Raw genomic sequence first — 115343 nt, forward strand, 5'->3', positions numbered from 1 at the left:
CAATATACACTTTGTTCTTCCAATTGTTTAAATATAAACATAATGGAAAATGGTACAAGTATAACAAATATTCCAATCCACCCTAGTACATATACTTCCCCGATGATCAGCAACAGAAAAATAATCGCAGCTAATATATAACTTTGTATGATAGATAATTGTAAAACAGGTGTTCCATACCATTTATTTAAAAACATCAATAATACGAGTAATAGAATAGGAGTAAGTATAATGATATAGATCATGCTAAATTCTTTTATTTTACTTTGAAAAGATGACATCCGAAATGCAATTATAGTTCCAATAATTGTAATTAATAAAACAATTGGATAACCAATTACCTGTACATCCGTTAATGTAAACTGATGATTGGGATGATGAAATAAAATATTAGTCAACAGCCAATATCCACCAATCCCAATTATCATAGAAAATATAGTTTTCATATTTCCTACTTTATCTACTTCCATTTCTTTCGCTAATTCATCCGCATACTCTTTTGGCGAATCCCCAAAAATATCCTTAACCGTCTTCCCTTTCTTTTCTCCCTCTACCAAATGAAGTTCAGCATCTTCTAAAAATATGTCGATATCTTCCTCTTTAATTCCTTTTGTCAATAAATATACCTTTGTATCTGTTAAAAACTTTTCTCCTTCTTTGGAAATCTGCATCATCATTTTCTCCCCTTTCCTTGTAATAAACGCTCCACGCTACTACGCATCGCTTCCCAGCGCTCCATAAATTCATCGAGTGCATCTTCTCCTTTTTCTGTTAATGTATAATATTTTCGCTTTGGACCAGATGGCGATTCTTTCATTGTACTTGTAATGAGTCCTTCTTTTTGCATTCGGATTAATAGCGGATAAATACTGCCTTCACTCGCCATGGTGAAACCATACTTCGCTAACTTTTCACTCATTTCATATCCGTATATCTCTCCTTCAGAGATAATAGCAAGGAGACACCCTTCTAAAATTCCCTTTAGCATTTGACTTGTCGACATCATTCAAACCCTCCCTCTATCTTGTTATACAAGATAGATGTGTATGAGTATCTTGCTTTACAAAATAGTATAACAAAGACTATTTTGTAAAGCAAGATAACTAATTATCTTTTTCCAAATGTTTGCAGGATTTTCATTCTATACTCTCTAAATAATGCCAGTAAGACAAATCTCATCTTATATAAAGGAGTGTATTTCGTCATGGTTACAAACCAGGTTATTTTTCTAACAGGTGCGGCGAGTGGTATTGGATATGAAATGGCTACTACCTTTGCAAAAGAAGGAGCAAAAGTTGTCGTGAGCGATCGCCTTAAAGAGCGCGCCAAAAGTGCGGCTGAACAGTTACAAAAGATGGGTCATACAGCAATTGGATTAAAATGTGACGTGACGTCCGAGCAAGAAATCGAGGAAGCCATTGCTAAAACAGTAGCAGAATTTGGTTCGTTACATGTCCTAATCAATAACGCCGGTATGCAACATGTTTCCCCCATTGATGAATTTCCAACTGATACGTTCGAGCTTCTTATTAAAATTATGCAGATTGCACCGTTTATCGCAATAAAACATGCCTTTCCTATTATGAAAAAACAACAATATGGGCGCATTATTAATATTGCCTCGATTAATGGACTCGTTGGCTTCGCTGGAAAAGCTGCTTATAATAGCGCCAAACACGGTGTAATTGGATTAACAAAAGTAGCTGCGTTAGAAGGGGCAACGCATGGAATTACAGTAAATGCCCTTTGTCCAGGATACGTTGATACTCCTCTTGTCCGCAATCAACTCCAAGACCTAGCTCATACGAGAAATGTACCACTTAAGCGCGTATTAGAAGATGTTATTTACCCTCTTGTGCCGCAAAAAAGATTACTGGAAGTACAAGAGATTGCTAGCTACGCCTTATTTTTAGCCAGTGAACAAGCAAAAGGAATAACTGGACAAGCCGTTGTAATTGATGGAGGCTATACAGCCCAATAATTTTTCTAAAAAGAGCCCGCCCTAAAAGATTTTTTAGGACGAGCTCTTTCTTATTTCGGTTCGTAAGGTGCTTCATATCCTTTCATTTGCTGCGGGAGCTTCTCGATTGCGACAATGACGCCATCCAACTTATTTTCAATGCGGTGTAGTAAATATAATGTCACAACAATCGGAAACCCTACGTTGCCAATCATCGATATCCATTCTTCCACCTTTTTGTCCCCCTTTCTCTTATATACATAAGTATGTACAAGAAATAGGGGCATAGAAATAACAAATTCCCTTGCATAAGGTTACTTTTCAAATAAAGAAGCAATTTCTTTTGTATAATCTCCCTGTAAAATTCCTTTCTCGGTAATGATTCCCGAAATGAATTCATGAGGCGTTATATCAAATGCTGGATTATATATATGGATTCCAGCCGGGGCAATTTGCTGCCCGTTTATTTTTGTTACTTCTGTTTCATCCCGCTCTTCGATTATGATTTCATTCCCTGTTTTTTTCTTCGTATCAAATGTAGACAACGGAGCAGCGACATAAAAAGGAATTTGATAATGCTTTGCTAATATAGCTAAATTTAAAGTTCCTACTTTATTTGCAGTATCTCCATTTGCCACAATTCGATCCGCCCCCACAATAATAGCAGAGATATTCTTTGTTCGAATTGTATGGGCAGCCATATTATCTGTAATCAGTGTTACATCAACACCAGCTTCCCTCAACTCCCACGTGGTCAAGCGTGCCCCCTGTAAAACAGGTCTTGTTTCACACGCATAAGCATGTAAATGAATTCCTTTTTCTTTTCCGATATAAAATGGTGCTAATGCTGTGCCATAGCGAGCAGTCGCAATACTACCGGCATTACAAATTGTTAAAATACGGTCGCCATCTTGGAAACATGTTAACGCATGTTCTCCAAGACTCCGGCACACTTGTTCATCTTCTTGTTGAATTTGTAGCGCTTCCTCTTCTAATATTTCTCGTGCTATCTTTATCGTTGATACCTCTTCAATTGCAGCTCTCATACGGTCGATAGCCCAAAATAAATTAACTGCTGTCGGGCGCGAAGTCCCTAAATAATTACAGTCTCGATTGAATTTTGTTTTGAATTCCACTATATTTATAGCTTCATATTTTTGAGCAGCTAAAGCTAATCCAAAAGCAGCCGCAATGCCAATCGCTGGTGCTCCTCTTACCTCTAGCATAACAATACTTTTCCAAACATCTTCAATACTTGTTAATGTTTTGTATTCCGCAACATGTGGTAACTTCGTTTGATTCAAAATGGTAATAGAATCACCTTTCCAAATTATCGCTCTTGGAACTGCAACTGTTGTATTCACACCTTTATCCCTCCTTCAGAAACAATATGTTGAAATAATGTTTTGAATACTTGAATGTCTGCCCCCTTTGTTTGATGTAACAATAGACTTCTCCCCAAATATAGAGCCTGTTTTTTTACTTGTATTCTTCTATCTTTCTCAACAATTCCATCTAAATCTACTACATGTGCCAAACCTATCGTTCTACGTATAACTTCACAACCAGCAAATCCAACCGCATCACGAAAAATATGTTGCAGAACAATCGGAAGCCATTGCTTTTCCTTCGTATACGTTTCCACACCCTCCAATATCCAAAGTTTTGTAAATGTATCTACAAAATAGCTCCATGTTTTTTCAATATGAAAAAATACAACTTCTCGTTTCTCTTCTCTTGATAAGGCATTTAATAATAAATTTGCTATAAACTGTCCTAAATCGAATCCAAGCGGGCCGAAAGTTGCAAACTCAGGATCAATGATTTTCGTTTCTTTTGAAGAAGCAAAAATGCTTCCTGTATGTAAATCTCCGTGAATTAATGCTTCCTTTCTCGTTAAAAATTTATATTTATATTGCGCAACTTGCAGTTTTAAATTTTTATCACACCAAAGCTCTTCTATAACAGACTGAAGTTCTCTCTCATAGTCGTTTGTTTCGTAATTTCCAAACGGATCTGTAAACACGAGATCTTCTGTAATTTTACAAAGATCAGGGTTTATAAATTTTCCATCTAGTACTCTTTTTTCTTCGGTATTCAGTCCGAAATCCGAAGTATAAAATAACACTTTCCCTAAAAAACGACCTACATGCTCAGACAATAATGGATACTCTTCTCCTTCAATGAACCCTTTACGTACAATTGTCAAAGATGATAAATCTTCCATCACTATTACAGCCAATTCTTTGTCATGTCCATATACTTTCGGAACAAATTCCGGCACATACTTAGCAAAAATTTGTAATGCCGAACTTTCAATAGTTGCTCTATTAAGCGAAAGCGGCCAACTTTCACCAACTACTTTTGCATATGGAAGTGCTTGCTTTACAATGATTCCTCGCTTCCCGTCATGGAGATGGAATACATAATTTAAATTCCCATCCCCTATTTCTCGGCAAACGATCGTGGCTTCTTTTTCAAAATATCCCTGTTCTTTAACATATTGCACTGCTGTTTCTTCCGTTAATGCATAATATCCCACTATTTCATCCCCCTTTTTAATTCAGAGGTTTCTCAACATAAGAAAAACCTCTTTCCATGAAGAAAGAGGTTTGAAGTGTATCTTCTCCCCTCTTATCTGCCAGAAAATTCATTTTCTGCTGGAATTAGCACCGTGCCTTTTTGGCGCATAAGCGCCCCATTTCACAATGGTATTACGGTCGGTTGCTGGGTTTCATAGGGCCAAATCCCTCCACCTGCTCTTGATAAGAGTTTTGCAACTTATTCGAATGTTTAACTTTCTGATGATGACTATAACAAGAATAAAAATCATTTGTCAATCTTTTTATTTATACAATTCTAAACGGCGATCCATAAAAACAGGAATTCCTCTGCGGACCTCTTCTATCTTTTCTAGCTCTATCTGTCCATAAAGAATGCTCTCTTCTTCTTGTGCCTCTGCGACAATTTTTCCCCATGGGTCAATAATAAGCGAGTGACCACCAAATACGTTATTTGGATCTTTTCCTACTCGATTACAAGCTACGACATAACATTGATTTTCGATTGCTCTCGCTTGCAGTAATAAACGCCAATGCTCAAGGCGAACAAGAGGCCATTCTGCTACTACAAATACTATTTTTGCGCCTTTAGCAGTATGTACGCGTATCCATTCTGGAAAACGAATATCATAGCAAATAACCCCTCCGCACTGAATCTCGTCTAAAGTAAATTCTCCTGTTTCATGTCCTGCTATTAAATACTTATGTTCATTCATTAACTGAAACAAGTGCACTTTGCTATATTCATGTTGTACGTTTCCTTGGCGATCCATAATATACATCGTATTTGTAACACCTTTCTCTGTCTGCTTTGCAACAGAACCACCGACAATGTTCACGCTAAACTCTTTTGCCCATTTTGAAAGCACTTCTTTTGTTTGTTTTCCATCCTTATCTGAAATTTCAGGAAGTCGCTTCAAATCATATCCTGTTGTCCAAAGTTCAGGCAATACGATTACATCTGGGTTCACTTTCATTGCCTCTTCTATTTTTTTCTCTGCGTGCTCTGTATTTAAAGTTACCTCACCAAAAACAATATCCATTTGAATACATGCGACCTTCATTTTTTCAGCCCCGTTCTTTATTTTTTTCTTTACAAAATCTTGGAAAGGATATATTATTTGTCACTAGAATTGTAACAACTTTCAAAAGAGGTGGAAAGTATGAAAGATTTTAAACCTTCCGAGCTTATGACATCACTCCCAACACAATTTTTCGCTTCACTTGTCACAAAAGTTAATAAAGTAATTGAAGCTGGACATGATGTCATCAACTTAGGGCAAGGAAATCCCGATCAACCAACACCGCCGCATATCGTAAAATCTTTACAAAATGCAGCAGAAAAGGTGCTTCATCATAAATATCCACCATTTCGTGGACATAACAGCTTAAAAGAGGCAGTTGCAATCTTTTATGAACGTGAATATGGGGTAAAAATAAATCCAAAAACAGAAGTTGCGATTTTATTTGGTGGAAAAGCGGGATTAGTAGAATTGCCACTTTGTTTTACAAATCCTGGTGAAACGATTCTTGTTCCTGATCCTGGATATCCTGACTATTTATCTGGCATTGCTTTAGCGAAGGCAAAGCTTGAAACAATGCCACTATTAGCAGAGAATCATTTTTTACCGGATTACATGAAAATAAGCGAAGATACTGCCAAGCAGGCAAAATTAATGTTTTTAAATTACCCAAACAATCCAACTGGTGCGATCGCTTCAAAGGAATTCTTTGAAGAAACAGTCCGTTTTGCAAATGAACATAACATTTTAGTTGTTCATGATTTTGCTTATGGAGCTATCGGTTTTGATACAAAAAAACCGGTCAGTTTTCTACAAGCTAGAGGTGCTAAAGATACAGGCATTGAAATTTATACATTATCAAAAACATTTAATATGGCTGGTTGGCGCATCGCATTTGCAGTTGGCAATGAAAGTGTCATTGAAACGATTCATCTACTGCAAGATCATATGTATGTTAGTCTTTTCGGCGCTATTCAGGAAGCTGCTTGCGAAGCATTATTAAGTTCGCAAACTTGTGTAACTGAATTAGTGAACCGCTATGAATCTAGGAGGAACGCTCTTATTTCGGCATGTCATTCCATCGGCTGGAATGTTAAAGCTCCAAAAGGGTCCTTCTTTGCTTGGTTACCAGTTCCAAATGGTTATCATTCTGAACAATTTGCTGATCTATTATTAAATCAAGCGCACGTTGCAGTTGCTCCGGGCATTGGTTTTGGAAAACATGGAGAAGGCTATGTGAGAATTGGCCTCTTACATACTGAAGAACGATTGCAAGAAGCTATTCATCGAATTGGCAAATTAAAAATTTTCAAAAAACCATTGACAACTTAAGTTATCTCTGTCAAAATTCAGATATCAAAAAAATTAAAATATTTCCAAATACTTCTTATCAAGAGCTGGTGGAGGGACGAGCCCGACGAAGCCCGGCAACCGATCTACAAATGTAGACACGGTGCTAATTCTCGCAGCGTTACGCTGACAGATAAGGAGCTGGTTGTAAAAAACCTCTCCTTAGCTGAGAGGTTTTTTTATTTAACTAGGAGGTTATGAAAATGAGCGGAATAATTGCAACATATGTAATCCATGATGATTCTCACAACTTAACAAAAAAAGCAGAGCAGATTGCTCTTGGCTTAACAATTGGTTCATGGACACATTTACCCCACTTATTACAAAAACAATTAAAACAGCATAAAGGCAATGTTGTTCATGTAGAAGAACTCCCGCAACAAGAAGAGGTAAACAACTATCTTGGCAAAAAAGTAACAAAAGGTATAATCAAAATTCAGTATCCATCGTTAAATTTCAGTCCTGATTTACCAGCCATTTTAACGACAGCATTTGGAAAATTATCATTAGATGGAGAAATTAAACTTATCGATCTCACATTCTCAGATGATTTAAAAAGACAGTTCTCTGGACCAAAGTTTGGGATTGAGGAAGTGAGAAAGAGGTTACATGTTCATAATCGTCCACTTTTAATGAGCATTTTTAAAGGAATGATTGGGCGAAATATCGGATATTTAAAGACGCAGCTCCGTGACCAAGCAATTGGCGGAGTGGATATCGTAAAAGATGATGAAATTTTATTCGAAAATGCATTAACACCACTTGAAAAACGGGTTCGTTCAGGAAAAGAAGTGTTGCAATCTGTTTATGAAACGTATGGTCATAGAACTTTATATGCAGTCAATATAACCGGGCGTACTTATGATGTAAAAGAAAACGCGAAACGGGCAGTAAATGCTGGTGCTGATCTTCTGTTGTTTAATGCGTTTGCATATGGATTAGATGTATTACAACTACTAGCGGAAGATCAAGATATCAATGTTCCTATTATGGCTCACCCTGCTATTAGCGGTGCTTATACATCATCAAAATTATACGGCTTTTCCCATTCACTATTACTTGGAAAATTGCTTCGTTATGCTGGTGCAGACTTTTCTTTATTTCCATCTCCATATGGAAATGTTGCGTTAGAAAAAAAAGATGCCCTTCAAATTGCAGAAACATTAACAATCGCAGATTCTCATTTAAAAAGAAGTTTCCCTGTTCCATCAGCTGGCATTCACCCTGGATTTGTTCCATTTATCCTTCGTGACTTTGGAAATGATGTTGTCATTAACGCTGGTGGTGGTATCCATGGTCATCCTAACGGTGCACAAGGCGGAGGCAAAGCATTTCGTGCAGCAATTGATGCCACTTTACAAGGAACGCCATTACATGAAGTGGATGATGCTGACTTACATACCGCACTACAATTATGGGGAAATCCATCGCGTGAGGTGAAAATATGAGCATTCAAATTTTCTGCGACTTTGATGGCACAATTACAAATAGCGACAATATCACTTCTATTATGGAACATTTCGCGCCACCAAAGGCTGAGGAAATAAAGAAACAGATATTAGCTCAAGAGCTTTCGATTCAAGAAGGGGTTGAGCAACTTTTTCATTTATTACCGACCAATCTCCATGACGATATGATTGCATTTTTAAAAAACAACGCAAGTATACGTAGTGGTTTTCAGGAATTTGTACAGTTTATAAATAAAAATGACCTTTCTTTCTATGTCATTTCAGGAGGAATGGATTTCTTTGTGCACCCCCTTTTAGATGGGCTTGTTCCAAAAGAAAAGATTTATTGTAATGAAACTGACTTTTCAAAAGAATACATTGAAGTAAAATGGCCATATCCTTGCGATAAACATTGTAATCATCATTGTGGCCTCTGTAAATCCACGCTGATTCGAAGGCTTAGCTCTCAACAAGATTTTCGCATTGTCATTGGTGATTCTATTACAGATTTGCAAGCAGCTAAGCAAGCTGATAAAGTATTCGCACGTGATTTTCTCATTACAAAGTGCAAAGAATATCATATTCCTTATACACCATTTCATACATTTTATGATATTCAAAACGAGTTGCAGCACTTGGTGGAGGTAAAACTATGAAACAACTTTTTCGTAAGTGGCATACGTTAAGTGAATTAAAAAAAGAATTAACAAATCGAAATTGGTTCCCAGCAACAAGTGGCAATATCTCTATAAAGGTAAGTCATGAACCGCTTACCTTTCTTATTTCAGCTAGTGGAAAAGATAAAACAAAAACAACGCCAGATGACTTTTTATTAGTGGATCATCAAGGAAATCCCGTATTGGAGACGGAATTACGCCCTTCTGCTGAAACCATTTTACATACACATATTTATAACCATACAAATGCTGGCTGTGTTCTACATGTTCATACAACCGATAATAATGTGATTACAAACCTATACGAGAAAGAAGTAATGATTCGAAATCAAGAAATTATAAAAGCACTTAATATTTGGGAAGAAGGAGCAACCATTCATATTCCAATTATTGAAAACTATGCGCACATCCCGCTTCTAGGCGAAGCATTCAAAAAACACATTCAATCAGATTGCGGTGCTGTCTTAATTCGAAATCATGGTATTACAGTATGGGGAAAAGATAGCTTCGATGCAAAGAAAAGGCTGGAAGCATATGAATTTTTATTCCAGTTTCATATAAAATTATTATCCATTCAAGGAGGCGTTTCTAGTGGCGCAAATTCGTATTCATGAAATAAATACTCGCATTGAAAATGAAAAAGAAGTACAGCTGTTTTTGCAAAAAGAAGATGTACTATATGAGAAATGGGACATTTCTAAATTACCTGCGCATTTACAAAATAACTATGCTTTAACTGATGAAAATAAGGAAGAAATTTTAACTTTATTTTCCAACGAAATAGCAGATGTTTCACAGCGCCGTGGTTATAAAGCACATGATATCATTTCTCTTTCAAGTGCAACACCTAATCTGGATGAGTTACTCATTAACTTTAAACAAGAACACCACCATACTGACGATGAAGTTCGCTTCATTGTCAGCGGCCATGGCATTTTTGCTATCCAAGGCAAAGACGGTCGTTTTTTTGATGTTGAACTTGAGCCAGGCGATCTCATTTCTGTACCTGAAAATGTAAGACATTATTTTACTTTACAAGATGATCGCCAAGTTGTAGCCATTCGTATTTTTGTTACAACAGCAGGCTGGGTTCCTATTTACTAAGGGTAGTTAGCTGAATAAAAGGAAGTGGATCCCCTTTTCCCACCTTTTATTCACTCTACATATATACATCCTCCTATGGATCAGGTTTATTACAAATCAAGTAATAAACCTATTTTTTATTTTATCAAGTATCTTTATCAATATTTTTTGAACATTTTTTGAACTTTTTCTGAAAATTCTGTTTAAATTGTGATATAATACCAATAATAGAACTGGAAAGAAAAATATAGATAGAGGGGGAAAATCATGAACTTAATTATGGCACTTATAATTGGGGTTACATGCGGGGCTATTCCTGCCATTCTCGGAGCTATTATGGAGGAATTAGAAATCGGCATGTTAGGTTTTGTCGCATCTTCTGTAAGCGCTTTATTATTTGGTTTATACGGAGCTATTCCTGTATCTATTCTGTTTGCCTTCTACATCGTACGTCATGCTCGTGTAAAACAATTTGCTCCTAATCATGTTGCACAAATTATTCCTTTTCCAATTGAGCGCTCGCGTCGTGCTTCTAATTTATAATCCATTCCTCATCCCATTATCTATTCTAATTTATCCTCCATATTATAAAAACCCCCACCTACCTCTACACGAGACTCTGGTGGGGGTTTTTTATAGAAGTATTTCCTCTCGGACACCGATTCACATATATCCTTTCTAAACACTCTTTTTAACTTTGTTCCGCTTCCTTATAACATTGATAACACATTCATTATGATAAAAAAGATTGTAAGGACAGTTCCCCTTACGATCTTTTTTACAATGTGAAGACTTTTATCTATTATCTTCTAAAAACTGAAATAACTCCTGTAAATGTAATGCATCTTCTCTATAGCTAACAGACACATAACTTACTCCATCAATTTCCGCACTCATATATAAATCAATTCCGTCACGATCATATTTTAACGCTAAATAGAACTCCATCTCTTCTAACATTTTCTTCGAAGTTCGAATAACATAATGCTGATTTTCATCACGACCATATTCAAATTCAGGCTCAAAATCATATTTTTGTTTAAAAGCTTCTTTTTGCTTATCATGAATCGGTATGCAAGTTGCTCTCTGCACTGCATCAATCATTCCATCAAATTTCACTAAATCCATTGATGTTACCCCCTTATATATTTTTTATATAATACCTGTGTTCCACTATTGCTTTCCCCAGCCTCAATTAACTGCTCATATAAATCTTTTGCTAACGATAAACCAGGTACAGATAATTGTAACTTTTCTGCTTCATCTAATGCAATTTTCATATCTTTCATAAAATGTTTTACATAAAAACCTGGTTCAAAATCTCCTTTTAACATACGCGGAGCCAAATTGCTTAAAGACCAACTTCCAGCTGCTCCAGTTGCAATGCTTTGCAATACTTTCTCTGGGTCTAAACCGGCTTTTTGTGCATATGCTACCGCTTCACAAACACCTATCATATTCGATGCAATTGCAATTTGATTACACATCTTTGTATGTTGACCACTCCCAGCTGGCCCTTGCAATTGAATATTTTCACCTAACATGTTAAAAAGCGGGAAACAAACTTCATATACTTCTTGGTCTCCACCAATCATAATAGCAAGTTTCCCTTCCTTTGCACCAATATCTCCTCCTGAGACTGGAGCGTCTAAAGCATATATATTTTTTTCTTTCCCAACTTCATATATCCTTTTGGCTAATGTTGGTGTAGAAGTAGTGAAATCAATCGCAATCATCCCTTCCTTTGCATTTGCTAAAATTCCATCTACTCCAAAATATATTTCTTCTACATCATGTGGATATCCTACCATTGTCATAACAACATCAACATTTTTCACCAAATCTTTCGGCGTACCACACCATTTCGCCCCCTCTCTTACTAAAGAAGTTGCTTTTTCTTTCGTACGATTATACACATATACTGTATAACCACCTTTTAATAAATGATGTACCATGCTTTTTCCCATTACACCTGTTCCAATAAAACCAATTGATGAAATGTTATGCTCCATATTCTCATCCCCTTTGTTCTAATAAATCGCTAACCATTTTTCGGAACTCTTTATTAAAATCATCATCCATACTATTTTTTACATTCGAGAATAAAATAACAAAAATCCCTTTATCTTTATTAAAGTTATTAAATGTATTCCAACCAGCAAGTACGCCGTGATTATGAAAATAATCATTATATATATAGAAACTATATGCGTACTTGCGCTCAGGCGAAGGAGTGAACATCGCTTGTCTACTTTTCTTTGATAGAAGTTTCCCATTTATAATTGCCTCATCTAGCTTTTTCATATCTCCAACAGTCGTATACATCTCACCACATCCATATAACCAATCCATTCCTAATTTTGGTGCAAGTACGAGTAGATTATCTTGCTTTTTATATCCTTTGGCTAAATGCTGCTCTCCGGGCATCGCATTCCCCATCCCAGATTCATGCATTTCAGCTGGTCCAAATATATTCTCTTTTATGTATTCACCTAAAGGCTTTTGGGATATCGTTTCAACAATATAGGCAAGCACCATATAATTATAATCTGTATATCTCCATCCTGTTCCTGCTGGAAATTCTAGCTGTTGACTTCCAATCCAATTCACTAAGTTCAAACGAGATGCAGGATTTACTCGTCCCTTCCCTTTCTCCGGTAAACCGGAAGTATGTGTCAACAAGTGATATAATGTAATATTTTTATCCGCTGGAAATGAAGGGATATATGTATGTACATTATCTTGAATGTTTAATTTCCCTTGCTCTTGAAGCTGTAAAATTGAAGTTGCAACAACAGTTTTTGTGATCGAACCAATGCGGTATTTCGTTTGTGGTGTATTTTCAATTTTCTTTTGAACATCTGCATACCCATAACCCTTGTTTAATATAATATGTTCCTTATCTGTAACAAGAACGGTTCCATTAAAAGCTCTATCTTTTAAATATTGGTCTAATTTTTGCGCGATACTAGCATAATCAATCGGTGACTCCTTCTTTTCTTCTATAGAATCATGCAATTCAGATTGTACAGAAGGAGTCACCTTTGAAGTTAGTAATTTTTGTTCTTTTGGTTCTCTACAAAAATAGTATACACTCCCAAATACGAGAAAACACAGCAAAAACATAATAACTACCTTTTTTATCATTTCAAAACCTCCACGGTTATTCCATTATAAACGATTCCTCTCCTATCTATTATCAAGCAACAAAAAAAATCGCAACACTTTGTTGCGAAAAAATTACATTTTTCCTTTTCTATATATACGAACTTGATTTTTCCCATTTTGTTTCGCCTCATATAACGCAATATCCGCGCGCTGTATGAGTTCTTCTTTCGTTATCCCTTGTTCGTATAATGCAACCCCAAAACTCGCCGTGAGCTTTGAAATACTGGAGAATTGTTTTGTCTCAATAAAAAAACGTAATGATTCAGCAACTTGAAACGCTTCTTTTTCCGTTGTATCGGTTACGAGTATAACAAATTCTTCTCCCCCCCATCGCGCAAACGTATATTTGGAATCAATTTTTGTTTTCACCAGCTCAGCTAACTGAATTAAGGCCAAGTCACCAAAATCATGCCCGTACGTATCATTTACCTTCTTAAAATCATCTATATCAAAGAAAATAAGTGCTATTTTTTGACGATTACGCTGAGCACTTTTCCACACTTCTTCTAATATTTGTTGAAACTTTAAACGATTATATATTTCTGTCAAAGTATCAATTGTAGCAAGACGCTCTTGTTCCTGATATAACTCATCTAATTCTGTAATATCTGTACACTTTACAATAAATCTAGATACATCTTCTGGTAAAGCAGCTGCACGTAATAAAAAAACAAACGCCTCTCCCTTATCATTATACATTTTGATTTTTCTAGCTTGTAATAAAGAATCATCGAGCCAAGTTATGTCATGGTTTGTAGCATAATAACCATGTTCTTGAATAAAATGTTCTGCAAACACGATATGATTTTCACGATAAGCCATCAAATTTTCATATCCAAAAAAGTGCAAAAAATTCGTATTACAATCAATAATTTCATCATCTTCAACAATAAATAACAAATCATTTTGAAAATCAAACATCATTTGCAACAGCTCTTGTTGTAAGCCTAGTTGCTGTAGTAAAGATAATTGATAGAGCCCTCTATTCACTTCTTCTAATACAGCTTGTGGCGTTACTGGGGGGAGAACCATGTTCCGTATCCCTATTTTCAACATATCTACAAATTTTGCTGTCACAGGCTGATCCCAAATTACAATGAAAGCAATCTGCGAATCATATATCCGTTTTATATGTTCGACTTGTATACTATCTGATACATATATGATGACAACTTGTGGCTGAACCCTCTCAAATAATCTCTCCCCTTCTGCAAAACTGCTAGCTATAAACATACATTTAGGATGTACACTTTCTATTGCATGTTGATGTTTACAGCCTTCTTCTATATAAAGTACATTCAACCGCAGATCTTGCAACACATTTTGAAAAACCGTATTCTCTAATAAAAAATGTAGTATGTTTATCACTGTTCTTCACTCACTTCATATATCTTGTTCTACTGAATTCCTCACGATTCTTTTATCTCGCTATTTTAGGACAGTAACAACTTGATGAATGAATTAAGCCCCCTATACAACTTCATTAATGAAATTTCTTACTTTATAGGAAACTGTCATCAAAAGAACCTGATTGGTGAGGTTTAATCGTCAGCAGGACGAAGAATTCTCCTACTGATAGGAGCTATATTTTCCCTATTCTCCAATGTGAATTATCTTTCTATTGTATGATTACACAAAGGATATCGTTTGTACGAACGCCCTCTTTCTTCCTATTCGAGAAACTTGACAATTAAAATAGAGATATTATATTCTTTACAGTGACAACTTACTAAATATAAGTAATTTATAGACATTATTTTATACAATTGATATGTAATTTGGAGGAAATATCATGACAAAGCAAGATTTCTTTAGTGTTTTATACGAGCGTACATCGAATCGCGCATTCAATCCAGAAAAGGAGATTTCCGCTGAAGAACTTCATCAAATTTTAAAAGCAGCTGCACAAGCTCCATCTGCTTGGAACTTACAACATTGGAAATTCCTTGTTTTTCAAGGAAAGGATGTTCAAAGTCGCCTACATCCAATCGCATACAATCAACAACAAATTCTTGATGCCTCTGCTGTAGTAGCCATTTTAGGTGATTTAGAAGCATATAAGAACGTGGAAACGGTCTACAACCCACTTGTGGAACAAGGATTGATGAAAGTAGAAGCGAAAGAGCGATTAGCTCAAAATATTGAATCTGCATACAATCGTGAGCAATATCCACGAGATGCAGCTTTCTCAAATGCATCTTTAGCGGCAATGCAACTTATGCTTGCAGCAAAAGCAACTGGATGGGATACTTGTGCAATTGGTGGTTTTAATTCACAAGCATTAATAGAAGAGTTTCATATTTCTTCTCGTTATGTCCCAATTATGCTTATTACAATTGGTGAATCTAGCCTAAAAGGTCATCCTGCACCACGTATGAGTGTTGAAGAAGTAACAGAATGGGCAAAATAAAAAAACGAAGGTGAATCCCTTCGTTTTTTTATTTCATCTATTTGTAATATATGTCATTTGAATTCGACATCATTATTAGAAATCATGCGATAAACTTATCTATGCTTAGTAAAAAACAAGGGATTATGTCGAATTTCGTCGTCTATTTGGAATATAAGGGTGATTTTTTGTTACAATTATGATACAATAGTAACAAATAGATAACAAGAGAGGGATTTTAATTGAATTCATGTGGAAGCTTTATTGCATTTTTAAGCTATGCCGTTACTGTGTTACTTCTATACTTTATTGGCGATGCTACAAACATTGCAATATTGCAATTCTCAAAAGAAAAAGCATTCCAGCTAGAAGAGGGAGTACATACCTCGCGATCTATCGTACCATTACTTTTAGCCCTTCCCGTATATGTCATCGTTTTATATAAAAGTAAAAAAGCGTAAAGACTACCTGTTTCTTTTATTATGGTGGTCTTTATTTTATGTAGAAAATAACCTTTTATATTTCTCTTCAAACTATCTCTACTTCAAGTGAATGAAAATAAGAAAATATCCTAGTAAAAACTGCACGCTTTGTCCAATCATCCCCTATACAAAACACATACATTATAAATATGAAAGGGGTGATGAAGAGTATGTTTGGATCTTTTGGGTGTTGTGACAACTTTAAAGAAAGAGATCGCCATCATCATGAAAAAGAAGATTTTAAGGGACGTTTTAATAGAAACTTTGATAGAAGATTCTCTGTATGCAACGTCCTTGAAAATGTTGCAATAGGAACTAACATTTCCCTTCTTACGTTAAAAGACAACGGAACATTCAATAACGTAATATTTCAAGGTTTTTGCAATGGAGTTGCATTATTCTCTGCCGGCGAAGATGGATTTGAAGATGACTTCACAGGACTTTTACGCGTTTGTCTAGATGATATTGTTGCTATCGCTATCTAATAATCTCTTGTCTACTTTATGTACAAAAAAAGCCCTGAGACCGATTTCATTGGCCTCAGGTTTTTTGTACTTAAATACTTTTTACTAATTCAACAACTTCTTCAGCCGTTGACATCATTAATGCTTTTTGTGCTAACTCTTCCATTTCTGCTTTTGACAATTTGCTTAATTGTGTTCTTGCAGGAAGGATAGATGTTGCACTCATACTAAATTCATCTAATCCTAAACCTAATAATAGCGGGATTGCAAGTGAATCTCCTGCCATCTCACCACACATACCAGCCCATTTTCCTTCTTTATGAGCAGCATCGATTACCATTTTTACAAGACGTAAAATAGCTGGATTATATGGTTGATACAAGTAAGATACACGTTCATTCATGCGATCCGCAGCCATTGTGTATTGAATTAAATCATTAGTTCCGATTGAGAAGAAATCAACTTCTTTAGCAAATTGATCTGCTAATACTGCCGAAGCTGGTATTTCTACCATCATACCTACTTCAATAGAATCAGAAACTGTTGTACCAGCTTTAACAAGCTTTTCTTTCTCTTCTAATAAGATTGCTTTCGCTTGACGGAATTCAGCAAGAGTTGCAATCATTGGGAACATAATTTTTAAGTTACCGTATACGCTAGCACGAAGTAATGCACGAAGCTGTGTGCGGAACACATCTTGCTCTTCAAGGCATAAACGAATTGCACGGTATCCTAAAAATGGGTTCATTTCTTTTGGTAAATGTAAGTATGGAAGCTCTTTATCTCCACCAATGTCAAGTGTACGAACAACGACTGGTTGACCTTCTTTTACTCCTTCCAGAACAGCTTTATATGCTTCGAACTGTTCTTCCTCTGTCGGAAGGTTATCACGGCCCATATATAAGAATTCTGTGCGGTATAAACCAACGCCTTCTCCACCGTTGTCAATGATACCTTGTACATCATTTGGCGTACCGATGTTTGCAACAAGTTCAACATGATGTCCATCGCTTGTCACAGTAGCTTGATTTTTTAATTTCGCCCATTCAGCTTTTTGCTCTTCAAATTTTATTTTCTTTTCTTCAAAAGTACGAAGAGTTTCTTCAGATGGGTTTACAATGACTTCTCCATCTAATCCATCGATGATTACGATATCGCCATTTTGAATTTTCTCCATAGCTACTTTCGTACCAACAACAGCTGGAATTTCCATAGAGCGAGCCATAATTGCAGAGTGAGATGTACGTCCACCGATATCAGTTGTAAAGCCTTTTGCATATGCGCGATTTAATTGTGCCGTATCAGATGGTGTTAAATCTTCAGCAATAATAATCACTTCTTCGGAAATTGTGCTTGGATTTGAGAAGTTAACTCCTAGTAAGTGTGCAAGAACACGTTTCGTTACATCACGAATGTCAGCTGCACGTTCTTTCATATATTCATTATCCATGTTTTCAAACATCGTAATAAACATCGTTGCAACTTCATCCATTGCGAATTCAGCATTTACTTTTTCATTTTTCACTTTATCCTTTACTGGGTTTACCAACTCCGGATCATTCAATACTAGTAAATGCGCTTCAAAGATAGCCGCTTTATCTGCACCTAACTCAGCGAAAGCGTGGTCTTTGATTGCTTCTAATTCAGATTTCGCCTTCTCTAACGCAGCTTCTAAGCGTGTAATTTCTGCAGCTTCATCCGTAATCGTTTTCTTTTCAATGTTAAATTCAGGATTCTCAAGTCTGAAAGCCTTCGCAATAGCAATCCCACTTGATGCAGCAATCCCTTGAATATGAAGAGTCATTATTCTCCTAATCCTTCGTTTTTCATTGTTTCTTCGATAGCTGCTAGTGCTTGAGCTGCATCATCACCATTTGCAGTGATTTTAATTTCCGCGCCTTGTTGAATGCCTAAAGACATAACGCCCATGATTGATTTTAAGTTAACATTTTTTCCGTTGTATTCTAAGTTAATGTCAGCACCGAATTTACTTGCTGTATTTACAAGTAGAGTTGCTGGACGAGCATGAATTCCTGAGTCACTAGTTACTTTAAAAATTTTTTCCATAGTTATTTATCTCCTTTAAATACATTATTTTTAGTTGTATAGACGTGAGTACTACATTATCTATTTTATATAATAGGTGATGTTCGGTCAACCACATCACCTATTATAATTATAAACATTTTGCGTCAATTTCTTACTGAATGTCAATAATAGCGGCTTCGCCTTTCTTGACAGTTCCTTCTTTTTTCAATATCACTTGTTGTCCTTGCTGTAAATTTGTAAAAACAACTGGTGTAATCGTAGACGGTGCATTTTCTTTTACAAATGCTAAATCTACTTTTAATAAAGGTTGTCCTTGCTTCACTTTATCACCTTGTGCAACAAGAGCTTCAAAGCCTTCACCATTTAATTTTACAGTATCAATACCAAAGTGAATTAAAATTTCTTTTCCGCCTTCAGATTGAATACCAATTGCATGTTTTGTTGGGAATACATTGACGATTTCACCATCTACTGGGGATACGACTACTCCTTCTGTTGGTTCAATCGCAAAGCCATCTCCCATCATTTTACCTGAGAACACTTGATCAGGTACTTCTGTAATCGGTAAAATTTTACCTTCCATTGGAGATACAAGCGTTTCATTTGTATCAGACTTTTGTACAACTTCTTCTACCTTTGCAGGCTCTTCTTTCTCTACGTGAGGTGTACGGCCGGACATAATATCATGAATTTGTGATTTTAACGTATCAGACTTCGGTCCAAAGATTGCTTGAATATTATTTCCTACTTCAAGTACTCCAGCTGCTCCAAGCTCTTTTAGACGATCTTTATTTACATTTTTTTGATCGTTAACTTGAACACGTAAACGTGTAATACAAGCATCTAAAGAAGCAATATTTTCCTTACCGCCAAGCGCTGTTAATACTTCACGTGGAAGTTCTCCTGCTTCTGTTTTTCCTGCACCGTTCGTATCTGTTGTTACTTCGCGGCCAGGTGTTTTTAAATTCCATTTACGGATTGCAAAACGGAAGCCGAAGTAGTAAATTACTGCAAGTGCAAGACCGACAATAATTACCCACCACCATGGTGTACGTCCTGGTAGCACGCCAAATAGTAAGAAGTCAATTAAACCACCAGAGAATGTCATACCAATTTTAACACCTAAAATGTGCATTGTCATGAATGATAGACCTGCAAAAACTGCATGGATTCCAAACAGTACTGGTGCTACGAATAGGAATGAGAATTCAAGCGGTTCTGTAATACCTGTTAAGAATGATGTTAACGCAGCAGAACCTAAAATACCAGCTGCTAATTTTTTATTTTCTGGACGAGCTTCATGATACATTGCTAATGCTGCTGCTGGAAGACCAAACATCATGAATGGATACTTACCAGTTGTAAATGTACCTGCTGTTAATTCTACACCATCTTTTAACTGTGCCATAAAGATTTTTTGATCACCGCGTACAAGCTCTCCTGCCGCATTTGTGTATTGACCAAATTCAAACCAAAACGGTGAATAGAAAATATGATGTAATCCAAATGGAATTAATGATCGCTCAATTAATCCGAAAATAAATGCTGCTAACGTTTTATTCGCATCAATCATTTGATGTGAGAATGTATTTAAAACAGTTTGAATATATGGCCATACAAAGCACATTAAAATTCCTAAAATTAATGAAAATGTTGCAGTTGCAATTGGTACAAAACGCTTACCTGCAAAGAAACCTAAGTATGGTGGCAATTCAATATTGAAATATTTATTGTAGCAATAAGCTGCTAATATACCAACGATAATACCGCCAAACACCCCTGTTTGCAGTGTTGGAATCCCTAATACATTTGCATACGCAGGATCTGCGAAACCAATTTTAACTGGATCCGTCCCTGTACTTGTTACTTTCACGAACTTGTCTACTTCTAAGAACACACTCATCGTTTTGTTCATAATTAAGTAGCCGACGAATGCTGCTAATCCAGCTACCCCGTCTCCACCTGCAAGACCAATTGCTACCCCAACTGCAAATAATAGCGCAAGGTTAGCAAATATAATGTCGCCAGATTGTTCCATGATTTTTGCAACCATGACAAACCAATCTGCCTTTAAAGCAGGAATTAGATTTGTTAACTGTTCATTTTGAAATGCGTTACCAAATCCAAGTAAAATCCCTGCCGCCGGTAAAATCGCTACTGGAAGCATAAGCGCTTTTCCGACTTTTTGAAGAACACCAAAGATCTTCTTAAACATGGAAAACCTTCCTCTCTTATCTATATTGTACTTTTCGACAAACGCCAAAAAGGCATGAGGAAAAAAGACAGAACGATAACTATACAAAAGGTAGTATATCCCTTTCTTTAGCTTACATTCCTTACTTTTTTCTACTCATGCCTGATCGAATCAGTAACACGTGTCAAAAATAAGTTTACGTATAATTTCATTATTATTAAAGCAAAGATTTTTACTACTCGCTTTAATTTGTTTGTCGAATTTTGTATAACTTTGCAGAACCTATTATACAAAACAATTGTAAGCGATTCAATCATTTTTTTCAACGTTTTCATTTTAGACAAAATTATATACTTGTTAGACGCGTTCTGCCTTTACTAATCGTTGCAAGTGCATCGTTAAATATATACTTTCTGCTTCATATACAGGGAGTTGCAATTCCTTTTGCATGACTTTAACAAGTTTCCATGCTAGATTATAGTAAACTGGATATTCAGCCTTTAATAAATCGGCAAACCCTTGTGCTTCTTCTACTTTTTCCCCTTTTTTTACCCGTTCAATTGCATATTGTAAATGACGAATTAGACGTAAATAATGAATGCTTTCTGGATCTAATGTAAGGTGTAAATTTGTCTCAATTAAAGTTACCAATTGGACAATAAGACGGGAATTTTGATTTACAGAAGCTAACTCAGAGTTTGTAAGCGAGCTATAAATATGAAGTGCAATAAACCCTATTTCTCCTTCTGGCAATGTAATTTGCAAACGAGAATTCAGCATTTGCACGACACCTGCGGCAATTTCATATTCTTTTGGATACAGCATTTTCGTTTCTACTAAAAAAGGATTATCGATTGTCAAACCTTGTTTTAGCCTTTTCAGCGCAAAAGAGATATGATCCGTTAGAGCAATATGAATATGTTCATTTAATGGTGCTTGTGCTTTTTCTTGAATAAAAAGCATAATATCATTCATTAGTGCAATGAACTGTTCACTTACATGCGGTACTAAAAGTTTATATTGTTCACGATCATGTTCATTTTTTAAAACAAACATTTTTTCAATTTGTTGCTGCTCGAGCACATCTTTTGCTTTTTTTCCAAATCCAATCCCTTTACCAATCACTACTACTTCCTTATGTTCAGGATGGTTAGCGATGATAACATTATTATTTAAAACTTTTTTTATCTCTAGACAATTATTCATATAACACCACCCTCGTCCTTAAATAGCCTGCCTTTATGTTACAGAACATCCTTCTTTTTCGTCAATGAAAACATCTACTGTACGCGAAAAAGTCGTTTTTTAGACATGTTTGCACAAGATGCGTATAATGGTAAGAGCAACCGTACGTAGAAAGGAGTACGACTACAATGATTAAAATGTTTGTAAGTGATATTGACGGTACGATGATGCAGCATGGAGGCTTGATTGATAAAGAAGATATTGCGGCACTTCGCAGCCTCGCAGAGCACAATATAATTCTTTGTTTTGCTTCTGGTCGACTAGATAATGAAATTGCTGATTTAATGAAAGAAGTTGGCACTCATTTCCACCGTATCAGTGTAAATGGTGTCTTTGTATATACACACGAAAATAAGCAATTATTATCTGCCACATTTGATTCTGAAATTTTACCTAATCTGTTATCTATGACAAATGAAGAACCTTATTTTCGTTATGTAAGTGATGAGCATAATTATTACATTGAAGAAAAAACACCTTTTATCCATGAACTTGAAAAACAAGTTACAATGACTTCCATTGAAGAACCTAATTTATTAAAAAAAATTGATGACACGATTTTTCCAAATAAAATTTCTGTGGGTGGTACAAAAGAAGATTTACAAATTCTTCAAAAGAAAATTAACGAAACATTTAAAAACAAAGTTAGCACGTTTATCTCTGCTGAACAATGCTTAGATGTTATGCCTCCAAATATCAGTAAAGGTTCAGCAATTTCCGTTTTATCAGAAGAATTCCAAATCACCCCTGAAGAAATCGCTTGTATTGGTGACTCTTACAATGATATCCCTATGTTTCACCTTACACCTCACAGTTTTGCCATGTCACAAGCTGATGAAGAAGTGAAAAAGCATGCTAAACATGTTGTTCCTTCTGTAAAAGATGCTGTAAAACATGTTTTACACTATAATGCTACACAACATAAAAATACGACTCGTTCCAAGTAGGGACGAGTCGTATTTTTATATTGCACAAAGTAAAATTACTTATTTCGTGAAATATTCGTAATAAACTTATAACGATCACCACGATAAATGCATTTTACGTACTCTAATGGTAATTCTCCTTCTGCATATGACCATTGTCTCATTACAAGCACAGGTGCTTTTTTAGGTATGTGCAGATGTTCAGCTTCATCATCTGTTGCAATTGAAGCTTCAATTGTTTGCGTAGCACGAACAAGTTTAAAGCCTAATTTTTTCTCTAAATGTTCGTATAAAGATTGTTGCAAAATTTCTTCGTTAATATCTTTTACAAGAGTTGGCGACAAATATGTTGTCTCAAAAGCAATCGGTTCATCATCAGCTAAGCGAATACGCCTCACTTCATAAATCGACTCTCCCTCTTGTATTCTAAGTCGCTCTGCTATTTTAGCAGTAGCAGGAACTAGCTGAAAACTTAATAATTGACTGCTCGGTTTCATTCCACGGGATAACATATCTTCAGTAAATCCCGTCATCCCTTGCAGTTTTTGCTCCACTTTTGGAAGTTGAACAAACGTTCCAATTCCACGTTTTCGATATAAATATCCTTGTTCCACTAAGTTATTAATTGCCTGTCTAATTGTCATACGACTTACTTCAAACTTATCACAAAGTTCATTTTCAGATGGAATTTTATCTCCCGGCTTCCATTCACCGTCCTCAATTAGCTGTTTCACCCACTCTTGAATCTGATAATAGATCGGAAATGGTGAATACTTGTCGATGTTCATCAGCAATCGCCTCACTGCATAAAGATAGAGCTTCTTGATCAGCGATTACGGTTACATTCGGATGACGTTGCAGAACTGTAGCAGGACACGCTTCGCTATACTCTCCTTGCAATAATTCTTTAACTGCTTCCGCCTTTTTCGGTCCCATAGCAACAAGTAGAATTTGCTTTGCTTTCATGATGCTTCCAATTCCCATCGTAATTGCATGCGTTGGTACATCTTCTTCTTTTTCAAAAAAGCGGCGGTTCGCTTGGCGTGTAGACTCTGTTAATTCTACAATATGAGTTCGAGAATGAAATGGCGTTCCTGGCTCATTAAATCCGATATGACCGTTTTCACCGATTCCAAGAATCTGTAAGTCAACTGGGTTAGCTGCTAGAATGCCTTCATAACGATTGCACTCTTCCACTAAATCGTTTGCCATCCCGTTCGGTACATAAGTTGCTTTAAATGGAAGATGATCAAACAGCTGTTCTTTCATAAAATAATGATAGCTGTTTTTATCTTCATGTGGTAAGTTTACGTACTCATCTAAGTTTACAGTGGTTACATGGCTTGTATCAAGTTTATTTTTTCTTATTTCTGCATAAATTCCAAGTGGAGAGCTTCCTGTAGCCATTCCTAAAGTTGGATTTCCCTTTGATTTTACAACATTTTCGATTAATTTATAACCTGCTTCGGCTAATTTTTCTTGAGATTCTACAACAAGAATATTCATCTTATTCCTTCCCTTTCTTCATATGAATTCCTAAACGAACTGTATCATATACATGTAAATCTTCATTCATTACAACGAAGTCTGCATCTTTTCCTACTGCTAATGCACCTTTATTTATTAATCCAAACTCTTCTGCTTGGTTCACTGATGTCATCAGTACCGCGTCTTCAATTGAACATCCTGTAAATTGAATTACATTGCGAAACGCTTGGTCCATTTTCAAAATACTACCTGCTAACGTGCCATCTTCTAATCGAGCACTTCCGTCTTTTACATGCACTGGTTGCCCACCAAGCTCGTACAATCCATCTTCTAGACCTTTTGCACGCATTGCATCCGTAATAACGCTAATTTTTTTAGGGCCTTTTAATTTATATGCTAATTTCACCATATCAGGGTGAATATGAATACCATCTGTAATTATTTCAACCATTATCTCTGGATTTAATAACACATGACCAACTACTCCTGGCTCACGGTGATGTAAACCGCGCATTTGATTATATAAATGAGTTGCATGTGTAATTTTTCTATTTTTTAATTGCTCATCGATTGCATCAGTATGCCCTATCGTACCAACAACACCTGTTTCAGCTAAATACTCTTCAAATTCAATTGCACCTTCTTCTTCTGGTGCATATGTTACCAATTTAATTAAATTCCCACTCGCCTCTTGCCACTTTTTAAATTGCTCAATATTCGCTGGGACAATATGTTCAAGCGGTTGTGCTCCTGCACGTTTTTTAGAAACGTACGGTCCTTCTAAATGAATATATTCAAAATGCGCTCCTTTTTCTTTCGCTTCTTTTGCAGCGCGTAACGCACGTTCAATCGCTTCTGGAGCTTGTGTCATTGTTGTTGGGAAGTAAGTTGTAACACCTTCTTTTAACATTTCTTGACCAAGGGTTACTAAACCATCGCTATTTGCATCCATCGCATCAATATCGTATCCACCATGAATATGAACATCGATCATACCTGGAATGATAATCTTTCCTTCTGCATCAAAAACAACTTCATCTTCTTGTGGTACATATTGAGCCATCAAACCAATTTCTGTAATTGTTTTTACATAACGAATAAATCCACTTTCTATTACTTCTTGACCGGTATAAATTTTGGCGTTGATGACAACTTGCGTTTTCATTTCCATCGACCCTTTCCCATAAAATACCTACTTGTTATAATTATCTATTTGCCTAACTCCATCTTAATATACACACGAGTAGTTGTCTATACATTTAAGTGAAATTTCCTTTTCTATTGTTAAAAAAGGAAATTACTCTTTATTTTCATTATAATATATCTTATTCTTTTTTCCAAAAAGGAAATTGCTCTTTGTTACTTTAATAATGGGAGTGGAGCATTGGACCACATTTTAATATGCTCTCCATCCGTTTCAATCTCCACTGTTCTTTTATTTGTCCCATACATCATCACACCATGCCGTTTTAATCTTTTGACTACACTTTGATGCGGATGACCATATGGATTCTTACTCCCATAAGAAAGAATAGCAAATTGAGGATTTACCCTTTTTAAAAAGGCTTCGCCTGTTGATGTATAGGAGCCATGATGTCCTACTTTTAACACATCTGCATGGACATCATATCGCTTTACTATTTTATTTTCCGTCCGTATATCTGCATCCCCCATTAATAAAAAATCCGCTTTCCCATAACGAACCTTTAATACAATTGAAGATTCATTATTCTCATCTTTTGATTTTCCATTATTCAACACTTGAATGGACACATGAGGATCTAACGGGAGATATTGCCCTTGTTTAACACGAACAAATGGAATTACTCTCTTTTTAATATGATTTCTATACGTATGATATGTAAGAGAACTATACGTTTTTCCACTATCTAATACAAGTGCTACAGGCATTTGTTCTATAATTGGAATTAGCCCACCTATATGATCCATATCCGGATGAGTTCCTACTATAACATCTAAATGATTAATTCCTTTTTCAAGTAACTTTTGAATAAGGACTTCTCCTGCTTCATAAGGTCCTCCATCAATTAATACCGTTTGACCATTTGGCAATGTAATCAATGTTGCATCCCCTTGCCCAACTTTAAAAAAACTTACTTTCATTTTCCCAAGATGCGGACGTTGCATAGAAAAAAAGGATGCCGCATGAATAGACATCATATATCGTTTCGCCGATGTGCTGTTTAATGAAAAACATAATAAAACAGAAACTAGCAAAAGAATACTCCGTACCCCTTTCATAACTTGCCTCCTTTTTTCATTTAGTATGACACGCTATGTATTTCATATACAAAAAAAGCTTAGCGAAGTGCTAAGCTTTCATTTTGATAATTCTTGCAACGAATCGAAGAATAAATCAGCTTCATTCATTTGTTCATTTTCTTCTGAAAGAGCAGGTAAGTCATCTAACGTTTGTAATCCAAATGTATCTAAAAACTCTTTGGTTGTCCCATATAAAATCGGGCGTCCTGGTCCTTCCGCGCGCCCAACCTCTTTGATAAGAAGATGTGAAACTAATGTTTGTAATGCTCTCTCTGTTTTCACACCACGAATTTCTTCCATTTCCATTCTCGTAATCGGCTGACGATAAGCAACAATGGCTAGCGTCTCAAGCGCTGCTTGTGATAACGAAGCAGCTGTTGGCGTGTCCATTAACTTTTGATAGTAAGGTGCATGTTCTTTCTTAGTAGCAAGGCGATATGCTTTCGCAAATTGTACAATTTGCAATCCACGCCCTTCACCTTCCCATTTCTCTTGCATTTCTTCAACGATTTTAATAACATCTTCCTCTTCAATCTCAAGTACTTTTGCTATTTGTTCTGGGTATATTCCTTCATCACCCGCGACAAAAAGAAGCCCTTCAGTAATTGCCATCTGTTCTTTTCTTTCCAACGTACAATCTCCTTCCTCAAATTATTTCATCCGAAATCCCCATAAAAAAACCGAATCACAGTTAAGTGCTTCCGGTTTGGTCTTTCTTTTTATTGTTTCACACTTTACTTAACAACGATTTTAGTATAGCGAAACTTGAATCAATGTTTGTTCTTTATCCCTACTAATTAAAAGTCTACCCCTCCCCAACCTTTTTACTTCCGCGAAATCGTGGGGCAGGAGTTTTCTTTCCCTAAAATAGCGAGATAAAGTGACACTTAAATCAGCGGTCTCCCACTGATTATGAGCTCTTACCTATCTTCCTTGCTTCCCTCTGAATCTTAAGATGGAAGTCTTACTGCTATCACTTGTCTTATCTTCTTCATTTGTTCTCACGCTCAAATTTTATTTTGAATTATGATTTGCACACGACAAAAAGATTTCATCAAAGTTTTGTTCTTGCTCAATAACAATTTGTTGATGTTTCATAAGCTCTAATATGGCTAAAAATGTTACAACCATCACTTCACGCTCTTCATCAGCAAATAAATCGTAAAAACTTTGACGACCACCTAGCGTTTCTAACTTTTGTAAAATATCGGTCATACGCTGTTCAATCGGTATTTCTTGACGAGTAATCCGCGCTGTTACAGGACGCTTGGATTTTTTGCGACGCATCATTTTTTGAAACGCAGCTAACATATCATATAGCGTAACATCAAGAGGCAGATTCGCCGCCTCTTCTTGCTGAAACGATGTAAAATCAATCGGTGGACGTGTATATAGCTGCGCTCTTTCTTGCTCTCTTTCTTTTAACTCTGCAGCCACCTGCTTATATTTTTTATATTCAATTAATCGCTCCATCAATTCTTGACGAGGATCATCTATAAAGTCCTCTCCACTATCATGTACATCTTCTTCTTGTTTCGGTAACAACATTTTACTTTTAATTTGTAATAGCGTTGCCGCCATCACTAAATACTCACTCGCTACATCTAATTGTAATTCTTTCATCGTATGAATATAAGATAAATACTGTTCTGTAATTTCTGCCACAGGAATATTATATATATCGATTTCATAACGATGAATTAAATGTAATAATAAATCTAAAGGCCCTTCAAATGACTCTACTTTAAAATTATATTGCACAAAGCATCCCACCACATTTTTTCTATAACAACATAAGTATAGAGCATACTTATGTTCTATCCAACCTTTTTAAGAAATTTAATAAAAAATAGATATTTGCCCATGCAAAGACGCCCACCCCTTCATATGATAACAATGTAGTTAGAACAATGTAGGAGGTACAAAAACTATGGGCAATGTTGATTGCGGTTTTAACAGTGGGTTCGCTTTACTTGTTGTCTTATTCATTCTACTGATTATTGTGGGAGCAGCTTGCTTCTGCTAATGTAGAGTGCAAGAAACGGCTAGGGAATAATGACCCTAGCCGTTTCTTATTTATTCCGCTATTAATAATAGGACGATCTGTAACTGTCTAATCGGCGACAATGAGGATGAAAAATCACTGATGGAAATTTCAGCGATATGATAAACTATATTACATAAAAACACGGACAGGAGCGAACGAAATGTATCCGAAAGCATACATACAATTTCTCATCCATTTTCATGGAGACTACGATTATTTTGAATGTCATGAAGTTTTAGAAGAGTATTGGAAATTAAAACCACGAGGTAAGCGTGATCATCATTGGGTTGGTCTTATTCAAATTGCAGTTTCTTTATACCATCAACGACGCTTAAATTGGAACGGGGCAGCCAAAATGATAAAACGTGCCATTGCCATCTTAGAAAAAGAACGTGAACCTATACATGCCTTAGGACTACATCATCAACAACTTTTAACCTTACTAAAAAAACAATTGCAATCTATCCAGAAAAAAGCAGATTTTCAACCGTTATTTTTACCTTTTTTAGATCCTACACTAGAAAACAGATGTATGGACTTATGCACTAAAAGCGGGCTTTCTTGGAAAAATACTCATCTAGCACCTAGTGAATATATCATTCATAAACATACATTACGCAATAGAGAACCTGTAATTGCAGAGCGACATGAACAATTAAAAAAAAGAAAGCAGAGATAACAAAAATTGTATCTCTGCTTTTATGAATGTATATTCTGCTCTACATTTTTACATTTCTCACAAAAGCTTGCTGTTTGTTCATTCCCACAAATCGTATAATCAGCAAACCTCTCTTGTAATTCTTTTACCATTTCTGTTCCAATTCCCATTTGTCGATGAGATGGATTCACACTAAGATGCTGAATTTCTAACAAATGCTCTTCCTTTTCTACAACCCCAATAATTCCAACAAAATCCTCATTTTGTTTCCATAAATACAATTGCCAATCGTCCTTTGTTTCATACTCTTTCATTGTCAACTGTAATGTTTTTACATCTTTTTCATTCGGCATAAAAGAAAGAAGTCCCATTGCAATCTTTTCATAACTTTTTTTAAAACGAATTAACATAAACCTTATCCCTTCTTACAAAAGTTATAAACCTTTCGTCCCCTCAATCGCTCTTTTTACATCACATCTATTCTACAATATTTTTCCTATAGTGAGAAGGGCTATCAGCAGAACTCAATTCCCCTAACAAAAGGAAACTAAAAACTTTATTTTATACCATCATACCACTACACATCAATACTACTCTATATCCCCGCTATATTCTATGTCCATTTGTAAAAGTCGTTCCTTATATGACACTGATACGCTCTACTTATCATGTACTGCGTCGCACTCATCAATTCCTTTTCTTCAAGTAAAAAACTTTCCTTACGGTCGATTTTCCTGTCCAAGCACAAACGACTGTATCATTTCATACGGAAATTTTCAATCTTGAATATCATCTTTTTAGATTTACACTTTCAATAATAAAGCAAAAAAAAGGCTGTCTCCAAAAGGTCGCTGTTCACGACCTTTTGGCACAGCCTCTCACTTATTCTTCCCAAACTTTAACTTCTTTCATTACATCGCCTTGACGCATATTAAGTACCGTTTCCATACCGCTTGTTACTTTACCAAATACAGTATGAACGCCATCTAAATGTGGTTGTGGCTCATGAACGATAAAGAACTGGCTACCACCTGTATTACGGCCAGCGTGTGCCATAGAAAGCGATCCTACAACGTGACGGTGAGGATTACCATCTGTTTCACATGGAATTGTATAACCTGGGCCGCCTGCACCTGTTCCTGTTGGATCTCCACCCTGACTTACAAACCCAGGGATAACGCGGTGGAATGTAACACCATCGTAAAATCCTTGCATCGCTAGTTTTTTAAAGTTTTCAACTGTTGTTGGTGCTTCTTCTGGAAAAAACTCTAGTTCAATTTTCTCCCCATTTTCCATTAATATGTATCCTAAAGTTTTCATACGTATATATCTCCTTTCAAGTATCTCAGCACTATATTACCATATTCACGACCAGAAACAAAAAGAATCCGACAATATAGATACATCTTTCTTCAATTAAAGAAGAAGAAAGATGACAAATCAGAAAAATATACTATAATAACTGTGTTGCCCGTAAATTTCAGAAAAAGAAAGGGAGCGATTGTTCGTGAAAACGAAATTAGTAGCTCTGCTATTAGCTGTTATGGTCTTTATGATTCCAACAGCTTCATTTGCAGATGTAATTGAGGGAGAATCTATCGTTACATTAGGAGAAAATTTATCTGAACAACAAAAACAAGATCTTTTAAAAGAAATGAAAGCACCAAAAGATGCACAAATTATTACTGTATCTAATGCGGAAGAACATAAATTTCTAGAGGGAATTGTTCCAAAAGCCCAAATTGGTACACGGGCCATTTCCTCTTCCATGATTACGTATACAAAGCCAGGATCAGGTATCATTGTACGTGCAAAAAACATTAATTGGGTAACAGATGCAATGTATACAAATGCACTGATCACAGCAGGTGTAAAAGATGCCGAAATTCAAATTACTGCACCATTTAAAGTATCAGGAACTGCTGCATTGACAGGGCTGATGAAAGCTTACGAAACAACTTCAAAAAAAGAAATTCCAGAAGAAGTGAAAAAGGTAGCAAATGAAGAAATGGTACAAACAGCAAAACTTGGTGACAAAATCGGCGATGACAAAGCAGTTCAACTTGTTGCAAAAGTAAAAGAAGAAATTGCAAAAGAACAGCCAAAGACAACCGAAGACTTACGTTCATTAATTAAAAAAATTGCTGATCAACTTGGTATTACACTAACTGATGAACAATTAGATAGTTTAGTTTCATTATTTGATAAAATGAAAAACTTAAATATTGATTGGAATCAAGTTGGTAGCCAATTAAATAAAGCAAAAGATCATGTATCAGCTTTCTTAGGATCTGAAGAAGGACAAAGCTTTCTAGATAAAGTAAAAGACTTTTTCTCTAGTATCATCGATTTTATAAAATCATTATTTAAATAATAAGAAGCTCGTCAAATGACGAGCTTCTTCTCTTATGCAAGCAATGGTAATTTCATAATAGCTTCTTCTACTGAACGTACAATATAACTCGCTTTCTCTTTCACATACGGATGGGCATGATGAAGTGTGAATGAATGTGGCGTTACGGCGAACATCGAAATATCGTTAAAGGAGTCTCCGATACAAGCAACTTCATTCTCTTCAATCCCTAAATGATTGATTAAACGTTTCAAAGCATTCCCTTTACTGACTCCTGTCGGCATAATATCAACATAACACTTTCCAGAAATCACAACTTCAGCAACCTTATGAAATTTCTCTCTCAGCTCTCGGTCTAACCTTTCAATCTTTTTTTCTTCTCCATATATAAATAATTTTGCTGGATAAACTGTTTTACCAAATTCATCCTCAAGCGTCTCAATTTCAGTAATCTGGACTCCCATATCCTTCTCAAAATTGTGATGATGTTCATTTTTCTTTTTTGTATATCTGTTCTCTTTTGCACAGACAATATCAGCTAGTTGTTTTTCATGAATATATTGATATATTTCCTGGACAACTTTATTATCAAATTTTGATTCATGAAATATTTGTCCATCTGGTAACAACATGATAGCACCATTGAGACCGGTTATGTAATATGGAAATTCAAAGCTACCTACTACCTCGTGAATTCGATGTGTAAAACGACCTGAGGCAAAACAAATATTTGTTCCTTTATCCGCTAACCACTGAATCGCTTTTTTATCCGCTTCGTGCATATGGCTCACATTATAAACGAGTGTATCATCTAAATCACTTACAAATAATTTAATCATGCCTCTTCCCCTTTCATACACAATATCTACTCTAAGTGTACGAAAAAAATGTTGACTTTTTGTTAAAAAACAATAAATTTATCATGAAAAATAAGCAGAGAATTCTCTGCTTATTTTTGCCTGCGTATATTTTGTGGTCGGACTATACTTGGACGCACTTTTAAACTTGACATCGTTGGTCGAAGTAAAATTTTGGTTAATGCTCCCCAATCAAATGGTAAAAATGGCCATAAATATGGTGTTTGTAAACTTTTTATAGATGTTAAAAATAAAATTAATATTGTCATCCCAATGACAAACCCCATTTCATGAAATAAGCCCGTTAAAATGATGACAAATAACTTTCCAATTTTATTGCCAAGCCCTAATTCATAACTCGGTGTCGCATATGAGCCAATCATTGAGATTGCTACATATAAAATAACCTCTGGAACAAATAATCCAACATCAATTGCGATTTGCCCAATTAAAATTGCTGAAATTAAGCCGGCAGCAGATGATAACGGGGTCGGAGTATGAATGGCTGCCATTCTTAAAAATTCAAGCCCAATCTCTGCCAATAACACTTGTAATAAAATAGGTAAATGTGTCATTTTGTTCGGCCCAATGAACGCAAGTTTCTCTGGTAACAATGTTGGATCAAATACAAATACTAACCAAAATGGTAATAAAAATAAGGAAAATAGCACACCTAAGAATCGTACCCAGCGTAAAAATGTACCTACTGCTGGATTTTGCCTAAATTCTTCCGCATGTTGTAAATGATGAAAGTATGTTGTAGGTGTAATCATAACACTTGGCGATGTATCCGTAATCACTAATACATGACCTTCCAACAAATGATTGGCTGCTACGTCCGGTCTTTCTGTATATCGAATAAGCGGAAAGGGATTATAGCTTTGTTTGACCACAAATTCTTCAATTGTTTTGTCTGCCATTGTAATACCATCTACTTCAATATTGCTTAACTCTTGTTTTATAATTTTTACTAAATCTGGATTAGCAACATCTTGAACATATGTAATACAAATATCTGTTTGCGACCTATCTCCTACGCGAATAATTTCATTTCTAAGGCGTGGATCACGAATTCTCCTACGAATTAATGCTGTATTCACAACAATATTTTCAACAAATCCATCCCTAGCCCCGCGCACCACCTTTTCCGTATCCGGTTCTGTCGGAGTTCGTCCTGGATAACTGCGAACATCTATTACAAAAGCCTCTGTTTCACCTTCTACAAAAATAACAACAAGGCCGGATAATACTTGAACCATTACCTCATCCATCGTCTTGACCTTACTTACTTGTTGATGAATCAGGCGATTTTCTAAAAGTGTAACAGTATTTTCATCTGCATTTCTTATTTCATTTGTATCTACTGCTTCTTCTAGAATAGGGATAATGTAGTTTGTATCACACAATCCATTTACAAATAATACTCCAATTTCTTTATCGAGAATATGAAATTTACGAATTCCAACATCGAATGTTACGCCTAATCCAGCTGTTTGTTTTAAATAATTTTCATTATCACTTATGAACGAAGAAATTGGGATTTTAATTGCCTTCTCTTTCGTCATAAAAACCACTCCTTTCTAAAATGAATTGAATTGCCTTTTTCGTAATGGGAGCACCTCGCTTCCATTCATCATTTCCACACATTTTTCCGATATCTCCAATTCCAATAATGACCGGAACATTCAATTCATCTAAGCAATAAATTGTATCGCCGCTAATCCTGCCAATCTCTCCATCAGGAAGACCAAATTTATCAACGCCATACTCCGTCAATCTTCCCTCTCGATCTATGCTGACATCTACACGCGCCCATTCCCAATTATGGGTATTGGATGCCACAGCTAAAATTCCAAGAACGTCAATTTGTTTATGAGTCGCCACATATTTTAACGCCTTCTCCCCCGAACCTTCTCCAATAAATCCACTATCATCAAACATGACGAATACAGGGTCATATGGCGTTTGCATAATTAGCTCAACAATCTTTTTTCCCGTCAAGCTCGTTGGATTACTTTGCGATGCCGAAATGCACCTTCCGCCAAATTCCTTCGCTAACATCTCAATTGCTCGCTTTGCATATTCATCTCCATCTGTTACCAAAATAACCCTTCTTCTCATTTGATTTATCCTTTCGGTTTACATATAAGTGCAGTTAAAAAAGAAAACAATATTGCCGCTGAAATTCCTGCAGATATTAAGCGAAACATCCCAATTCCTATTCCTAGATAGCCATATGTTTCAGCAGTTTCCATTGCTCCATGTAATAAAGAATGGCCAAAACTTGTAATCGGAACGATTGCTCCAGCTCCTGCAAACTTTATCAATTTATCGTAAAGATCAAAACTGTCTAAAACAGCTCCTGCCACTACAAAAGTTGCCATTACATGTGCGGATGTTAGCTTTGCAAAATCCAATAAAAGCTGACCTACTACACAAATAACCCCGCCAACAAGAAATGCATATATAAAGTCCACCATTCACCCCCCTTTTACTCTTTCAAATACTACTCCATGTGCAATCGCTGGAATTGTTTCTTTTTGTTGAATCATCATTGGATTGAGTAAAGCTCCTGTTGCAATAACAAAAATCCGTTGCAAATTTCCTTTTTTCATTTCTTCCAATAAATATCCATAAGTCACAACTGCCGAACAAGCACATCCACTCCCACCTGCAAAGACTTCTTCTTGTTTTGCATCATAAATCATTAATCCGCAATCATTATATATATTTTCTAAATCATAACCTTCTTCTAATAACATTTGTTTTGCAATCGGTGCTCCTACACCCGATAAATCACCTGTGACAATTAAATCATAGTCCGCAGCACTTCTTCCTAAATCCTCAAAATGTTGTTGAATGGTATCAACCGCTGCCGGGGCCATAGCGGATCCCATATCAAAAGGATTTGCTATCCCTAAATCTTGTACTCTTCCAATCGTTGCAGCTGTTATTTTAATGTCGCTCTCTTCGGTACTAATCATAATGGAGCCAGCACCGGTAACAGTTGAAGTCGCTGTACTCGGCCGTTGTCCACCATACTCTGTCGGATAGCGGAATTGCCTTTCAGCAGTAGCGTTATGACTACTAACCGTCGCAAGTATACGCTTTGCAAATCCCCCATCAATAAAGGCTGATCCAATCGCTAACGTTTCCATCGATGTTGCACATGCACTAAACATTCCTAAAAAAGGAATTCCCATATCACGAGCGACATAATTAGCTGTCACCATTTGATTTAATAAATCCCCCGCTAAAAAAAAATCGATTTGAGAATTCATTATATTTCCTTTTTGCACCACTTTCTCAATAGAATTCTTCATCAATTTTCTTTCAGCAAGTTCCCAATTTTGTTCCCCGCAATGTAAGTCGTCATATGAAACATCAAAATATTTTCCAAGAGGACCCTTAGCTTCTTTAGGACCGACAGCTGTACCTGTTGCATTCACAAATATTTGATTTTGGAATACCCATGTTTGTTTCCCTGTCAATCTCATTTCTATCCTCCTTTAAGATATCCAAACTTTAAGTGAGTACCGAATCAAGCCAACAATATAAGCTCCTACAACGCCAAAAACAATTACACTTCCTGCTAATCGAAACATATTGGTAGCAATACCAAGGACAACTCCCTCACTGCGATGTTCCATTGCAGCACTAACCATAGAATTTGCAAACCCTGTTACAGGAACTAAAGATCCCGCACCGCTAAATTGCCCTATTTTGTCGTATATTCCAAAACCAGTTAAAATGGAAGATAATAACATTAATATTACAATGGTTATATTCCCAGCATTCTGTTCACTCAAGTGAAAATAATGTATATACATTTTCATCAAGACTTCCCCTACTGTACAAATGACTCCTCCTACAAGAAATGCCTTTACGCAATTCATCATATAGTTCGGCTTCGGATGATAATCTTTCACTTTATTTTTGTAATCGTTTTTCAACTTTTTCACTTTCTCTCACCTCCTACTTCACAAAATAAATCCAATGAAACAATGATCCGACTACTTTTCCGAGTACTAACGCTATAAGTAACAGTACGATTTTTTCATCTATTCTGATTCGCTTAGCCAGTATAGGCAAAACATTTAATACTTCTGTTAATGCCGCTGCCAACATCCCGATAAAAGTTCCGCAAAATATCCCTAATACAATAAGCCAATACTGAGATATTTGAAATGTAATATTCCTTAAACTGCACCAAGCACCTACTAACGTTCCACCAATAACCGCCCATTCAAAAACTTGAATATACTTCCAACTTTTTGTTAATTGCACTAAACGTGGAATTACACCAAGCACTGCTAAAAATGCCACATCCCCCCCACCAACTGCAAGGCCACCAGCCAGCCCTATCATAATTACGAAAGCATATTCAATCATCTGAAATTTCTTTTTTACTTTCTTGATTTTCATGAACTACAACATATTGATCGAGAGACTGTTGATACTGGAACATTTCAACTTCTAATGGACTTGGTTCTTCATTAATTCTCTTTTGAAATACATGATTGAAAAATAAAATCATCCCTAATCCAAGCCCTATCGAATATGGAATTTGAAACAAAAGCGGTTGGTTATTTCTCTCTCCCGTAACCATGTAATATAAACGGCTATGCACTTGCTGCATGCTAACATCTTCATGAAAATAAATAATTGCAAGCGCCGCTCCTACAAATAGCAAAATCCAAACAAGCACGAAAAAAATAGGATTCACCTTCTTTTTTCCATATACAATTTCAACAAGTGTTTGTCCAGGACCAAGTAAATTAATCTGTACTTGCTCTAATTTTTTCTGGATAATATCGATTACCTTCATCGCATCAATAACAACATGTGTTTTATCACGAGTTGTTATTTTATAGACAATCTCATTTCCTATCTTGCTTATTACATTAGGGTCCCCAACAATTTGAGCAATATCATGTATCTTCAATTCATACGAAGGAGACACTTGCAGGCGATTTCGCATTTTGAGATAAACTGTTTGTTCCACCTCGATTCACCTCTTTACTATCCTCGTAGTTGTAGTATGGTTTCTGAAAAATTTTCTAATACAATTTTTTTCAGAAAAAAACATCTGTACCAAAACGGTACAGATGTTTCAGAGTGTTGAAAAACAACGCTGTCAATACGATTTTTTAAAAAAACCTTTAAAAATGTCTCCTTTTCTAGAATAATAAAAAGAAAGGAGGCGTTTTCATGTTTTATAATCAAAAAAATCTTGAGATTACACAAAACCGTAAATTTTATGAAGCTATGTATGATCAAAATCATCATTTGGTTCGTATTGAAAAAGAAATGAATTGGAATATTGTTTATACATTAGTAAAACCTTTTTATCAATCTCCTGTGGGGCGTCCTTCTGTAGATCCACTCATTATCGTAAAAATTTTGTTGATTCAATATGTTGAAGGGTTCCGCTCTGTCCGTTTCACATGTAAACAAGTCAAACAAAACGCTACATATAGATGGTTTTTAGGTATTTTTCCTCATGCAAACATACCATGTCATTCTACTATTTCTAAATTCCTTACTCACCGGATACAAGGTTCTTCCATTTGGGAAGATCTTTTTGATCATATCTTACATCAAATTCAAAAGGATGGTTTTTTATCCCGTGATATCTGGATTGCGGATGAAACAGAGCTGAAGGCAAATGCAAATAAGCGAAAACGTGAAGTTTGGATACAAGAAGTAGAAGTCAAAGAAGACTTTTACACATTAGAGAAAGTGAACAAGCGAAGAATCGAAAAGGGAAAGAAACCATTCCTTCCTCGGCCGACCAAAATTGAAACAAAACGCATTCTGAAAAGTCCAACTGATCCAGATGCACGTCTCTCTGTGAAACATGATGCCAGGGGACGGTTTGCTTATTTTGAACACCGAATGGTAGATGGCTTACACAATTTTATCATTGATACACACATTACACCGGCAAATGTCCCAGGACATCGTATTTTACGAAAGCGAATCGAATGTACAAAAGAACGATTGGGATATATTCCGAAAGAAATTGCGTTAGATGCGGGCTATTATAACGCTCGACTAGCGGAAGGATTGTTTCAAAACAATTTGTTTTCCTATATTTCTTATCGTCGTTATGCAAGTAAAGAACATCCAGAGTGTAAAAAGAACCAGTTTAAACAAGTACATGAAGATTTATATGCGTGTCCCTGTGGGATTCCGTTTTCCTATAAAACGACTACAAGAAATGGATATCATGAATACAAGCCTGAAAAAGGAAGTTGTACAGGGTGCCCGTTTGCGAAAAAAACGGATCGGGTTTTACGTATCTCTGTCCACGAGGAAATCTATCATAAATTGAGGTGGCAGCGCTTGTCCGATAGAGGGAAAATTTTGCGGTTCGTGAGACCTTCGACTGTGGAACTTAGTTTTGCACAAAGTAAAGAACTCCACGGTTTCCGTTTCGCCCGTTACCGTGGAGTTCAAAAAGTAACAATCCAAGCTTTGTTGACAGCCATCATACAAAACTTGATAAAGTGGACCAAGCTACTCTCACTAAAAGAAGTTGGCCTATATTTAACTTATCAAATTTCAGATGAAATAGAAAGTGAAACTGTCACATTTTAGGTGACAGTTTCCTTGACAAGATCTTTTTTCAACAACGTGAAACATCTGCACCAAAACGGTACAGATGTTTTTGCTCACACCTTCTTGTTCTTAAAAAGGTTTGCGATACTTAATGCTAATCCGCCCCAAATCACTACAATTCCAATCACCATCATCATGATTGCTGATGCACTCATTACGAAACACCCCGATCTTTCCATTCTTTTTCAAGCTTGGCAGAATCTAAATGTATTTGCGCACTCCATTTTTTAATGCTAATCATGAATGCTACAATAATAAATGCCGCCGCCAAAGACCATCCATATGTCACAACAAACTGCGTCGGATAATCTCCGTAGTTCTTTTGAATATTTTGTATCGTGCCATCTATGAGCATGTATCCTAACATAAGTGGTGTAATAACAAGCAAACTTACCTTCCAAAATGCACCTAACTTAATATCTGATACAAAATTGGCATGATTTTGATACACCGGTAAGCGACGCAGAATTAGTCCCACTGTCGTAACTTCTGCTAAAGCAATTAAAATTAATCCAAAGTTATTTGCAAAGTAATCTACAAGATCCAAGAACATGAGCCCACCACGCGTTGCAAATACAAGCGAAACCAATACGAGAAGCGCACCCATAATTCCAATTGTTTTTTTCCGGCTTAAATTAAATTTTTCAGATACAGCTGCAAAACATACTTCCGCTAGTGAAATAAGCGACGTAATACCAGCTACCGTTAAAGAAAGAAAAAATAGCACACCAAAAAATGGTGACATCGGCAATTGATTAATAATTTGTGGAAATACAACAAATGCAAGCCCTACACCAGCACTAGCTACCTTATCAATCGATACCCCCATATTGTTTGCCATAAAACCAAGGGCAGCAAATACACCAATACCTGCTAACAATTCAAACCCTGAATTTGCAAATCCCGTTATAAAAGCATTATTTGTTGTATCAGAATTTTTCGGCAAATAACTAGAGTATGTGATCATAATTCCAAACGCTAGCGATAAACTAAAGAAGATTTGTCCATATGCAGCAAGCCATACTTTCCCATCCAAAATCCGGTTCCAATCTGGCTTAAAAAAAGCATCAAGCCCTTGCATGGCCCCTTCCATCGTCACAGCACGAACAACAATAATTAAAAACATACATACAAGTAAAGGAATGAAAATCCGATTGACAACTTCAATTCCTTTCTTAATGCCTTTAAACGCTACACCGAGTACGATAATCCAAACGAGTGCCAATGGAACTAACACTTCGGGAACAAGACCGCCAAATTGACCTGGTTTATCAGCAACATGCAAATATTCCTTAAACAAAAAAGCTTCCGTATCCTTTCCCCACGCTCCACTTATAGAGAAGTATGTATAGGAAAGCGACCATGCAATAATAACAGCATAATAGGTTGAAACAATAAAAGTAACCGCCATCTGCCACCAACCGATAAACTCTGCACGAGGATGAATGCGAAAAAACGTAAGTGGTGATGACCCACGATGCCGATGACCAAGGGCAAATTCAAAAGCCAACAATGAAATACCTGTTGTTAATAATGCAAATAAGTACGGTAAAAAAAAGGCTCCTCCTCCATTTTCATAAGCTGTATATGGAAAGCGCCATATATTCCCTAATCCAACAGCTGAACCAATTGCCGCAAATATAAAACCCGCTCTTGAGCCCCATTGTTGCCTTGATTCCATGTTTTTCTTCCCCCTTTATGACAAGTTTATACTAGGATTATATTTTAAATTTACTAAATTATCAATAAATTCTGTAAACTTTTTTATAAATCCGATTTATTTAACTCGTTCCTTTCCCTCTACATGAGCTTAGTGCGGGAGTCTCACTACCTTGAAATAACAGAAAGAAATCGGATAGATACCTACTCATCTATCCGATCTTTCATCTGCTTCAATATTTTCTTTTCCAACCTCGAAACTTGCACTTGTGAAATTCCAATTCTCTCTGCTACTTCCGATTGAGTTTGATCTTTATAATAGCGCAAATATACAATTAAGCGTTCTCGCTCATCTAGTTCTCTTATTGCTTCTTTTAAAGCAATCTTATCAAACCATTTCGTTTCCGCTTGATCCGCAATTTGATCCAAAATCGTGATTGGATCACCATCATTTTCATATACAGTTTCATGTATAGAAGATGGCGTACGACTTGCCTCTTGCGCCAGAACAACTTCTTCCGGTGTTAGTTCAAGCGCCTCTGCAACTTCATTAATGGTTGGTGCCCTTCCGTATTCTTTCGAAAGCTCATCTTTCATCTTTCGAATCTTATTACCCGTTTCTTTTAACGATCGGCTCACTTTTACTGAACCGTCATCACGTAAAAAACGTTGAATTTCACCAATAATCATTGGAACTGCGTAAGTTGAAAACTTCACATCAAAAGATAAATCAAATTTGTCTACTGATTTCAAGAGGCCAATACAGCCAATTTGAAATAAGTCGTCGGGTTCATATCCTCGATTGAGAAAACGTTGTACAACTGACCATACAAGGCGCATATTACTTTGAACAATCGTATCTCTCGCCCCTTGATCTCCATCTTGACTTTTTTGAATTAACGCTTTTAACTCGTGGTCCTTTAACTGAGGATTCTTCTTCTCATTTCTGACCTCTATGTCCATAGGCAATTCTCCTTAATTGCATAGAGCGTTACTATTTGATAAATATTTTGTCAAATGGATTGTTGTCCCGAAAGATTCGTTTGAAATAATTTCTACTTCATCCATAAAATTTTCCATGATAGTAAATCCCATTCCGGAACGCTCTAATTCAGGTTTCGTTGTAAAAAGGGGCTGCCGCGCTTCATCGAGATTAAAAATACCAACCCCTTCATCTCGAATCGTAAGTTTCACCATGGCTTCTTCCAAAATAACAGAAATGTAAACAATCCCTTCTGGATTCCCTTCATATCCATGGATAATGGCATTTGTGACCGCCTCAGATACGACTGTTTTAATTTCTGTTAATTCTTCCATTGTTGGATCTAGTTGTGCAATAAAAGCAGCCACTGTAACGCGAGCAAACGACTCATTTTGACTTAATGCTGAAAATTGAAGGTTCATTTCATTTCTCATCTACGCCACCCCCAATGTCGCAAGCGCATGCGCTTCACTTTCTTCTAAACGAACGATTTTAAATAAACCTGACATTTCAAATAAACGTTTGACAGAAGGTGAAATTGCACAAACAACCATTTCCCCTCCTAAACTTTTTACATGTTTATATCTCCCTAATATAACGCCCAATCCAGAACTATCCATAAATGATAATTCTTCTAAGTTCAATACAATATGATGGACGTTATGTGTTTCAATCTTATCGGTTACTCTCGCTCGCAACTCTTCAGCAGTATGATGGTCTAACTCGCCTGCTAATCTAACACATAAAACGTCACGCTTTACTTCTAAATGCACGGAAAGACTCACACAATTTCCTCCTTATGCTCAAACTTTACTCATTTACATAAGATTTTCGTGAATAGAAATAAGAATCCTTCCTCATGACAAAAGAAGTACTATTTCGCCATAATGTGTAGATTTTGTGCCATTATTCTACGTATTTCCTCTATTCTGATCGAATCACACAAAAGATTGACTACTATTTTGATGTTGAAAATATCCCAAAACTTCTTTTAAAAAGTTCCCACCAACTTGCTGCGTCGACATCTTCTTTTGCCACAATGGTCTGTTTTAATAACACTTCTCTATCTTTTGTAATTACAAGCGTACCAAGTGCATCCCCTTTTTTAATCGGCGCTTTCACTTTCTTTTCAGCAATAATTTCTTTCTTGATCTTGTCCATATCTTCGCCCTTTTTCATCAGAAGGGAAACATTATCAGCTGCAACTAAATCCACTTTTTCTTTTTTTCCTTTTCCTACTTGTACGGTCTGAATCTTTTCCCCGCGCTTATATAACTTCTTCGTTGTATATTGTCCAAAAGCATAATCAAGAAGCTTTGTCACTTGACTATTTCTCTCTTTCGATGTAGGCGCTCCCATTACAACAGAAATAACACGCATGCCATTTTTTTCTGCCGATGCTGTTAAACAATACTTCGCTTCTGTCGTAAATCCAGTTTTCACTCCATCTACTCCTGGGTAAAAACGAACTAATTTATTTGTATTAACAAGCCAAAACTTTTTATCCGTGTTTTCACGTAAATAATCCTCATACTTTCCGGTATATTTACGAATAAGCGGATATTTCATTAATTCTTTCGCTATAATTGCCATATCAATTGCTGTCGAATAATGATTCTTTGCAGGAAGGCCTGTTGGATTTTGAAAATGTGTATTTTTTAAACCTAGTTCCTTCGCTCTTTTATTCATCATGTTGACAAATCCTTCTTCTGACCCAGCAATATGCTCAGCAACTGCAACAGAAGCATCATTTCCTGATGCAATTGCAATACCTTTTAGCATCTCATTTACTGTCATTTCTTCACCAGGTTCAAGAAAAATTTGCGATCCTCCCATTGAAGCCGCATGCTCACTCGTTCTTACTTTATCTTCTAGCTTTAATTTTCCTTTTTCTACTTGTTCCATAATAAGTAACATTGTCATAATCTTTGTCATACTAGCAGGTGGTAATTTTTCATTTGGGTTCTTTTCAAATAAAACTTTACCTGTATCTTGCTCAATTACGATCGCTGACGAGGCTTGCTCTGCTAACTTCGGCTTTGTTTCTTCTATTGCTTTCTCCGATTTTGCAAAACTAACTGAAGTATGAGAAAGCAATAACATACAACAAACAAGTATTCCAAAAACTCGCTTCATGACTAACCCTCCATTCTATATCAAACCTATTTTTTCCAGTTTACATATGTTTCATACCATATTTTTCTATCATTTTCTGTTGACAAATTATTTTATTGTATATATTGTATTAAGTGTACTACACAAACTAGTACACTAGACACTCATCAGGAAGGAGACATTGCTCTTGCATATTCAACTTGATCCAAGAAGCAGCACTCCGATATGGGAACAAATTGTTCAAAATATAAAAGAACTCATATTAAAAAACATATTATCTCCAAACGAGAAACTCCCTTCTGTACGCGAACTCGCTTCTTTACTTATTGTGAACCCAAATACAGTGAGTAAAGCATACCAAGACTTAGAGCGACAAGGAATTATTGAAACATTACGTGGAAAAGGAACATTTGTCTCCCAATCGATTACACCAATATTAGACGAAAGGAAACTCACTATGGTTGAAAAGCAATTCCAACAATTATTATTAGAGGCTTCTTACCTTGGGATTACGAAAGAAAAAATTCATGATTGGATTGATGCTTATTATAAGGAGTTAGGAGGAAATACAAATGTTAACAGTGAAAAATGTGAAAAAAACAATTGATAATCAAGTTATTTTAGAGAATATATCTTTTACTTTATCAAAAGGAAGTATCGTTGGATTACTCGGCCGAAACGGAGTGGGGAAAACAACTTTACTTCGAATGTTAGTTGGAATTTTAAACCCTGACGAAGGAACCGTTACATATGAAAAAGTAGATGTTCATAAACAACCAGAAATCAAACAAAAAGTGGCCTATGTACCTGATTCAACGAATATTTTAAACGGATATACAGTAAAAGAAATTGTGAAGTTTTACAAAGCAGTCTATAAAGCATTTGATGAACAATATTTCTACGAACTATTAGAGCGCTTTCACTTGCCAAACAAACGGATTCGCAGTTATTCAAAAGGAATGAAAGCTTTACTAGCTATCATTTTAGCTTTTGCTTCAAAAGTTGACTATATCATTTTAGATGAACCAACAAATGGACTGGATCCTATTGTAAAAAAACAAATTTTACAATTTCTTGTTGAAGAAGTGGCAGAGAAAGAAATGACGATTTTGATTTCTACTCACCATTTAGATGAAGTTGAAAAAATTGCTGATACAATTATCATCTTAAAAAATCATACCATTTCTTCGATTACCGCATTAGATGATGCAAAAGCACGATATGCGAAAATCCAAGTTGCTTATGAGCGGTCCCTTCCTCAAAAACTAGAAAACTTAAGCAATATTAAAATATTAAATCAAACCGGAAAGGTATATACCATTTTAATAGAGGGAAACGTAGCTGCAACTCTTGAGAAATTTTATAAAGAGCAGCCACTTCTTATTGAAGAATTGGCCATGTCGCTTGAAGATATATTTGTTACGACATTTGAGGAGGATGTTTATGTTTCATAAAGCTTTATGGATGCGAAATTATAAACAAGGAAAATATGTAATCTGGCTATTTTGGCTCAGTACTTTATACATATTTCCTTATAAATATTATATACGTGCAGAACAGATAGCTAAATATTTACATTTAAAAAAATCTGATCCTTATTATATGTATTCTTTACATGGAGCTGAGCCTATACTGTTTCCGGCGCTTCTATTAATAGGATTAGCCATTCTCTTAATAGGCTGGGAACGAAACAATCAAACAATTGATTTCCTTTGGTCTATGCCCTTTAAGCGCTCACACTTATTTTTATCAAAATGGTTGCTAGGTATTGTGCATATTGTAGGTGCGCTAATCTTTAGTTGGCTTCTTATGTATATTATATACAAGAACACGATACATGCTCACTATCAATCCTTTTCACCATTTCATGTATACTTTTCTTATGTAATTATGACGCTAATTGCAATTTATACGTTTACGCTCTTTATTGGGACGATTACAGGAAATGTGATTTCACAGAGTGTTTTAAGTTGTATTATGATTATTTTTCCTTTATGTATCTTTCAGTTAGTGTTTCCTTTCTTTGCATTACATGTAAATTTATCACCAAAGGAATTTAATGATATTTATGCTAAATATGCAACGTATACAAAAAATACGAGTATAATAGCTCCTCTAGAATATTTTCATATTGAATACGACTATGATTCACAGAGAGATTCTTTTGAAGATGGATTCGGAAACAGACAAACGGGACCTACTTATCATCAAATCCCGCCCGTTTGGACACTTTTAAGCCCTGCTATCTATATACTTATTTGTCTTCCATTAGGTGTTTATTTATATAGACGTGCTCCAAACGAACATAACGGAAAAATACTCCTATATCCAAAGCTTCATAAATATTTCTTAATCTGTACTTCTCTTTGCTTTGCGCTTCTTGGTGCTGATGCTTTTGGCAGTGAATCTCCACCGTCTTACTATATGTATTTTATAGGATCTGGTCTATTAGCATATGTTATGTTACATCGACTGTTAAAACATAAACTTTCTTTATACGTAAAATAAAAAATTATTTATTAAATAGCAGTTGCTGAAAAAATGATATCATGACCAAAAATATGTTATAAATTATTTAATTCTTATATGCACGAAATAAAAAGGCATTGTTTGCGTACAATGCCTTTTTTAATATATATTAAGAGTCTATTTCACATTCTCCCTCCGATCCCCATACTCTTTTTCCTCTTTCATCCTAAATCCATCACCATTACGTATGATTTGCTCTGTTGGCGCGACTACACTTTCAGCAATTTTCCATTTCCCTTGCTCTTTGACAAAAACTTGTAGGAAATAATTCATGCCATTTAATTGATATGGATTTTCTTTTTTCACCTTGTAACGTACGGCGATATAGTATACCGCGATATTTTCCTTTCCAACCTTTGAAACATATTGAGATAATCTTGGGATATATGCTGCTGCTTTCTGAAATGATAATTTCTTTGCTTTCACTAGACTTGAACTTGTTACATTGTGCAGTGTGTCTTGATGACGAATATTGTCGCTATGATGAAATAATACCGCATTTTGCATAGAGCGAACCCATAATTTTGAATATAACACCGGATTATCATCTGCGATGTACTTTGTTCCTTTTTGCATAACTTGAAGAGGAGTATCCGCATACAACAGTGGGAGAAAGCAGAAAAAACTTCCGATCACAATGGCAAACGACATCATTTGCTTCATCATTTTTCCTCCGATACTTTTTAATTAAAGTATCGGAATTTCAAAATATTTTTATTCAAAAAAAGAATAGGAAAGCTTCTGCTCCCTATCCTCAATTGATTATAATATGCGATCAAATAGTTCTAATACCATCTCTATTTCTTGGTCGCTCCAATCTTTAAATTTATCTCTATAGTATTCTTTACGTATCGCTTCGAGTTCTTCCGTTACTTCTCGTCCATGTTCTGTAATCTCTAAATATACAATACGACGATCTGAATTCGAACGTTTTCTCATTACAAATCCTTTTCGCACAAGACGATCTGTTACCGCTGTAATATGGCTGGATGTTACATTTACCTCATTCGCAATTTGCGAAGCCATTTGTGGACTCTTCAAAAATAATGCACGTAATACAGAGAATTCATTATATGGCATATGCTCTGAAAAACGTGTATTAATATCGGTTTGTAATAAACGTATCATCTTTCGAAATGATACTGATAAATCTAAAATCAACGCTTCTCTTTGTTCGTTCACTATCCTCGACCCTTTTTCATTATATTTATACATAATTATAATCTATAAACACCTATATTGTATACGATTTCTTTCTACCTCTGCTTCCTTCTGTAACTTTTTACATACAATTTTTAGATACCTTCCTTCATATACATATAAAAAGGAGGGTGAAAAGAAATGCAAAGTGGAATGAACCATTATGTACCTAATCTTCGCCACCATAATGATGATAAAAAAGAAACAATTACTGTACAAGGTGAAGGGATTGTTAGCGTGAGACCAAATATTGTTACGTTAACAATTGGCGTTCGAACTGAGCATAAAAATGTAAAACAAGCACAAGAAGAAAATGCCACGCAATCTAGACAGCTCCTTGATGCCCTTAAAGCACTTGGCATTGCAGATCAAGACATCGAAACAATTTCCTATACCATTACACCCCAATATGAATATGTAAATGATAAAGCTTTGCTACAAGGATACCGCGTAGAACATTTGTATGAAATTACCGTTTTAAATGTACAAAAAGCTGGGGAAGTATATGATATAGCTGTAACAAACGGAGCAAATGTAGCAAAAGGATTACGTTTTCAACTTTCTCATCCACATCAATATTATCAACAAGCATTGCTGCAAGCTCTGCAACGTGCAGTAGAAAAAGCTCGCGCCATTGCGAGTACCTATAACTTAACTATTAATCCCGTCCCACTCTCGCTTACAGAAGAATCCGCACAACTACCGCGTGAAATGGTGTCTCACACTTCCTTACACGCGCAGGCAGCACCTCCAATTCAAACAGGACAATTAGAAATCATTTCTTCTGTTCGTGCTATTTTTACTTATTTATAAATGGATTTCACTTTTAAGTAAACGTTCTCATTTTATTTGTTGTAAAAACATGATGTTCTGATATAATAAAGGATGGTGAGCCCTGAATAAAAGGGATATCACGGGTGGGAGAGGGATATAAAAAGAAGGTTTAACATGAAAGGAATACTTGAAAGAACATTTAAATTAGACCTACACCACACATCACCAAAACAAGAAATGTTAGCTGGCGTGACATCATTTTTTACAATCGTTTACATTGTGATTGTAAATGCATCTATTTTATCAGATGCCGGCATCCCACTTGAAGCGGGGATTTTGGCAACTGTTTTTAGTTCATTTGTCGGATGTCTTATGATGGCCTTTTGGGCAAACGCACCTGCAATTCTTGTACCAGGTATGGGGGTAAATGCATTCTTTACGTATACCACTGTTCATACGCTTGGATTAACTTGGCAAGAAGCGTTGGCAGCCGTTTTCATTGCTGGTCTAATTTTTGCCGTAGCTGCGTTTACACCAATTGCTCGTGTACTATCTTTATCAATTCCAAAATCATTAAAAGAATCCATCACTGTTGGGATTGGTTTATTTCTTGCGTTTATTGGATTACAAAAAGGTGGTTTAGTCGTTTCGAATGCGAATACTACTGTTGCATTAGGTAAATTGAGCAGTCCAATTGTTCTTGCTACACTGCTTACTCTCATTGTAGCTCTTGTTCTATTTATTCGAAACGTACGTGGGAATTTTTTATGGACAATTGCAATTGGAACTGGCATTGCATGGCTATTCGGCCTTGTTGATACGAGTGAGGTAGGCAATAGCTCATTTTCATTTACGAATTACAGTAATGTATTTGGAGCCATGTCATTTGGAAAGCTTTCGTCCTTACCATTTTGGATTGCAACATTCTCTTTAAGCATGGTGCTCATTTTTGAAAATATGGGACTATTGCATGGATTATTGGAAGATAATCGTAAATTCCCACGCGCTTATCAAGCGAATGCCATTTCCGCAATGACATGTGGTCTATTTGGTACAAGTCCAACCGTTTCAACAGTAGAAGGTGCCGCAGGTATTACAGCAGGCGGAAAGACAGGTCTGACGTCTATCGTTACAGGGGTGTTATTCTTCGCATCGCTGTTTGCTCTTCCGTTTGTCCAACTCATTCCTGATAGTGCCATTGCACCTATCTTAATTATTATTGGTGGTCTGATGATTACAAGCATTCAAGAAATTCCTCTGAATGATTTTTCAGAAGGATTTCCAGCGTTTTTGATCATTGTTATGATTCCGCTCACATATAGTATCGCCGATGGCATTGCATTCGGATTTATCGCTTACCCTATCTTAAAAGTTGCTCTTGGAAAGCGTAAAGACATCGCACCGTCTATGTACATCATTACATGTTTATTCTTAGCCATGTTCGTATTACATGCTATCGGCTAAAAACCACAGCTGGAGTTTCCAGCTGTGGTTTTTATTTAAACCATCCTTTTTTATAAAACCAAGCCATCATTCCGCCACCTATCAATGCCATAATAGCTAAACAAATAAAATAGCTATACTTCCCCTCTAATTCAGGCATATGTGTAAAGTTCATTCCATATACTCCCGCAATAAATGTTAATGGCATAAAGATTGTTGAGAATACTGTTAATGTTTTCATAATGTTATTCATATGATGTGAATTTAATGAAAAATAACTATCTCGAATATCTGCTGTTAATTCACGGCTCGTCTCAATCATTTCCGTAAGTTTAAGCAAATGATCATGTATATCTTTAAAATAAATTTCATGATCGCTTATACCGTAAAAGCGAGTTGAATTTAAAATGCGATATAATAAATCTCGCATTGGGATAATGGTTCGCCTTAATTTCGATAAGTCCGCACGAATTTCAAATACTTCTTCTAATACACATCCTGCTGTATCCCCCGTTAAATTATCATCGATTGCATTTAAATGATCCTCAATATAATATACAGGTGGGAAGTAATCATCAACGATTTGGTCAATAATTGTATGTGCTACATGGAGGGGACTTTTCTTAATACGCTTTCTTTCACCAAGTGTTTTCCACACTCTTTCAATGGCGTTATTATGTGAGAAATGAAATGAAACAATATAATGATCTCCAACAAACAAGTCGATTTCATGCGGTTCTAATCCTTCTTCTCCAAATGCATGAAGAACTAAAAAATTATATCCATCATAAAAATCAACTTTTGGCCTCTGTACATATTCAAGGCAATCTTCAATCGCAAGGGGATGGAATTTAAAATACTCTTGTAAAATATATGTATATTCCTCTTTCGTTGGTTTATATAGATCAAGCCAATACCACATAATATCTTCACGAGATGTTTCCTCTAGTGAAACATCATATAAAATCTCTTCTTTTTTCGTTATTGCACAAATTCTAATCATAATTTCACCCATTACTATTATAAACAAAAAGTAATAAAAAAAGCCAAGGAGAACTCTCCTCAGCTTTTCGCTTATTATTTCGTTACAATACCATGTACTAATGTAGGTGCTTTGACATGATTTTTTGTAATTTTTATATTCTCATAAATCTTCGTCTTCACATCTTCTACATTTTCACGGTTTGCATAAATTGTTACAAGCGATTCACCTTGTTTTACGCTATCGCCAACTTTTTTCCGAAGCATAAGGCCAACCGCTAAATCAATCTCAGATTCTTTCGTTGCACGTCCAGCACCTAAAAGCATTGCTGCTGTCCCGATTTCATCTGCCACAATCTCAGACACATATCCGTCTTCTTTTGCTTCAACTTCAATTTTATATTTAGCTTGTGGCAATTTAGAAGGGTCATCAATAACTGAAGCATCTCCGCCTTGCGCTGCTAAAAATAATTTAAATGTGTCTAACGCTTTTCCATTATTCATTACTTCAATAAGTTTATTACGTGCATCTTCTAAAGAAGATGCTTTACCAGCAAGGTATACCATTTGACTTCCAAGTGTTAAACATAGCTCTTCTAAATCTTTTGGACCTTTACCTTGCAATGTATCAATTGCTTCTTGTACTTCCAACGCGTTACCGATTGCTTCACCAAGCGGTTGACTCATATCCGAAATAACTGCCATTGTCTTACGGCCTACATTATTTCCAATACGCACCATTGCTTCTGCAAGACGTTTTGCATCTTCATCCGTTTTCATAAATGCACCCGCACCAGTTTTTACATCTAGAACGATCGCATCTGCACCTGCAGCAATTTTTTTACTCATAATAGAACTTGCGATAAGTGGTATAGAGTTTACCGTCGCTGTTACATCACGAAGTGCGTATAACTTCTTATCAGCAGGTGTTAAGTTCCCACTTTGTCCAATAACAGCAATTTTATTTTCATTTACAAGGCGAATAAACTCTTCATTTTCAATTTCCACATGGAATCCTGGCACAGCTTCTAATTTATCAATTGTACCACCAGTATGTCCTAAACCACGTCCAGACATTTTTGCAACTGGTACACCTAAAGCAGCTACTAACGGACCTAGTACAAGCGTAGTTGTATCCCCAACGCCACCTGTAGAATGCTTATCTACCTTTATCCCTTCAATTGCTGAGAGATCAATTGTATCACCGCTATTTACCATTGCCATTGTTAAATCAGCACGCTCTTGTTCATTCATATCTTGAAAGAAAATCGCCATTGCAAAAGAGCTCATTTGATAATCAGGAATATCACCGTTTGTAAATCCTTCAACAATAAAATTAATTTCTTCTGTTGTTAGCGCATGTCCATCACGTTTTTTGGCAATTAGGTCCACCATTCTCATAGTGAGCTCACCCCTTCATTTGTTTTACAATCGCTTTTACCAATGCTAAGAAGTTTGCTTTCACACGTTCTGTTGTTTCAATCACTTCATCATGATGAAGTGGCTGATCTAAAATACCAGCTGCCATATTTGAAATACAAGAAATTCCAAGTACTTTCATACCAGCATGACGCGCTACAATAACTTCTGGCACAGTTGACATTCCTACTGCATCTCCGCCTAATGTACGAAGCATACGAATCTCAGCAGGTGTTTCATATACTGGACCTGTCATCGCAACATATACACCTTCTTGTACTTTAATATTTAACTCTTCGGCAACTTGTTTCGCCATTACACGTAGTTCTTTTGTGTAAGACTCAGACATATCTGGGAATCGCACACCCATTTCAGCGTCATTTGGTCCAATTAATGGGTTATGTCCCATAAAGTTAATATGATCTGAAATTAACATAAGATCGCCAGGTTCAAATGATGTATTTACACCGCCTGCTGCATTTGTTACAACGACTGTTTCTACACCTAGTTCTTTCATCACACGAACTGGGAACGTTACTTTTTGCATGTCATATCCTTCGTAATAATGGAAACGCCCTTGCATTGCAACTACTGTAACACCTTGAAGTGTACCAAATACAAGTTGTCCTGCATGTCCCTCTACCGTTGATACAGGAAATTCAGGAATTTCACTATATGGTACTTTCACTGCATTTTCAATTTCATCTGCTAGTACACCTAGTCCAGACCCAAGGATTAATCCAACCTTTGGTGTTTCTTGAAATTTCTCTTTTAAGTATGTTGCTGATTTTGTAATAAGTTCACGATTCATAAATATATCCTCCTATTTCTTTAATTCCTTTAAGAAACTTGTTCCGTATTCTGGCATGTTCACACCGAAGTTTTCTGCTACAGTTGCACCAATATCAGCGAATGTTTGGCGAAGTGGTAATTTCTGTCCGCCATCTTTCATGCTTGGGCTATACACTAATAATGGTACATATTCACGTGTATGATCTGTACCGTGGTGAATTGGATCGTTACCATGGTCTGCTGTAATGATTAATAAATCATCTTCTTTTAATTTTTCAAATACTTCTGGAAGGCGTGCATCGTATTCTTGTAATGCTTCTCCATACCCTTTTGGATCACGGCGATGGCCAAACATTGCATCAAAATCAACTAAATTTAAGAAGCTAAGACCTGTAAAATCCATATTCAATGTATCTATAAGTTTATCCATTCCGTCCATATTAGATTTTGTACGAAGCGCTTCTGTTACTCCTTCACCATCGTAAATATCAGAAATCTTTCCAATCGCAATTACATCATAATTATTATCTTGCAATTCATTCATAACTGTACGACCAAATGGTTTTAACGCATAGTCATGACGATTTGGTGTACGTGTAAAGTTTCCTGGTTCACCAACGAACGGACGTGCAATAACGCGGCCTACCATATACTTTTCATCCAATGTTAATTCACGTGCAATTTTACAAATGTTGTACAATTCTTCAAGCGGTACTACTTCTTCATGAGCCGCAATTTGTAATACGCTGTCGGCAGAAGTATATACAATTAAAGAGCCTGTTTCCATTTGTTCTTTGCCAAGTTCATCAAGAATAGCAGTTCCAGAAGCAGGCTTATTGCCAATAATTTTGCGTCCTGTTCTCGCCTCTAATTCATCAATTAATTCTTTTGGGAATCCTTCAGGGAATACTTGGAATGGTTTATCAATGTAAAGGCCCATAATTTCCCAATGACCTGTCATTGTATCTTTCCCGGTGGACTTTTCTTGCATTTTTGTATAGTAGCCAAGTGGATTTTTTACTTTAGAAATTCCTTTCATTTCACGAATATTTCCAAGTCCTAACTTCACCATATTTGGCATATTCAATCCATTCATATGCTCCGCAATATGTCCTAATGTATCAGCTCCTACATCGCCAAACTTTTCAGCATCTGGTGCTTCTCCGATTCCCACTGAATCCATTACGACTAGGAAAATACGTTTATATTTATGCATCATGACAACCTCCTATATGTTCAGTTCTACTTCTTGTAGTATGTTCAAAACGCTGTAAAGTGAAACTGTTACGAATGAGAATTCTCTCATTTGCTCAAGAATATAACTCATATTTTTCAGTCATTCTCTCACTCTGCTCATCTGATATAAAATGAAACAGAAACTTTCCTGTTTTTTCTAAGTCAGATGTCAGACTTCTTGTACTTACATCATAACATGTTTGCGCTTTCTTTTTAATACATTTTCGTAGAAATTCTTATTTTCCTCACATTTCTATTGTAATCTATTCTGGTGCAAAGCGCTAATAAAATTATGACTTATTTCGTACTATAATAATAAAAAACAGCCCTAATGAGCTGTTTTTTATTTTACTTCTACTGTTTCTTCTTTATGTTCGTGAAGATCACCTTTTCTTACATGAACTTTCACTTTATATTTACCGGATTCTTTAAATGTATATTTGCCTACATATTCACCTTTGTTATCCTCTTTTGCTGTGATGAATGTATGTTTCTCTACACCATCTTTCCAAATTTCAAATTGCACTTCTGCTTTAGTTAGCGCTTCTTCTTTTTGTTTCACATGAGCTTTCAGTGTAGATTCAGCATTTGCTTTCACATCACCAGCCATAAAGTGAATCATTGTATCACTTTTATGGTCACCATGTCCTGCTTCATGAGCATCACGTCCTTTTTTTGCATCTTCAACTTTCGCATTTCCTACAGCCACTTTTACTTCTGGCATTACATGCATTTCACGTGCATTTGTATGAGCAATAATATGGTACACACCATCGGAAGGGAATGTTTTTTCAACAGCATAAACCCCTTTTCCTTTATGCTTCCCATTTAACATTTCATGCTTTTCATCGCCATCTTTCCAAATTTCAAACTTCACATCGTCAGCATCTGTTACTTTCTCTTTTCCTTGTGTGACAAGTGCTTGCACTTCTGTTTTCTCATTTGGCTTCACTTCTTTTGGATTTGTTTGAACTGCTACCTTCACTTCTTCAAGTTTCTCTTTTTTTGGAGATTCTTCCTTATTTGTATTGCAACCAGCCAAAGCTAGCATTGCGATAAATAAAGTAATTATAAATTTTTTCATTGTATTTTCCTCCTTCGTACTTTATTTAGTATAGAGGAAATCACTAGTTATATTCTAGCCTTCTGCTGAAAACAATGTACGAAATGTTTGTGAAGTTTTTGTGAAATACCTTTCTTTTCTATACGTGCTATATTTCGAATCTAACAAAAACAACCGTACAAACAATGCTTGTAAAATTCTATATGGAACTTTCTGCCTACTTAAAAGCGTTTTGATTCGAAATGGCACGAAAAAGAGCATAAGTCATCTTATGCTCTTGGGTGAAACTGCTTATATACGTCTTTTAATCTCGTTTTTGAAACATGTGTATAAATTTGTGTTGTAGAAATATCTGCATGTCCTAACATTTCCTGTACAGCACGTAAGTCTGCTCCATTTTCTAACAGGTGTGTAGCAAAAGAATGGCGCAATGTATGTGGTGTAAGCTCTTTCTCAATATTTGCTTCTTTTGCTAAACGTTTTAAAATCTTCCAAAAGCCTTGACGAGATAATCGATTACCGTGGTGATTTAAAAATAATGCATCCACTGCCTTTTTTCCCATCAATTCTTTTCTTCCTTTTTCAATATAACGCTGAATTGCTTCTGTAGCTAAACTTCCAAGTGGAATAATTCTTTCCTTATTTCCTTTTCCGACGCAGCGAACAAAGCCCATTGTTAAATGAACATCCTCTAAGTTGAGTGCAATTAATTCCGAAACACGCAGTCCTGTTGCATACAATAACTCCAACATTGCTTTATCTCGAATACCGTAAGCACTCGTCGTCTTTGGTGTTTGTAATAATGCTTCAACCTCACTTACCGATAAAACTTTCGGCAGTTTTCGCTCCCCTTGTGGTGTTTCAATATGTACTGACGGATCATGTTCTACAGCTCGTTCACGAAGTAAAAATTGATGAAATGAACGAATCGATGCAATATGACGCGCTAATGTTTTTGAAGATTTTCCATTCTCTCTTAAATGCTGCAAAAAGTTAACGATTTGCATACGAGTCACTTCATGAAAAGTTTTCATTTGTTCCACCTTTTGCAAATACTTTACATAACTTTTTAAATCTCTTTCATAAGATACAACCGTATTTTTGGCCAATCCTTTTTCCACAACCATATAATGAATAAAATCTTTTAATTGATCTTCCAATCTACACTACTCCCCATTTTCATAGAAAAAAATCATTCTATTTACGAAAGCATCTTTTGCTGGTTCCTCATTCCCTGATACTTTTTCTACTGTCTCTTCTTTTGGCTTTTCATAACGATGATAACTTTCATATTCTTCATTTATCCATAGTATAGCGAAATAAAACAAAATCGTACAACTTGTAAACAATAAAAATACTTTCATTCCATCATAAGTGAATTTCAAAGCTCGGCGCATGATAAACTCCTCCAAATTATATGTTATTACAACATATGCCAAGCTTTCTATCATTTATACCTCACTCAAATAAAAAACCTCTTCCTAGCTAGATAGGAAAAGGCTATTTTTCATTCGTTTCATTTTCTTGACAGTTTTCACAAATCCCATGGAAAGTTAAACGATGATCTTTCACCTTAAAGTTCCAATCTCGCTCTACTTTTTCCTCCACTTCTCCAAGCAAATCTTCTTGGATTTCTTGGACAGCACCACATTTTGTGCAAATTAAATGATGATGGAAACGCTGTGCACCTTCTTGGCGTAAGTCATAGCGTGAAACACCGTCTCCAAAGTTGATTTTATCAACAACTTTCAACTCAGATAATAACTCTAAAGTTCGATAGACGGTTGCTAATCCGATCTCTGGCGACTTTTCTTTTACAAGGAGGTAAACATCTTCTGCACTTAAATGATCTTCTTCATTTTCCAGCAGCACACGAACCGTTGCTTCACGTTGTGGTGTTAATTTGTAGCTCGCTGCATGTAATTGTTTCTTAATTCGTTCTATTCTTTCTTCCATTCGGTACTACTCCCTCCTCGCCACTCTTACACCATTATATCAGAAGAAAGGCTTCTGTCAAAAGAAAAAACAATCAAAATAAGTTGATAATTATTCTCATGTAGTATTTATTTTTTATTAATAACTTCAACGACTTCTTTCATAAGTATTGGTGACGCATATGCTTCAATACTGGAAGCGATTGCTAGTACAGCCCCAATAATAAGAAAAAAACAAGTATAACGAATTAATAACGGTAATAGTGGCTCGTTGATCTTTCGAATAAATTGATGCTTAATCATACGTAAGGAAAAACTAGCAGCAATCGTTGTCATGATAAGAAATGCTGGAATAATAATTAAATTTTGCGGTAAAACGGAGACAAAGGCTAATAATAGTCCGTTCCAGCCATGTTGACTTACTAAAAAACCAACTGTAAACCCAATCACGACTCCTTTTAAAAATAATAAAATAAAAATAAGTGGTAACCCAATAATAGAAATTCCTAGTATCCAAATAAATCCAATATATTTCAATTGGGAAACGTAACTCTCACGAAACATTTCACTCGCAAGTGCAAATTCCCCTTTTGAGACTTGTCCAAAAAAACGACTTAAGTAAAATGATAAATCTTGCTTTTGATTCACCTGTAAGCTATTTACAAGTATTGCTCCAAACACCACGCCCATCAATAGTAACACTGAAACAAATATATAAAGCGATGAGTTTTCTTGTAGATGAGCTATTACACGATCTTGCCAAGTTTTTCGCAACATTCTTCTTCCCTCCGTTCATACTCTTACTAAAAATGTATGAACAAGAGAAAAAAAGTATGATTAATTAAGATTGAAATTCCGTCCTACTTTGCTAAACTTAAAAGTAGAGAATAGGAGGGATTTCCTTTGAAACCATTATTATTAGATTTTCCAACATTATTTCAGACGGAGCGTTTACAAGTACGCAAGCCATTTCCAGGCGACGGATCCGAGGTCTATGAAGCAATTCAAGCTTCTTTAGAAGATTTGCAACCGTGGATTCCCGTTACAATCGACACCGAAGACAAGGCTGAAGAAATCGTCCGAGAAGCTCACGGACAATTTCTACTTCGTGAAACATTAGCCTTTCACTTATATGATAAAGCCTCTAGTACTTTTATCGGAGCTCTTACTCTTCAGCCAGAAAACTGGGATATTCCAAAGTTTTCGCTTCATTTCTGGTTACATAGCGCTTATACAAAACAAGGATATATGACAGAAGCTGTGAAAGGCGCTGTTCAATTCGCATTTGATAAACTTGGCGCTAGAAGACTTGAAATTCGCTGCGATGCAACAAATGCAAATGCATGTGCTGTAGCAGAGCGACTTGAGTTTATTTTAGAAGGTACACATGAAAATGATTTTCTCGCTCCAGACGGTACATTACATGATACACGCGTCTATGCGAAAATCAACTAAAACACTCGCCTAAGGCGAGTGTTTATTTTTGTAATTGTAAATATTGCACAGCAAACATTGTCTTTGCATCATGAATACGTTGACTTTTCATAAGTGAAATCGCTTCTTCTAATGATACTTCCATAAGCTCTACAAATTCATCTTCATCTAAAGCCGCTTTATCTTCTTTTCTTTTTAACCCTGTTGCTTTATATACATACAAAATTTCGTCGGCAAAACCTGGCGATGTATAAAAGGATGTAACAAATTCCATTTTTTCACATACATATCCAGTTTCTTCTTCCAATTCACGAACAGCCGTTACTTCAGGTTTCTCTCCTGGCTCCAATTTTCCAGCAGGAATCTCCACAATCTCTTTCTCTAGCGCTTTACGATATTGCTCAACAAGAACGATTTTTCCTTCGTCCGTTATTGCAATAATCGCAACCGCTCCAGGATGATTGACAATCTCACGTTTACTCATTTCGCCATTTGGCAATACTACTTCATCAACGCGAACTTTAATAACTTTCCCATCAAAAATGGGTTCCGTTGCAACCGTTCTTTCTGCAAGATTACTCACACTTATCCATCTCCCTAATTCTATTTCCTATTCGTTCTTCATATATTTTACCACAATGAAAGGAGCTTGATAAAAATGAAAATATACATTTTGCCTAATCGAGTCACATTAGTCGGTAAAGCTTGGCAAATTCGCAATAAATTAAAGCAATACGGAAAAGAATACGAAACGGTACAAGATTGGATTACGAAAACAAAAAGGTAAACATTTGTCAATCTTCTTTCCCTTCCGTACAATATAAGTAAGGAGGTTGACAAATGAAAAAACGCCAATTAGGACATTCAGATTTATATGTGACTGAGATGGGACTTGGCTGCATGTCTCTTGGTACAGAAGAAAAGCAAGCCATTTCTATTATTCATGAAGCAATCGATTTAGGAATAAACTTTTTTGATACAGCAGACTTATATCATTATGGACTAAATGAAGAATTTGTCGGAAAAGCTTTGAAAGGAAAACGTGATCAAGTTATTTTGACAACAAAAGTCGGAAATCGCTGGACATCCGAAAAAAATGGATGGTCTTGGGATCCTTCTAAAACTTATATAAAAACAGAAGTAAAAGAAAGCCTAAGACGCCTCCAAACCGATTATATTGATTTATATCAACTGCATGGAGGAACGATAGAAGATCCGATTGAAGAAATAATTGAAGCGTTTGAAGAGTTAAAACAAGAAGGAATCATCCGTCATTACGGTATCTCTTCTATTCGTCCAAATGTGATTCGCGAATATATAAAACGCTCTAATATCGTGAGTGTATTGATGGAATATAGCTTATTAAATCGCCGACCTGAAGAATGGTTTCCACTGCTTCAAGAACATCAAATTAGCGTTATTGCAAGAGGTTCACTTGCAAAAGGATTATTGACAGATGACAATGAGAGAAAAGTAGAAAAAGTGAAGGAAAAAGAGTACCTTTCTTATTCTTATCCTGAATTAACTCGCACTTTAACTACGATAAAAGAAGTTACGAAAGAACGTTCATTAACTGAAACTGCTCTTCAATATTGTTTACACAATCCGATTGTAGCAGCTGCCATTCCTGGTGCAAGCTCTATTCAACAATTGCGAGAAAATGTACAAGCCTATTCAAAAAGTTCATTAACGAATGAAGAATATAAACAAATCCAAGCTGCTGTAAAATGTGATACATATGCACTACATCGATAAAAAAGCTACCAAATGGTAGCTTTTTTTTACATTGTATCGTACTTATCAGGATTTGTCCCAATACGTACATTACAATCTAATGTATCAATTTGTTTCATTTCATCTTCTGTTAATGAAAAATCAAAGATCGTAAAGTTCTCTTTAATACGAGATGGTGTAACGGACTTTGGAATGGTTACAATGCCACTTTGAATATCCCAGCGTAAAATAATTTGGGCAGGTGTTTTGTTATATTTACTAGCAATCTCTTGAATAATCGGATGCTCAAATACTTCTCTTCCCCTCATTAACGGGCTCCACGCTTCCATTTGAATTTGTTTGTTTTGACAAAAGTCACGCAACTCAAACTGCGCAAGCATTGGATGCAACTCCACTTGGTTTACCATCGGCTTCACATGACAGTTGGCTAAAAGACGTTCTAAATGATGTTGATGGAAATTAGAAACTCCAATCGCTCGCACTTTCCCTTCTTTATATAACTTCTCTAGAGCTCGGTATGTATCGATATACTTTCCTCTAACTGGCCAGTGAATTAAATATAAATCTACATAATCCATTTGTAACTTTTCCAAACTTTTTTCAAACGCTTGAAGCGTCTCTTCATATCCTTGATAATCATTCCATACTTTTGTTGTAATAAATAACTCTTCACGCGGAATACCCGAGTTACGAACCACTTCACCGACACCGCTTTCATTTTCATATACTGCCGCTGTATCAATAGAACGATACCCAATTTCTAAAGCCGTTTTTACCGCTCGTTTTACTTCTTCTCCCTCTTTGGCTTTATATACCCCTAAACCAAGCATTGGCATTTTCACACCGTTATGAAGTGTCGTTGTTGGAATATACATGCTTGCTCCTCCTTCTTTATCCCTGCAATATAAAAACTTAATCAACAAGTTCTATCATTTTTATAACCTTCACTTCATTTGAACAAGATTTACGAAAAAAGTCAAAACATACACACAGTTTACATAATTTTTTCTTCCCTCTTCCCTGTAAAATAACGTAAACCTACTCACTTGCGTTATTTTCTAACCATTCTTTTGCTTTTTTATCAATATTCCGTATAAATTTCGTTTTTCCTTCTGTATACTTTCCGCCATCATATGTATACTTTGTAGCTAATTCGTTTTTTAAAGTTGCATAAGCTTCTGCTTCTTCGCAGTGTGCAATCATATAGTCACGAAATGCTAGATGCCTTATAATTTCTGGATTTCCTCTTTCAAAGACATGTAAATGATAGGAACGTTTTTCTTCTGTTCCATGCATGAAGAAACGGCGACCACTAATACCATTTTCTCCTTTTACAATATAACCAAGCTTTTCAAACAACTTATTCCACTCGTCCACTCTTTCAATATTTTCCACTTCCATAATCATATCTACAATTGGCTTGGCAGCGAGTCCTGGTACAGATGTACTACCAATATGATGTATTTTCACACGTTCTGGCATCGCCTCTTTTAATCTTTTTGCCTCCGCTTGAAACTTCTCCCCCCAATGATTTTCATATGGAACGACTACAATTTTCCTCATCCTCATCCTCATTCCCCTTTTTCCTCTAGACTTGAAAAAAATCATCAGCGTAAAGCTACTGATGATTTCTTCATACTATTTAAAGTCTTTCCAACTTAGGTTACTTTCACTTAATAGTTCTTCAAACGACTTATTTTTTTCACGCTCTTTTTGTTCTCGGCGTTTTCTTTCTTGCTCTTTTAATTCTCTTTCTTCCACTCTTGCTTGTAGTTCTTTCTTTTTACTTTTTAACTGCTCCATTAATGATGCATTCAGCTGATCTCCAATTGTAATAGAATCTTTTTCTTTTTGATTCATTTGATTTTGTCTTTGTTTCTTTTTCTTCATGTCTTGCTCACCTTTTACTTTTTTCTTCATTATAGGGTAAGTGCGCTACTCTAAACAATAAAAAAGCTATATCGATGCATTTTCTCTTTCCAAATTGCTTTAAAAAAGCCTAATTGTTTCTACGTATGAGCAGGTCCTCTCTTCATACATCATATAAAATTTGTAAAAATGTAAATCTACTAATAATTCTATGTTAATTATTAAAAAATTCGCTATTTTTGTAGAAATAACTCTCTTAATCTATTAAAATTATGCCGTATGATGTCAAATGATAAAAAGGAGTAATCAATGATGTGGAAAAAAATAATTCCTGCACTTGCTATTTTTAGTATGGTCACATGCTCAACTGCCTTTGCTGCACCTCTCTCTCAAACACCTTCAGAACAAAATCGCTACATAGATGTGCAACTGCTTGGTATCAATGATTTTCATGGTCAATTAGATACGGTTAAAAAAATAAATAACAAGGAAGCAGGTGGCGCTGAATACTTAGCTACCTATTTACGTGACCGTGAAAAACAAAACCCAAATACATTAATGGTACATGCTGGTGATATTGTTGGAGCAAGCCCGCCTCTTTCCGCTTTATTACAGGATGAGCCAACGATTGAGTTTTTAAATGATTTAGGTTTTGATGTTGGAACAGTTGGGAATCATGAATTTGATGAAGGGGTCAACGAAATGCACCGCCTTATTTATGGCGGTTATCATGAGAAGACTGGAAACTTTAAAGGAGCGAAATTTCCATATATCGCTGCCAACTTCTACAACAAATCTACTGGTCGCTTATTTCTCCCACCATTTACTGTAAAAATGGTGCAAGGAGTACCCGTTGGCTTCATAGGTGTGGTCACAACAGATACCCCTAATATTGTCATACCTACCATGCTCAAAAATGTTCAAATTACAGATGAAGTTGAAGCGGTTAATAAAGCTGCAAAACAACTAAAGAGACTAGGGGTCAAATCCATCGTTGTTCTCGCTCATGTTGGAGGTACAACGAATCATGATGATGTAACAAACGGAGATCTTGTTCGCTTAGCAACGGAAACTGATCCAGAAATCGATGTTATTTTCGGTGGGCATAGTCACACTTATGTAAATGGAACAGTTAACAATAAACTGCTTGTACAAGCTCATTCATACGGCACAGCTTTTGCTGATGTAGATATACAAATTGATCGAAAAACAAAAGACATTGTTTCCAAAAAAGCAGAGATTGTAACCACCTATCATGAAGGGATAGAACCTGATAAGCAAGTGAAACGAAAGCTTAATCAATATAAAGAAAAGATTGCGCCTCTTGTCAATGAAGTTGTCGGAAGAACGAACGCCCCATTAGATCGGAAACAAAATGCTGCTGGAGAATCTACTCTTGGAAATTTCATTGCTGACGCTCAGCGTGCAACTATGCAAGCTGATATTGCCCTAATGAATCCAGGTGGTATTCGTAACGACTTAGACGCAGGCGATATTACATGGGGTGAATTATACGGAGTTCAACCGTTCGGAAACCAATTAATCAAAGTACATTTAACAGGGCAAGATATCCGTGACCTGTTAAATCAACAATGGCAAAAAGGAATCACAAGGATGCTACAAATCTCTGGTATTCAATATAGTTGGGATGCTAATAAGCCAAATGGTGAAAAAGTAACAACGATTCGTTTAGCAAACGGAGAGGACCTCGACCCTTCCAAAACATACAGTGTTGTTGCCAACGCTTTTTTAGCTTCAGGTGGAGATGGATTTATTAGCTTTAAAAATGGACAAAATGCTGAAACGGGCCCAACTGATTTTGAAGCGTTAGTTGATTACGTCAAACAAATGAAAGAACCAATCCAACCAACGATTGACGGAAGAATACAACGAATGAACTAACTTCCCAAACCCTCTATTCTATTAAAAATAGGGGGTTTTTTATTGATTGTGTATTCTTTCGTTAAAGATGAAATTCTCACTACGTACAAATGTTTTCGATTTCTCCGCATTGTAATATCATTACCAAGAAAAGGTCTCTTTTAAGGAAATAACAGAATAGTTGCCACTCAAAAAGTAAATAGCTATCTTGTTCGTCGTTCAATCATCATATACCTCATATTTTTTTAGAAATTCTTGTAACGCCTCTTCTACTGCTTGAGATTTATGCATCCCTTTCGTGCTACATAGATCATCTAATTGCTCTAGCACTTCCGTACATATAGAAAACGTGCGTTTCTTTTTTTTCTTGCAACCTTTTTTCTTTAGAAGAAAGCGTTCCTCTCTTCTTTGTAATAATTCATATATGCTCTGCAATTGCTCATAAATTAATACTTGATAATCCGTCTTGACGTACTGCAATGCCATGGCCTCTTGGAGGTATAAATGTCGAGGTTCTTCTCCCTCTCCAGTAAATATTCGTTTCTTCTGCTCACTGTCATATTCATATCCGAGCATTCTTAATTTTTTTGACAATGTATAGGGGCTCATTTCGAGGCGTTTTGCAAGAATTGCAATCGGTTCCCGTTTATTTAAGCGATCTATAATTTCTCCAATTGTCACTTTTTTCTCCCCCCTCTAGAGCTCACATACTTGAAATACAGATAGTAAGTTATGATACAATGATTTTCTAACAGTATATGCACATTTTCCAGCTTGTGCGATACATATACGCTTGAAGAAAGAGAGGTTTTTCACATGCTTTTTCGTAGCCACACTCCATCGTTTTATACTGAAAATAAACAGCTCATCCCTGGTAGTATCGCTACGATTGAAAGCGTAATGATTAACAACCGAAAACAATCTTTACTTATACGCGGACGAGCCGTAACAAACCCTATCTTATTATGGTGCCACGGTGGGCCTGGTATGGCGCAAATCGGATTTATTCGCCATTTTCAAAAAGAGTTAGAAAAGAGTTTTATCGTTGTCAATTGGGATCAGCGCGGGGCAGGAAAGTCTTTTTCATGGCGAGATATTCAAACTCCCTTCACCATTGAACAGTTCGTTTCAGATACACTAGAAGTCATTCGGTATCTTCTATCTCGCTTTAACCGAAAAAACTTATTTTTAGCTGGACATTCATGGGGCAGCATTATTGGATTAAACGTCGCACATGCATATCCAGAATATATCAAAGCTTATATTGGTATTGGACAAATTGTACACATGAAACAAAACGAAGAACTTTTATTTCAACACTTAATTCATTCCGCCCAAAAACATGGACATACACGCGCATTGACCTCGCTTGCAAAATTAGGGAATCCACCTTTCTTAGATATGAAACGGCTTATGATTCAAAGAAGGTGGCTTGGCACATTTGGAGGCGCCATTCAAAACGGTTCTTCGTTTTCCTTTATTCGAAAAGGCTTCTTTTCATCAGAATATACTTGGCTTGATTGGTTGAAATTTCTCGCCGGTCATGTAAAGTCAGGAACATTATGGGAAGAGATGCTAACCATTGATTTTTTCTCAACTATTGTAGAATTGTCGGTCCCAGTTTATTTTTGTTCCGGTCGTTTCGATTATCAAACTCCTTATACACTTGTACAACAATATTGTGATAAGATTCGAGCACCAATCAAGAAAATGATTTGGTTTCCAAATTCCGCACATTCTCCGAATTTGGAAGAGCCAGAACGATTTGCTCACGCTTTACATTCCATTAAACAAGAATTGTCCATTTCATATTAATCATTTTTGTACCCTTTTACATTTTTGTGAAAACATTTTATAATGGTATGTCGCAACTTTAAATGCTTCGAACGCATTCTTTACGGTAAAAAATGGTATAAACAGAATAAAGTTTAGGAGATTATATTGATTATGAATGCTGTACTTATCGCAGTAGCCGTCATGCTATTGCTTAGTTTATTACGTGTCCAAGTCATTGTCGCCATTATTGTTGGTGCTTTAACAGGTGGGCTAATCGGTGGCCTTAGTATTTCAGAAACAATTAACGTATTTACTACTGGTCTTGGAAACAGTGCACCAATTGCTTTAAGCTATGCAATGCTCGGTGGATTTGCTATTTCCCTTTCGAAGACTGGACTACCTGATGCCATGATTCACGCGGCACTAAACATAATTGGAAATGATAAAGACACAAAAAAACAAATGTATTCCAAAATACTCATTTTATTTATTATTCTTACAATGGCCTGTTTTTCACAAAATGTGATTCCGGTTCATATCGCTTTCATCCCAATTTTAATTCCAGCACTTTTAAAAGTGTTAAATGAGCTGAAAATAGATCGCAGATTGGTGACATGTCTCATTACTTTTGGGTTAATTACACCTTATATGTGGATACCAGCCGGATTTGGAAAAATTTATCATGATGTATTACAAACAAATGCTCAGCAAAGTGGACTTACATTTGATGTATCTCTTATCCCTAAGGCGATGACTATCCCAGCAATGGGTATGATAACCGGATTATGCATAGCTATATTCATTACTTATCGCAAACCACGTACGTATGAAACGAAAACGATTCAAGGTACAGCGAATGAAGATAGTTCTTATACAAAAAGAAGCATTATATTTGGATTATTATCTATTCTGGCAACGTTAACTGTTCAATTAACAACAGAGTCGATGATTTTTGGTGCCTTAGCGGGAATTATCGTATTATCCATTAGTGGAAGTCTGCCTCTTAAAGAGGCAGATGCTATTTTAACAAGCGGCATGAGGATGATGTCTTTCATTGGGTTTGTTATGATTTCTGCTGCTGGTTTCGGCGCTGTCTTAAGAAAGACAGGACATGTTGAATCACTTGTACAAGCGAGCGCTCATTTAATCGGAAATAGCAAACCGCTTGCAGCGTTTCTCATGCTTATTATTGGATTACTCGTCACAATGGGAATTGGATCCTCTTTTTCTACCATTCCCATTTTAACAACAATTTTCGTTCCGCTTTGTATCCAACTTGGATTTAGCCCAATGGCCACAATTGCTATTATTGGTACAGCGGGGGCATTAGGTGATGCAGGCTCTCCAGCATCCGATAGTACACTCGGACCTACTTCAGGATTAAATGCAGATGGGCAGCACCACCATATATGGGATACATGTGTGCCAACTTTTCTGCACTACAATATTCCATTACTTCTATTCGGATTTATTGCCGCAATTACACTATAAAAAGGTGCGCTGTTCAAGCGCACCTTTTTCACTTCGTTGATTCTCTTTCTATAAATACAAACTCCGTTTCCACAACTTCATGTTTCACTTGTTTCTTCTTTATTTTTCCAACTAATTGTTGCAAGGTATGCACTACTTTTTTTTCATAACAGTTTTCTATCGTTGATAATGATGGGGTTACCCATTCTCCTTGCATACTCCCTTGAAATCCAATAACTTGTAATTCATTCGGTATATGAATGCCAAGAGAATTTGCTGCACGAATAATAGAAATGGCATCCTTATCACTTGAAGCGACAATACCGTCTACGTATGGATACTTTTGTAATACTTCTCGATATCGCTTTTCCGTATCCTCTTCTAAAGATTCCACTCGATATGGTATTTTCTCTTCCCAAACTGCATCTAAAAAGCCAGATATATGCTCCTCCATCTCTTCACGATGATCCTTTTCTCCAATATACGCTAGAAAATGGCATCCTTTTTCTTTAAGCATAGTAACGGCCTTTTTGGCACTTTGATAATATTTGGAAAGCGGCATTTTCATATCTATTACAGAAAATGGAACTGAAACTTCTCCTACTTCCTGAAAGACTTCCTCCGTCATAAGAATTCCAGCTATATGATTTCGAGATAATATATCTATATAATTTCTTTTATTTTCCACACTGCAAACAATAACTTGATACCCCTCTTGATATGCTGATTCTTCTATAAAACGAAGTAAAGTTATGTATGATGGATTTCGTAAATTCGGCACAAGTATAGCAATAATTGTTGAAGATTTTGTAAATAAAGCTTTCGCTACTGCATTAGGCCTATAGTTTAATTCTTCAATTGCTTGTTTCACTTGTTTCACTGTATCTTCATGAACATATCCTTTTTCATTCATGACTCGTGAAACGGTTGCGACTGAAACACCAGCTACTTTTGCAACATCACGTATTGTTGCCACATCGTCACCCCTTAATATGGTAATAGTTTACAACTAAAAAGTAATCTAAAAAATACATACCGTCAAGTTTGTTGTTTTATATTTCTGAAAATTGTTACATGAACGACCGTTTACAATCTATATTCGAGTTGAATTTCATGCAAAATACGAATATCATCATAGCCAAAAAACGGTATTTCTTTTTTTATTTTCCTTGCCTTCTCCACGGCATCCACGTACAAATTTGTCATGATAAAACCGCGTTTCTGATAAAATCGAAGTGCATTTGTATTATCATTTGTCGTAATTAGCCATACTTTGTTACACATGTTCTCTCGGGCTAATGTAATCACGCTTTCTACAAGTCTCGTGCCAATCCCTTTCCTTTCAGTAAAACTATCTAATGATACAATTTCACACATACTTTCTTTTAATTCAAACGTTATAATTCCTACTATTCTGTCATTTTCGATTGCAACGAATCCTGGTAATTCATCTAATTGATGGGCTCTTTCTTTGGAAACCATCATTGTGCTGCCCCAATTTTCACACATAATATTGCGAATCGTACCTCTCATCTCATCTGTAATTTTTTGTATTTGAACCATTCCCTGCTCCCACCTTTTTAAGCTACTATGATACAATATAAGTGTATCATATGTAAAAGTTCTTTGGAGGATGAGGTAAGGTATGAAACGTATTTTTACAACAGTACTAACGATACTAGGTGCATTAATTGGTATGGGTATTTTTTTTACGAATAAAATCATGTATTTAAAGAAAAAAACAGACGAAGAAATTTTAGAACGCGAAACAAAAAAACACTTTCACTTAAGTGATTTTCAAGCCTTACCGAAAGAAGAAATTTGGATTCCTTCACAATTTGGATACGACATTCATGGATATTATATTCCTGCCGGTCATTCCAATCAATTTATGATTTTTTGTCACGGTGTAACAGTGAATAAAATAAATTCTATCAAATATGCAAATTTATTTTTAAAAAGAGGATATAACGTATTCATTTACGATCACCGCCGACACGGTCAATCCGGTGGTAAGACAACAAGTTATGGGTATTACGAAAAGTATGATTTAAAAGCTGTAGTGGATTGGCTGAAAACCCGCTTTGGTACAGATATTCTACTCGGTATTCATGGGGAATCAATGGGCGCTGCTACCCTTCTACAATATGCAGGAATGATCGAAGATGGTGCTGATTTTTATATCGCAGATTGTCCATTTTCTGATTTTCACGAGCAACTTCAGCATCGATTGAAAGTTGAATTCCATTTACCAAAATGGCCGTTGTTACCTTTAGCAAATGCATTTTTAAAAGTTCGTGATGGCTATACGATTCGTGAAGTTTCACCAATTGATTGCATAAAAAATATAAATAATCCCGTCCTCTTTATTCATAGTAAAGAGGACGACTATATTTTATGCGACATGACAAAAGCGCTATACGACGCCAAGAATGATAATAAACAGCTCTATATTGCAGAGCATGGTGCACATGCTTGCTCTTATAATGAAAATAAACAAGAATATGAATATGCCATCGATCAATTTTTAGAAACTTATGTAAAAGAAACAAAAAACAGGCTCGCTTAAGCCTGTTTTTCTATTACTGTGCTAAAACATCTGTAATCTGTTCCATATTTTCAGAAATCCACTTCATTGCCTCATCAAGTGTTGCAAATTCAGTTGTTTGAAACGTTACCTCATCTTGTAATAACCATACATCTTTCGCCTCTTGCCCCACACCTGCAATTGACCAATGAAGTAAACTATATGGATGATTATCATTTAAAAAAGACGCCCATGTGCGCTCATTTGCAACATTTTGTAGTGTACGTAATTGTTTATTCATACTTAGTCACCTTACTATAGTCAGTTATAAACGATATTATAACACTCTCGTCCCCTTCAGACAAAGTAAGTTTTGTATTGTCAAGTTCCTCTTGCAATTATATGATGAACTTAAGCGTTTGGAAGGAGGGAATTTGGTTGGCAAAAGTACAAATTAAAGTAAATGACAACGGCTCATTTCGCATTACAGGGGATGTGGAATTAGTCGATTCGCAAGGGAATGCTTTCCCAGCGAAACCTGCATTTTCTTTATGTCGCTGCGGTTTATCAAAAAATATGCCTTATTGCGATGCAGCACATAAGGGCAAATTTGAATCCGTTGTTCGTGCTCCAGAAACAAAATAATTTTGAAAAAGCATGCACCAATCGAGGTGCATGCTTTTTCTCACTTTAGCAAACAATTATGATTTACCCAATTCCCTTCTCCCCCAACAGTTTTCCCTTTTTTATTGTCACGCAATTCTCCATATTCGAGTATTTTTTCTATCCTTTTTTATTTTTTGTGCTATAATGTGAGCAAACAGCATCCTTCGGGGTCGGGTGAAATTCCCAACCGGCGGTGATGAAGTGCACGCTTCTAAGTCCGTGACCCGTTTTCAAAATTGAAAACGGTGGATCTAGTGAAACTCTAGAGCCGACAGTATAGTCTGGATGGGAGAAGGATATGTTTTCTAGTGCTTATATAGCGAATACACTTTTATTTTAGCATGCACATGTTTCATAATCGTATATGCTTTATTTCATATACCTATTTTTCTATGCTGAAATAAAATATGTACACTAGCATGTAAAAAAATATATTTTTGCTAGGCTTCTTTTCTATGCAAAAATATAAAACATAGCTAGGTTTCTTTCTTGTACTTTCGTATTCGTACTATATTTCTAGAAATCACGTCTCCCAAACCCCAAGGATGATATCCTTGGGGTTTTTTGATTTTTCTTAGGAGAGGTGAAAGAAATGACGGACCAAGAATATATGAAAATTGCTTTACAGCTGGCGCAAAGTACAGCGGGGCAAACGAGCCCAAATCCAATGGTCGGTGCTGTTGTTGTGAAAAATGGGAAAATCGTCGGAATGGGGGCTCATCTTCGCGCAGGTGAAGAACATGCAGAAGTTCATGCACTGCGCATGGCCGGTGCTCATGCAAAAGGGGCAACTGTATATGTCACACTTGAACCATGCAGCCACTTTGGAAAAACTCCGCCATGCTGTAACTTGCTTATTCAAAAGAAAGTCAAACGCGTTGTAATCGCTACGCTTGATTCTAATCCTCTTGTTGCTGGCAATGGCAAAAAGAAATTAGAAGAAGCTGGTATTTATGTGACAACTGGTATTTTAGAGGAAGAGGCGCATTCCTTAAATCGATACTTTTTTCACTATATGAAAACAAAGCGTCCTTTTGTCACATTAAAAACAGCAATGAGCTTAGATGGAAAAATTGCAACTACTACCGGGGAAAGCAAATGGATTACAGGAGACGCAGCCCGCGATGATGTTCATCACTATCGACACACACACGACGCGATTCTTGTCGGAGTCAATACAATCATTGCTGATAATCCATCGTTAACTACCCGCCTTCCAAATGGGGGTAAAAATCCAATTCGGATTATTTTAGATACACATTTACGAACACCGCTCCTCTCTCATGTGGTAACAGATCGAGTAGCTCCAACATGGATTATCGTTGGAAAGAACGTTCAAAAAGACCAAATATTGCAATATGAGTCTGAACATGTATCTGTATTCCAAATGAACAGAGGTCGCATTGAAATTCAAGATCTTCTCTCTTTGCTTGGTGAAAAGCAAATTCTTTCACTCTTTGTAGAGGGAGGACAGTCTATTCATGCAAGTTTTTTAGAGGCAAATGGTTTCAATGAAATTGTAACCTATATAAGCCCAAAATTAATTGGTGGAAAAGATGCTCCTACTTGGTTTGGCGGTACTGGTTTTATACAGCTACAAGACGCACTTTCTCTGCAATTTCAAGAGATAACACAGATTGGTAATGATATAAAAGTTATTGCTAGAAAGCGAAATGAGGTGCCTTCATGTTCACAGGAATCGTAGAAGAATTAGGAACCGTTTCCACTATGAAACAAAGCGGGGACGCAATGAAACTAACAATTCAAGCACGTTTCATTTTATCGGATATCAAAATAGGAGATAGCATTGCCGTTAACGGTATCTGCTTAACTGCTACATCATTTACCGAATCTCATTTCACGGTTGATGTGATGCCTGAAACAATGAAATCAACATCACTTCGCATGCTAAAGCAACATTCTCAAGTGAATTTAGAACGTGCTATGGCAGCTAACGGACGTTTCGGTGGACATTTTGTTACAGGTCATATTGATGGAACTGGCACCATTGTAAGTAAAAAGCAACATTATAATGCCATATATTACAAAATCAAAATGCCCAACCATTTACTTCGTTATTGTTTACAAAAAGGTTCCATTGCAATTGACGGTACGAGTTTAACAATCTTTGATGTGGATGACAATTCCATTACAATTTCGCTTATTCCCCATACAGTAAGCGAATCTATTATTGGCACAAAAGAAGCTGGGGATATCGTCAATATTGAGTGTGACATGATTGGAAAATATATCGAACAGTTTATGTCACAACCAACAAAGCGGAACAATTCAGTTACAGAAAGCTTTTTACACGAAAACGGATTTCTATAAGGGGGAAGCACGATGTTTCATCGTATTGAAGAAGCACTAGAAGATTTAAAACAAGGAAAAGTCATTATTGTATGTGATGACAAAAACCGTGAAAACGAAGGTGATTTTCTCGCCTTAGCCGAGTATATTACACCCGAAACAATCAATTTTATGATTACACATGGCCGCGGTCTTGTATGCGTACCACTTCCAGAACACTATGCGAAACGTCTGCAACTAGAACCTATGGTATCTCAAAATACTGATTCTCATCATACTGCATTTACAGTTAGTATTGACCATATTTCTACAACAACAGGAATTAGTGCCCATGAACGTGCTACAACTGTGCGTGAATTATTAAATCCATCTTCTAAGGGTAGCGATTTTAATCGCCCTGGGCATATCTTTCCGCTAATTGCAAAAGATGGAGGCGTACTTCGTCGCGCTGGTCATACGGAAGCAGCAGTGGATCTTGCAAAACTATGCGGTACAGAACCAGTAGGAGTTATTTGTGAAATTATAAAGGAAGATGGCACGATGGCTCGCGTCCCTGATTTAATACAAGTTGCTAAGCAATTTGATATCAAGATGATTACAATCGAAGATTTAATTGCATATCGTCGCCATCACGAAACATTTGTGACAAAAGAAGTTGAAATTACATTACCAACTGAATTTGGTACATTCCATGCAATTGGTTACACGAATTCTCTAGATCAAAAAGAACATATCGCTCTTATAAAAGGTGATGTTTCAACAGATGAGCCTGTTCTTGTCCGCGTTCATTCTGAATGCTTAACTGGGGACGTTTTCGGCTCTTGCCGCTGTGATTGTGGACCACAACTCCATGCTGCCCTTACGCAAATTGAGCGTGAAGGTAGAGGCGTGCTTCTTTATATGAGACAAGAAGGGCGCGGCATTGGACTTCTCAATAAATTGCGCGCTTATAAATTACAAGAAGAAGGGCTAGATACAGTAGAAGCAAATGAAAAGTTAGGATTTCCAGCAGACCTTCGCGATTATGGTATTGGTGCACAAATATTAAAAGACTTAGGATTACAAAAGCTGCGCTTATTAACAAATAATCCAAGAAAAATTGCTGGCTTACAAGGGTACGAACTAGAAATTGTTGAGCGCGTACCATTGCAAATGCCAACAAAACAAGAAAATAAAACATATTTACAGACAAAAGTAACAAAATTAGGTCATTTATTAAACTTATAATCTATTTAAAGGAGAGATCATGATGGTATTCGAAGGTCATTTAGTAGGTACAGGATTAAAAATTGGAGTAGTAGTAGGACGTTTTAATGAATTTATTACAAGCAAACTTTTAGGGGGCGCATTAGACGGCTTAAAACGACATGGTGTAGAAGAAACTCATATTGATGTCGCATGGGTTCCAGGTGCATTTGAAATTCCACTCATCGCTAAAAAGATGGCAAATAGCGGTAAGTATGATGCAGTGATTACACTCGGCACTGTTATTCGCGGGGCTACATCACACTATGACTACGTTTGTAATGAAGTTGCTAAAGGAGTTGCATCTTTGTCACTACAAACAGAAATTCCCGTTATTTTTGGTGTATTAACTACTGAAACAATTGAACAAGCAATTGAACGCGCAGGGACAAAAGCTGGAAATAAAGGCTATGAATCTGCAGTTTCCGCAATTGAAATGGCTCATTTATCAAAACAATGGGCATAAAAAAGAGGCGTTTGCCTCTTTTTTATGTTTCTCAAAATGAAGTCGAATTCCTTATTTTCTTACTTTCTTTCGTATATCTCGAATTAACTCTTCCATTGTTTTCCCTTCTGTCTTAATTCGTAAATTTTGTGCTGTTTTCCAAACATTTTCTCTCTTTTTTTCTTCCTCTACAATATGTAATTCTTTTCTTACCACTTTTAAATCTTTTCCCTCAGTTTTAATCCCATAATGTTCTGCCTTTGTTCGAAAATGTTGTTCAATTCTTTGTTGCATTTCCTTCTGTTCAGGGGTTTGCACTGCTTTTACAGGATCTGAACTAATCGCTTTTACTAAAATAAGTGTCGTCATAATAGCCAATATATACTTGTGCATGTAAAATCCTCCAACCCAATGTAAATTCCATTTTTACTATGCACCATTTTAGATTGGAAAATTCGGCCAAACTTTTGTATTTCCAGGAGCAAAAGGCTTCCAGACAACCTTATTTCCATTTTATTACATTTTAATTACAAAAACCAAGCTTGCTCTAAAAGCTTGGTTTTTCTTACTTATAACGCACATTCCTCAATTTCAAATCCTAGGTCCTGAATCATCTCCCAGTCTGCTGTTGGCTCTTGACCTACTGTTGTTAAATAATCTCCAACGAAAATCGAATTGGCTGCAAATAATCCTAACGGCTGTACAGATCTTAGATTTAGTTCACGGCCTCCAGAAATTCGAATTTCTTTGGAAGGATTTACAAAACGCATCATCGCTAATATTTTTAAACATTCCACTGGCGTTAATTCTTTTCGCCCTTCAAACGGAGTGCCTTTTACAGAGACGAGAAAATTACATGGAATAGAGTCTGCATCTAGCCGTTGTAACTCAAAAGCAATTTCCACGCGCTCCTCTTTCGTTTCTCCCATTCCAAAGATTGCACCAGAACAAGGAGAAATGCCCGCTTGCTTCGCTTTTTCTACCGTATCTACTCGGTCATCATACGTATGTGTGGAGCAAATATTATCATAATGATTCGCATGTGTATTCAAGTTATGATTATAACGGTGAACCCCGGCCTCGGCTAATCGTTTTGCTTGATCCTCATTTAAAAAGCCTAAGCAACAACATATCTTTAAATCCGTTGTTTCTTTAATTTCTTTCACCGCACCAATGACATGATTTACCTCTTTGTCTGTTGGACGGCGACCAGATGCAACAATACAATATGTCCCAGCTTTTCGGCGAACTGCTTCGTGTGCTCCTTCAACAATTTTTTCTTGTGTCAACCAAGCATACTTATCAATCGGTGCTTCAGAAACAATTGATTGAGAACAGTAACCACAATCTTCTGGACATAATCCCGATTTCGTATTAATAATCATATTTAATTTCACTTTTTTACCAAAATAATGATGACGAATCATATATGCAGCATTCATAATATCTAATACTTCTGTATCATCTGCTTCTAAAATCGCTAACGCATCCTCTTTCGTTATCCTTTTTCCTTCTATCCCTTCAAACGCAATTTTCTTCCAATCTACTTTTGTTTGTATTTGTTTCATTTCTCCTCTTCCCCTCTTTTTCTATGTGCGCAAATAAAGCATGGTACGTTGCTATAATCTTCCCTTCTTTCGTAAAGTCTCTCTCATATATGCGAAGCATCGCTCGAAAGAGAGAAGGACTTTGACAATACGTATCTTCATTACTATTTGTTGCACCAACTTTGCGAATCGACTTAAAAAAGTCTCTAACATGAGTAAATTTCTCTATGTAACATGTTTCAGATACATGAACATTCCCTTTTTTTATGGAACATATATTTTGCAACTGCGCTTTTGTAAAAAGGCGCTGTCCAATTGATACATGACTTTTTATATTTTTTTCTTCTTTCGCTCGTTCAAAAGCACGATGGAGTTCTTGGAACGTTCGATTTCCAAATGTTGAAAATAACAAGATGCCTTCTCCAGCTAAATGCTTATATAACTTTACAAGGGACACCTGCAAATCATTTAACCATTGAAATGTTGCATTGGAGATGATGACATCATAGAAGTCGTCTAATATAAGCTTTTCAATATCTTCACATCGAAAGGTAACTTCATCAACATGGCGTCTTTGTTTCGCAACAGCAATCATACTCTCCGCGAAGTCAATAGCTGTAATCTGTGCATTCGGAAATAAATGCACAAGCTTCTCCGTGATATATCCCGTTCCGCAGCCAAGTTCTAAAATTCGAATCGCCGCTGCTTTGCTATATCGTTTTTCCAACTGCGAAAGTAAATGACGAGCCATTTTCTTTTGTACATTGGCATATTGATCATAGGATACAGCCGCTCTATTAAATCGTTTTTGCAACAATGTTTTATTGATCATTTTGTATCCCCTCTATGAATTTATTAATTTCATTTGCGCAATATTCAAAATTCGTTATGCAAATGGCATGCCCCGCTTGATGAATCACTTTAAGTGTTGCATTTGTCTTTTCTTTTATGTAATGAGCAGCAGGCAAAGGACAAATGGAATCTTGTTCTCCATGTAAAAGTAACATTGGCACATTTACATCTTTTAAGCGTTCCCTCATGTCCGCTCTCATTAAATAATCGAGCCCTGTTTGTAAAGACTCTGTCGAATCACCTTGAAATTCTTTTATCATATTTTCAAATGATTCTTTTACAGCACTCTCTTCTTCGGCAAACATACTTATATAAAAACGGCTCAATGTCTCATTCTTTCGTTTTTTTATATTCCTTTTCATTCTCTCAACAAAAGAAGGTTTCCAGCCATGTTTATACCTTTCATCTACTGTAAACTTTGCTGTACTACTTATTAAAATCATTCCCTTTGTTTTCACATTGTTACATACTTCAAGGGCAACTAACGCGCCAAGCGACCACCCGATTAAAATGACATCGTATCCTTCAGCAGCTTTTTCTACCCGCTTTGCAAATTCATTGATTTCTTTTACATCATGCCACTCAATATACTCGGCAAAACTTTCCTGCAAAAGTGAAAGGATTGGGCTCCATACTTGTTTTTCCATTCCCCATCCAGGGATAAAGATTAGCTTAAGTTGTTTCATTCCACAAACCCCTCTTCTTTTCCAATGTTCACAATTTGCCGAATCGCCCACTCTAAATCAGACTTTGTATGCTCAGATGTCACTGTAAATCGAATGCGCGAGCTATTATGCGGAACAGTTGGTGGCCGAATTGCAATCGCTACAATTCCAGCTTCTTGCACTTTTCTACTAAAGCGTATCGCCGCTTCATTCGACGTTACAATAACCGGAACAATATGTGTTGAACTATTGCCAATGTTATATCCAGCTTCTTTTAACACATTACGAAAATACGCACCGTTTTCTAAAAGTCTTTTTCGTCTTGCCTCGTCTTCTTTCACAATAGCAATTGCACACTGTATAGTGGCAAGTACCCCTGGTGGCAATGCCGTTGTAAAAATAAAACTTCTCATCTTGTTTCTCATATAATCAATGCAAACTTCATTTCCTGCTAAATAAGCCCCATAACAACCTAACGCTTTACTAAATGTACCCATATGAATATCAATTTTTTTAGAAAGCTCTGGCTCCACATGCGCAATTCCAGCACCGCGTTCCCCGTATATGCCACTGGCATGTGCTTCATCAATCATAAGAAGTGCTCCATATTTCTCTTTCAATGCAATCAATTCTTTTAAATGAGCAACATCTCCCTCCATACTAAACACCGTATCTGTTACAATTAACTTTCTCTTTTCAGAAGGTGTTGTTTGTAGTAGCTGCTCCAAGTGATGTAAATCATTATGACGATATCGTTTCTGCTTTGCACCGCTCAGTTTCACTCCGTCAACAATACTAGCATGATTTAATTTATCACTGAAAATGACATCATGGCGTCCCATTAGAGAAGAAATGGCTCCAACATTCGCTGTATATCCACTGTTCACAATCATCGCTTTCTCTGTATGCTTCCAATCGCAAATACTCTTTTCTACCTCTTCATAAAGGGAATAGTTTCCTATCACAAGCCGTGATGCCGTCGCTCCTACTCCATATGTCCTTATCGCTTCAATAGCCGCTTCTTTTAACCGACTATCCCCCGCTAAACCGAGATAATTATTCGATGCCAAATTCAGCATACGCGCTCCGTTCTGAATCAGCCACGGTTCTTCAGCTTGATTCGTTACCACTACTTCACGGTATTGTGACTTTTCTTTTAGACGATTTAAACTAGCGTGAAAGTGTAAATTCCATGCTTGTTCCATTTTTCATATACTCCTCTAAATATGAAATCTGAATACTCTCTTCTGCTGCTTTTATTAGTTCATCGCGCGTATATTCTTCCCGAATCTTTGGAAATAAACCGAAAACTGGCACATCACTTAACTCTTCAATCATTTTTTTATTTTCTTGTACACGTTCTTTCTCATCTTCTTTACAGCCCGATAAAATAACACCTGCAACTTGCAAACCTTTTGCTTTCGCATATGAGATTGTTAAAACAGTATGATTGACAGTACCTAATGTGGGACGCGCAACAATGATAAGCGGTAATTTTAATTGCTTAGCAAAATCAACAACGAGTGCATCTTCTGTATAAGGAACAGCAAGTCCCCCTGCCCCTTCTACTAATAAACTATCAAACTCTGCCATTAGCTCATTATAATAAGAAGTAATATCCGCCAATGTTACCGTTCTTCCTGCACGCTGCATTGCCAATCTTGGAGCAAGCGGTTCTTCAACCGAATACGGACAAATTTTATCCACTGCTGTTTCTACTCCTGATGCCATCTTTAATCTAGCTGCATCACCTTCTGGGTGAGAAGCGCTATGACCACTTTGCAACGGTTTATATACTCCTATATGATGTCCAAGCTTTCTAAGTCCCCCCGCTATTGCACCTGTAACAACTGTTTTTCCTACTTCGGTATCCGTTGCTGTAATAAAAAAGCCACTCATGATTTCCCCTCCGTAATATCTGCAATTGCTTGATATAAAATGCGTAACATTTCATCTAGTTCATCTATTTGAGATGCTAACGGAGGCATGAATACAATTGTGTTACCAAGAGGGCGCAATATCATCCCAAGCTCTCTTGATCGTTTACATACTTCTACTCCTACCCGCTCTGTCCATTCAAACGGCTCTTTTGTTTCCCTATTTGCAACAAGTTCTATCCCAATCATCAAGCCACGTTGGCGAATATCACCAACATGTTTATACTCATAAAGCGCTGCCAATTTATTTGCTACATAATCTGCCTTTTTTACAACGTTTTGTACTACATTTGTTTTTTCATAAAGTTCTAGATTTGCAATCGCTACTGCACAACCTAGTGGATTTCCTGTATAACTATGGCCATGAAAAAAGGTTTTCTGTTCTGCGTAGTCACCTAAAAAAGCATTGTAAACCTCATCTGTTGTTACGGTAATCGCTACCGGTAAATATCCACCAGTTAATCCTTTTCCAGCTGTTAATATATCCGGCGTCACTCCCTCATGCTCGCAGGCGAACATTTTTCCTGTACGGCCAAATCCTGTTGCTACTTCATCTGTAATAAATAAAATATGATACTTTGTACATAAATCACGAAGCCCTTTCAAATACCCTTTTGGCATTGTAATCATACCGCCAGCCCCTTGTATTAAAGGCTCTACAATCAGTGCTGCAATTTCTTCATGTTTCTGTTTCAATAATTCCTCCATTTCTTCCAAATGCTTTTGAACGATTTCCTCCTCGTTATTACCATAAGGAGAACGATATGTAGACGGATAAGGCATTTTGATTGCATGAAATAAAAGAGAGCGATACACTTGGTGAAACAAGTCGATTGCTCCTACAGAAACAGCACCAATCGTATCACCATGATATGCTTCTTTTAATGTAATAAACTTTTGTTTTTTAGGTTTCCCTTTATGTTGCCAATATTGAAACGCCATTTTAATTGCAATCTCAACAGCTGTCGAACCTGAATCTGAATAAAATACCTTTTTTAACCCTTTTGGAACAACTTCAATAACCTTTTCTGCAAGTAAAATAGACGGTACATTTGCAAGCCCTAACATAGTAGAATGAGCGATCTTATTTAATTGCTCACGAATTGCTTCATCCAATTCTGGAACGTGATGTCCATGTACATTAAGCCAAATGGAAGAAACTCCATCCCAGTAAGCGTTACCATGCACATCATACAATTTACGCCCTTCACCTCTTTCAATAATAACTGGATCTTCTGCTATATAATCCTTCATTTGTGTAAATGGGTGCCATACATACGCTTTATTCTTTTCCGCTAATTCTTCATATGTATACGGTATTTTTTCTCGTGTACGACTACTTACTGTCATAATTGTCACCCCTAATGTTAACTTATTTACAAATAAAGTTAACATTAAAGAGAAATCTCTGTCAATTCCTTTTCAATGATTCGTTCTTAAAAAAGAACGACTTATCCTATGATAAGTCGTTTCATCTTCCATGCTGGATCTTACCGATTTCCAGAATAATTTCCTCATCTTTCTTTCCTTCCGTATCAATTCCAAGCTGTTTTGCATGCTCGATTAATAACTCATGTCTCTTTTCATATCTTGCTTTACTTAATTCTTCTTGAATTTCCTGCTCACTCTTCCCTTCAACTGATACCCCTAATTTCTCAGCAATTTTTCCTCTATTTTCCTTCTGATTTCCTTTCGTTTCTATGCTCTTTTGTTTCGTTTGATCTGGCGTCGCAGCAAAAGCTGTGTAAATTCCTGCACTTCCAACTAAAATAAATAAGGCTGTAAAAAGAAATAGTTTTTTCTTCATTTCTCTCCTCCTCTCGAAATTCATTATAACGAACAAATTCATCATAATAAAACTTTCTCCTTTATTTTCTATAAAAAATAATCCCTATTTTTATTGACATACAAGATCTATATGTGTTAAAAATTTAACTAACATCATATGAATTCGGCGTTGATAGGACTTAGTAGTATTTCGTTTCTTGATTACAGAGAGCTAGTGGTCGGTGCAAACTAGTACAGAGCGAATTATGAATTACCCCCTGGAGCTTCTTTTACGAAACATTTGGAGTAGTAAAAGACGGTAAATAGACCGTTACTTCTACAGAGTGGTGAAATAAATCATTTCACAATTTAGGGTGGTACCGCGAGTTTTTCGTCCCTGCATATTTTGCAGGGGCGTTTTTTATTTTTGATGGTGCGTTTTTCTCCCTTATTTTGTGTTATCTTTTTTTCACAAGCTAGGGTGGTACCGCGAGTTTTTTTCGTCCCTGCATATTTTGCAGGGGCGTTTTTTTATGCTATCAAACACTCACTCGGTATTTGTCAAAAAATTCTAATATTTTAGAAGGAAATATATAATATTGGCGAATTTTAATTAAAAAAGAATGTTTTTCATTTATTAGGAGGGGCAAACAATGGTTTCAAAAATTGAATCAGTTCTTTTAACAGTTCTAATCTTTTTTTGTATCGGTTTTAGCGTTATTAGACTAGAGACATCACCACATATTCCTATTTTATTTGGCATTATTGTGTTATTAGCGTTCGGATTTATGAAAAAGATTTCGTGGTCTACTATGGAAAAAGGTATGATAAGTAGTATTTCAGCGGGCATTCCATCTATTTTTATTTTCTTACTCGTTGGTGTTTTAATTAGCGTTTGGATTGCAGCTGGAACAATTCCAACATTAATGGTATACGGATTTGGACTCGTATCACCTAAGGTCTTCATCCCAACGGTATTTGTCGTTTGTGCAATTGTTGGAACAAGTATTGGTAGTGCTTTTACAACAGCCGCAACAGTCGGACTTGCATTTATGGGAATGGGTACTGCTCTTGGCTATGACGCAGCACTGATCGCAGGAGCAATTATTTCTGGAGCTTTCTTCGGTGATAAAATGTCACCTTTATCAGACACAACAAATTTAGCTCCAGCTGTAACTGGGGTAGACTTATTCGAGCATATTCGCAACATGCTTTGGACGACAATTCCTGCTTTTATCATTGCCTTTATCGCCTTCTTTATTTTAGGAAAAGGCTCTGCAGGAGATGTTGATTTTTCTAACTTTATAAATGTTCTAGAGAAAAATACAACCATTTCAATTGTGACACTTATTCCTATTTTGTTGCTCTTCATATTTGCTTTTAAAAGGGTACCGGCCGTTCCAACATTACTTGCTGGTATTGTCGCAGGTATTATCATTCTCTTTCTTTTCAAACCAAGTACCTCACTTGCTGATTTAATGAAAATTATGCAAGAAGGTTATGTTTCTAAGACGGGAATAAAAGACATTGACAGCTTATTATCCCGCGGTGGTTTACAAAGTATGATGATGTCCATTGCCCTTATTTTTCTAGCTCTTTCTATGGGCGGCTTACTACAAGGTATGGGCATTATTACACAATTAATGAACATGATTTCTCATTTCGTCAAAACGAGTACACGTTTAATTATTTCTACTGCTTCAACAGCAATCGGCGTCAATTTCTTACTCGGTGAACAATATTTATCCATCGTTTTAACAGGCCAAGCATTTGCTAATAAATATGATGAAGTAGGCTTAAAGCGTCGCAATTTATCAAGGGTGTTAGAAGATGCTGGTACAGTTATTAATCCGCTTGTACCTTGGGGCGTAAGTGGTGTATTCTTGGCAAATGTGCTCAGCGTTCCCACAATAGATTACGTTCCATACTCCATCTTCTGCCTAGCATGTCCAATTATCACGATTATCGTTGGCTTTACAGGATTGGGTCTTTCTTGGAAGAAAGAAAAATCTGTGACAATTTCTTAAGTAAAAAGAGGATTACCACGTCGGTAACCCTCTTTTACTTATCTATTTGCTTTCTTTCTTCTAAATAACATGAACATACCTGCTCCAATAAAAGCAAGTCCTGCCCCAATTGTTGAAAAAACATTTGCTCCCGTTTTTGGAAGATCTCGTTCTATTTTATTTGTTTCTTTATCTTCGCTTACATTTGTAGTTGTTACATCTTCATTTTTATTGATAGCGTCTGCTGTCGCCTGATCTCCATTATTTCCTTCATCTGCTACTGGTGGTACCGGCTTCTCTTCTTTATTTCCTTCATCCGCTACTGGTGGTACCGGCTTCTCTTCTTCCTTCTTGTTCGTTAAGTCAATTGCATATTTTGCAAATTCATTTTCCGATGGACCAACATAAGAAATGTTTCCATCTTTCGTAATATACTTTTGTGCATTTGGCGAAGAATCAAATGTAATATTTAACTTTTCAGCATTGATTGGCTTAAATGACCAGTTTTGATCTGCCGCTGGATTAATAACTGGCGTCTCTTGCATATATTTCACAATAATTTGACGCGTTTCATCTTGTGATTGATACACCACTTCCCCTTTATTTACACCAGGGAATGTTTGACTGCTACCACGATAGTTATTTGTAGCAACAATAAATTCTTGTTCATCTGTTACCGGTTTTCCGTCATATGTCATATTGATAATGCGATTTGCAGTTGGATGTACCACTTTTCCGTCTTTATCGTACTTCGCTGGTTGTGTAACATCAATTTCATATTTCAGGCCATCTAAAATATCAAAATTATATGTAGGATAGCTTACATTAACAAGTGATTGTTCTTCAGATTTAGCTGGGTCAATTTGATTAAACTGCCCTGCCGACATTTCAAGCCATTCTTTTACTTGTGCACCATTTACTTTCACAGCATATAACGTATTCGGATATACATATAAATCGGCTACGTTTTTAATAGCTAGAGTACCCGCTGGAATATCTGTATAATATGTCGCACCATTTCTTCCCCCTGCCTTAAATGGTGCACCTGCCGATAATATAGGAATGCCTTTATACTTGCTATATTGTCCATTTTCAGCAAACAACTTTTCTACATACCATTTCTGCGCCTGTGTCACAAGTTGGACCGATGGATCGTCTTGCACAAGTGAAAAATAACTATTAATTGGCGCTGTTGTTTTCCCAACAGGTGTATTAACATATTGAATCGTCGCTTCGTGTTCCTCCTTAATCTCGTCAACTAACCTTTGGTCAGATTTAACTAATGCGTTTCCTTTACTATCTGCAATAGCGCGAACTGTTGGAACAGATTTATCCTTTTGAACTTGCCACTTACCATCTACTTTTTTCAGCTGCATATCAATAACGCCTAAGTTGCTACCGAACACACCTGGCATTACAACAGGTACACCGTTAAATGTATCTGTGACTACTGTATGTGAGTGTCCCATCAACACTGCATCAACACCAGGAACTTCTGTTAAATAAAATGAAGCGTTTTCCATCCCTGTATTGTAACCGCTTTTATCCACACCAGAGTGCGCTAGCGCAACGATAATATCTGCACCTTCTGCTTTCATTTTTGGAACCATTTTCTTAGCTGTTTGGACGATATCTTTCGCTTTTACTTTTCCTTCTAAATTCGCCTTATCCCAGTTCATAATTTGTGGTGGTACAAATCCCATTACCCCAATCTTCACCTTATGCTTTTGACCGGATTCATCTTCTACTTCTTTTTCAAAAATATGATATGGCTTAAAGTAATTTTCATCATTTTCTTCATTATCATCATGGTCATCTTTATACACATTTGAATTCACAACTGGAAATTCAGTCTTACTAATTGCTTTCTTTAAATAATCTAAGCCATAGTTAAACTCATGATTTCCTAAAGAAATGACGTCATACTTCATTAAATTCATTACACGATATAATGGATGTATATAATTCCCATCCAACCCTTTTTGCGCTACATAGTCCCCAAGCGGTGTTCCTTGTATCGCATCTCCGTCATCAAATAAAACAGAGTTTTTTACTTCTTCACGCGCTTGATTGACAAGTGTTGCCGTTTGAACAAGCCCTACTTTATTATCTGTTTTCGTTTGATAATAATCATAATTCATTAAGTTCACATGAATATCAGATGTTTCTAAAATTCGTAAATGAACTGTGCTCTCCTCTGTCTGTCCTTCCGCATGAGCAGTGGTTGGTACTACTTGCGGGGCTATAACACCTAATGCAAGCGTTGCTCCAGCTAACACCTTCTTTGATTTTTTCACAAAAAATCCCCCTTATAAAATTGTCCCAAATACAATAAGCTTGTAATACCTTTCTCTCTTTTTTCTTCTTAATAGAGCGATATGTCGTCACTTATCTGACATTATCATATCGAACATACTTTCATATCGTCAATAATTTTTGACATACTTCTACAAATTTTCTGGAAAGTTATTGTAAACTTTTCAGAAAAATATAATATATCCTTCCATTGCTTATACTGTTCAATATGATACAATTACCAATTACAAGGAGGATAAATTTATGAAAAAAGTCATCTTCATTATTGTTTGTCTCCTCCTTCTAATCATTTCTTATTCATACTTTGAAAAGAACGATGAGACAATTCAAAAGGAAAATGGAGGAAAAACAACAGAAACATCTCCCCCTCATTGGATTGATAAACAAACAAATGATTCATTTTATCATCTTGTACTAGGCGACTCGCTTGCCAAAGGATATGGTTCTACTCAAGGAGGATTTGCAGAATTGGCTTCCAAACAAATTGAAGAACAAATCCATAAGCCGATCCATGTAGAAAACCTTGGTGTAAACGGTCTTACAACAGATCGTCTCATCAAAAAGATGCAGTCAGAAAATGTACAGCAAAAAATGAAAGAAGCACATATAATTACGATTAATATTGGAGGAAATAATTTATTTCGTCTCAAGCGCGATGTAGGTGTTATAGATGGTATAAAAATGTTAAACAGAGAAAAAGCACGGTTTGAAGCGGATGTAAAAACAATTGTGAAGACAGTTCGATCGCTGAATCCAAATGCTTTACTCATTCTCTCTGAACTCTACAACCCTTTGCAACTTGACGATTCTATCGCCTCGTATGCAGATATGTTTTTAGATGGTTGGAATGATTCTGTTTACTCCATTTCAAAATCGAATCCACCGTCCATTGTTGTACCGATTCGAAAGTTAATATCAAATGATAAAAAAGAATTGCTCTATGATCAAGTACATCCAAATGACAAAGGCTATGAAGTTATCGCAAATATATTTACAAAGCAAGTATTGTCCTATAAATATTAAGGTAGCTCCAAACAATCCTATTTTTATACGATACCTTTTTTGTTACAATAATCATGGAAGGAGGCCTTTATATGGAATCACGCGAGTGGGAACGTATTGTTGATCATCTTCTTTCGTTAGTGCCTCTTTTTTATCGCAAATTTATGCTTCCTGGAGAATTTCCTTCTCAAAGGCACATGCCAGCATCTCATACACAGGTGTTATTGCTATTACATGAACACGGTACATTAACAGTATCAGAAATTGGAAAGCGTTTAGCGATTTCAAGGCCCAATATGACACCTCTATTAAATAAATTAATTCAAGAGGAATTGATAGAGCGTCATTATAGCGAAAAAGATCGACGGGTCATATTAATTTCTCTTACATCTGAAGGGAAATTAATGGTAAGTCAATATCAGCAATTTATTTTAAACAAACTAAAAGAAAATTTTCAAACATTATCTAAAGAAGAGCGCGACCAACTCATTCACTCTCTTCAAACGATTCAAAATTTAATTTTGAAAACAAATGTATAAAGCTGCTTCAGAAAGAAGCAGCTTTATGATTCATAATAGTTACCATAATATACATTTGAATATGGCCAAGTTGTTAAATACGGCCTTAGTTCCTGAGAAGGCTGTTCATACTGATACGGTAGCTGCCTTATAAAAGCGGGATAATAATATACATATGAATCGATTGGATTCCCATAGTAATCGTACATCTAATCCCCTCCTTTTCTTACACATATTCACATTGGAAAATGAATGTGACACTCTTTCGAACAAAACGAGCTTACATGTTTTGTTCCTTATTTGTTCGATTATTTCCCCTTTAACATACTTTATATTTTTTTAAAATGACACAAAAACCCTCCCATGCTAGGAAGGTTCTTTCATGTTCTCGAATATACTTACTAGTAAAGCCTTCTGAGCATGCAAACGATTCTCCGCTTGCGTAAAAACAATCGAGTGCATACCATCGATGATTTCACTCGTCACTTCTTCCCCGCGGTGTGCAGGTAAACAATGTAAAAAACGATATGTCTTCTTTGCATATTGGACAAGTTCACAATTGATTTGAAATGGCTGAAATATTACCTTTTTTTCTTGAGCGCCTTCTTGCCCCATACTCATCCAAACATCAGTATAAACAAAATCAGCTTCTGCTACTGCTAGCTGTGGGGCATGGAAAAATTCAAGTTTTGCTCCAGTCTCTTCAGCAATTTCTAATGCTTTTTGTATCATTCTCCCGTTTGGCTCATAACCTCTTGGTGTTGCGACTGCCATATCCATTCCTACTTTTGCACTCGCTACTAATAAAGAATGGCATACGTTATTTCCATCACCTATATAAGCTAGTTTTATGCCTTTAAATGTACGAACTTCTTCATAAATTGTCATTAAGTCGGCCAGTGCTTGACATGGATGGTGGTCATCTGTTAATCCATTAATAACAGGAATGTTAGCCTTTTTTGCAAGTTCTTCAACATCTGCATGTGAAAAGGTACGAATCATAATCCCATCAATATATTTTGATAAAACTTTTGCCGTATCAGCAATACTTTCCCCTCGTCCAAGTTGCATGTCTTTCCCACTTAAAAACATTCCATGTCCACCGAGTTGCATCATTCCTGCTTCAAAGGAGACACGTGTACGTGTAGACTGTTTATCAAAAATGAGCCCTAATATTTTTCCCTTTAAAAAAGGTTCATGTTTATTCTTTTTTAAATATATGGCAAACTTAATTACAGAAATGATTTCTTCTTGCGTTAATTCTTCCAAAGTTAATACATGTTTCGTTTGTAATTTCGGCACTTGTACAATTGACATCGTATTTCCCCCTTATATAGATGGTAATATTTTTGTACAGATTACTTTTTTGATCATGTATATGGCTTGTTCTAACTCTTCCTTTGTAACAATGAGTGGTGGTAATAGCCGTAACACATTGGAACCAGCTTGCAGTGCAAGAAGTCCTTCTTTTTCTAATTGCTCAATATAAGATGAGACATTCTTTTTACAAGAAGTCCCAACCATAAGTCCTCGCCCGCGAATAGCACAAATGTCTTCAACGTGTAACAACTCTTGTTTCAACCTTTGCAAGAAATACGCGCCTTTTTCTTTGACCTCTTGTAAAAATGATGGTTGTTTTGCAAGTTGTAATACTGCTTTGGTAGCAGCCATTGCAATATAATTCCCGCCAAATGTTGAACCATGTGTTCCTGCTGTAAAAGCCACCGCTAACTCTTCTCTTCCTATCATGGCCCCAACTGGAATTCCATTTCCTAATGCTTTTGCCACTGTTACAATATCAGGAGATAGACCTGTCTGTTCATAAGCGAACAATGTACCTGTTCTCCCTATTCCCGTCTGTACCTCATCAATAATACAAAGCGCTCCATATTCTTTACATAACTTTTCAATTTCTTGCAAGAAGTCGCAATGAGCCAGTAAAACACCACCTTCTCCTTGAACAATTTCAACCAAAATTGCGGCTACATCTTGATTCATCGCTTCTCTAAGAGCAGCTATATCATTGAAAGGAAGATGTAAAAATGATGGAAGAAGTGGTCCAAATCCTTCTTTTACCTTTTCTTGTCCTGTTGCACTCATCGTTCCAAATGTTCGACCATGAAAAGACTGCTGAAATGTTAAAACAAGAGATTTCCCTGTATATTTACGCGCAATTTTCAATGCTGCTTCATTCGCCTCAGCACCGCTATTACAGAAAAATACATATTTTAATTCTCTATCTTCCGTTAACAATCTTGCTACATCTTCTTGAATAGAATGCGAGAAAAGATTAGATATGTGCCACATTTCGTGTAGTTGTTTCGTTACATTTTCGATAAGATTTGGGTGACAATGTCCTAAATTGCAGACGGCAATTCCAGACGTAAAATCTAAGTATTCTTTTCCGCTTCTGTCCATTACTTTCGTACCAATTCCTTTTACTATTTCTATTTCACGCCTTATATATGTCGGAAAAATCAAACTATTCATACTGCAACCTCCCCCTTGTTACTGTTGTTCCAATCCATTCACCGGTTAATCCAATAAAATTTTTTGTACCATTGACAATGCTTACACTTTGAATCCCCATTCTTAACGCAACAAGTGCAGCCTGTACTTTTGGAATCATTCCACCTGTAATAATCTCTTTCTCTATCATGTCAAGAATTTCTATCTCATCTGTTTTCTTAACTAATTTCCCTTCGTACAGTAATCCATCAACATCTGTTATAAAAATAAGTTCTTTTACTCTAAGTGCCGCTGCAATTCCAGCAGCTGCTATATCTGCATTTATGTTGTACACTTGCTCCTCCCCTATCCCTATCGGAGCAATAATTGGAATATAATTCAAATTAAGCACTCCTTCTAGCAAGGAACTCTCAACTTTACTCACTTCTCCCACATAACCAATCTTCTTATTCAGTGGCTTCGCCTGAAGCAACTTTCCATCGTAACCAGAAATTCCAATTGCAGGTAATCCATACCTTTGAAAATTCTGTACTAAATTTTTATTTGTACTGCCGCATAAAACCATTTGAACCACTTCCATAACTTCTTGTGAAGTTACTCGTAAACCGTGTTTCTTTTCAATTGGAATTTGAAGTTTTTTTAATATTTTATCAATATCAGGTCCTCCGCCATGAACAATAACAATGCGATACTTTCTTTTCAATTTCTCTATACAATGAAAAAAGGTGCTATCCAAACGTTCTAACATACTTCCACCGCATTTTATTACAATGCACTCGTTCATCTTTTTTCTCCCCTTATGTACGATAACAAGCATTTATTTTGACGTAATCGTAACTTAAATCACACCCCCATGCAGTACCTTTTTCTTCTCCTAAATGCAGATGCACATCAATGATAATTTCATCCTTTTGTAATTGGTGTTCCATTTCTTCTTCTGAAAATTCTTGCGGCTCACTCTCTCGTAGTACAGCGATAGATTGTACTGCAATATCGACAGTAGTAGGTTCAATCTTTATCCCGCATTGACCAATTGCACTAATGATACGTCCCCAATTTGGATCTTCACCATACATTGCTGTCTTGACAAGACTGGATCTTACAATTTGTTTGGCAATCTGCCTTCCTTCTTCTTCCGTTCGCGCCCCGCAAACATTTACTTCTACTAATTTAGTAGCTCCCTCTCCGTCTTTGGCAATTTGCTTTGCTAAATCCTCACAAACGTTCTGCAATGCAATGACAAATTTATTCCACTCTGGATGATTTTTGTGAATCGATGTCGTTTCTACGAGTCCACTTGCCATAACAATGACCATGTCATTAGTCGAAGTATCTCCATCAACAGTAATTTGATTAAAAGTTCGATTTGTTACTTCTGATAACGCTGCTTGTAATGATTCACGTTCTATTTTTGCATCTGTTGTAATAAAACTAAGCATGGTTGCCATATTAGGATGTATCATTCCTGATCCTTTTGCTGCTCCTGAAATTGTTACTTTTTTTCCTTCAATCATGAATTGATAACTAGATCGTTTTTCTATAAGATCTGTTGTTAAGATTGCTTCATAAAAAGACTCTGCAATTTCTTTCTCTTTCATCGGTACAAGTGCTGAAATACCCGTTCGAATGACTTCCATCGGTAAATGTATTCCAATTACTCCCGTTGAAGCTACAGCTACATCACTTTCCTTTATAGAAAATTGTTTCGCTGTCAGCGCGCGCATTTCATACGCATCTTCTAGCCCTTTCATACCCGTACAAGCATTTGCATTTCCGCTATTTACAATAATTACTTGTAATGTTCCATCCACCCCGATACTTTCTTTCGTCACTTGTACTGGGGCAGCTTGAATCTGATTTGTTGTATAAACAGCAGCGCAAATTGCTGGTACATCACATACAATTACTCCAAGGTCTTTTTTCTCTTTTTTCAACCCCGCTTTGATTCCAATTGCTGAGAAGCCTTGCGGTGAGACGATGGAACCATTTTGAACTTTTATAAGACAGTCTGTTTGAATCAACTCTCTCCCTCCTTATGGATAAATTGGTATATATTGTAATCCTGTTTTCTCATCTAGCCTCGCTACTAAATTTGCATTTTGAACAGCTTGCCCTGCCGCCCCCTTCATCATATTGTCAATCACAGCAACTACCGTAATTCTTTTCGTTCTTTCATCATAACCAATGCCGATGTCACAATAATTTGATCCTCTTACTTCTTTTATACTTGGGAATTCTCCATACGGGCGAATACGGACAAAATAAGCATTTTTATAAATATTTGTATACAAATTATGAAGTTCTTCTATTTGTACATATTTCCTTATTTTTGCATAAAGAGTAACCATAATCCCTCGTGATACTGGTATTAAGTGTGTACTAAATGTAATTGGCTTCGCTTGTTCATTCCAGCCAATTAACATTTGTTCAATTTCTGGAATATGCTGATGCTCATTCACCTTATAAATATGGAGATTATCGTATAGTTCCGGAAAATGAGCTGCATGAGTCGGTGTTTTTCCAGCACCTGATACCCCCGATTTAGCATCAATAATTATCGAATTTTCCTCAATGATTTTATTTCGCATCAGCGGTGCTATAGCTAATAAAGTTGCTGTAGCAAAACAACCAGGATTTGCAACTAACTTCGCTTGTTGAATCTCGTCTCTTTTCCACTCACTTAATCCATACACTGCTTGTTGAAGAAACTCCTCACTTGCAGCAGGCTTTTTATACCACATTTCATATATAGAAGGATTCACCATTCGAAAATCACCAGACAAATCGATTACTTTTAAGCCTGCTTTTAACAAAAGAGGGGTTAGCTTGACAGAAACGCCTGCTGGTGTTGCTAAAAAAACAAGATCTGCTTCTTTCTTAATCGATTCCACATCGATTTCTTGCAATGTATACACGAGAAAACGACGTAAATGTGGATATGAACTCGTTATATGCTCTCCTACTTGTGAAAAGGAGTGTATAGATACAATAGAAAAATACGGATGTTGTTGTAATAACCGTATTAACTCGATTCCTCCGTACCCTGTTGCTCCAATAATTGCAACTTTCATATTTTCCTCCTTATATAGATTATTGAAATTAAGTATGATTATAATATTGTATATTTATAGAGTCAATTAAATATTTATTATTTTTAAAAATTAAAAAACCTTAATTTTACTAATAAAACGATATCTAATGTGAATTTTTATACAAAATATTATATGCTAGTATTTTTCATATACTTCAAGTACAATGAAAGCAATATATGGATACATGTGAGTGAGGATAAACATGAATAAAAAATTAATCGAGAAGATGATGATAAAAAGTTTTGGGCAATATCAATGTAATCCTATTTCAAAAGAAGATGAGGAAATGTTAATTCAAAGCATCCAAACGATGATTGGTTCAGATCCTGATATTGATGTATACGAAGCAGTTGAAGATATTGTTTATGACTATATTACCGGAAAATAAAAATAGGAGATTTCATATAGAAATCTCCTATTTTTTACTTAATGATTTACCTGCAATTCGTTCAAATAAACCTGGGGATAATGCAAAAAGCTTTGGACCAATTCCCATCCATTTTGGCAAATTTACTTCTCTTTTTTTCGTATGCATTGCCTTTACAATCTGCCCAGCTACATATGTTGGTTTTAACATGTAACGCCCCATATTTTTTACATATGTACCTGATTGATCAGCGGTGTCAAAAAAGTTCGTATCAATTGGTCCTGGGTTAATTGCTGTTACAGAAATATTCGTATTGGAAAGTTCCATGCGCAAACTATTTGTAAATCCTAATACCGCATGCTTTGTAGCAGCATAAGCACTGGATTTTGGTGTTGCAATTTTCCCTGCTAATGAAGCAATATTAATGATTTGCCCTTCATTTCGCTCTACCATATGAGGTAAAACCGCCTTAGTACAAGCGACTAATCCGAATACGTTCACTTGAAACATACCTTTCACTTCGTGCATAGAAGCATCCTCAAAAGTTTTAAAAATACCAAACCCAGCATTGTTTACGAGTATGTCAATCTGTCCAATATCTTGCAATACTCGTGCAAATACAGTTTCGACCGCATTCTCATCACTCACATCCAATAGATAATAGTAACACGGCGTATGATACGTCGTTTTTATCTTGTTCATTAATTTCTTTAATTTCTCTTCTGTTCGAGCCATCAAAACGGGAATTGCTCCTTGCTCTGCCACCTGCATTGCAATTTGCTCTCCAATCCCGCTGGAAGCACCTGTAATGACGATTACTTGTTCTTGTAAACGTCCTGTCATTGCTGTCACCTACTTTGCATAATAAATCAATTGTGGCAAGGATTCATCAATCATTACTTGTTGATTATATGCTAAAAAGTCTAATTGTCCAACCGTTTCTGAAAGCGTAAGTGGCAATTGCTCTTTATATAATACAGGAAATAGCTTCACACATATTTCAAAAGCTGTCATCGGTTTCTCTTTTAATAATTCTAATACTTTCAAAGCTCGTGTTTCTTGTTTTTGTAATCGACTCTCGATTAGCTCCTTCACATTTACAATATCTTCTCCATGTCCAGATAAGATACGTGAAAGATTCATTTCGCTTAATCGTCTTAACGTTTGATTATATTGTAATAAAGGCCTTGCTCTTTCTGATTCTCCCTCATATGGTGGTTCTAATATTGGATTAGAAGAAATATGACGAATTAAAGCATCTCCACCAATTAGTAATCCATCACGTTCCCTGTACAAAGAAATATGTGTAGAAGCATGCCCAGGTGTTTCAATCACTTGAAATTCAGGCAAAGCATCAATACAGTCGCCTTCTCTTACCGTATGAGTTAATGATCTTTTACAAGAATATTGAAGTGTTTTCTTCGTTAGTAATCCTTCATGATTTAAAAATGCCTCTGGTACACCGAATTGTCGCGCAGCCTCTTTAAAAAATTGTTGATAACGCTTTAAAAATTGAGGATTTTGTGTAATCCAAGGTTCATTCCAAGGATGCCCAACAATATTGGCATGAGCTGAAAAAATGTTTAAAAGCCCACAATGATCAGCATGATGATGTGTAATGACCACTGTTTCAATATCATCTATTTTGTATCCTAGAACGCCTAGCTGGTATTCTAAAGATTTCCTAGCGTTCTCTGTATTGGTCCCCGTATCAATTAATGTTAATGTCTCCCCCTCAACTAAAAACACATTTACAGTTTCAACTGCAAATGGAACAGGAATCTCCATTCGGTGAATCTTTACCATGTTTATGCCCCCTGTCTCTCCGCTTCAAAATGAACCTCTCTTCAGTTTACAACTTTCATGAAATTTTGTCATTATTTTCAGATAAAAAGAAGGGATTTTCTAGCTTAGAGCGAATCTATGTACATTCATTAAAAATAAAGGGGGCACATCATGTCCATTCAAAATATTTCCTTTTTAGGAGCTGGTTCTATCGCTGAAGCAATTATTTCTGGTCTATTAGATGCAAATATAGTAAGCGCAAAACAAATTACTGTCAGTAACCGCTCAAATGAAGCAAGATTACAAGAGTTACATACAAAATATGGTATAAAGGGAACACATGATAAACAAGCATTACTCACAAACGCAAACATTCTCTTTCTTGCAATGAAGCCAAAAGATATAGTAGAAGCGATTGTACCGCTTAAAAAGTATATAACAAATACGCATCTCGTAATCTCATTACTAGCAGGTGTTTCCACTCACTCGATTGCTAAGCTTCTTCAAAAAAATGTCCCAATCATCCGTGCCATGCCAAATACATCAGCTGCTATTTTAAAATCTGCAACAGCAATCTCTCCATCTATACATGCAACAAAGCATCACATCGATATCGCCAAGTCTTTATTCGAAACAATTGGTATTGTTTCAGTAGTGAAAGAAGAAGATATGCATGCTGTTACTGCATTATCTGGAAGTGGTCCTGCGTATATATATTATGTAGTGGAAGCAATGGAAGAAGCTGCAAAACAAATCGGTTTAGAAGAATCTACAGCAAAATCGCTTATTTTACAAACAATGATTGGAGCTGCTGAGATGCTTAAAAATAATACGAAACATCCTTCTATTTTGCGAAAAGAAATTACTTCTCCTGGCGGAACAACAGAAGCTGGTATTGAAGTGCTTCAAAGTTTCGATTTCCAGAAGGCTCTCATCTCTTGTATTACAGAAGCCACAAGACGATCGCAAGACCTTGGTAAAACACTGGATCAACTACCAAAAAAATAAGAAAAAGCGGAGCTTAAAAATAAACTTGAGCTCCGCTTTTCTATCTTATATTATTTCTTTCCAAAAATCGCTTCTTGTAAACGGCGTCCTGTCGGTGTTGCTGCGAGTCCACCTTCGGCCGTTTCACGAAGTGCAACTGGCATTGTTTGGCCAATTCGAAACATCGCTTCAATCACTTCGTCACACGGAATCATGCTTGTCACACCAGCCAATGACAAGTCCGCTGCAATCATCGCATTGGAAGCACCTGCTGCATTCCGCTTTACACATGGCACTTCTACTAGTCCGGCAACAGGATCACATACTAATCCCAACATATTTTTCAAGGCGATTGCCATTGCTGTAGCAGCTTGTTCTGGTGTCCCGCCTGCCATTTCAACAGCTGCCGCTGCTGCCATACCACTTGCCGATCCAACTTCAGCTTGGCACCCTCCAGCTGCACCTGAAATACATGCATTATTCGCAACAACCATTCCAAATGCTCCTGCTGTAAATAAAAATTCAATCATTTCTTCACGTGTTGGTTGTAACTTTTCTTTCAATGCAAAAAGTACACCTGGAACTGTTCCAGCAGACCCAGCTGTTGGTGTTGCACAAATAATTCCCATCGCCGCATTGACTTCATTTGTTGCAACAGCTTTGCTCACTGCATCTAAAATCGTATGTCCCGATAGACCTTTTCCGCTCTTTATATACTCTTGTACCTTCACAGCATCACCTCCTGTTAAACCAGTTGGTGATTTCACACCGCGAATTCCTCGTTCTACTGCTTGCTCCATTACTACTAAATTCTTTTCCATTCCAGCGATTACTTCTTCACGAGAAATTCTTCTTGTTTCCATTTCACATTGAATCATGATTTCTGCAATTTTTACATTTTGTTCTTTAGCTTGCGCCACTAGTTCCGCTGCATTCCGAAACATGGTGTGTCCCCCCTGCAATTAGTCCATAATCGTTACTTGACAAATATTAGATTGTTCTTTTATCTCTTCAATCACTTCATTTTCCAATGCCTCATCTGTTTCAATAACCATAAGCGCTTTTCTTCCTTTTTCCTTACGTGAAACGCTCATTGTACTAATATTAATTTCATGCTTTGCAAGTATAGAAGCTACAGATGCAATGGCTCCAAAACGGTCGTTATTCACAATGAGAAGCGCAGGACTCGTTCCGGATAGTTGTAAATCAAATCCATTTAATTCAACAACTTCAATCTTCCCGCCACCAATTGAACAAGCCACCACTTCAATTTCTTCTTCACCTTTGTATAAACGAATTCGAGCGGTATTCGGATGCGGTGCATTCGCTTCTTCTTCAATAAAGTCAATTTCAATTCCGCGCTCCTTTGCAATCTCTAGCGAATTAGGAATTCTTACATCGTCGGTTTCAAAGCCAAGAATTCCTCCAATTAGCGCTACATCTGTTCCGTGACCACGGTATGTCTTAGCAAATGAACCGTATAAAGAAATAATAATTCTTTCTGGTTCTTGTCGAAAAAGCTGACGAGCAACTTGCCCCATTCTTGCTGCGCCTGCTGTATGTGAACTTGATGGCCCAATCATAACTGGACCGATAATATCGAATACTGAGCGATACTTCATCATAATTCCCCCTAAGCATCTATGAAAAATGATTTACTACTATTCTATTAAGCTGCTGCATCTGTTGCTTTCCCAGCCGTACCACGAATTTGTTCCGCTGTACGAATTGGATAGTTTTTAAATAAAAGTGAACCAATATAACCTGATATAAGACCAGATACCATAATACATAAGAAACATATCGTTACTTTCATAGGATCATTAAACCCATACATCACCATCAGACCAGCAATTGGTGTTGCCGTCCCTGTAGCGTTATTTACAAGTTCGAACATTGAAATAATAATCCCCGCTACTGCACCACCGATAAAGTTCGTTACATACACTGGAATTGGATTTGCAGAAATTAAATCTGCTTGTGTTAATGGTTCAATTGCTACCGCAATTGTCGTACGTTTATCCCCAAACTTCATTCGTTTAAAGAATACATAGTTCATAAAAGAAGAACTCGTGACCGCAAGTGCCCCTATTGCCATTGGCAATCCTGTTAATCCAAGAAGTGCAGTTAATGCCATTGAACTCAGTGGTGCTGTTGCAACAACTGTAATAATACCACCTAAAATAATTCCCATAATAATTGGATTCGCATTCGTTGACGACGTAATAACCCCGCCAATTTGCTTTAATGTTGCTGTTACAATCGGATCCATCCCTTGTGCAATAAGTCTTGTTAATGGTGCTGCAATAACAATACAGGCAATTAAATCTAATCCTTCTGGCACACGTTTTTCAATTTGTTTTACTAAAAATGATATAAGATAACCAGCGATAAACCCTGGTAACAATCCAAACTTTAACACAGAAGCCCCGACAAGCATAGCATAAACAGGTGATACACCCATCGCTAATGCAACAAGTGTTGCACCCGCAACCCCTCCTAGGTTACCAGATGATTTCCCAACTTCTTTCAAAAAGTCAATTCCTAGTAAATCTCCACCAACATATAATTGAAATGCTTCAACTAAGAAACTCGCAACAGCGGCGCTTGCTAAAGCTCCCATTGCTTTCATACCATTTGGTGCTTTAAAACTAAAGAGTGAGAAAAGACTTAATACAAATAGTAATAGTACAGTTCCTTTAATAATCTCCATGTTGCCCTCTCCTTTAGTCAATTTCGTTTCGTTACGAAAAATGGCTAAAATGCACGATGTAACTCACGATAAATTGTGATTTGCCCTCATTATAGCTCGTTTTTTTTGAAACGCTTACTTTTGTTGAATTTTTAAATTTCTGAATTGGTGTTAATCTCTTTCTATTGTATCAATTATATATCTAATTATTTATATAACAGTTTTTCAAATCGAATAACATTCTGCACTTCTTTACAGAATATCCTAACATTTTAACATCACTGTACCATATAATAAAACTATTTAATGATAACAGCTTTACCAATATATAGATTAAAAAAATTTTTCCAAAATGAAACAATGGCAATTTTTTATTGCCATTGTTTGAAAAATGTTATCTTTCTACTGGAAATGACTTCAAGTCCATCGCTATTTCTGTATGGGCAAATACAGCTTTTGCTTCTCGCAACAACTCCTTATACATATCGCCTTGATAACGTGAACTAATATGTGTCAATATTAAACGCTTCACGTTTGCTTCTAGGGCAATGCGTGCCGCCTGCTCAGTTGTGGAATGAAAATAATCATGAGCCTGGGTTTGATCCGCTGCTGCAAATGTCGCCTCATGTACAAGTACATCAGCATCTTGGGCAAGAATTCTACTCGCATCACAATAACGAGTATCTCCTAAAATGGTAATAATTCTTCCTTTTTGCGGAGGCCCAATAAAGTCCTTCCCATCTAACACTCTTCCGTCTTCTAATTCAACAATCTCTCCATCTTTTAAACGTTTAAAAATCGGACCTGGTTTCACATTAGCTTCTCGTAACTTCTCTACAAGAAGAGGGCCTTGTATATCTTTCTCAACAATTCGGTATCCAAAACATTCAATCCCATGTGACAGTCTCTTTGTTTCGACATAAAATTGTTTGTCTTCAAAGACAATACCCTCTTCAGTAATTTCTACAATTTCAAGCGGGTATTTCACATGTGTTGTACTCACGGATAAAGCCACTTCAATAAACTGTTCAATTCCTTTTGGGCCATATACCGTTAACGGCGTTGTTCCTCCTTGAAAAGAACGACTTCCTAATAAACCTGGTAATCCAAAAATATGATCGCCATGTAAATGCGTAATAAATATTTTTTCAATCCGACGTGGACGTACAGATGTATGTAAAATTTGATGTTGCGTTGCTTCACCACAATCAAATAGCCATGTCCCTCCCCTTTCTTCCAATAACTGCAAAGCGATAGCTGAAACATTTCTTCCTTTTGAAGGAACACCTGCACCAGTTCCTAAAAACACAAATTCCACTTTCTTTCCTCCAGCTCTTTATATAGTCTATCTTTCATCTTACGGAATGTTATGTAAAATGGCAAATGTAATCTCCTTAACAAGCTATCTAGACATCTATATAATACGAACAATACGAAATAAATTTTTGTAAATTGTTCGTGTTTTATGATAAAATAATTGTATAAAAAATAAAGGGAGCGTCTTATTATGAAAGAAGTATTTCGTTTACAAACTGATTTTTCGTCTTCATTTGATCGTTGGGTAAGCTCATTTGTTTCTAATTATCCGACCCAGCTGAAATGGTCAACTTTAAAGGAATTAATCCATGAATATACATCATCGCATACGAATCAAACGGTACCGGAATACATCTCTTCCTCTATCACATATTATGCACAACGTATTTCAACAGCAAACAATACAGAGATTATTATTTATACAAATCCTACAATCTCATAATCTCTAAAGTAAGAAAGCACCCAAATAGGTGCTTCCTTACTCATTTCATATACCCATTTCCTGTTATATATATTTCTCAGTCAAATCATCAAAGGACATCCTATTCTCTTCTGCCCCATTTATCAACTATTCATATCATTTCCCATCCACTCTATAAAAAATATGTCCGTTTCAATATGAATAATAAATCTCCTATTGGTCATTTTAAAAACATACTACCATGAAGGAGGAAGAGCCATGAAAAAGCTTAAAATATGTTCCATTATTTCACTAGCAACCATCTCACTCTTTGGCTGTGCTGGAAATCAAAAAGATAACGCTTTAGATAATCGAGATCACGATAACATTCGAAATGTTAGATACGAAGGAAATCAAACAGATCTTCAAAGGGGAAGAAATGTTCCAAATGATATAACAAATAATGACACACGACTGCACATAGCCAATAAGGCAGCAGACCGCATTGTGGAGCTAAAAGAAATCGACACAGCAAATGTAATTGTTACAAATAGAAACGCCTACGTTGCTGTTGTTTTACGAGATCATGTAAAAGGGGAACTCACAAGAGAATTAGAAAAAAGAGTTGCTGATCAAGTAAGAGCAATTGATCCAAATATTCGTTATGTCTTTGTTTCTTCAAACCCTGATTTCGTTAATCGCATGAGAGATTATGCTGCCAAAATTGATCAAGGGAAACCCGTAAGAGGACTAATTGAGGAATTTAATGAAACGGTTCGAAGAGTATTTCCAAACTCTCGCTAAAGAAAAAAGTGTCATGATGCTTATATGTAATCATGGCACTTTCTATAGAAATTTATTTTCTAATCTTTGTTGGAACGATTTCTCTTGTTTGCGTAACAATTGACTCCCTCGTTGTAACAGCGGCGTTCCATACTTATCATTAATTTGTTCGATAACGGCTAATAACGGCTCTTCTTTTGCATCTTGCTCAAATGAGAATAAATCTAATTGCTTGACCGATTCCGTTTTCCATTCTAGTTCAGTCGCTGTAACACCGAGTAAACGAATAGAATCACCATTCCAATGCTGTTTCCATAAACGAGAAGCTGCTTGAAATATATCGCGCTCTTCCCAAACTGCATTTTTTAATTGTTTACTTCGCGTAATTGTACGCCTATCATAATATTTAATTATAATTTGAATATTGTAGCTAACGAGCGTACGTTTTTGTAATCTACTGCTTACCGATTTTGATAATTTCTTCAGCATATCAAGCAATTCCTTCTCTTCATCCATATCCTTGGAAAAAGTCATTGAATTTCCAACGCTTTTATGTTGCCCCATTTGATTTGGATCAACCTTTCGATCATCGATACCTTTTGCCCGTTTTTGTAAGTCAACACCATGCTTTCCAAGCTTCGCACGAATAATATGTTCGTCTCCCTTTGCTAACTGTTCAATCGTATATATATGAATTTCATTTAATTTCTCTGCTGTTTTCTTCCCAATTCCATGCATACTTTCAACGGAACGTGGCCAAAGCATGTACGGAATATCTCGCTTGCGCAGCACTGTAATACCGAGCGGCTTTTGCATATCAGAAGCTGTTTTCGCAAGAAAGAGATTTGGTGCTATCCCGATGCTACATGGAAGTTGCAATTCTGTTACTAATGTCTGTTGAATCATTTTTGCAATTTCAATTGGCGTACCAAGCGCATAGCAATCTGTAATGTCTAAATATCCTTCATCTATCGATACCGGTTGGATTTTCTCTGTGAAACGAGAGAGAATTTGAAACATCTGAAAAGAAGCTTCTCGATATAACGTAAAATTCGGCTGCTTCACAATTAAATGGGGACATAACTTCTTTGCTTCCCAAAGTTGCATCGTTGTACGTATCCCGTATTCTCTCGCTTCATAGCTGCATGTCACAATAATTCCTTTTCGCTCTTTTTCATTTCCTGCAATTGCTAGCGGTTTTCCTTTTAACGATGGATCATGTGCAATTTCAACCGATGCGAAAAAACAATTCATGTCAACATGTAAAATAACATGTCCATTTTTCGGATACATTTCTCGCATATTATCCACCTCACAAAGAACATTTGTTCTTTTATTATATCAGATTTATTTACAATAGTGGTATGGTCTCGTAAAAATTTGTTCTTTTTTCTATCTCTTATCCATAACTATACTAAAAAAGAAATAACAATAAAAAACGTGCAAACCCATGACGGATTTACACGTTGTTTGATTGTTATTTTGCTACTTCTTCAATAATAGCAACAACTAATTCAGCTGTTTTTGTAAGTTCTTCAACAGGAATTTTTTCGTTTGTTGTATGAATTTCCTCATACCCTACTGCTAAGTTCACGGTTGGGATACCATGTCCAGCAATTACATTTGCATCACTTCCGCCACCACTTTGATGAAGAGATGGTGTACGGCCAATTTTTTCAGCTGCACGTTTTGCTACTTCTACGACATGATCGCCATCAGCAAATTTAAACCCTGGATACATGACTTTTACTTCTACTTCTGCTTGACCACCCATTTCTTGTGCAGTAGTTTCAAATGCTTCTTTCATTTTCGCAACTTGTGCTTGCATTTTTTCTTCTACTAGAGAACGTGCTTCCGCAAAAATTTGCACATGGTCACAAACGATATTTGTTTGTGTTCCCCCTTCGAACCGACCGATATTTGCAGTTGTTTCAGAATCAATGCGTCCAAGTGGCATTTTGGCAATTGCTTTTGCTGCAATTGTAATAGCAGATACGCCTTTTTCTGGCGCTACACCAGCATGTGCTGTTTTCCCACGAATAATTGCATTTACTTTTGCTTGCGTTGGCGCTGCGACTACAATTTCACCAACTTTTCCATCGCTATCTAACGCATAACCATATTTCGCTGTAATGCGTTCGCGTTCTAATGCTTTTGCACCGACAAGACCTGATTCTTCACCAACTGTAATAATAAACTCAATTTTCCCATGCGGAATATTCTTTTCTTTTAAAACGCGGATTGCTTCAAACATCGCTGCTAATCCCGCTTTATCATCTGACCCTAAAATTGTAGTACCATCAGATACAATATACCCATCTTTAATAGAAGGTTTAATTCCTTTTCCCGGAACTACTGTATCCATATGAGAAGTAAAATAAATTGTATCTACGTCTTCTTTTGTTGCTGGTAACGTACAAATTAGATTACCTGCCCCATGTCCCGTTGCATCCATTGTATCGTCTTCAAATACTTCAACACCTAAAGCGGTAAATTTCTCTGTTAACACTTTGCAAATTTCCGCCTCAAATTTCGTTTCAGAATCTACTTGTACTAATTCCATAAATTCATTGACTAAACGTTCTTGATTAATCATAAAACTGCGCCTCCTGCACTACCATTATGTATGTACACTATTCATTATAACAGAATTTCGCGAAATTTTCGAAATACATGACAAAAAACAGATGGTTCGTACATCTATATAACCATCTGTTTACTTTGACTCATTTAAAAGAACCCATCGCATATGATCTTCCCACACTCCATTGACCATTAACATTTTTCGAGATACACCTTCATATTGAAATCCAAGTTTTGTGACAACTTGAATCGATGCTAAATTTCGAGGCATAATTGGCGCTTCGATTCGATGTAAACGAGCTTCTTGAAAAGCTACCTCAATTGCCTTTCTAAGTGCTTCTGTTGTATATCCTTTATTCAATTCATCCTTATCTAACTTATAGCCAAGAACACATGATTGATAAACACCTCTCACAATTAAATTGAACGAAATACAGCCAATAATATTTGTATCATCCTCTTTTTTAAATATCCATAGCCGGATCATTTTCCCCTCTGCTACTTCTTTTCTATCTTTTTTAAGTCGCTTTATTTGATACTCTAATGTAAAAAAATCATCTGGTCTATATTCTTCCCATGCTTTTAAAAAGTCGCGATTTTTGTCGTAATATTGAAGAACTTGCTTTGCATACGACTCGTCAATTTCCCTTAATTGTAAACGCTCTGTTTCATATATTTTCATCATCGTATCTCCATTCTTCAGCTTACAAAACTGTTAAAAGTCACCATAAAAAGTATTCCCTTACTTTGTTATATTCTCTATGTATCGCAAATTTTCCTGTTATCTTCCTAGACACTTCCCAAACTTTGTCTTTCCCCTTGTCCCCTCTTTCGTTTCTCGTTACAATAAACTTGTAATGACTGCAAGGAGGCCCATTATGAATAAAAAAGCACAAAAAATTATGGTATATATCATGCTTATTTCCATGCTTGTAACAACACTGCTTGCTGGTGCAAGTATGTTTTGGTAAAAAGTGTACATTTACTTTTTTATATTTTATTCTGCTATTGGTGAGCAACAGGACTCTCGCTAATTAAAGTTACACTTTATCTCTATTAATAAAGTGTAACTTTAATCAGTGGGGGTTTTCTTCATCCCCCACTGATTATGAGCCCTCACCAATCGCGCTGCCCTAAAATAGCGGGATAAAAACAAGGCTGTATATTCTCATAGAAAATAACAGCCTTGTTTCATGAAACAAAATAGATATCTACTTGATTACTAACAAAATTGCTACAATACTAAATGAAAACATCATCATAAGAGCCATCACAAAACTTGTATACTGTTTTTGCTGAAATGCTCCAACTACAAATGTTAAATTTAACAATGCCATAAATAGAATAGATACGAAAAAATTGCATATATTAAAAATCGTTAATATAAAAGTAATAATAAATAGAAAACCAATTAAAAATTGCGCGTACGAAATCTTTGACTTCACATACATATAAGCAATTCCTTTCTTCCTACCTTTATATATTTTCATTAACGCATGAACATGCACACATGCTAATCATATAAGGTAAATGTAAAGAACATTTACCTTATATGATTGACTCTCTCTAGCGAATCGCTCCTTTTTCTTTCGCCAGCTGCGAGAAGGATTTTTTCGATTTGACAATCCATACTTTTGTTCCGATTGGAACACGATCAAATAAATACTCCACATCATGTTTCTTCATCCGAATACATCCTTGTGAAATATATTTCCCAATCGAACTCGGTTGATTTGTACCATGAATACCATATTTGCTTCCATCGGTTCCTCTTGCATTAAATCCCATCCACCTTGATCCAAGTGGATTTTTTGGTGATCCTCCTGGAATATTTTTCGCAATATAGTAAGGATTTTTTGCTTTCATCACAATATCAAATGTTCCCTCTGGTGTGAGTTCATTTGTTTTTCCAGTTGCAATAGGAAACATATTTTGAATTTTCCCATCGTTAATATACGCAAGTTTATTGTTCTCTTTATTTACAATAATGAAAGGATCACCAACTCGCGGATTATCACCAAGGGGCCAAATGGGGGAAAGGGAAAAAAGTAATAATAACGAGATAAGAAATGGCATATGCAATTCCTGCCTCCTTATATAAGTTCTTTTATATTATCCTTTCCTTTAAATCGGCTTTTAATGAGTAAATATTGTTCCATTTCATATACGAGTTGAAAAAGTTTCGCACGTATTTCAAATTCCTCACGTGTCTCTGGAAGAGGCATGTCTCGAAACAATTCGCGCATCTCTTGAAGCTGTCTAAGTGATATTAACCCTGTACTTTCAGGACGAATCGAATTCCCAACATTTTCAATCACTTCTGCAATCATTTCCGCTTGTTCGTAAGACCAAGATAATGAAGCGGCAAGCGGCATAATTCTCTCTAAAATTTCAAATTGCTGAAAGCGCATATCGAAATATCGATAATAATAATCATCTTCTCGCATAAATTGATTTTCTAACTTTTTGAACGATACATCCTTCGCTCGTTTCAAGATTTCCTCTGTTTCAATTAATTCTTTTCCCGACCACGTACTCTCTCGATTGCGTAAGTATGCTGCTATCTCAAATAAAATCGTTTTAAAATTCGATTCTACTTGCTCTTGATATTCCTTTAATTTCTTTTCTGCACTCGGCATATACATATTCACTAATAAAGCGACACTAATTCCAATCGTTAACACAGCAACTTCATTTCCAATCGCTGACCAAGTAATATGTTTTAATGAATAGAGGTGCATAACAATAACGGAACTTGTCACAATTCCTTCTTGAATCTTACACATAACTGCTGTTGGAATAAAAGTAAGCAACAATAAACTAATAGCAAGTGGTGTATAACCAATTGTCTCAAAAATACAAAATGAAAATGCCATCGATAATACACATGCTAAAAAACGATGTAACGATACTTGTAATGATTTTCGCTTTGTATTTTGTACACATAAAATCACTAAAATCCCTGCTGAACTATAAAACTCTAATCCAAAAAGCTGAGCAACAAAGACAGCGATTCCTGTTCCAACTGCTGTTTTTACTGTACGATATCCGATTTTAAACATATTATTGCTCCTATATGTATAAACGTATTTACGATAAGTATAAAAAAAGGACGACAAACTGTCATCCTTTTCTTTTATTATTCACTTAACCTTGACACATTACAATATTTTTTGTAAAAAAACTTTCGCACGATCGCTCTTTGGCTCTGTAAAAAATTGCTGCGGAGTTGTATCTTCAACAAGTTTCCCACCATCTAAGAAAAGGACACGATCCGCTACTTCTTTCGCAAACCCCATTTCATGTGTCACAATTACCATTGTCATCCCTGTAGTCACTAATGATTTCATTACTTCCAATACTTCTTTTACCATCTCAGGATCCAGTGCAGAAGTTGGTTCATCAAATAACATCACTTCCGGTTCCATAGCTAATGCTCTAGCGATGGCCACGCGTTGCTTTTGACCTCCAGATAGGCGATTTGGATATGCCCCCTTCTTATTTAGCAATCCTACTTTTTCCAATAATTCCATTGCTTTTTGTTCCGCAGTTCCTTTAGCTATCCCTTTTACATTCACGGGAGCATATATAATATTTTCTAGCACGGTCATATGTGGGAATAAATGAAAATGTTGAAATACCATTCCGACTTTTTCACGTACATTCATCATATTCGTTTTCAGATTTGTTACTTCTTTATCTCCGATCCAAATACTTCCGCTTGTCGGTGTTTCCAATACATTCATACAACGTAAAAAAGTTGATTTCCCCGATCCAGATGGTCCAACAATTGCAACAACTTCTCCCTTTTCAATTGTTGTCGTAATTCCTTTTAATACTTTATGTTCTCCAAATGATTTATGAAGATTTTCAATCTTAATCACTTTTCTTCATTCTCCCTTCAATTGCTTTCCCAACTACTGTAAGTACAATCACTAAAATATAATAAACAAGCCCAACAAAAAGTAATGGTTCAAGATACTTAAATGTTTCACCACCCACAATGTAAGCGCGACGCATTAAATCTGTTGCACCAATTACTGTTACTACAGCCGATTCCTTCGTCAGTGTTGCAAATTCATTCACAAGCGCAGGTAATATATTTTTTAATGCTTGTGGTAATATAATATGTCTCATCATTTTCCCATACGGTACACCTAGCGCTATCGCTGCTTCGGTCTGCCCTTTATCAATCGCTTGAATCCCGGCGCGAATGACCTCAGACATATATGCACCTGAATTTAAGCTAAATGCAATGACTGCGGCTAAAAAAGCTGGAATATCATATCCAATCATTTGTGGTACACCAAAATATATAATCATTAATTGCAAAACAAGTGGTGTTCCACGAAATATGGATGTATATAGATCCGCTGCAACATTTAAAACTCGAATTCTAGCAATCTTACAAAGAGCTAATAGTGTCCCTAATATAAAACCAATTAAAGCTGAAACAGCTACAATTTTTAATGTAACTTCTAGTCCTTTTAATATATATGGTATCGATGGCGTTATTGCCGAAAAATCTAGATTCATGTTTTGTTCATTCCTCTCTCAGAAGATAGAAAGGCAGCTTATTTTTCGCTGCCAAACCATTTTTTCACTAATTTATTCATTTCACCATTTTCTTTCATCTTCTGAATCACTTTATTAAACTCTGCTGTTTTATCGCTATTTTTTGGAAGAGCAATCGCTGCCCCTACTTCTTCTGGTGCTTCCTGAATTTCAATCCCTTGTAAACCTTTTACCTTTTCTAAATAATGTTTAGCAATCGTATCTTCTAAAATAGCAGCATCAAAACGTCCTGCTTTAATTTCTTGTACAATTTCTGGTACACGGTCGCGTCCTTCCGCTTTAAGATCCACTTGTTTTTTGAACTCATTTGCTTTTTCTTCTTGAATAGAACCAGTTTGTACTCCTACCTTTTTCCCTTTCAAATCTTGCAATGACTTAATATTAGAATCTTTCTTGGAAACAATCATATTTTTAGCAACGAAATAAATATCTGTGAAATCTGCATTTTCTTTACGTTCTGCTGTTGGTGTCATACCGGCCATAACAAAATCTACTTTTCCTGAACTGAGCGATGCTAACAATCCTCCAAAATCCATATCTTTCACTTTCACTTCATATCCAAGTTCTTTTCCAATATATTTTGCAATATCGACATCAAATCCAATAATCTCATCACTTTTTGATGCTTCCACATATTCATACGGTTTATAATCTGCTGAAGTCCCCATAATAAGCACCTTTTTATTTTTGTCAGCACCTACTTCTTTTTCCTCTCCTTTACTACATGCACTAAACATACTTAAAATTAAAATAAGTGCAATTGAAATCGATAATACCTTCTTCATATTTCTTCCCCCTAATATTGTATGTTTAACAGTTTATAAGAATTTTTATTCGTTGTTTGTATTGTAGCAGTCATTTTATTTTTATGCAATAATTAAAATAAAAATAAATATAATGACGGTTAAAACAAGGAAATAAATTGTTTTTATGCATAAAAGTTGTATAAAAATGATTTTACATCTATTCAATTCTCATGTACATAATAAAATAACAAAAAGGCCCGTATACATTATCGTATACGGACCTTTTGTTATTTTATAGCTCTTCGCAGTTCTCTTCAAAATAGGACTGTAATTTTTCAATGACTTGCATCGGTTCATGTCCCTCGATTTCGTGGCGCTCTACCATTGTTACAATCTTTCCGTCTTTTAATAAGGCAAAAGATGGAGAGGAAGGTGGATATCCTTCAAAATATTCACGTGCACGTGCTGTTGCTTCTTTATCTTGTCCTGCAAATACTGTTACGAGATGATCTGGACGTTTATCATAATGAACAGAATGTGCAGCAGCAGGGCGAGCAATTCCGCCTGCACAGCCACATACAGAGTTTACCATTACAAGTGTTGTACCTTTTCTTTTCAATGCTTCATCAACTGCTTCTGGCGTTGTTAATTCTGTATATCCAGCGGAGACGATTTCTTCGCGAGCTTGACGAACGACATCATTCATAAAAAAATTAAAGTTAATCAAAATGTTCCCTCCTCTAAGTGTACCTATTTGTATCTTACCAGTAACTATTTCCGAAATACAAGTAAACTTCCTAGTTTTGTTGTTAAATCTAAAAAAATCCTAGAGCAAGAGGCTCTAAGATTTTTTCTTAATGACCACGACGCTTTTGCTTTGCCTTTTGTACTTTCATAAGACGTTTTCTTCGCTTTTCTGCTTCGCGTTGTTCCTTTGCGAGCACCTGTTTCTCTTTCTTACGCAATTCATATGACAATTGGATTGCTTCCTGTGCTTTTGTAAGACGCGAGACATTGACTCCTTTTGCTGCTTGCCTGATAAGACGCTTTATATTTTTGGGCCTTTGCTTCGTTCTCACTTCAACCCCATAGCGAGCAAAATTTTGAAAATAAGTGACCATCTTTCCATTAACAAATGAGAGAATTTCCTCATCTGATGGCTCTGTTCCAAAAATATAACGCGCTCCATACAATTTTCCTTTTTCGTTTTTCGTAATAATTCCAACAAAGTATTGACCATCGTGATATACTGTCAATTCCATCGACAGCCCCTCCTAAAAAAAGATTCAGAAATACTGGACATCCCGGAGGGGAAGGTTACTGACATACTCGTATGCGTCCGGACTACCAACCGAACTGTGTTTTTGTATTTCTACAGCTATTATATCGCATTTTTATTTTCTTTTTCTATTTTTTCATACGTTTCAATTATTTTTTTGTGCGATCCTACCATATAATCAGGAAGTTCTCTTATTGGAAAGAATGCAAGCTGAACAGCCTCTGCTGTGTTCATATTGAGGTTTCCTTCATATTCATCTGTATAATAAGCTGTTGTTACCGATTGAAATTCATCCCCGTTCGCTAGTTTTGTAAAATAGTTGGCTCCAGAAAATACATGAATTAAACGCAAATTCTTAACATGAATCCCTGTCTCTTCATAAACTTCGCGGTAAGCTGTTTCTTCTGGTGATTCGCCAAGTTCCATTAGGCCACCGGGCAATCCCCATTTTCCATACGGCTCTGTTCTTTGTTGTAATAAAACTTCTCCCTTTTTATTGATTACAAGTACAACAGCGCCAACTAAAATTAAAGGGCGATGACCAACTATTTTTCGTAACTCCTCTACATATCCCATCGAAACACCTCCCTTTTGTTATTTCTTTGTCCACACTATTGTATCATATGTAGAAAATGATAAAATGCGTGTATCTTTCATCAATTGTTGTTAGCAGAACAGTTCAAATGGAGTCTTGTCTCCCCCTATTCAACTACCACGTATGTTAAATATGAACGTCATAATCATTGAACTGCAGTTCTTCATAGCAAATAACAATCATGCGAATACAACACCTCAATTGTGCAATTATTCTTAAAAATCTATATGCTAGAATTGCTCGTTCTATAGAACTCAGCCATGCGCGCTTGCTAATTGAGAGGATATATAAAAGAAGTTGATTTGTTCTGAAACAAACCAACTTCTTTTAAAGATGTTACTTAACGGAAAACATATACTTTTTATATGTTTTCCGTACCGATAATATGAGTCCCATCATAATCATATTCGAGAATAAAGAGCTCCCTCCATATGATAAAAATGGAAGTGCAATCCCTTTTACAGGCATTAACCCAACAATCATACCAACATTTTGGAAGATTTGAATCGTTAATATGCCTATTGTTCCAGCACATAATAATGTACCGAATAGATTATCAGCAGAATAACCAATAATAATTGTTCGATAAAGTAGTAAAAGAAACAAGAATATAACTAGAGCGGCAATGATAAATCCACCTTCTTCAGCAATCGTAGCAAAGATAAAATCAGTATGTTTCTCTGGAATATAAACATTTCCACCGCCAAATCCTTTTCCTTCCATTCCTCCACTGCCAACAGCTAAAATGGATTGCTGTGTTTGATACCCTTGATCTGTATGTTCAAATGGATCTAACCAACCTAAAATACGTGATTGTTGGTGAGGTTTTAACATTGTAACTAATTTATTAAAGAAAAAATCTGGATACTTTACGTATATAAATATTAATGTAGACAATATAGTCACCGGAATAACTGTACATAACGCAATTAACTTCTTTTGAATCCCTGACATAAACAAAATACACGCGATCGCAGCTGCATATAAGAACACCATACCTGTATCTGGTTGGCTATATACAACTACCGTAGGAGGAAGTGACACTAACATAATTTTTCCTAATAATATTAAATCTGTTTGAAATGTCCGGATCACATATTGTGCATTATGTTTCACCGCTAAACTTGCAACGATGAGAAGCAATGAAATTTTGAAAAACTCAGATGGTTGAATTTGTCCGATACCAGGGAAAATAAACCATCTTTTTGCCCCTAACTTTTCAGGTGTAAAGCTCGATGTTGGCAATACCTTCAAAATTATTAATGAACCAAATCCAACAATATAGAGTGGCCAGGACAATTTTTGCAGTTGATCTAAGTCAACGCTAGCAACAAGGAGTAACAAGACAACCCCTATGATATAGTTTACACCTTGTTTCAAAGCGAAGTTTGAATCCCCATATTGTCCAGTTTGTTGACTGCTATATATAGCCGCTATACTTGTAACACATAGTGCAAACAAAATTAAAATTAACTTTACATCTAAACTTTTTAGAAATTCGGTACTTCTTTTCATGACATCCTCCTGAAACATTGTTACAGCAAAATAAAAAACCAGGAGTCAACATTATGCATGTTTTGACGACTGATTACAGATTATCTATGAAACACTTATATAGAATACCTCTCTTTTTCATACAATACAATATATTATACTATAGTTTCATCAGTAAGATTTGGCAAAAGATTATTCTTTTTTTATTTTATATCTATATACCAGATATCAGCAATGTATTTTCATAAATTCTTTCTACATTATGACTCATTGTCAGATATTAAGATAGAAATGAAAGATATCACCTTTTGTACAAATGTAAAAAGCTCGCATTTCGCGAGCTTTTTATTAATATACAGATGTATTCTCCGCTGACATATTTTCTAAAATCTCTTTCACTCGACCTAAGAACTTGCCACAGATCAAACCGTCAAGTACGCGATGATCAAGCGATAAACATAAATTAACCATGTCACGTGCCCCAAACATGCCGTTATCCATAATAACCGGACGTTTTACAATTGATTCTACTTGTAAAATAGCAGCTTGTGGATGGTTAATAATACCCATAGATTGAACAGAACCAAATGATCCTGTGTTATTAATTGTAAATGTACCGCCTTGCATTTCATCTGGTTTTAATGATTTTGTACGAACTTTCGTTGCAAGCTCCGTAATTTCACGAGCAATACCTTTAATTGTTTTTTCGTCTGCATGTTTAATCACTGGAACAAATAATTCCTCTTCTGTTGCAACAGCAATAGAAAGGTTAATATCTTTCTTCTGAACGATTTTATCACCAGCCCACATAGAATTAATTTGCGGGTATTCTTTTAACGCTTGTGCAACTGCTTTTACGAAGAATGCAAAGAATGTTAAGTTAAAGCCTTCACGTTTCTTAAATTCATTTTTAATTGCGTTACGATACGATACAAGATCTGTCACATCTACTTCAATCATCATCCAAGCGTGAGGTGCCTCATGTTTACTGCGTAACATATTCGCAGCAATAGCTTTACGCACACCTGTTACTGGAATTTCAATATCACCAGGTACGGTTGGTACAGATACTGGTTTCGCTTCTGTTTTTTGTACTGGCGCTTTCTCTTCTGCTTTTGGCGCTTCTTGAGGAGTAGGTGTTGATACAGCTACTTCCTCTTTTTTCGCATCCGCTTGCGGAATATTTCCTGATTCCACAAGTTTCAAAATATCTTTACGTGTAATGCGTCCATTTGCTCCTGTACCTTCTACTACATTTAAATCGATATTATGTTCACCTGCAAGCTTTAATACCGCTGGAGAATAACGAGGTTTCCCGTCAGTTGGTTGCTTTGTTTTTGCTACTTTTTCAGCTGAGATAACCTCTGCTTTTGCTTCCTCTTTCGTTTTCTCTTCTACAGCTGTTGCTGCTACTTCATCTGCTCCCTCTACTTGAATGACACAAACAACTTCCCCTACAGCAAGTGTGTCTCCTTCCGCTGCAACTAACTCTTTCACAACCCCGGTGAAAGAAGATGGTACTTCTGCATTTACCTTATCTGTCATTACTTCTGCGATTGGATCATATTTATTCACATGATCCCCAACATTTACAAGCCATTTGCTAATTGTACCTTCTGTTACGCTCTCCCCGAGCTGAGGCATTGTAATATTTTCTACAGCCATGTATAGTCCCCCCGATTAAAATTCCGCAAGTTCACGCATTGCTTTTTCAACTTTATCTGGATTTACCATAAAGAATTTTTCCATTGTTGGTGCATATGGCATCGCCGGAACGTCTGGACCTGCAAGACGTGCAATTGGTGCATCTAAATCAAACAGACAATTTTCAGCGATAATCGCGGATACTTCGCTCATAATACTTCCTTCTTTATTATCTTCCGTTACAAGAAGAACTTTACCTGTTTTTGAAGCAGCTTCAATAATTGCTTCCTTATCTAATGGATATACAGTACGCAAGTCAAGAATATGTGCAGAAATGCCATCTTTTGCTAACTTTTCAGCAGCTTGAAGAGCAAAATGAACACATAATCCATATGTGATAACAGTAATATCATCGCCTTCACGTTTTACATCTGCTTTTCCAATCGGTAATACGTAGTCATCTTCTGGTACTTCGCCTTTAATTAAACGATATGCACGTTTATGTTCAAAGAATAATACTGGATCTTCATCACGAATCGCCGCTTTTAATAATCCTTTTGCATCATATGGTGTAGAAGGAATTACTATTTTTAAACCTGGTTGGTTTGCAAATAATGCTTCTACGGATTGTGAATGATACAAAGCACCATGAACACCGCCACCAAATGGTGCACGTATCGTTAATGGACAAGTCCAGTCGTTATTAGAACGATAGCGAATTCTTGCTGCTTCAGACACAATTTGGTTCACCGCTGGCATAATAAAATCAGCAAATTGCATTTCCGCAATCGGACGCATACCATACATTGCCGCTCCGATTGCTACTCCTGCAATTGCAGATTCTGCAAGCGGTGTATCGAGCGCACGCTCTTCGCCGAATTGATCATACAATCCAGTTGTCGCTTTAAATACGCCACCTTTTTTACCAACGTCCTCTCCTAATACAAATACTTTCTCATCGCGTTCCATTTCTTCACGCATTGCCAATGTAATCGCGTCAATATAAGACATTACAGCCATGAAACGTTCCCCCCTATTCTGCGTATACGTGCTTCAATGCATCTTCAGGTGCTGCATACGGAGCATTTTCTGCATATTCTGTTGCTTCATTTA

General features: G+C 36.2%; 131 protein-coding genes, 1 pseudogene, 3 riboswitches and 1 other annotated feature (2 of these 136 cut by a window edge). Of the genes and pseudogenes, 40 read left to right on the forward strand and 92 right to left on the reverse strand.

Going from position 1 to position 115343, the window contains the following annotated elements; all coding sequences use genetic code 11:
* A protein-coding gene (locus MR059_RS08195; RefSeq protein ID WP_041810518.1) for a DUF1129 domain-containing protein crosses the window boundary here: on the reverse strand, positions 1-671 show its 5' portion. Its footprint begins 94 nt before the window's first position; only the first 671 of its 765 coding nucleotides appear in the window; its start codon is at positions 669-671; its stop codon lies off the left edge, out of view.
* Positions 672-673: 2 nt separating this feature from the next.
* A complete protein-coding gene (locus tag MR059_RS08200; protein WP_041809962.1) occupies positions 674-1003 on the reverse strand; it encodes a PadR family transcriptional regulator in 330 nt (109 codons plus the stop codon).
* Positions 1004-1204: 201 nt separating this feature from the next.
* On the opposite strand from MR059_RS08200, the gene MR059_RS08205 reads away from it, so the two are divergent.
* Positions 1205-1981 carry a 3-hydroxybutyrate dehydrogenase gene (locus tag MR059_RS08205; RefSeq protein ID WP_012095187.1) on the forward strand — a complete coding sequence of 259 codons (777 nt, stop codon included), beginning with the start codon at positions 1205-1207 and terminating at the stop codon, positions 1979-1981.
* Positions 1982-2031: 50 nt separating this feature from the next.
* Here MR059_RS08205 and MR059_RS08210 read toward each other — a convergent pair whose 3' ends face one another.
* The 4 genes and pseudogenes from MR059_RS08210 to MR059_RS08225 form a co-directional block, all read right to left on the reverse strand.
* Positions 2032-2193 (reverse strand): YvrJ family protein, encoded by a 162-nt coding sequence (locus MR059_RS08210; protein ID WP_012095188.1) that lies wholly within the window; start codon positions 2191-2193, stop codon positions 2032-2034.
* 81 nt (positions 2194-2274) lie between these two features.
* Positions 2275-3324, reverse strand: coding sequence for an S-methyl-5-thioribose-1-phosphate isomerase (gene mtnA, locus MR059_RS08215; RefSeq protein WP_012095189.1), 1050 nt, complete (start codon positions 3322-3324; stop codon positions 2275-2277).
* Positions 3321-4502, reverse strand: a complete 1182-nt coding sequence (mtnK, locus tag MR059_RS08220; RefSeq protein WP_012095190.1) for an S-methyl-5-thioribose kinase — start codon at positions 4500-4502, stop codon at positions 3321-3323. Before mtnK ends, mtnA begins: the two co-directional genes overlap by 4 nt.
* Positions 4503-4591: 89 nt before the next feature.
* Positions 4592-4732: riboswitch (SAM riboswitch) on the reverse strand.
* A gap of 73 nt (positions 4733-4805) precedes the next feature.
* Positions 4806-5670 (reverse strand): annotated as a pseudogene (locus tag MR059_RS08225) (carbon-nitrogen family hydrolase).
* Positions 5671-5684: 14 nt separating this feature from the next.
* Between MR059_RS08225 and MR059_RS08230 the strand changes: the two are divergent.
* From MR059_RS08230 to MR059_RS08255, 6 genes are all read left to right on the forward strand, one after another.
* Positions 5685-6875, forward strand: a complete 1191-nt coding sequence (locus MR059_RS08230) for a pyridoxal phosphate-dependent aminotransferase (protein ID WP_012095192.1) — start codon at positions 5685-5687, stop codon at positions 6873-6875.
* A 52-nt stretch (positions 6876-6927) separates the two neighbouring features.
* A riboswitch (SAM riboswitch) is annotated at positions 6928-7033 on the forward strand.
* A 63-nt stretch (positions 7034-7096) separates the two neighbouring features.
* Positions 7097-8341, forward strand: a complete 1245-nt coding sequence (gene mtnW / locus MR059_RS08235) for a 2,3-diketo-5-methylthiopentyl-1-phosphate enolase (protein ID WP_048721800.1) — start codon at positions 7097-7099, stop codon at positions 8339-8341.
* Positions 8338-8997: a 2-hydroxy-3-keto-5-methylthiopentenyl-1-phosphate phosphatase gene (locus MR059_RS08240; protein ID WP_087095293.1), complete on the forward strand. Its 660-nt coding sequence runs from the start codon at positions 8338-8340 to the stop codon at positions 8995-8997. The genes mtnW and MR059_RS08240 overlap by 4 nt, the downstream gene beginning before the upstream one ends.
* Positions 8994-9632, forward strand: a complete 639-nt coding sequence (locus tag MR059_RS08245; protein ID WP_012095195.1) for a methylthioribulose 1-phosphate dehydratase — start codon at positions 8994-8996, stop codon at positions 9630-9632. The genes MR059_RS08240 and MR059_RS08245 overlap by 4 nt, the downstream gene beginning before the upstream one ends.
* The gene (locus tag MR059_RS08250; RefSeq protein ID WP_012095196.1) at positions 9610-10122 is read left to right on the forward strand and encodes a 1,2-dihydroxy-3-keto-5-methylthiopentene dioxygenase; all 513 of its coding nucleotides are present in this window, start codon (positions 9610-9612) and stop codon (positions 10120-10122) included. The genes MR059_RS08245 and MR059_RS08250 overlap by 23 nt, the downstream gene beginning before the upstream one ends.
* Positions 10123-10368: 246 nt before the next feature.
* Entirely contained in the window at positions 10369-10644 is a 276-nt protein-coding gene (locus tag MR059_RS08255) for a hypothetical protein (RefSeq protein ID WP_012095197.1), read from the forward strand.
* Positions 10645-10896: 252 nt separating this feature from the next.
* On the opposite strand, the gene MR059_RS08260 is transcribed toward MR059_RS08255, so the two are convergent.
* The 4 genes from MR059_RS08260 to MR059_RS08275 form a co-directional block, all read right to left on the reverse strand.
* A complete protein-coding gene (locus MR059_RS08260) occupies positions 10897-11229 on the reverse strand; it encodes a DUF3909 family protein (RefSeq protein WP_012095198.1) in 333 nt (110 codons plus the stop codon).
* Between the two features lie 5 nt (positions 11230-11234).
* Positions 11235-12113 carry an NAD(P)-dependent oxidoreductase gene (locus MR059_RS08265; protein ID WP_012095199.1) on the reverse strand — a complete coding sequence of 293 codons (879 nt, stop codon included), beginning with the start codon at positions 12111-12113 and terminating at the stop codon, positions 11235-11237.
* A gap of 4 nt (positions 12114-12117) precedes the next feature.
* Positions 12118-13248 (reverse strand): serine hydrolase domain-containing protein, encoded by a 1131-nt coding sequence (locus MR059_RS08270; RefSeq protein WP_242161698.1) that lies wholly within the window; start codon positions 13246-13248, stop codon positions 12118-12120.
* Positions 13249-13341: 93 nt separating this feature from the next.
* Complete coding sequence (locus tag MR059_RS08275) at positions 13342-14634, reverse strand: GGDEF domain-containing protein (RefSeq protein WP_041810521.1); 1293 nt, start codon at positions 14632-14634, stop codon at positions 13342-13344.
* A 427-nt stretch (positions 14635-15061) separates the two neighbouring features.
* Between MR059_RS08275 and MR059_RS08280 the strand changes: the two genes are divergently transcribed.
* From MR059_RS08280 to MR059_RS08290, 3 genes are all read left to right on the forward strand, one after another.
* The gene (locus MR059_RS08280; RefSeq protein WP_012095202.1) at positions 15062-15679 is read left to right on the forward strand and encodes a nitroreductase family protein; all 618 of its coding nucleotides are present in this window, start codon (positions 15062-15064) and stop codon (positions 15677-15679) included.
* 221 nt (positions 15680-15900) lie between these two features.
* Positions 15901-16119: a hypothetical protein gene (locus MR059_RS08285; protein ID WP_012095203.1), complete on the forward strand. Its 219-nt coding sequence runs from the start codon at positions 15901-15903 to the stop codon at positions 16117-16119.
* A gap of 191 nt (positions 16120-16310) precedes the next feature.
* A complete protein-coding gene (locus MR059_RS08290) occupies positions 16311-16625 on the forward strand; it encodes a DUF3915 family protein (RefSeq protein ID WP_048721790.1) in 315 nt (104 codons plus the stop codon).
* A gap of 70 nt (positions 16626-16695) precedes the next feature.
* Here the strand turns inward: MR059_RS08290 and ptsP are convergent, their stop codons facing one another.
* The 4 genes from ptsP to glcT form a co-directional block, all read right to left on the reverse strand.
* On the reverse strand, positions 16696-18408 hold the full coding sequence (gene ptsP / locus MR059_RS08295; RefSeq protein ID WP_012095205.1) for a phosphoenolpyruvate--protein phosphotransferase: 1713 nt from the start codon (positions 18406-18408) through the stop codon (positions 16696-16698).
* Positions 18408-18671, reverse strand: coding sequence for a phosphocarrier protein HPr (ptsH, locus tag MR059_RS08300; protein WP_000411078.1), 264 nt, complete (start codon positions 18669-18671; stop codon positions 18408-18410). The genes ptsP and ptsH overlap by 1 nt, the downstream gene beginning before the upstream one ends.
* A 133-nt stretch (positions 18672-18804) precedes the next feature.
* Entirely contained in the window at positions 18805-20868 is a 2064-nt protein-coding gene (gene ptsG / locus MR059_RS08305) for a glucose-specific PTS transporter subunit IIBC (protein WP_012095206.1), read from the reverse strand.
* A 336-nt stretch (positions 20869-21204) separates the two neighbouring features.
* Positions 21205-22053 (reverse strand): glucose PTS transporter transcription antiterminator GlcT, encoded by an 849-nt coding sequence (gene glcT / locus MR059_RS08310; RefSeq protein ID WP_048721784.1) that lies wholly within the window; start codon positions 22051-22053, stop codon positions 21205-21207.
* A 167-nt stretch (positions 22054-22220) separates the two neighbouring features.
* Here glcT and MR059_RS08315 point away from each other — a divergent pair, with 167 nt between their 5' ends.
* Complete coding sequence (locus MR059_RS08315; RefSeq protein WP_242161699.1) at positions 22221-23039, forward strand: HAD family hydrolase; 819 nt, start codon at positions 22221-22223, stop codon at positions 23037-23039.
* Between the two features lie 35 nt (positions 23040-23074).
* Here the strand turns inward: MR059_RS08315 and phnF are convergent, their stop codons facing one another.
* The 6 genes from phnF to MR059_RS08345 form a co-directional block, all read right to left on the reverse strand.
* A complete protein-coding gene (gene phnF / locus MR059_RS08320; protein WP_081428398.1) occupies positions 23075-23806 on the reverse strand; it encodes a phosphonate metabolism transcriptional regulator PhnF in 732 nt (243 codons plus the stop codon).
* A complete protein-coding gene (locus MR059_RS08325; RefSeq protein WP_242161700.1) occupies positions 23736-24524 on the reverse strand; it encodes a glucosamine-6-phosphate deaminase in 789 nt (262 codons plus the stop codon). The genes phnF and MR059_RS08325 overlap by 71 nt, the downstream gene beginning before the upstream one ends.
* A gap of 1 nt (position 24525) precedes the next feature.
* Positions 24526-25671: an N-acetylglucosamine-6-phosphate deacetylase gene (gene nagA / locus MR059_RS08330; RefSeq protein WP_041810523.1), complete on the reverse strand. Its 1146-nt coding sequence runs from the start codon at positions 25669-25671 to the stop codon at positions 24526-24528.
* Positions 25672-25865: 194 nt separating this feature from the next.
* Positions 25866-26768, reverse strand: coding sequence for a ComEC/Rec2 family competence protein (locus tag MR059_RS08335; protein ID WP_242161701.1), 903 nt, complete (start codon positions 26766-26768; stop codon positions 25866-25868).
* A 78-nt stretch (positions 26769-26846) separates the two neighbouring features.
* Positions 26847-27419, reverse strand: coding sequence for an SMC-Scp complex subunit ScpB (scpB, locus tag MR059_RS08340; RefSeq protein ID WP_012095213.1), 573 nt, complete (start codon positions 27417-27419; stop codon positions 26847-26849).
* A gap of 384 nt (positions 27420-27803) precedes the next feature.
* Positions 27804-28550, reverse strand: coding sequence for a segregation/condensation protein A (locus MR059_RS08345; protein ID WP_012095214.1), 747 nt, complete (start codon positions 28548-28550; stop codon positions 27804-27806).
* A gap of 169 nt (positions 28551-28719) precedes the next feature.
* On the opposite strand from MR059_RS08345, the gene MR059_RS08350 reads away from it, so the two are divergent.
* On the forward strand, positions 28720-28815 hold the full coding sequence (locus MR059_RS08350; protein WP_081428399.1) for a YjcZ family sporulation protein: 96 nt from the start codon (positions 28720-28722) through the stop codon (positions 28813-28815).
* Positions 28816-28996: 181 nt separating this feature from the next.
* Positions 28997-29515, forward strand: a complete 519-nt coding sequence (locus MR059_RS08355; RefSeq protein ID WP_012095215.1) for a DUF309 domain-containing protein — start codon at positions 28997-28999, stop codon at positions 29513-29515.
* A gap of 20 nt (positions 29516-29535) precedes the next feature.
* Here MR059_RS08355 and MR059_RS08360 read toward each other — a convergent pair whose 3' ends face one another.
* Both MR059_RS08360 and MR059_RS08365 read right to left on the reverse strand, forming a co-directional pair.
* Positions 29536-29904 (reverse strand): GNAT family N-acetyltransferase, encoded by a 369-nt coding sequence (locus MR059_RS08360; RefSeq protein WP_087095295.1) that lies wholly within the window; start codon positions 29902-29904, stop codon positions 29536-29538.
* A 472-nt stretch (positions 29905-30376) separates the two neighbouring features.
* Positions 30377-30814 (reverse strand): peptidylprolyl isomerase, encoded by a 438-nt coding sequence (locus tag MR059_RS08365; protein WP_012095218.1) that lies wholly within the window; start codon positions 30812-30814, stop codon positions 30377-30379.
* A gap of 187 nt (positions 30815-31001) precedes the next feature.
* On the opposite strand from MR059_RS08365, the gene MR059_RS08370 reads away from it, so the two are divergent.
* Complete coding sequence (locus tag MR059_RS08370) at positions 31002-31868, forward strand: DUF1002 domain-containing protein (RefSeq protein WP_012095219.1); 867 nt, start codon at positions 31002-31004, stop codon at positions 31866-31868.
* A 32-nt stretch (positions 31869-31900) separates the two neighbouring features.
* Here the strand turns inward: MR059_RS08370 and MR059_RS08375 are convergent, their stop codons facing one another.
* From MR059_RS08375 to MR059_RS08410, 8 genes are all read right to left on the reverse strand, one after another.
* The gene (locus MR059_RS08375; RefSeq protein ID WP_012095220.1) at positions 31901-32686 is read right to left on the reverse strand and encodes a Cof-type HAD-IIB family hydrolase; all 786 of its coding nucleotides are present in this window, start codon (positions 32684-32686) and stop codon (positions 31901-31903) included.
* Positions 32687-32796: 110 nt separating this feature from the next.
* Positions 32797-34269: a spore germination protein gene (locus tag MR059_RS08380; protein WP_012095221.1), complete on the reverse strand. Its 1473-nt coding sequence runs from the start codon at positions 34267-34269 to the stop codon at positions 32797-32799.
* Positions 34247-34825 (reverse strand): stage V sporulation protein SpoVABEA, encoded by a 579-nt coding sequence (gene spoVAEA, locus MR059_RS08385; RefSeq protein WP_012095223.1) that lies wholly within the window; start codon positions 34823-34825, stop codon positions 34247-34249. Before spoVAEA ends, MR059_RS08380 begins: the two co-directional genes overlap by 23 nt.
* A gap of 5 nt (positions 34826-34830) precedes the next feature.
* Positions 34831-35181: a stage V sporulation protein AE gene (spoVAE, locus tag MR059_RS08390; RefSeq protein ID WP_041810525.1), complete on the reverse strand. Its 351-nt coding sequence runs from the start codon at positions 35179-35181 to the stop codon at positions 34831-34833.
* A gap of 3 nt (positions 35182-35184) precedes the next feature.
* Entirely contained in the window at positions 35185-36201 is a 1017-nt protein-coding gene (spoVAD, locus tag MR059_RS08395) for a stage V sporulation protein AD (protein WP_242161702.1), read from the reverse strand.
* A 12-nt stretch (positions 36202-36213) separates the two neighbouring features.
* Positions 36214-36666, reverse strand: a complete 453-nt coding sequence (gene spoVAC / locus MR059_RS08400; RefSeq protein WP_012095226.1) for a stage V sporulation protein AC — start codon at positions 36664-36666, stop codon at positions 36214-36216.
* Positions 36667-36679: 13 nt separating this feature from the next.
* A complete protein-coding gene (locus tag MR059_RS08405) occupies positions 36680-37096 on the reverse strand; it encodes a stage V sporulation protein AB (RefSeq protein WP_242161703.1) in 417 nt (138 codons plus the stop codon).
* Positions 37089-37709, reverse strand: coding sequence for a stage V sporulation protein AA (locus MR059_RS08410; protein WP_242161704.1), 621 nt, complete (start codon positions 37707-37709; stop codon positions 37089-37091). The genes MR059_RS08405 and MR059_RS08410 overlap by 8 nt, the downstream gene beginning before the upstream one ends.
* Positions 37710-37915: 206 nt before the next feature.
* On the opposite strand from MR059_RS08410, the gene MR059_RS08415 reads away from it, so the two are divergent.
* Positions 37916-39307: an IS1182 family transposase gene (locus MR059_RS08415; protein WP_242161705.1), complete on the forward strand. Its 1392-nt coding sequence runs from the start codon at positions 37916-37918 to the stop codon at positions 39305-39307.
* Positions 39308-39381: 74 nt separating this feature from the next.
* Here MR059_RS08415 and MR059_RS08420 read toward each other — a convergent pair whose 3' ends face one another.
* From MR059_RS08420 to MR059_RS08445, 6 genes are all read right to left on the reverse strand, one after another.
* Positions 39382-39483, reverse strand: a complete 102-nt coding sequence (locus tag MR059_RS08420; protein ID WP_041809971.1) for a methionine/alanine import family NSS transporter small subunit — start codon at positions 39481-39483, stop codon at positions 39382-39384.
* Positions 39483-41009 carry a sodium-dependent transporter gene (locus MR059_RS08425; protein WP_242161706.1) on the reverse strand — a complete coding sequence of 509 codons (1527 nt, stop codon included), beginning with the start codon at positions 41007-41009 and terminating at the stop codon, positions 39483-39485. Before MR059_RS08425 ends, MR059_RS08420 begins: the two co-directional genes overlap by 1 nt.
* A gap of 182 nt (positions 41010-41191) precedes the next feature.
* Entirely contained in the window at positions 41192-41950 is a 759-nt protein-coding gene (gene sigF / locus MR059_RS08430; protein WP_012095230.1) for an RNA polymerase sporulation sigma factor SigF, read from the reverse strand.
* Between the two features lie 12 nt (positions 41951-41962).
* Complete coding sequence (gene spoIIAB, locus MR059_RS08435; RefSeq protein WP_012095231.1) at positions 41963-42403, reverse strand: anti-sigma F factor; 441 nt, start codon at positions 42401-42403, stop codon at positions 41963-41965.
* A complete protein-coding gene (gene spoIIAA / locus MR059_RS08440; RefSeq protein WP_012095232.1) occupies positions 42404-42754 on the reverse strand; it encodes an anti-sigma F factor antagonist in 351 nt (116 codons plus the stop codon). It lies immediately after the preceding gene.
* 172 nt (positions 42755-42926) lie between these two features.
* Positions 42927-44105 (reverse strand): D-alanyl-D-alanine carboxypeptidase family protein, encoded by a 1179-nt coding sequence (locus MR059_RS08445; protein WP_012095233.1) that lies wholly within the window; start codon positions 44103-44105, stop codon positions 42927-42929.
* Positions 44106-44271: 166 nt separating this feature from the next.
* Here MR059_RS08445 and MR059_RS08450 point away from each other — a divergent pair, with 166 nt between their 5' ends.
* From MR059_RS08450 to MR059_RS08460, 3 genes are read left to right on the forward strand one after another with little or no spacing between them, the layout of a single operon-like run.
* On the forward strand, positions 44272-44691 hold the full coding sequence (locus tag MR059_RS08450) for a GntR family transcriptional regulator (RefSeq protein WP_012095234.1): 420 nt from the start codon (positions 44272-44274) through the stop codon (positions 44689-44691).
* A complete protein-coding gene (locus MR059_RS08455) occupies positions 44657-45538 on the forward strand; it encodes an ABC transporter ATP-binding protein (protein ID WP_048721767.1) in 882 nt (293 codons plus the stop codon). Before MR059_RS08450 ends, MR059_RS08455 begins: the two co-directional genes overlap by 35 nt.
* Entirely contained in the window at positions 45528-46592 is a 1065-nt protein-coding gene (locus MR059_RS08460) for an ABC transporter permease subunit (RefSeq protein ID WP_048721765.1), read from the forward strand. Before MR059_RS08455 ends, MR059_RS08460 begins: the two co-directional genes overlap by 11 nt.
* A gap of 138 nt (positions 46593-46730) precedes the next feature.
* Here the strand turns inward: MR059_RS08460 and MR059_RS08465 are convergent, their stop codons facing one another.
* Together MR059_RS08465 and MR059_RS08470 are read right to left on the reverse strand one after the other, a co-directional pair.
* Positions 46731-47276: a hypothetical protein gene (locus MR059_RS08465; protein WP_242161707.1), complete on the reverse strand. Its 546-nt coding sequence runs from the start codon at positions 47274-47276 to the stop codon at positions 46731-46733.
* 99 nt (positions 47277-47375) lie between these two features.
* The gene (locus MR059_RS08470) at positions 47376-47795 is read right to left on the reverse strand and encodes a MarR family winged helix-turn-helix transcriptional regulator (RefSeq protein WP_012095239.1); all 420 of its coding nucleotides are present in this window, start codon (positions 47793-47795) and stop codon (positions 47376-47378) included.
* A 159-nt stretch (positions 47796-47954) separates the two neighbouring features.
* Between MR059_RS08470 and MR059_RS08475 the strand changes: the two genes are divergently transcribed.
* The gene (locus MR059_RS08475; RefSeq protein ID WP_242161708.1) at positions 47955-48626 is read left to right on the forward strand and encodes an SIMPL domain-containing protein; all 672 of its coding nucleotides are present in this window, start codon (positions 47955-47957) and stop codon (positions 48624-48626) included.
* Between the two features lie 135 nt (positions 48627-48761).
* Positions 48762-50051 carry an NCS2 family permease gene (locus tag MR059_RS08480; protein ID WP_242161709.1) on the forward strand — a complete coding sequence of 430 codons (1290 nt, stop codon included), beginning with the start codon at positions 48762-48764 and terminating at the stop codon, positions 50049-50051.
* 31 nt (positions 50052-50082) lie between these two features.
* On the opposite strand, the gene corA is transcribed toward MR059_RS08480, so the two are convergent.
* The 9 genes from corA to spoIIM form a co-directional block, all read right to left on the reverse strand.
* On the reverse strand, positions 50083-51045 hold the full coding sequence (corA, locus tag MR059_RS08485; protein ID WP_041810530.1) for a magnesium/cobalt transporter CorA: 963 nt from the start codon (positions 51043-51045) through the stop codon (positions 50083-50085).
* A 62-nt stretch (positions 51046-51107) separates the two neighbouring features.
* On the reverse strand, positions 51108-52412 hold the full coding sequence (locus MR059_RS08490) for a pyrimidine-nucleoside phosphorylase (protein ID WP_012095243.1): 1305 nt from the start codon (positions 52410-52412) through the stop codon (positions 51108-51110).
* A 7-nt stretch (positions 52413-52419) separates the two neighbouring features.
* Positions 52420-53241, reverse strand: coding sequence for a purine-nucleoside phosphorylase (locus MR059_RS08495; RefSeq protein ID WP_048721756.1), 822 nt, complete (start codon positions 53239-53241; stop codon positions 52420-52422).
* Between the two features lie 12 nt (positions 53242-53253).
* The gene (gene deoB, locus MR059_RS08500) at positions 53254-54438 is read right to left on the reverse strand and encodes a phosphopentomutase (RefSeq protein WP_242161710.1); all 1185 of its coding nucleotides are present in this window, start codon (positions 54436-54438) and stop codon (positions 53254-53256) included.
* 363 nt (positions 54439-54801) lie between these two features.
* On the reverse strand, positions 54802-55542 hold the full coding sequence (locus MR059_RS08505) for a FixH family protein (RefSeq protein WP_242161711.1): 741 nt from the start codon (positions 55540-55542) through the stop codon (positions 54802-54804).
* Positions 55543-55790: 248 nt separating this feature from the next.
* Complete coding sequence (gene xerD, locus MR059_RS08510) at positions 55791-56681, reverse strand: site-specific tyrosine recombinase XerD (protein WP_012095247.1); 891 nt, start codon at positions 56679-56681, stop codon at positions 55791-55793.
* 6 nt (positions 56682-56687) lie between these two features.
* On the reverse strand, positions 56688-56918 hold the full coding sequence (locus MR059_RS08515) for a YqzK family protein (protein ID WP_041809982.1): 231 nt from the start codon (positions 56916-56918) through the stop codon (positions 56688-56690).
* Between the two features lie 103 nt (positions 56919-57021).
* On the reverse strand, positions 57022-57477 hold the full coding sequence (gene fur, locus MR059_RS08520) for a ferric iron uptake transcriptional regulator (protein ID WP_012095249.1): 456 nt from the start codon (positions 57475-57477) through the stop codon (positions 57022-57024).
* Positions 57478-57584: 107 nt separating this feature from the next.
* Positions 57585-58232 carry a stage II sporulation protein M gene (gene spoIIM / locus MR059_RS08525; protein WP_012095250.1) on the reverse strand — a complete coding sequence of 216 codons (648 nt, stop codon included), beginning with the start codon at positions 58230-58232 and terminating at the stop codon, positions 57585-57587.
* Positions 58233-58358: 126 nt separating this feature from the next.
* Between spoIIM and MR059_RS08530 the strand changes: the two genes are divergently transcribed.
* Positions 58359-58910, forward strand: coding sequence for a GNAT family N-acetyltransferase (locus MR059_RS08530; RefSeq protein WP_012095251.1), 552 nt, complete (start codon positions 58359-58361; stop codon positions 58908-58910).
* 22 nt (positions 58911-58932) lie between these two features.
* Here MR059_RS08530 and MR059_RS08535 read toward each other — a convergent pair whose 3' ends face one another.
* Positions 58933-59472, reverse strand: a complete 540-nt coding sequence (locus MR059_RS08535) for an NUDIX domain-containing protein (protein WP_012095252.1) — start codon at positions 59470-59472, stop codon at positions 58933-58935.
* 75 nt (positions 59473-59547) lie between these two features.
* Here MR059_RS08535 and mciZ point away from each other — a divergent pair, with 75 nt between their 5' ends.
* Together mciZ and MR059_RS08545 are read left to right on the forward strand one after the other, a co-directional pair.
* Positions 59548-59676: a Z-ring formation inhibitor MciZ gene (gene mciZ, locus MR059_RS08540; RefSeq protein ID WP_012095253.1), complete on the forward strand. Its 129-nt coding sequence runs from the start codon at positions 59548-59550 to the stop codon at positions 59674-59676.
* A gap of 53 nt (positions 59677-59729) precedes the next feature.
* Positions 59730-60644, forward strand: coding sequence for an aldo/keto reductase (locus MR059_RS08545; RefSeq protein ID WP_012095254.1), 915 nt, complete (start codon positions 59730-59732; stop codon positions 60642-60644).
* Positions 60645-60670: 26 nt separating this feature from the next.
* Here MR059_RS08545 and MR059_RS08550 read toward each other — a convergent pair whose 3' ends face one another.
* From MR059_RS08550 to MR059_RS08560, 3 genes are all read right to left on the reverse strand, one after another.
* On the reverse strand, positions 60671-61498 hold the full coding sequence (locus MR059_RS08550; protein WP_242161712.1) for an aldo/keto reductase: 828 nt from the start codon (positions 61496-61498) through the stop codon (positions 60671-60673).
* Between the two features lie 163 nt (positions 61499-61661).
* On the reverse strand, positions 61662-62186 hold the full coding sequence (locus tag MR059_RS08555; protein ID WP_012095256.1) for a GrpB family protein: 525 nt from the start codon (positions 62184-62186) through the stop codon (positions 61662-61664).
* Between the two features lie 75 nt (positions 62187-62261).
* Positions 62262-62513 carry a YqkE family protein gene (locus tag MR059_RS08560; protein ID WP_087095305.1) on the reverse strand — a complete coding sequence of 84 codons (252 nt, stop codon included), beginning with the start codon at positions 62511-62513 and terminating at the stop codon, positions 62262-62264.
* 291 nt (positions 62514-62804) lie between these two features.
* Here MR059_RS08560 and MR059_RS08565 point away from each other — a divergent pair, with 291 nt between their 5' ends.
* Complete coding sequence (locus tag MR059_RS08565; protein ID WP_242161713.1) at positions 62805-64394, forward strand: bifunctional metallophosphatase/5'-nucleotidase; 1590 nt, start codon at positions 62805-62807, stop codon at positions 64392-64394.
* A 198-nt stretch (positions 64395-64592) separates the two neighbouring features.
* On the opposite strand, the gene MR059_RS08570 is transcribed toward MR059_RS08565, so the two are convergent.
* Complete coding sequence (locus MR059_RS08570) at positions 64593-65054, reverse strand: ribbon-helix-helix domain-containing protein (RefSeq protein WP_012095259.1); 462 nt, start codon at positions 65052-65054, stop codon at positions 64593-64595.
* Positions 65055-65189: 135 nt separating this feature from the next.
* Between MR059_RS08570 and MR059_RS08575 the strand changes: the two genes are divergently transcribed.
* Together MR059_RS08575 and MR059_RS08580 are read left to right on the forward strand one after the other, a co-directional pair.
* Positions 65190-66188, forward strand: a complete 999-nt coding sequence (locus tag MR059_RS08575) for an alpha/beta fold hydrolase (RefSeq protein WP_012095260.1) — start codon at positions 65190-65192, stop codon at positions 66186-66188.
* A gap of 132 nt (positions 66189-66320) precedes the next feature.
* Positions 66321-67640 (forward strand): Na+/H+ antiporter family protein, encoded by a 1320-nt coding sequence (locus tag MR059_RS08580; protein WP_242161714.1) that lies wholly within the window; start codon positions 66321-66323, stop codon positions 67638-67640.
* Positions 67641-67668: 28 nt separating this feature from the next.
* Here the strand turns inward: MR059_RS08580 and MR059_RS08585 are convergent, their stop codons facing one another.
* The gene (locus MR059_RS08585; protein ID WP_012095262.1) at positions 67669-68595 is read right to left on the reverse strand and encodes a LacI family DNA-binding transcriptional regulator; all 927 of its coding nucleotides are present in this window, start codon (positions 68593-68595) and stop codon (positions 67669-67671) included.
* A 110-nt stretch (positions 68596-68705) separates the two neighbouring features.
* A complete protein-coding gene (locus MR059_RS08590) occupies positions 68706-69182 on the reverse strand; it encodes a GNAT family N-acetyltransferase (RefSeq protein ID WP_012095263.1) in 477 nt (158 codons plus the stop codon).
* 82 nt (positions 69183-69264) lie between these two features.
* Between MR059_RS08590 and MR059_RS08595 the strand changes: the two genes are divergently transcribed.
* Positions 69265-70188: an alpha/beta hydrolase gene (locus MR059_RS08595; RefSeq protein WP_048721719.1), complete on the forward strand. Its 924-nt coding sequence runs from the start codon at positions 69265-69267 to the stop codon at positions 70186-70188.
* Between the two features lie 13 nt (positions 70189-70201).
* On the opposite strand, the gene MR059_RS08600 is transcribed toward MR059_RS08595, so the two are convergent.
* Positions 70202-70447, reverse strand: a complete 246-nt coding sequence (locus tag MR059_RS08600; RefSeq protein WP_012095265.1) for a DUF2552 family protein — start codon at positions 70445-70447, stop codon at positions 70202-70204.
* Between the two features lie 101 nt (positions 70448-70548).
* Between MR059_RS08600 and MR059_RS08605 the strand changes: the two genes are divergently transcribed.
* From MR059_RS08605 to ribH, 5 genes are all read left to right on the forward strand, one after another.
* Positions 70549-70791 carry a CDGSH iron-sulfur domain-containing protein gene (locus tag MR059_RS08605; RefSeq protein WP_012095266.1) on the forward strand — a complete coding sequence of 81 codons (243 nt, stop codon included), beginning with the start codon at positions 70549-70551 and terminating at the stop codon, positions 70789-70791.
* A gap of 177 nt (positions 70792-70968) precedes the next feature.
* Positions 70969-71113, forward strand: a riboswitch (FMN riboswitch).
* Between the two features lie 291 nt (positions 71114-71404).
* Entirely contained in the window at positions 71405-72517 is a 1113-nt protein-coding gene (gene ribD, locus MR059_RS08610; protein ID WP_087095309.1) for a bifunctional diaminohydroxyphosphoribosylaminopyrimidine deaminase/5-amino-6-(5-phosphoribosylamino)uracil reductase RibD, read from the forward strand.
* Complete coding sequence (gene ribE, locus MR059_RS08615; protein WP_012095268.1) at positions 72499-73143, forward strand: riboflavin synthase; 645 nt, start codon at positions 72499-72501, stop codon at positions 73141-73143. Before ribD ends, ribE begins: the two co-directional genes overlap by 19 nt.
* Positions 73144-73155: 12 nt before the next feature.
* Positions 73156-74349 (forward strand): bifunctional 3,4-dihydroxy-2-butanone-4-phosphate synthase/GTP cyclohydrolase II, encoded by a 1194-nt coding sequence (locus MR059_RS08620; protein ID WP_012095269.1) that lies wholly within the window; start codon positions 73156-73158, stop codon positions 74347-74349.
* Positions 74350-74371: 22 nt separating this feature from the next.
* Entirely contained in the window at positions 74372-74833 is a 462-nt protein-coding gene (gene ribH, locus MR059_RS08625) for a 6,7-dimethyl-8-ribityllumazine synthase (RefSeq protein ID WP_041809990.1), read from the forward strand.
* A gap of 51 nt (positions 74834-74884) precedes the next feature.
* Here the strand turns inward: ribH and MR059_RS08630 are convergent, their stop codons facing one another.
* The 8 genes from MR059_RS08630 to MR059_RS08665 form a co-directional block, all read right to left on the reverse strand.
* Positions 74885-75205 carry a hypothetical protein gene (locus tag MR059_RS08630; protein ID WP_242161715.1) on the reverse strand — a complete coding sequence of 107 codons (321 nt, stop codon included), beginning with the start codon at positions 75203-75205 and terminating at the stop codon, positions 74885-74887.
* Positions 75206-75381: 176 nt separating this feature from the next.
* Complete coding sequence (gene bioB / locus MR059_RS08635; RefSeq protein ID WP_242161716.1) at positions 75382-76380, reverse strand: biotin synthase BioB; 999 nt, start codon at positions 76378-76380, stop codon at positions 75382-75384.
* Positions 76334-77191 carry a malonyl-ACP O-methyltransferase BioC gene (bioC, locus tag MR059_RS08640; protein ID WP_242161717.1) on the reverse strand — a complete coding sequence of 286 codons (858 nt, stop codon included), beginning with the start codon at positions 77189-77191 and terminating at the stop codon, positions 76334-76336. The genes bioB and bioC overlap by 47 nt, the downstream gene beginning before the upstream one ends.
* Positions 77181-77897, reverse strand: a complete 717-nt coding sequence (locus tag MR059_RS08645) for an alpha/beta fold hydrolase (protein WP_087099072.1) — start codon at positions 77895-77897, stop codon at positions 77181-77183. Before MR059_RS08645 ends, bioC begins: the two co-directional genes overlap by 11 nt.
* Positions 77894-79081 carry an 8-amino-7-oxononanoate synthase gene (bioF, locus tag MR059_RS08650; RefSeq protein WP_242161718.1) on the reverse strand — a complete coding sequence of 396 codons (1188 nt, stop codon included), beginning with the start codon at positions 79079-79081 and terminating at the stop codon, positions 77894-77896. The genes MR059_RS08645 and bioF overlap by 4 nt, the downstream gene beginning before the upstream one ends.
* Positions 79047-79775 (reverse strand): dethiobiotin synthase, encoded by a 729-nt coding sequence (gene bioD, locus MR059_RS08655; RefSeq protein WP_242161719.1) that lies wholly within the window; start codon positions 79773-79775, stop codon positions 79047-79049. The genes bioF and bioD overlap by 35 nt, the downstream gene beginning before the upstream one ends.
* Positions 79772-81208: an adenosylmethionine--8-amino-7-oxononanoate transaminase gene (gene bioA, locus MR059_RS08660; protein WP_012095277.1), complete on the reverse strand. Its 1437-nt coding sequence runs from the start codon at positions 81206-81208 to the stop codon at positions 79772-79774. The genes bioD and bioA overlap by 4 nt, the downstream gene beginning before the upstream one ends.
* A 76-nt stretch (positions 81209-81284) precedes the next feature.
* Entirely contained in the window at positions 81285-81644 is a 360-nt protein-coding gene (locus MR059_RS08665) for a hypothetical protein (protein ID WP_081428439.1), read from the reverse strand.
* Between the two features lie 117 nt (positions 81645-81761).
* Positions 81762-81982: a binding site (T-box leader), on the forward strand.
* Between the two features lie 251 nt (positions 81983-82233).
* On the opposite strand from MR059_RS08665, the gene nhaC reads away from it, so the two are divergent.
* Positions 82234-83607 carry a Na+/H+ antiporter NhaC gene (gene nhaC / locus MR059_RS08670; RefSeq protein ID WP_012095279.1) on the forward strand — a complete coding sequence of 458 codons (1374 nt, stop codon included), beginning with the start codon at positions 82234-82236 and terminating at the stop codon, positions 83605-83607.
* Positions 83608-83645: 38 nt separating this feature from the next.
* On the opposite strand, the gene cpdB is transcribed toward nhaC, so the two are convergent.
* Positions 83646-85883: a bifunctional 2',3'-cyclic-nucleotide 2'-phosphodiesterase/3'-nucleotidase gene (cpdB, locus tag MR059_RS08675; protein ID WP_012095280.1), complete on the reverse strand. Its 2238-nt coding sequence runs from the start codon at positions 85881-85883 to the stop codon at positions 83646-83648.
* Between the two features lie 262 nt (positions 85884-86145).
* Here cpdB and MR059_RS08680 point away from each other — a divergent pair, with 262 nt between their 5' ends.
* Positions 86146-86925, forward strand: a complete 780-nt coding sequence (locus tag MR059_RS08680) for a GDSL-type esterase/lipase family protein (protein WP_012095281.1) — start codon at positions 86146-86148, stop codon at positions 86923-86925.
* 71 nt (positions 86926-86996) lie between these two features.
* Positions 86997-87443, forward strand: a complete 447-nt coding sequence (locus MR059_RS08685; RefSeq protein ID WP_012095282.1) for a MarR family winged helix-turn-helix transcriptional regulator — start codon at positions 86997-86999, stop codon at positions 87441-87443.
* A gap of 23 nt (positions 87444-87466) precedes the next feature.
* Here MR059_RS08685 and MR059_RS08690 read toward each other — a convergent pair whose 3' ends face one another.
* From MR059_RS08690 to argC, 6 genes are all read right to left on the reverse strand, one after another.
* A complete protein-coding gene (locus MR059_RS08690) occupies positions 87467-87631 on the reverse strand; it encodes a hypothetical protein (RefSeq protein ID WP_012095283.1) in 165 nt (54 codons plus the stop codon).
* A gap of 157 nt (positions 87632-87788) precedes the next feature.
* Positions 87789-88739 (reverse strand): ornithine carbamoyltransferase, encoded by a 951-nt coding sequence (gene argF, locus MR059_RS08695; RefSeq protein ID WP_012095284.1) that lies wholly within the window; start codon positions 88737-88739, stop codon positions 87789-87791.
* Between the two features lie 12 nt (positions 88740-88751).
* Entirely contained in the window at positions 88752-89912 is a 1161-nt protein-coding gene (locus MR059_RS08700) for an acetylornithine transaminase (protein WP_012095285.1), read from the reverse strand.
* Positions 89905-90675: an acetylglutamate kinase gene (argB, locus tag MR059_RS08705; protein ID WP_242161720.1), complete on the reverse strand. Its 771-nt coding sequence runs from the start codon at positions 90673-90675 to the stop codon at positions 89905-89907. Before argB ends, MR059_RS08700 begins: the two co-directional genes overlap by 8 nt.
* A gap of 13 nt (positions 90676-90688) precedes the next feature.
* Positions 90689-91912 (reverse strand): bifunctional glutamate N-acetyltransferase/amino-acid acetyltransferase ArgJ, encoded by a 1224-nt coding sequence (gene argJ / locus MR059_RS08710; RefSeq protein WP_012095288.1) that lies wholly within the window; start codon positions 91910-91912, stop codon positions 90689-90691.
* 12 nt (positions 91913-91924) lie between these two features.
* Entirely contained in the window at positions 91925-92962 is a 1038-nt protein-coding gene (gene argC, locus MR059_RS08715; protein WP_012095289.1) for an N-acetyl-gamma-glutamyl-phosphate reductase, read from the reverse strand.
* A 223-nt stretch (positions 92963-93185) separates the two neighbouring features.
* Between argC and MR059_RS08720 the strand changes: the two genes are divergently transcribed.
* A complete protein-coding gene (locus tag MR059_RS08720; protein ID WP_012095290.1) occupies positions 93186-93371 on the forward strand; it encodes a YqzH family protein in 186 nt (61 codons plus the stop codon).
* A gap of 27 nt (positions 93372-93398) precedes the next feature.
* On the opposite strand, the gene MR059_RS08725 is transcribed toward MR059_RS08720, so the two are convergent.
* Together MR059_RS08725 and MR059_RS08730 are read right to left on the reverse strand one after the other, a co-directional pair.
* Positions 93399-94193, reverse strand: a complete 795-nt coding sequence (locus MR059_RS08725) for an SDR family oxidoreductase (protein ID WP_012095291.1) — start codon at positions 94191-94193, stop codon at positions 93399-93401.
* A gap of 9 nt (positions 94194-94202) precedes the next feature.
* Entirely contained in the window at positions 94203-95156 is a 954-nt protein-coding gene (locus MR059_RS08730) for an MBL fold metallo-hydrolase (RefSeq protein WP_012095292.1), read from the reverse strand.
* 150 nt (positions 95157-95306) lie between these two features.
* Between MR059_RS08730 and proI the strand changes: the two genes are divergently transcribed.
* On the forward strand, positions 95307-96143 hold the full coding sequence (gene proI, locus MR059_RS08735; RefSeq protein WP_012095293.1) for a pyrroline-5-carboxylate reductase ProI: 837 nt from the start codon (positions 95307-95309) through the stop codon (positions 96141-96143).
* A gap of 50 nt (positions 96144-96193) precedes the next feature.
* Here proI and sdaAA read toward each other — a convergent pair whose 3' ends face one another.
* The 4 genes from sdaAA to rnz form a co-directional block, all read right to left on the reverse strand.
* Positions 96194-97066: an L-serine ammonia-lyase, iron-sulfur-dependent, subunit alpha gene (gene sdaAA, locus MR059_RS08740; RefSeq protein WP_012095294.1), complete on the reverse strand. Its 873-nt coding sequence runs from the start codon at positions 97064-97066 to the stop codon at positions 96194-96196.
* Between the two features lie 18 nt (positions 97067-97084).
* Positions 97085-97744 (reverse strand): L-serine ammonia-lyase, iron-sulfur-dependent subunit beta, encoded by a 660-nt coding sequence (gene sdaAB, locus MR059_RS08745; RefSeq protein ID WP_041809998.1) that lies wholly within the window; start codon positions 97742-97744, stop codon positions 97085-97087.
* 47 nt (positions 97745-97791) lie between these two features.
* Positions 97792-98835 (reverse strand): PTS sugar transporter subunit IIC, encoded by a 1044-nt coding sequence (locus MR059_RS08750; RefSeq protein WP_012095296.1) that lies wholly within the window; start codon positions 98833-98835, stop codon positions 97792-97794.
* Positions 98836-99208: 373 nt separating this feature from the next.
* Positions 99209-100132 carry a ribonuclease Z gene (gene rnz, locus MR059_RS08755; protein ID WP_012095297.1) on the reverse strand — a complete coding sequence of 308 codons (924 nt, stop codon included), beginning with the start codon at positions 100130-100132 and terminating at the stop codon, positions 99209-99211.
* 189 nt (positions 100133-100321) lie between these two features.
* Between rnz and MR059_RS08760 the strand changes: the two genes are divergently transcribed.
* Positions 100322-100573 carry a DUF3932 family protein gene (locus tag MR059_RS08760; protein WP_012095298.1) on the forward strand — a complete coding sequence of 84 codons (252 nt, stop codon included), beginning with the start codon at positions 100322-100324 and terminating at the stop codon, positions 100571-100573.
* 237 nt (positions 100574-100810) lie between these two features.
* The gene (locus tag MR059_RS08765; RefSeq protein WP_048721704.1) at positions 100811-101335 is read left to right on the forward strand and encodes a YhcN/YlaJ family sporulation lipoprotein; all 525 of its coding nucleotides are present in this window, start codon (positions 100811-100813) and stop codon (positions 101333-101335) included.
* A gap of 42 nt (positions 101336-101377) precedes the next feature.
* On the opposite strand, the gene MR059_RS08770 is transcribed toward MR059_RS08765, so the two are convergent.
* The 3 genes from MR059_RS08770 to MR059_RS08780 all read right to left on the reverse strand — a co-directional run bounded on the left by MR059_RS08770 (position 101378) and on the right by MR059_RS08780 (position 104579).
* On the reverse strand, positions 101378-102616 hold the full coding sequence (locus MR059_RS08770; protein ID WP_048721702.1) for a DNA polymerase IV: 1239 nt from the start codon (positions 102614-102616) through the stop codon (positions 101378-101380).
* 175 nt (positions 102617-102791) lie between these two features.
* Complete coding sequence (locus MR059_RS08775) at positions 102792-103910, reverse strand: tripeptidase T (protein ID WP_012095301.1); 1119 nt, start codon at positions 103908-103910, stop codon at positions 102792-102794.
* Between the two features lie 120 nt (positions 103911-104030).
* Positions 104031-104579: a GNAT family N-acetyltransferase gene (locus tag MR059_RS08780; RefSeq protein ID WP_041810000.1), complete on the reverse strand. Its 549-nt coding sequence runs from the start codon at positions 104577-104579 to the stop codon at positions 104031-104033.
* 196 nt (positions 104580-104775) lie between these two features.
* Between MR059_RS08780 and prli42 the strand changes: the two genes are divergently transcribed.
* The gene (gene prli42 / locus MR059_RS08785; protein WP_087095325.1) at positions 104776-104868 is read left to right on the forward strand and encodes a stressosome-associated protein Prli42; all 93 of its coding nucleotides are present in this window, start codon (positions 104776-104778) and stop codon (positions 104866-104868) included.
* A 240-nt stretch (positions 104869-105108) separates the two neighbouring features.
* Here the strand turns inward: prli42 and MR059_RS08790 are convergent, their stop codons facing one another.
* From MR059_RS08790 to bfmBAA, 13 genes are all read right to left on the reverse strand, one after another.
* Positions 105109-105348 (reverse strand): DUF3894 domain-containing protein, encoded by a 240-nt coding sequence (locus MR059_RS08790; RefSeq protein WP_012095304.1) that lies wholly within the window; start codon positions 105346-105348, stop codon positions 105109-105111.
* Positions 105349-105463: 115 nt separating this feature from the next.
* On the reverse strand, positions 105464-105973 hold the full coding sequence (locus MR059_RS08795) for a L,D-transpeptidase (RefSeq protein ID WP_012095305.1): 510 nt from the start codon (positions 105971-105973) through the stop codon (positions 105464-105466).
* 17 nt (positions 105974-105990) lie between these two features.
* Positions 105991-106959 carry an aromatic acid exporter family protein gene (locus MR059_RS08800; protein WP_012095306.1) on the reverse strand — a complete coding sequence of 323 codons (969 nt, stop codon included), beginning with the start codon at positions 106957-106959 and terminating at the stop codon, positions 105991-105993.
* A 99-nt stretch (positions 106960-107058) separates the two neighbouring features.
* Positions 107059-107781, reverse strand: a complete 723-nt coding sequence (locus MR059_RS08805; RefSeq protein WP_012095307.1) for an amino acid ABC transporter ATP-binding protein — start codon at positions 107779-107781, stop codon at positions 107059-107061.
* Complete coding sequence (locus tag MR059_RS08810) at positions 107774-108433, reverse strand: amino acid ABC transporter permease (protein WP_012095308.1); 660 nt, start codon at positions 108431-108433, stop codon at positions 107774-107776. The genes MR059_RS08805 and MR059_RS08810 overlap by 8 nt, the downstream gene beginning before the upstream one ends.
* A gap of 38 nt (positions 108434-108471) precedes the next feature.
* Positions 108472-109257: a transporter substrate-binding domain-containing protein gene (locus MR059_RS08815; RefSeq protein WP_012095309.1), complete on the reverse strand. Its 786-nt coding sequence runs from the start codon at positions 109255-109257 to the stop codon at positions 108472-108474.
* 253 nt (positions 109258-109510) lie between these two features.
* Positions 109511-109924, reverse strand: a complete 414-nt coding sequence (locus tag MR059_RS08820) for a BrxA/BrxB family bacilliredoxin (RefSeq protein WP_048722048.1) — start codon at positions 109922-109924, stop codon at positions 109511-109513.
* Positions 109925-110072: 148 nt separating this feature from the next.
* Positions 110073-110480 carry a YjdF family protein gene (locus MR059_RS08825; RefSeq protein WP_012095311.1) on the reverse strand — a complete coding sequence of 136 codons (408 nt, stop codon included), beginning with the start codon at positions 110478-110480 and terminating at the stop codon, positions 110073-110075.
* Positions 110481-110599: 119 nt separating this feature from the next.
* Positions 110600-111073: an NUDIX hydrolase gene (locus tag MR059_RS08830; protein ID WP_012095312.1), complete on the reverse strand. Its 474-nt coding sequence runs from the start codon at positions 111071-111073 to the stop codon at positions 110600-110602.
* A 355-nt stretch (positions 111074-111428) separates the two neighbouring features.
* Positions 111429-112607 carry an FtsW/RodA/SpoVE family cell cycle protein gene (locus MR059_RS08835; RefSeq protein ID WP_048721694.1) on the reverse strand — a complete coding sequence of 393 codons (1179 nt, stop codon included), beginning with the start codon at positions 112605-112607 and terminating at the stop codon, positions 111429-111431.
* Positions 112608-112934: 327 nt separating this feature from the next.
* Positions 112935-114251, reverse strand: coding sequence for a dihydrolipoamide acetyltransferase family protein (locus MR059_RS08840; RefSeq protein ID WP_048721691.1), 1317 nt, complete (start codon positions 114249-114251; stop codon positions 112935-112937).
* A gap of 15 nt (positions 114252-114266) precedes the next feature.
* Positions 114267-115250, reverse strand: a complete 984-nt coding sequence (gene bfmBAB, locus MR059_RS08845; RefSeq protein ID WP_012095315.1) for a 3-methyl-2-oxobutanoate dehydrogenase subunit beta — start codon at positions 115248-115250, stop codon at positions 114267-114269.
* A 13-nt stretch (positions 115251-115263) separates the two neighbouring features.
* Positions 115264-115343 carry the 3' end of a 3-methyl-2-oxobutanoate dehydrogenase subunit alpha gene (gene bfmBAA / locus MR059_RS08850; protein ID WP_012095316.1) on the reverse strand. Its footprint extends 922 nt past the window's final position, so 80 of the gene's 1002 nt are visible here — the last part of the coding sequence; the start codon falls outside the window, past its right edge — the gene reads right to left on this strand; it ends in the stop codon at positions 115264-115266.

The organism is Bacillus cereus group sp. BfR-BA-01522, from assembly GCF_022662635.1.
Lineage (GTDB): Bacteria > Bacillota > Bacilli > Bacillales > Bacillaceae_G > Bacillus_A > Bacillus_A cytotoxicus.

Coding starts and splice junctions, on each gene's coding strand:
- MR059_RS08200 (WP_041809962.1), bottom strand. CDS start 1,003: ATGTCGACAAGTCAAATGCTAAAGGGAATTTTAGAAGGGTGTCTCCTT.
- MR059_RS08205 (WP_012095187.1), top strand. CDS start 1,205: ATGGTTACAAACCAGGTTATTTTTCTAACAGGTGCGGCGAGTGGTATT.
- MR059_RS08230 (WP_012095192.1), top strand. CDS start 5,685: ATGAAAGATTTTAAACCTTCCGAGCTTATGACATCACTCCCAACACAA.
- mtnW (WP_048721800.1), top strand. CDS start 7,097: ATGAGCGGAATAATTGCAACATATGTAATCCATGATGATTCTCACAAC.
- MR059_RS08240 (WP_087095293.1), top strand. CDS start 8,338: ATGAGCATTCAAATTTTCTGCGACTTTGATGGCACAATTACAAATAGC.
- MR059_RS08245 (WP_012095195.1), top strand. CDS start 8,994: ATGAAACAACTTTTTCGTAAGTGGCATACGTTAAGTGAATTAAAAAAA.
- MR059_RS08255 (WP_012095197.1), top strand. CDS start 10,369: ATGAACTTAATTATGGCACTTATAATTGGGGTTACATGCGGGGCTATT.
- MR059_RS08260 (WP_012095198.1), bottom strand. CDS start 11,229: ATGGATTTAGTGAAATTTGATGGAATGATTGATGCAGTGCAGAGAGCA.
- MR059_RS08265 (WP_012095199.1), bottom strand. CDS start 12,113: ATGGAGCATAACATTTCATCAATTGGTTTTATTGGAACAGGTGTAATG.
- MR059_RS08270 (WP_242161698.1), bottom strand. CDS start 13,248: ATGATAAAAAAGGTAGTTATTATGTTTTTGCTGTGTTTTCTCGTATTT.
- MR059_RS08280 (WP_012095202.1), top strand. CDS start 15,062: ATGACAAAGCAAGATTTCTTTAGTGTTTTATACGAGCGTACATCGAAT.
- MR059_RS08290 (WP_048721790.1), top strand. CDS start 16,311: ATGTTTGGATCTTTTGGGTGTTGTGACAACTTTAAAGAAAGAGATCGC.
- ptsP (WP_012095205.1), bottom strand. CDS start 18,408: ATGACTCTTCATATTCAAGGGATTGCTGCATCAAGTGGGATTGCTATT.
- ptsH (WP_000411078.1), bottom strand. CDS start 18,671: ATGGAAAAAATTTTTAAAGTAACTAGTGACTCAGGAATTCATGCTCGT.
- ptsG (WP_012095206.1), bottom strand. CDS start 20,868: ATGTTTAAGAAGATCTTTGGTGTTCTTCAAAAAGTCGGAAAAGCGCTT.
- glcT (WP_048721784.1), bottom strand. CDS start 22,053: ATGAATAATTGTCTAGAGATAAAAAAAGTTTTAAATAATAATGTTATC.
- MR059_RS08315 (WP_242161699.1), top strand. CDS start 22,221: ATGATTAAAATGTTTGTAAGTGATATTGACGGTACGATGATGCAGCAT.
- phnF (WP_081428398.1), bottom strand. CDS start 23,806: ATGAACATCGACAAGTATTCACCATTTCCGATCTATTATCAGATTCAA.
- MR059_RS08325 (WP_242161700.1), bottom strand. CDS start 24,524: ATGAATATTCTTGTTGTAGAATCTCAAGAAAAATTAGCCGAAGCAGGT.
- nagA (WP_041810523.1), bottom strand. CDS start 25,671: ATGAAAACGCAAGTTGTCATCAACGCCAAAATTTATACCGGTCAAGAA.
- MR059_RS08335 (WP_242161701.1), bottom strand. CDS start 26,768: ATGAAAGGGGTACGGAGTATTCTTTTGCTAGTTTCTGTTTTATTATGT.
- MR059_RS08350 (WP_081428399.1), top strand. CDS start 28,720: ATGGGCAATGTTGATTGCGGTTTTAACAGTGGGTTCGCTTTACTTGTT.
- MR059_RS08355 (WP_012095215.1), top strand. CDS start 28,997: ATGTATCCGAAAGCATACATACAATTTCTCATCCATTTTCATGGAGAC.
- MR059_RS08360 (WP_087095295.1), bottom strand. CDS start 29,904: ATGTTAATTCGTTTTAAAAAAAGTTATGAAAAGATTGCAATGGGACTT.
- MR059_RS08365 (WP_012095218.1), bottom strand. CDS start 30,814: ATGAAAACTTTAGGATACATATTAATGGAAAATGGGGAGAAAATTGAA.
- MR059_RS08375 (WP_012095220.1), bottom strand. CDS start 32,686: ATGATTAAATTATTTGTAAGTGATTTAGATGATACACTCGTTTATAAT.
- MR059_RS08380 (WP_012095221.1), bottom strand. CDS start 34,269: ATGACGAAAGAGAAGGCAATTAAAATCCCAATTTCTTCGTTCATAAGT.
- spoVAEA (WP_012095223.1), bottom strand. CDS start 34,825: ATGAGAAGAAGGGTTATTTTGGTAACAGATGGAGATGAATATGCAAAG.
- spoVAD (WP_242161702.1), bottom strand. CDS start 36,201: ATGAGATTGACAGGGAAACAAACATGGGTATTCCAAAATCAAATATTT.
- MR059_RS08405 (WP_242161703.1), bottom strand. CDS start 37,096: ATGATTGAATATGCTTTCGTAATTATGATAGGGCTGGCTGGTGGCCTT.
- MR059_RS08415 (WP_242161705.1), top strand. CDS start 37,916: ATGTTTTATAATCAAAAAAATCTTGAGATTACACAAAACCGTAAATTT.
- MR059_RS08420 (WP_041809971.1), bottom strand. CDS start 39,483: ATGAGTGCATCAGCAATCATGATGATGGTGATTGGAATTGTAGTGATT.
- MR059_RS08425 (WP_242161706.1), bottom strand. CDS start 41,009: ATGGAATCAAGGCAACAATGGGGCTCAAGAGCGGGTTTTATATTTGCG.
- sigF (WP_012095230.1), bottom strand. CDS start 41,950: ATGGACATAGAGGTCAGAAATGAGAAGAAGAATCCTCAGTTAAAGGAC.
- spoIIAB (WP_012095231.1), bottom strand. CDS start 42,403: ATGAGAAATGAAATGAACCTTCAATTTTCAGCATTAAGTCAAAATGAG.
- MR059_RS08445 (WP_012095233.1), bottom strand. CDS start 44,105: ATGAAGCGAGTTTTTGGAATACTTGTTTGTTGTATGTTATTGCTTTCT.
- MR059_RS08455 (WP_048721767.1), top strand. CDS start 44,657: ATGTTAACAGTGAAAAATGTGAAAAAAACAATTGATAATCAAGTTATT.
- MR059_RS08460 (WP_048721765.1), top strand. CDS start 45,528: ATGTTTCATAAAGCTTTATGGATGCGAAATTATAAACAAGGAAAATAT.
- MR059_RS08465 (WP_242161707.1), bottom strand. CDS start 47,276: ATGAAGCAAATGATGTCGTTTGCCATTGTGATCGGAAGTTTTTTCTGC.
- MR059_RS08475 (WP_242161708.1), top strand. CDS start 47,955: ATGCAAAGTGGAATGAACCATTATGTACCTAATCTTCGCCACCATAAT.
- MR059_RS08480 (WP_242161709.1), top strand. CDS start 48,762: ATGAAAGGAATACTTGAAAGAACATTTAAATTAGACCTACACCACACA.
- corA (WP_041810530.1), bottom strand. CDS start 51,045: ATGGGTGAAATTATGATTAGAATTTGTGCAATAACGAAAAAAGAAGAG.
- MR059_RS08490 (WP_012095243.1), bottom strand. CDS start 52,412: ATGAGAATGGTGGACCTAATTGCCAAAAAACGTGATGGACATGCGCTA.
- MR059_RS08495 (WP_048721756.1), bottom strand. CDS start 53,241: ATGAATCGTGAACTTATTACAAAATCAGCAACATACTTAAAAGAGAAA.
- deoB (WP_242161710.1), bottom strand. CDS start 54,438: ATGCATAAATATAAACGTATTTTCCTAGTCGTAATGGATTCAGTGGGA.
- MR059_RS08505 (WP_242161711.1), bottom strand. CDS start 55,542: ATGAAAAAATTTATAATTACTTTATTTATCGCAATGCTAGCTTTGGCT.
- MR059_RS08515 (WP_041809982.1), bottom strand. CDS start 56,918: ATGCGCCGAGCTTTGAAATTCACTTATGATGGAATGAAAGTATTTTTA.
- fur (WP_012095249.1), bottom strand. CDS start 57,477: ATGGAAGAAAGAATAGAACGAATTAAGAAACAATTACATGCAGCGAGC.
- spoIIM (WP_012095250.1), bottom strand. CDS start 58,232: ATGTTGCGAAAAACTTGGCAAGATCGTGTAATAGCTCATCTACAAGAA.
- mciZ (WP_012095253.1), top strand. CDS start 59,548: ATGAAAATATACATTTTGCCTAATCGAGTCACATTAGTCGGTAAAGCT.
- MR059_RS08545 (WP_012095254.1), top strand. CDS start 59,730: ATGAAAAAACGCCAATTAGGACATTCAGATTTATATGTGACTGAGATG.
- MR059_RS08550 (WP_242161712.1), bottom strand. CDS start 61,498: ATGTATATTCCAACAACGACACTTCATAACGGTGTGAAAATGCCAATG.
- MR059_RS08555 (WP_012095256.1), bottom strand. CDS start 62,186: ATGAGGAAAATTGTAGTCGTTCCATATGAAAATCATTGGGGGGAGAAG.
- MR059_RS08560 (WP_087095305.1), bottom strand. CDS start 62,513: ATGAAGAAAAAGAAACAAAGACAAAATCAAATGAATCAAAAAGAAAAA.
- MR059_RS08565 (WP_242161713.1), top strand. CDS start 62,805: ATGTGGAAAAAAATAATTCCTGCACTTGCTATTTTTAGTATGGTCACA.
- MR059_RS08575 (WP_012095260.1), top strand. CDS start 65,190: ATGCTTTTTCGTAGCCACACTCCATCGTTTTATACTGAAAATAAACAG.
- MR059_RS08580 (WP_242161714.1), top strand. CDS start 66,321: ATGAATGCTGTACTTATCGCAGTAGCCGTCATGCTATTGCTTAGTTTA.
- MR059_RS08590 (WP_012095263.1), bottom strand. CDS start 69,182: ATGGTTCAAATACAAAAAATTACAGATGAGATGAGAGGTACGATTCGC.
- MR059_RS08595 (WP_048721719.1), top strand. CDS start 69,265: ATGAAACGTATTTTTACAACAGTACTAACGATACTAGGTGCATTAATT.
- MR059_RS08600 (WP_012095265.1), bottom strand. CDS start 70,447: ATGAATAAACAATTACGTACACTACAAAATGTTGCAAATGAGCGCACA.
- MR059_RS08605 (WP_012095266.1), top strand. CDS start 70,549: ATGATGAACTTAAGCGTTTGGAAGGAGGGAATTTGGTTGGCAAAAGTA.
- ribD (WP_087095309.1), top strand. CDS start 71,405: ATGACGGACCAAGAATATATGAAAATTGCTTTACAGCTGGCGCAAAGT.
- ribE (WP_012095268.1), top strand. CDS start 72,499: ATGTTCACAGGAATCGTAGAAGAATTAGGAACCGTTTCCACTATGAAA.
- MR059_RS08620 (WP_012095269.1), top strand. CDS start 73,156: ATGTTTCATCGTATTGAAGAAGCACTAGAAGATTTAAAACAAGGAAAA.
- ribH (WP_041809990.1), top strand. CDS start 74,372: ATGGTATTCGAAGGTCATTTAGTAGGTACAGGATTAAAAATTGGAGTA.
- MR059_RS08630 (WP_242161715.1), bottom strand. CDS start 75,205: ATGCACAAGTATATATTGGCTATTATGACGACACTTATTTTAGTAAAA.
- bioB (WP_242161716.1), bottom strand. CDS start 76,380: ATGAAACAAATACAAACAAAAGTAGATTGGAAGAAAATTGCGTTTGAA.
- bioC (WP_242161717.1), bottom strand. CDS start 77,191: ATGATCAATAAAACATTGTTGCAAAAACGATTTAATAGAGCGGCTGTA.
- MR059_RS08645 (WP_087099072.1), bottom strand. CDS start 77,897: ATGAAACAACTTAAGCTAATCTTTATCCCTGGATGGGGAATGGAAAAA.
- bioF (WP_242161718.1), bottom strand. CDS start 79,081: ATGGAACAAGCATGGAATTTACACTTTCACGCTAGTTTAAATCGTCTA.
- bioD (WP_242161719.1), bottom strand. CDS start 79,775: ATGAGTGGCTTTTTTATTACAGCAACGGATACCGAAGTAGGAAAAACA.
- bioA (WP_012095277.1), bottom strand. CDS start 81,208: ATGTTAACTTTATTTGTAAATAAGTTAACATTAGGGGTGACAATTATG.
- MR059_RS08665 (WP_081428439.1), bottom strand. CDS start 81,644: ATGAATTTCGAGAGGAGGAGAGAAATGAAGAAAAAACTATTTCTTTTT.
- nhaC (WP_012095279.1), top strand. CDS start 82,234: ATGGTTTCAAAAATTGAATCAGTTCTTTTAACAGTTCTAATCTTTTTT.
- MR059_RS08680 (WP_012095281.1), top strand. CDS start 86,146: ATGAAAAAAGTCATCTTCATTATTGTTTGTCTCCTCCTTCTAATCATT.
- MR059_RS08685 (WP_012095282.1), top strand. CDS start 86,997: ATGGAATCACGCGAGTGGGAACGTATTGTTGATCATCTTCTTTCGTTA.
- MR059_RS08690 (WP_012095283.1), bottom strand. CDS start 87,631: ATGTACGATTACTATGGGAATCCAATCGATTCATATGTATATTATTAT.
- argF (WP_012095284.1), bottom strand. CDS start 88,739: ATGTCAATTGTACAAGTGCCGAAATTACAAACGAAACATGTATTAACT.
- MR059_RS08700 (WP_012095285.1), bottom strand. CDS start 89,912: ATGAATAGTTTGATTTTTCCGACATATATAAGGCGTGAAATAGAAATA.
- argB (WP_242161720.1), bottom strand. CDS start 90,675: ATGAACGAGTGCATTGTAATAAAATGCGGTGGAAGTATGTTAGAACGT.
- argC (WP_012095289.1), bottom strand. CDS start 92,962: ATGAAAGTTGCAATTATTGGAGCAACAGGGTACGGAGGAATCGAGTTA.
- MR059_RS08720 (WP_012095290.1), top strand. CDS start 93,186: ATGAATAAAAAATTAATCGAGAAGATGATGATAAAAAGTTTTGGGCAA.
- MR059_RS08725 (WP_012095291.1), bottom strand. CDS start 94,193: ATGACAGGACGTTTACAAGAACAAGTAATCGTCATTACAGGTGCTTCC.
- MR059_RS08730 (WP_012095292.1), bottom strand. CDS start 95,156: ATGGTAAAGATTCACCGAATGGAGATTCCTGTTCCATTTGCAGTTGAA.
- proI (WP_012095293.1), top strand. CDS start 95,307: ATGTCCATTCAAAATATTTCCTTTTTAGGAGCTGGTTCTATCGCTGAA.
- sdaAA (WP_012095294.1), bottom strand. CDS start 97,066: ATGTTTCGGAATGCAGCGGAACTAGTGGCGCAAGCTAAAGAACAAAAT.
- sdaAB (WP_041809998.1), bottom strand. CDS start 97,744: ATGAAGTATCGCTCAGTATTCGATATTATCGGTCCAGTTATGATTGGG.
- MR059_RS08750 (WP_012095296.1), bottom strand. CDS start 98,835: ATGGAGATTATTAAAGGAACTGTACTATTACTATTTGTATTAAGTCTT.
- MR059_RS08760 (WP_012095298.1), top strand. CDS start 100,322: ATGAAAGAAGTATTTCGTTTACAAACTGATTTTTCGTCTTCATTTGAT.
- MR059_RS08765 (WP_048721704.1), top strand. CDS start 100,811: ATGAAAAAGCTTAAAATATGTTCCATTATTTCACTAGCAACCATCTCA.
- MR059_RS08770 (WP_048721702.1), bottom strand. CDS start 102,616: ATGCGAGAAATGTATCCGAAAAATGGACATGTTATTTTACATGTTGAC.
- MR059_RS08775 (WP_012095301.1), bottom strand. CDS start 103,910: ATGATTAATCAAGAACGTTTAGTCAATGAATTTATGGAATTAGTACAA.
- MR059_RS08780 (WP_041810000.1), bottom strand. CDS start 104,579: ATGAAAATATATGAAACAGAGCGTTTACAATTAAGGGAAATTGACGAG.
- prli42 (WP_087095325.1), top strand. CDS start 104,776: ATGAATAAAAAAGCACAAAAAATTATGGTATATATCATGCTTATTTCC.
- MR059_RS08790 (WP_012095304.1), bottom strand. CDS start 105,348: ATGTATGTGAAGTCAAAGATTTCGTACGCGCAATTTTTAATTGGTTTT.
- MR059_RS08795 (WP_012095305.1), bottom strand. CDS start 105,973: ATGCCATTTCTTATCTCGTTATTATTACTTTTTTCCCTTTCCCCCATT.
- MR059_RS08800 (WP_012095306.1), bottom strand. CDS start 106,959: ATGTTTAAAATCGGATATCGTACAGTAAAAACAGCAGTTGGAACAGGA.
- MR059_RS08810 (WP_012095308.1), bottom strand. CDS start 108,433: ATGAATCTAGATTTTTCGGCAATAACGCCATCGATACCATATATATTA.
- MR059_RS08815 (WP_012095309.1), bottom strand. CDS start 109,257: ATGAAGAAGGTATTATCGATTTCAATTGCACTTATTTTAATTTTAAGT.
- MR059_RS08820 (WP_048722048.1), bottom strand. CDS start 109,924: ATGAATGATGTCGTTCGTCAAGCTCGCGAAGAAATCGTCTCCGCTGGA.
- MR059_RS08825 (WP_012095311.1), bottom strand. CDS start 110,480: ATGGAATTGACAGTATATCACGATGGTCAATACTTTGTTGGAATTATT.
- MR059_RS08830 (WP_012095312.1), bottom strand. CDS start 111,073: ATGGGATATGTAGAGGAGTTACGAAAAATAGTTGGTCATCGCCCTTTA.
- MR059_RS08835 (WP_048721694.1), bottom strand. CDS start 112,607: ATGAAAAGAAGTACCGAATTTCTAAAAAGTTTAGATGTAAAGTTAATT.
- MR059_RS08840 (WP_048721691.1), bottom strand. CDS start 114,251: ATGGCTGTAGAAAATATTACAATGCCTCAGCTCGGGGAGAGCGTAACA.
- bfmBAB (WP_012095315.1), bottom strand. CDS start 115,250: ATGGCTGTAATGTCTTATATTGACGCGATTACATTGGCAATGCGTGAA.